102 protein-coding genes, 3 tRNA genes and 1 other RNA gene (1 of these 106 only partly in view) are annotated in these 113,250 nt (G+C 69.1%); 42 read left to right on the top strand and 64 right to left on the bottom strand.

Annotated features, from left to right (window positions below; genetic code table 11):
• Window positions 1-547, top strand: the 3' portion of a protein-coding gene (locus ACYVGI_RS05065; protein ID WP_460631580.1) for a Ppx/GppA family phosphatase. Its footprint begins 380 nt before the window's first position; only the last 547 of its 927 coding nucleotides appear in the window; the start codon falls outside the window, past its left edge; it ends in the stop codon at window positions 545-547.
• A 48-nt stretch (window positions 548-595) separates the two neighbouring features.
• Here the strand turns inward: ACYVGI_RS05065 and ACYVGI_RS05060 are convergent, their stop codons facing one another.
• The 5 genes from ACYVGI_RS05060 to ACYVGI_RS05040 form a co-directional block, all read right to left on the bottom strand.
• A complete protein-coding gene (locus ACYVGI_RS05060; protein ID WP_460631579.1) occupies window positions 596-2,242 on the bottom strand; it encodes a dipeptide ABC transporter ATP-binding protein in 1,647 nt (548 codons plus the stop codon).
• Window positions 2,239-3,099 (bottom strand): ABC transporter permease, encoded by an 861-nt coding sequence (locus tag ACYVGI_RS05055; RefSeq protein ID WP_460631578.1) that lies wholly within the window; start codon window positions 3,097-3,099, stop codon window positions 2,239-2,241. Before ACYVGI_RS05055 ends, ACYVGI_RS05060 begins: the two co-directional genes overlap by 4 nt.
• On the bottom strand, window positions 3,096-4,052 hold the full coding sequence (locus tag ACYVGI_RS05050) for an ABC transporter permease (protein WP_460631577.1): 957 nt from the start codon (window positions 4,050-4,052) through the stop codon (window positions 3,096-3,098). The genes ACYVGI_RS05055 and ACYVGI_RS05050 overlap by 4 nt, the downstream gene beginning before the upstream one ends.
• A 39-nt stretch (window positions 4,053-4,091) precedes the next feature.
• On the bottom strand, window positions 4,092-5,747 hold the full coding sequence (locus ACYVGI_RS05045) for an ABC transporter substrate-binding protein (RefSeq protein ID WP_460631576.1): 1,656 nt from the start codon (window positions 5,745-5,747) through the stop codon (window positions 4,092-4,094).
• An 84-nt stretch (window positions 5,748-5,831) separates the two neighbouring features.
• Window positions 5,832-7,508 carry an amidohydrolase gene (locus tag ACYVGI_RS05040; protein ID WP_460631575.1) on the bottom strand — a complete coding sequence of 559 codons (1,677 nt, stop codon included), beginning with the start codon at window positions 7,506-7,508 and terminating at the stop codon, window positions 5,832-5,834.
• Window positions 7,509-7,617: 109 nt separating this feature from the next.
• Here ACYVGI_RS05040 and ACYVGI_RS05035 point away from each other — a divergent pair, with 109 nt between their 5' ends.
• Window positions 7,618-8,289, top strand: coding sequence for a TetR/AcrR family transcriptional regulator (locus tag ACYVGI_RS05035; protein ID WP_460631574.1), 672 nt, complete (start codon window positions 7,618-7,620; stop codon window positions 8,287-8,289).
• A 79-nt stretch (window positions 8,290-8,368) separates the two neighbouring features.
• Here ACYVGI_RS05035 and ACYVGI_RS05030 read toward each other — a convergent pair.
• From ACYVGI_RS05030 to ACYVGI_RS05005, 6 genes are all read right to left on the bottom strand, one after another.
• A tRNA-Gln gene (locus tag ACYVGI_RS05030) sits at window positions 8,369-8,440 on the bottom strand.
• Between the two features lie 57 nt (window positions 8,441-8,497).
• Window positions 8,498-9,448, bottom strand: coding sequence for an NAD(P)/FAD-dependent oxidoreductase (locus tag ACYVGI_RS05025; protein ID WP_460631573.1), 951 nt, complete (start codon window positions 9,446-9,448; stop codon window positions 8,498-8,500).
• A gap of 9 nt (window positions 9,449-9,457) precedes the next feature.
• Window positions 9,458-10,975, bottom strand: a complete 1,518-nt coding sequence (gene gltX / locus ACYVGI_RS05020; RefSeq protein ID WP_460631572.1) for a glutamate--tRNA ligase — start codon at window positions 10,973-10,975, stop codon at window positions 9,458-9,460.
• A 12-nt stretch (window positions 10,976-10,987) separates the two neighbouring features.
• Window positions 10,988-11,755: a fumarylacetoacetate hydrolase family protein gene (locus ACYVGI_RS05015; RefSeq protein WP_460631571.1), complete on the bottom strand. Its 768-nt coding sequence runs from the start codon at window positions 11,753-11,755 to the stop codon at window positions 10,988-10,990.
• Window positions 11,756-11,774: 19 nt separating this feature from the next.
• On the bottom strand, window positions 11,775-12,716 hold the full coding sequence (locus ACYVGI_RS05010) for a ketopantoate reductase family protein (RefSeq protein ID WP_460631570.1): 942 nt from the start codon (window positions 12,714-12,716) through the stop codon (window positions 11,775-11,777).
• Entirely contained in the window at window positions 12,713-13,657 is a 945-nt protein-coding gene (locus tag ACYVGI_RS05005; RefSeq protein WP_460631569.1) for a LysR family transcriptional regulator, read from the bottom strand. The genes ACYVGI_RS05010 and ACYVGI_RS05005 overlap by 4 nt, the downstream gene beginning before the upstream one ends.
• An 80-nt stretch (window positions 13,658-13,737) precedes the next feature.
• Between ACYVGI_RS05005 and ACYVGI_RS05000 the strand changes: the two genes are divergently transcribed.
• The gene (locus ACYVGI_RS05000; protein WP_460631568.1) at window positions 13,738-14,841 is read left to right on the top strand and encodes an aminotransferase class V-fold PLP-dependent enzyme; all 1,104 of its coding nucleotides are present in this window, start codon (window positions 13,738-13,740) and stop codon (window positions 14,839-14,841) included.
• 59 nt (window positions 14,842-14,900) lie between these two features.
• Here ACYVGI_RS05000 and ACYVGI_RS04995 read toward each other — a convergent pair whose 3' ends face one another.
• The 3 genes from ACYVGI_RS04995 to ACYVGI_RS04985 form a co-directional block, all read right to left on the bottom strand.
• Window positions 14,901-16,031: a branched-chain amino acid aminotransferase gene (locus ACYVGI_RS04995; protein ID WP_460631567.1), complete on the bottom strand. Its 1,131-nt coding sequence runs from the start codon at window positions 16,029-16,031 to the stop codon at window positions 14,901-14,903.
• A 38-nt stretch (window positions 16,032-16,069) separates the two neighbouring features.
• Entirely contained in the window at window positions 16,070-17,137 is a 1,068-nt protein-coding gene (locus ACYVGI_RS04990) for a 3-isopropylmalate dehydrogenase (RefSeq protein WP_460631566.1), read from the bottom strand.
• A 127-nt stretch (window positions 17,138-17,264) separates the two neighbouring features.
• On the bottom strand, window positions 17,265-18,797 hold the full coding sequence (locus ACYVGI_RS04985; protein WP_460631565.1) for an MFS transporter: 1,533 nt from the start codon (window positions 18,795-18,797) through the stop codon (window positions 17,265-17,267).
• A 59-nt stretch (window positions 18,798-18,856) separates the two neighbouring features.
• Between ACYVGI_RS04985 and ACYVGI_RS04980 the strand changes: the two genes are divergently transcribed.
• Window positions 18,857-19,408 (top strand): TetR/AcrR family transcriptional regulator, encoded by a 552-nt coding sequence (locus tag ACYVGI_RS04980; protein WP_460631564.1) that lies wholly within the window; start codon window positions 18,857-18,859, stop codon window positions 19,406-19,408.
• Between the two features lie 10 nt (window positions 19,409-19,418).
• Here the strand turns inward: ACYVGI_RS04980 and ACYVGI_RS04975 are convergent, their stop codons facing one another.
• The 3 genes from ACYVGI_RS04975 to serA all read right to left on the bottom strand — a co-directional run bounded on the left by ACYVGI_RS04975 (window position 19,419) and on the right by serA (window position 22,956).
• Window positions 19,419-20,657 carry an RNA polymerase sigma factor gene (locus tag ACYVGI_RS04975; RefSeq protein WP_460631563.1) on the bottom strand — a complete coding sequence of 413 codons (1,239 nt, stop codon included), beginning with the start codon at window positions 20,655-20,657 and terminating at the stop codon, window positions 19,419-19,421.
• A gap of 34 nt (window positions 20,658-20,691) precedes the next feature.
• Window positions 20,692-21,057: a YciI family protein gene (locus tag ACYVGI_RS04970; RefSeq protein ID WP_460631562.1), complete on the bottom strand. Its 366-nt coding sequence runs from the start codon at window positions 21,055-21,057 to the stop codon at window positions 20,692-20,694.
• Window positions 21,058-21,366: 309 nt separating this feature from the next.
• The gene (gene serA, locus ACYVGI_RS04965; RefSeq protein WP_460631561.1) at window positions 21,367-22,956 is read right to left on the bottom strand and encodes a phosphoglycerate dehydrogenase; all 1,590 of its coding nucleotides are present in this window, start codon (window positions 22,954-22,956) and stop codon (window positions 21,367-21,369) included.
• A gap of 165 nt (window positions 22,957-23,121) precedes the next feature.
• On the opposite strand from serA, the gene ACYVGI_RS04960 reads away from it, so the two are divergent.
• Genes ACYVGI_RS04960 through ACYVGI_RS04950 form a run of 3 tightly spaced genes read left to right on the top strand, consistent with a single transcriptional unit; the run spans window position 23,122 to window position 24,880 of the window.
• A complete protein-coding gene (locus tag ACYVGI_RS04960) occupies window positions 23,122-23,457 on the top strand; it encodes a PadR family transcriptional regulator (protein WP_460631560.1) in 336 nt (111 codons plus the stop codon).
• On the top strand, window positions 23,454-24,494 hold the full coding sequence (locus ACYVGI_RS04955; protein WP_460631559.1) for a hypothetical protein: 1,041 nt from the start codon (window positions 23,454-23,456) through the stop codon (window positions 24,492-24,494). The genes ACYVGI_RS04960 and ACYVGI_RS04955 overlap by 4 nt, the downstream gene beginning before the upstream one ends.
• Window positions 24,491-24,880 (top strand): DoxX family protein, encoded by a 390-nt coding sequence (locus ACYVGI_RS04950; protein WP_460631558.1) that lies wholly within the window; start codon window positions 24,491-24,493, stop codon window positions 24,878-24,880. Before ACYVGI_RS04955 ends, ACYVGI_RS04950 begins: the two co-directional genes overlap by 4 nt.
• Window positions 24,881-24,890: 10 nt before the next feature.
• On the opposite strand, the gene ACYVGI_RS04945 is transcribed toward ACYVGI_RS04950, so the two are convergent.
• Complete coding sequence (locus tag ACYVGI_RS04945) at window positions 24,891-25,580, bottom strand: TetR/AcrR family transcriptional regulator (RefSeq protein WP_460631557.1); 690 nt, start codon at window positions 25,578-25,580, stop codon at window positions 24,891-24,893.
• Between the two features lie 57 nt (window positions 25,581-25,637).
• Here ACYVGI_RS04945 and ACYVGI_RS04940 point away from each other — a divergent pair, with 57 nt between their 5' ends.
• The gene (locus ACYVGI_RS04940) at window positions 25,638-26,099 is read left to right on the top strand and encodes an anthrone oxygenase family protein (protein ID WP_460631556.1); all 462 of its coding nucleotides are present in this window, start codon (window positions 25,638-25,640) and stop codon (window positions 26,097-26,099) included.
• Between the two features lie 62 nt (window positions 26,100-26,161).
• Here ACYVGI_RS04940 and ACYVGI_RS04935 read toward each other — a convergent pair whose 3' ends face one another.
• The 7 genes from ACYVGI_RS04935 to otsA all read right to left on the bottom strand — a co-directional run bounded on the left by ACYVGI_RS04935 (window position 26,162) and on the right by otsA (window position 34,664).
• On the bottom strand, window positions 26,162-26,890 hold the full coding sequence (locus ACYVGI_RS04935) for a copper homeostasis protein CutC (RefSeq protein WP_460631555.1): 729 nt from the start codon (window positions 26,888-26,890) through the stop codon (window positions 26,162-26,164).
• 122 nt (window positions 26,891-27,012) lie between these two features.
• Window positions 27,013-28,041: a ketol-acid reductoisomerase gene (gene ilvC, locus ACYVGI_RS04930; RefSeq protein WP_085370264.1), complete on the bottom strand. Its 1,029-nt coding sequence runs from the start codon at window positions 28,039-28,041 to the stop codon at window positions 27,013-27,015.
• Between the two features lie 40 nt (window positions 28,042-28,081).
• Window positions 28,082-28,591, bottom strand: coding sequence for an acetolactate synthase small subunit (gene ilvN, locus ACYVGI_RS04925; RefSeq protein WP_055892785.1), 510 nt, complete (start codon window positions 28,589-28,591; stop codon window positions 28,082-28,084).
• Window positions 28,592-28,593: 2 nt separating this feature from the next.
• The gene (locus tag ACYVGI_RS04920; protein ID WP_460631554.1) at window positions 28,594-30,402 is read right to left on the bottom strand and encodes an acetolactate synthase large subunit; all 1,809 of its coding nucleotides are present in this window, start codon (window positions 30,400-30,402) and stop codon (window positions 28,594-28,596) included.
• Between the two features lie 49 nt (window positions 30,403-30,451).
• Window positions 30,452-32,146: a dihydroxy-acid dehydratase gene (gene ilvD, locus ACYVGI_RS04915; protein WP_460631553.1), complete on the bottom strand. Its 1,695-nt coding sequence runs from the start codon at window positions 32,144-32,146 to the stop codon at window positions 30,452-30,454.
• Window positions 32,147-32,218: 72 nt separating this feature from the next.
• A complete protein-coding gene (gene otsB / locus ACYVGI_RS04910) occupies window positions 32,219-33,031 on the bottom strand; it encodes a trehalose-phosphatase (RefSeq protein ID WP_460631552.1) in 813 nt (270 codons plus the stop codon).
• 58 nt (window positions 33,032-33,089) lie between these two features.
• On the bottom strand, window positions 33,090-34,664 hold the full coding sequence (otsA, locus tag ACYVGI_RS04905) for an alpha,alpha-trehalose-phosphate synthase (UDP-forming) (protein ID WP_460631551.1): 1,575 nt from the start codon (window positions 34,662-34,664) through the stop codon (window positions 33,090-33,092).
• A gap of 119 nt (window positions 34,665-34,783) precedes the next feature.
• Between otsA and ACYVGI_RS04900 the strand changes: the two genes are divergently transcribed.
• Window positions 34,784-35,596 carry a sugar phosphate isomerase/epimerase family protein gene (locus ACYVGI_RS04900; RefSeq protein ID WP_460632402.1) on the top strand — a complete coding sequence of 271 codons (813 nt, stop codon included), beginning with the start codon at window positions 34,784-34,786 and terminating at the stop codon, window positions 35,594-35,596.
• On the opposite strand, the gene ACYVGI_RS04895 is transcribed toward ACYVGI_RS04900, so the two are convergent.
• On the bottom strand, window positions 35,571-36,461 hold the full coding sequence (locus ACYVGI_RS04895) for an SGNH/GDSL hydrolase family protein (protein WP_460631550.1): 891 nt from the start codon (window positions 36,459-36,461) through the stop codon (window positions 35,571-35,573). The two genes, ACYVGI_RS04900 and ACYVGI_RS04895, sit on opposite strands and share 26 nt — an antisense overlap.
• A gap of 88 nt (window positions 36,462-36,549) precedes the next feature.
• The gene (locus ACYVGI_RS04890; protein WP_460631549.1) at window positions 36,550-37,209 is read right to left on the bottom strand and encodes a TetR/AcrR family transcriptional regulator; all 660 of its coding nucleotides are present in this window, start codon (window positions 37,207-37,209) and stop codon (window positions 36,550-36,552) included.
• Window positions 37,210-37,330: 121 nt separating this feature from the next.
• On the opposite strand from ACYVGI_RS04890, the gene ACYVGI_RS04885 reads away from it, so the two are divergent.
• Window positions 37,331-40,288 carry an MMPL family transporter gene (locus ACYVGI_RS04885; RefSeq protein ID WP_460631548.1) on the top strand — a complete coding sequence of 986 codons (2,958 nt, stop codon included), beginning with the start codon at window positions 37,331-37,333 and terminating at the stop codon, window positions 40,286-40,288.
• Window positions 40,285-42,177, top strand: coding sequence for a YhgE/Pip domain-containing protein (locus tag ACYVGI_RS04880; RefSeq protein WP_460631547.1), 1,893 nt, complete (start codon window positions 40,285-40,287; stop codon window positions 42,175-42,177). Before ACYVGI_RS04885 ends, ACYVGI_RS04880 begins: the two co-directional genes overlap by 4 nt.
• 90 nt (window positions 42,178-42,267) lie before the next feature.
• Here ACYVGI_RS04880 and ACYVGI_RS04875 read toward each other — a convergent pair whose 3' ends face one another.
• Window positions 42,268-43,422, bottom strand: coding sequence for an SLC13 family permease (locus ACYVGI_RS04875; RefSeq protein ID WP_460631546.1), 1,155 nt, complete (start codon window positions 43,420-43,422; stop codon window positions 42,268-42,270).
• Window positions 43,423-43,538: 116 nt separating this feature from the next.
• On the opposite strand from ACYVGI_RS04875, the gene ACYVGI_RS04870 reads away from it, so the two are divergent.
• Window positions 43,539-43,736 carry a hypothetical protein gene (locus ACYVGI_RS04870; RefSeq protein ID WP_085369532.1) on the top strand — a complete coding sequence of 66 codons (198 nt, stop codon included), beginning with the start codon at window positions 43,539-43,541 and terminating at the stop codon, window positions 43,734-43,736.
• An 85-nt stretch (window positions 43,737-43,821) separates the two neighbouring features.
• A complete protein-coding gene (locus tag ACYVGI_RS04865; protein WP_460631545.1) occupies window positions 43,822-44,346 on the top strand; it encodes a hypothetical protein in 525 nt (174 codons plus the stop codon).
• A 100-nt stretch (window positions 44,347-44,446) separates the two neighbouring features.
• Here ACYVGI_RS04865 and ACYVGI_RS04860 read toward each other — a convergent pair whose 3' ends face one another.
• A complete protein-coding gene (locus tag ACYVGI_RS04860) occupies window positions 44,447-45,823 on the bottom strand; it encodes a glucose-6-phosphate dehydrogenase (protein WP_460631544.1) in 1,377 nt (458 codons plus the stop codon).
• 30 nt (window positions 45,824-45,853) lie between these two features.
• Here ACYVGI_RS04860 and ACYVGI_RS04855 point away from each other — a divergent pair, with 30 nt between their 5' ends.
• The 3 genes from ACYVGI_RS04855 (at window position 45,854) to ACYVGI_RS04845 (ending at window position 48,568) form a co-directional block, all read left to right on the top strand.
• Window positions 45,854-47,671, top strand: coding sequence for a glycoside hydrolase family 15 protein (locus ACYVGI_RS04855; RefSeq protein WP_460631543.1), 1,818 nt, complete (start codon window positions 45,854-45,856; stop codon window positions 47,669-47,671).
• Between the two features lie 70 nt (window positions 47,672-47,741).
• Complete coding sequence (clpS, locus tag ACYVGI_RS04850; protein WP_460631542.1) at window positions 47,742-48,032, top strand: ATP-dependent Clp protease adapter ClpS; 291 nt, start codon at window positions 47,742-47,744, stop codon at window positions 48,030-48,032.
• Window positions 48,029-48,568: a DUF2017 domain-containing protein gene (locus ACYVGI_RS04845; RefSeq protein ID WP_460631541.1), complete on the top strand. Its 540-nt coding sequence runs from the start codon at window positions 48,029-48,031 to the stop codon at window positions 48,566-48,568. The genes clpS and ACYVGI_RS04845 overlap by 4 nt, the downstream gene beginning before the upstream one ends.
• Window positions 48,569-48,643: 75 nt before the next feature.
• Here the strand turns inward: ACYVGI_RS04845 and ACYVGI_RS04840 are convergent, their stop codons facing one another.
• On the bottom strand, window positions 48,644-49,765 hold the full coding sequence (locus ACYVGI_RS04840; protein WP_460631540.1) for a baeRF8 domain-containing protein: 1,122 nt from the start codon (window positions 49,763-49,765) through the stop codon (window positions 48,644-48,646).
• 122 nt (window positions 49,766-49,887) lie between these two features.
• Between ACYVGI_RS04840 and ACYVGI_RS04835 the strand changes: the two genes are divergently transcribed.
• From ACYVGI_RS04835 to ACYVGI_RS04790, 10 genes are all read left to right on the top strand, one after another.
• Window positions 49,888-51,987, top strand: coding sequence for a hypothetical protein (locus ACYVGI_RS04835; protein ID WP_460631539.1), 2,100 nt, complete (start codon window positions 49,888-49,890; stop codon window positions 51,985-51,987).
• Window positions 51,984-53,009, top strand: a complete 1,026-nt coding sequence (locus ACYVGI_RS04830) for a LacI family DNA-binding transcriptional regulator (RefSeq protein ID WP_460631538.1) — start codon at window positions 51,984-51,986, stop codon at window positions 53,007-53,009. Before ACYVGI_RS04835 ends, ACYVGI_RS04830 begins: the two co-directional genes overlap by 4 nt.
• 22 nt (window positions 53,010-53,031) lie before the next feature.
• On the top strand, window positions 53,032-54,324 hold the full coding sequence (locus ACYVGI_RS04825) for an ABC transporter substrate-binding protein (RefSeq protein ID WP_460631537.1): 1,293 nt from the start codon (window positions 53,032-53,034) through the stop codon (window positions 54,322-54,324).
• A gap of 7 nt (window positions 54,325-54,331) precedes the next feature.
• The gene (locus tag ACYVGI_RS04820; RefSeq protein ID WP_460631536.1) at window positions 54,332-55,318 is read left to right on the top strand and encodes a carbohydrate ABC transporter permease; all 987 of its coding nucleotides are present in this window, start codon (window positions 54,332-54,334) and stop codon (window positions 55,316-55,318) included.
• On the top strand, window positions 55,315-56,259 hold the full coding sequence (locus ACYVGI_RS04815) for a carbohydrate ABC transporter permease (RefSeq protein WP_460631535.1): 945 nt from the start codon (window positions 55,315-55,317) through the stop codon (window positions 56,257-56,259). Before ACYVGI_RS04820 ends, ACYVGI_RS04815 begins: the two co-directional genes overlap by 4 nt.
• Window positions 56,260-56,319: 60 nt before the next feature.
• Complete coding sequence (locus ACYVGI_RS04810) at window positions 56,320-57,369, top strand: glycoside hydrolase family 130 protein (RefSeq protein WP_460631534.1); 1,050 nt, start codon at window positions 56,320-56,322, stop codon at window positions 57,367-57,369.
• The gene (locus ACYVGI_RS04805; protein ID WP_460631533.1) at window positions 57,366-58,445 is read left to right on the top strand and encodes a glycoside hydrolase family 130 protein; all 1,080 of its coding nucleotides are present in this window, start codon (window positions 57,366-57,368) and stop codon (window positions 58,443-58,445) included. The genes ACYVGI_RS04810 and ACYVGI_RS04805 overlap by 4 nt, the downstream gene beginning before the upstream one ends.
• 66 nt (window positions 58,446-58,511) lie before the next feature.
• Window positions 58,512-58,853, top strand: a complete 342-nt coding sequence (locus ACYVGI_RS04800) for a YciI family protein (protein ID WP_460631532.1) — start codon at window positions 58,512-58,514, stop codon at window positions 58,851-58,853.
• 7 nt (window positions 58,854-58,860) lie between these two features.
• Window positions 58,861-60,099: an RNA polymerase sigma factor gene (locus ACYVGI_RS04795; protein WP_460631531.1), complete on the top strand. Its 1,239-nt coding sequence runs from the start codon at window positions 58,861-58,863 to the stop codon at window positions 60,097-60,099.
• Window positions 60,100-60,126: 27 nt separating this feature from the next.
• Window positions 60,127-60,969 (top strand): NAD(P)-dependent oxidoreductase, encoded by an 843-nt coding sequence (locus ACYVGI_RS04790; protein ID WP_460631530.1) that lies wholly within the window; start codon window positions 60,127-60,129, stop codon window positions 60,967-60,969.
• A gap of 71 nt (window positions 60,970-61,040) precedes the next feature.
• Here ACYVGI_RS04790 and ACYVGI_RS04785 read toward each other — a convergent pair whose 3' ends face one another.
• From ACYVGI_RS04785 to ACYVGI_RS04735, 11 genes are all read right to left on the bottom strand, one after another.
• Window positions 61,041-61,604, bottom strand: coding sequence for a hypothetical protein (locus ACYVGI_RS04785; protein ID WP_460631529.1), 564 nt, complete (start codon window positions 61,602-61,604; stop codon window positions 61,041-61,043).
• 131 nt (window positions 61,605-61,735) lie between these two features.
• Window positions 61,736-62,371, bottom strand: coding sequence for a hypothetical protein (locus tag ACYVGI_RS04780; protein ID WP_460631528.1), 636 nt, complete (start codon window positions 62,369-62,371; stop codon window positions 61,736-61,738).
• Between the two features lie 8 nt (window positions 62,372-62,379).
• Entirely contained in the window at window positions 62,380-64,365 is a 1,986-nt protein-coding gene (locus ACYVGI_RS04775) for an alpha/beta hydrolase (RefSeq protein WP_460631527.1), read from the bottom strand.
• Window positions 64,355-64,642, bottom strand: coding sequence for a hypothetical protein (locus ACYVGI_RS04770; RefSeq protein ID WP_460631526.1), 288 nt, complete (start codon window positions 64,640-64,642; stop codon window positions 64,355-64,357). The genes ACYVGI_RS04775 and ACYVGI_RS04770 overlap by 11 nt, the downstream gene beginning before the upstream one ends.
• Window positions 64,643-64,777: 135 nt before the next feature.
• Window positions 64,778-65,815 carry a Gfo/Idh/MocA family protein gene (locus ACYVGI_RS04765; RefSeq protein ID WP_460631525.1) on the bottom strand — a complete coding sequence of 346 codons (1,038 nt, stop codon included), beginning with the start codon at window positions 65,813-65,815 and terminating at the stop codon, window positions 64,778-64,780.
• The gene (locus tag ACYVGI_RS04760; RefSeq protein WP_460631524.1) at window positions 65,812-66,858 is read right to left on the bottom strand and encodes a Gfo/Idh/MocA family protein; all 1,047 of its coding nucleotides are present in this window, start codon (window positions 66,856-66,858) and stop codon (window positions 65,812-65,814) included. Before ACYVGI_RS04760 ends, ACYVGI_RS04765 begins: the two co-directional genes overlap by 4 nt.
• A 15-nt stretch (window positions 66,859-66,873) precedes the next feature.
• Complete coding sequence (locus ACYVGI_RS04755) at window positions 66,874-67,728, bottom strand: carbohydrate ABC transporter permease (RefSeq protein ID WP_460631523.1); 855 nt, start codon at window positions 67,726-67,728, stop codon at window positions 66,874-66,876.
• Window positions 67,721-68,677 carry a carbohydrate ABC transporter permease gene (locus ACYVGI_RS04750; RefSeq protein ID WP_460631522.1) on the bottom strand — a complete coding sequence of 319 codons (957 nt, stop codon included), beginning with the start codon at window positions 68,675-68,677 and terminating at the stop codon, window positions 67,721-67,723. The genes ACYVGI_RS04755 and ACYVGI_RS04750 overlap by 8 nt, the downstream gene beginning before the upstream one ends.
• Window positions 68,677-69,942 carry an ABC transporter substrate-binding protein gene (locus ACYVGI_RS04745; RefSeq protein WP_460631521.1) on the bottom strand — a complete coding sequence of 422 codons (1,266 nt, stop codon included), beginning with the start codon at window positions 69,940-69,942 and terminating at the stop codon, window positions 68,677-68,679. Before ACYVGI_RS04745 ends, ACYVGI_RS04750 begins: the two co-directional genes overlap by 1 nt.
• Before the next feature lie 82 nt (window positions 69,943-70,024).
• Complete coding sequence (locus ACYVGI_RS04740; protein WP_460631520.1) at window positions 70,025-71,215, bottom strand: Gfo/Idh/MocA family protein; 1,191 nt, start codon at window positions 71,213-71,215, stop codon at window positions 70,025-70,027.
• Window positions 71,212-72,405, bottom strand: a complete 1,194-nt coding sequence (locus ACYVGI_RS04735) for an ROK family protein (protein WP_460631519.1) — start codon at window positions 72,403-72,405, stop codon at window positions 71,212-71,214. Before ACYVGI_RS04735 ends, ACYVGI_RS04740 begins: the two co-directional genes overlap by 4 nt.
• Window positions 72,406-72,638: 233 nt before the next feature.
• Here ACYVGI_RS04735 and ACYVGI_RS04730 point away from each other — a divergent pair, with 233 nt between their 5' ends.
• Window positions 72,639-73,736 (top strand): AI-2E family transporter, encoded by a 1,098-nt coding sequence (locus ACYVGI_RS04730; RefSeq protein ID WP_460631518.1) that lies wholly within the window; start codon window positions 72,639-72,641, stop codon window positions 73,734-73,736.
• Between the two features lie 52 nt (window positions 73,737-73,788).
• On the opposite strand, the gene ACYVGI_RS04725 is transcribed toward ACYVGI_RS04730, so the two are convergent.
• Both ACYVGI_RS04725 and ACYVGI_RS04720 read right to left on the bottom strand, forming a co-directional pair.
• Window positions 73,789-74,121 (bottom strand): hypothetical protein, encoded by a 333-nt coding sequence (locus ACYVGI_RS04725; protein WP_460631517.1) that lies wholly within the window; start codon window positions 74,119-74,121, stop codon window positions 73,789-73,791.
• A 106-nt stretch (window positions 74,122-74,227) separates the two neighbouring features.
• Window positions 74,228-74,303: transfer RNA gene (locus ACYVGI_RS04720), tRNA-Lys, on the bottom strand.
• 117 nt (window positions 74,304-74,420) lie between these two features.
• Here ACYVGI_RS04720 and ACYVGI_RS04715 point away from each other — a divergent pair.
• Window positions 74,421-75,218, top strand: coding sequence for an inositol monophosphatase family protein (locus ACYVGI_RS04715; protein ID WP_460631516.1), 798 nt, complete (start codon window positions 74,421-74,423; stop codon window positions 75,216-75,218).
• A 78-nt stretch (window positions 75,219-75,296) separates the two neighbouring features.
• On the opposite strand, the gene ACYVGI_RS04710 is transcribed toward ACYVGI_RS04715, so the two are convergent.
• On the bottom strand, window positions 75,297-75,773 hold the full coding sequence (locus tag ACYVGI_RS04710; protein WP_460631515.1) for an SRPBCC family protein: 477 nt from the start codon (window positions 75,771-75,773) through the stop codon (window positions 75,297-75,299).
• Window positions 75,770-76,129, bottom strand: a complete 360-nt coding sequence (locus ACYVGI_RS04705; RefSeq protein WP_460631514.1) for an ArsR/SmtB family transcription factor — start codon at window positions 76,127-76,129, stop codon at window positions 75,770-75,772. The genes ACYVGI_RS04710 and ACYVGI_RS04705 overlap by 4 nt, the downstream gene beginning before the upstream one ends.
• Window positions 76,130-76,256: 127 nt before the next feature.
• Here ACYVGI_RS04705 and ACYVGI_RS04700 point away from each other — a divergent pair, with 127 nt between their 5' ends.
• From ACYVGI_RS04700 to ACYVGI_RS04690, 3 genes are read left to right on the top strand one after another with little or no spacing between them, the layout of a single operon-like run.
• Entirely contained in the window at window positions 76,257-77,132 is an 876-nt protein-coding gene (locus tag ACYVGI_RS04700) for an ABC transporter ATP-binding protein (protein WP_460632401.1), read from the top strand.
• Window positions 77,132-78,373 (top strand): ABC transporter permease, encoded by a 1,242-nt coding sequence (locus ACYVGI_RS04695; RefSeq protein ID WP_460631513.1) that lies wholly within the window; start codon window positions 77,132-77,134, stop codon window positions 78,371-78,373. The genes ACYVGI_RS04700 and ACYVGI_RS04695 overlap by 1 nt, the downstream gene beginning before the upstream one ends.
• The gene (locus ACYVGI_RS04690) at window positions 78,373-79,353 is read left to right on the top strand and encodes an NAD(P)H-quinone oxidoreductase (protein WP_460631512.1); all 981 of its coding nucleotides are present in this window, start codon (window positions 78,373-78,375) and stop codon (window positions 79,351-79,353) included. The genes ACYVGI_RS04695 and ACYVGI_RS04690 overlap by 1 nt, the downstream gene beginning before the upstream one ends.
• Here the strand turns inward: ACYVGI_RS04690 and ACYVGI_RS04685 are convergent.
• On the bottom strand, window positions 79,256-79,711 hold the full coding sequence (locus ACYVGI_RS04685) for a ribosomal maturation YjgA family protein (protein WP_460631511.1): 456 nt from the start codon (window positions 79,709-79,711) through the stop codon (window positions 79,256-79,258). The genes ACYVGI_RS04690 and ACYVGI_RS04685 overlap by 98 nt on opposite strands.
• A 63-nt stretch (window positions 79,712-79,774) precedes the next feature.
• Between ACYVGI_RS04685 and ACYVGI_RS04680 the strand changes: the two genes are divergently transcribed.
• Complete coding sequence (locus ACYVGI_RS04680; protein ID WP_460631510.1) at window positions 79,775-80,785, top strand: adenosine deaminase; 1,011 nt, start codon at window positions 79,775-79,777, stop codon at window positions 80,783-80,785.
• A 46-nt stretch (window positions 80,786-80,831) separates the two neighbouring features.
• The gene (locus tag ACYVGI_RS04675; protein WP_460631509.1) at window positions 80,832-82,061 is read left to right on the top strand and encodes a hypothetical protein; all 1,230 of its coding nucleotides are present in this window, start codon (window positions 80,832-80,834) and stop codon (window positions 82,059-82,061) included.
• Here the strand turns inward: ACYVGI_RS04675 and ACYVGI_RS04670 are convergent.
• On the bottom strand, window positions 82,009-83,880 hold the full coding sequence (locus tag ACYVGI_RS04670; RefSeq protein ID WP_460631508.1) for a glycoside hydrolase family 15 protein: 1,872 nt from the start codon (window positions 83,878-83,880) through the stop codon (window positions 82,009-82,011). The two genes, ACYVGI_RS04675 and ACYVGI_RS04670, sit on opposite strands and share 53 nt — an antisense overlap.
• A gap of 136 nt (window positions 83,881-84,016) precedes the next feature.
• On the opposite strand from ACYVGI_RS04670, the gene ACYVGI_RS04665 reads away from it, so the two are divergent.
• Genes ACYVGI_RS04665 through ACYVGI_RS04655 form a run of 3 tightly spaced genes read left to right on the top strand, consistent with a single transcriptional unit; the run spans window position 84,017 to window position 86,853 of the window.
• Window positions 84,017-85,438, top strand: coding sequence for an MFS transporter (locus ACYVGI_RS04665; protein ID WP_460631507.1), 1,422 nt, complete (start codon window positions 84,017-84,019; stop codon window positions 85,436-85,438).
• Window positions 85,435-85,938 carry a hypothetical protein gene (locus ACYVGI_RS04660; protein WP_460631506.1) on the top strand — a complete coding sequence of 168 codons (504 nt, stop codon included), beginning with the start codon at window positions 85,435-85,437 and terminating at the stop codon, window positions 85,936-85,938. Before ACYVGI_RS04665 ends, ACYVGI_RS04660 begins: the two co-directional genes overlap by 4 nt.
• 30 nt (window positions 85,939-85,968) lie before the next feature.
• Complete coding sequence (locus ACYVGI_RS04655; protein WP_460631505.1) at window positions 85,969-86,853, top strand: alpha/beta fold hydrolase; 885 nt, start codon at window positions 85,969-85,971, stop codon at window positions 86,851-86,853.
• A gap of 184 nt (window positions 86,854-87,037) precedes the next feature.
• Here the strand turns inward: ACYVGI_RS04655 and ACYVGI_RS04650 are convergent, their stop codons facing one another.
• The 6 genes from ACYVGI_RS04650 to ssrA form a co-directional block, all read right to left on the bottom strand.
• Window positions 87,038-90,364 (bottom strand): LamG-like jellyroll fold domain-containing protein, encoded by a 3,327-nt coding sequence (locus ACYVGI_RS04650; protein ID WP_460631504.1) that lies wholly within the window; start codon window positions 90,362-90,364, stop codon window positions 87,038-87,040.
• Window positions 90,365-90,479: 115 nt separating this feature from the next.
• The gene (locus ACYVGI_RS04645) at window positions 90,480-92,648 is read right to left on the bottom strand and encodes an alkaline phosphatase family protein (RefSeq protein ID WP_460631503.1); all 2,169 of its coding nucleotides are present in this window, start codon (window positions 92,646-92,648) and stop codon (window positions 90,480-90,482) included.
• A gap of 127 nt (window positions 92,649-92,775) precedes the next feature.
• On the bottom strand, window positions 92,776-93,534 hold the full coding sequence (locus ACYVGI_RS04640) for a GntR family transcriptional regulator (RefSeq protein WP_460631502.1): 759 nt from the start codon (window positions 93,532-93,534) through the stop codon (window positions 92,776-92,778).
• 176 nt (window positions 93,535-93,710) lie between these two features.
• Window positions 93,711-94,493, bottom strand: coding sequence for a thioesterase family protein (locus ACYVGI_RS04635; protein ID WP_460631501.1), 783 nt, complete (start codon window positions 94,491-94,493; stop codon window positions 93,711-93,713).
• 55 nt (window positions 94,494-94,548) lie between these two features.
• Window positions 94,549-98,139: a DUF7507 domain-containing protein gene (locus ACYVGI_RS04630; RefSeq protein WP_460631500.1), complete on the bottom strand. Its 3,591-nt coding sequence runs from the start codon at window positions 98,137-98,139 to the stop codon at window positions 94,549-94,551.
• 132 nt (window positions 98,140-98,271) lie between these two features.
• Window positions 98,272-98,667: a transfer-messenger RNA gene (gene ssrA, locus ACYVGI_RS04625) on the bottom strand.
• Window positions 98,668-98,794: 127 nt separating this feature from the next.
• On the opposite strand from ssrA, the gene ACYVGI_RS04620 reads away from it, so the two are divergent.
• Window positions 98,795-99,463 carry an SIMPL domain-containing protein gene (locus ACYVGI_RS04620; RefSeq protein ID WP_460631499.1) on the top strand — a complete coding sequence of 223 codons (669 nt, stop codon included), beginning with the start codon at window positions 98,795-98,797 and terminating at the stop codon, window positions 99,461-99,463.
• A gap of 18 nt (window positions 99,464-99,481) precedes the next feature.
• Here ACYVGI_RS04620 and ACYVGI_RS04615 read toward each other — a convergent pair whose 3' ends face one another.
• The 6 genes from ACYVGI_RS04615 to prfB form a co-directional block, all read right to left on the bottom strand.
• Window positions 99,482-100,222 carry a tyrosine-protein phosphatase gene (locus tag ACYVGI_RS04615; RefSeq protein WP_460631498.1) on the bottom strand — a complete coding sequence of 247 codons (741 nt, stop codon included), beginning with the start codon at window positions 100,220-100,222 and terminating at the stop codon, window positions 99,482-99,484.
• Window positions 100,223-100,256: 34 nt separating this feature from the next.
• The gene (gene smpB / locus ACYVGI_RS04610; protein ID WP_055892644.1) at window positions 100,257-100,733 is read right to left on the bottom strand and encodes an SsrA-binding protein SmpB; all 477 of its coding nucleotides are present in this window, start codon (window positions 100,731-100,733) and stop codon (window positions 100,257-100,259) included.
• A 70-nt stretch (window positions 100,734-100,803) separates the two neighbouring features.
• On the bottom strand, window positions 100,804-101,709 hold the full coding sequence (gene ftsX, locus ACYVGI_RS04605) for a permease-like cell division protein FtsX (RefSeq protein ID WP_055892641.1): 906 nt from the start codon (window positions 101,707-101,709) through the stop codon (window positions 100,804-100,806).
• On the bottom strand, window positions 101,706-102,911 hold the full coding sequence (gene ftsE, locus ACYVGI_RS04600) for a cell division ATP-binding protein FtsE (RefSeq protein ID WP_460631497.1): 1,206 nt from the start codon (window positions 102,909-102,911) through the stop codon (window positions 101,706-101,708). The genes ftsX and ftsE overlap by 4 nt, the downstream gene beginning before the upstream one ends.
• Window positions 102,912-103,008: 97 nt before the next feature.
• Entirely contained in the window at window positions 103,009-103,449 is a 441-nt protein-coding gene (locus ACYVGI_RS04595) for a GNAT family N-acetyltransferase (RefSeq protein ID WP_460631496.1), read from the bottom strand.
• Window positions 103,446-104,561 carry a peptide chain release factor 2 gene (gene prfB / locus ACYVGI_RS04590; protein WP_055892633.1) on the bottom strand — a complete coding sequence of 372 codons (1,116 nt, stop codon included), beginning with the start codon at window positions 104,559-104,561 and terminating at the stop codon, window positions 103,446-103,448. Before prfB ends, ACYVGI_RS04595 begins: the two co-directional genes overlap by 4 nt.
• Window positions 104,562-104,632: 71 nt before the next feature.
• On the opposite strand from prfB, the gene ACYVGI_RS04585 reads away from it, so the two are divergent.
• The 4 genes from ACYVGI_RS04585 to ACYVGI_RS04570 all read left to right on the top strand — a co-directional run bounded on the left by ACYVGI_RS04585 (window position 104,633) and on the right by ACYVGI_RS04570 (window position 108,048).
• On the top strand, window positions 104,633-105,889 hold the full coding sequence (locus ACYVGI_RS04585; RefSeq protein WP_460631495.1) for an MFS transporter: 1,257 nt from the start codon (window positions 104,633-104,635) through the stop codon (window positions 105,887-105,889).
• Window positions 105,890-106,063: 174 nt separating this feature from the next.
• Window positions 106,064-107,101 (top strand): LLM class flavin-dependent oxidoreductase, encoded by a 1,038-nt coding sequence (locus tag ACYVGI_RS04580; RefSeq protein WP_460631494.1) that lies wholly within the window; start codon window positions 106,064-106,066, stop codon window positions 107,099-107,101.
• Between the two features lie 17 nt (window positions 107,102-107,118).
• A tRNA-Leu gene (locus ACYVGI_RS04575) sits at window positions 107,119-107,200 on the top strand.
• A 125-nt stretch (window positions 107,201-107,325) separates the two neighbouring features.
• Complete coding sequence (locus tag ACYVGI_RS04570; protein ID WP_460631493.1) at window positions 107,326-108,048, top strand: DedA family protein; 723 nt, start codon at window positions 107,326-107,328, stop codon at window positions 108,046-108,048.
• A 56-nt stretch (window positions 108,049-108,104) separates the two neighbouring features.
• Here ACYVGI_RS04570 and ACYVGI_RS04565 read toward each other — a convergent pair whose 3' ends face one another.
• The 4 genes from ACYVGI_RS04565 to murI all read right to left on the bottom strand — a co-directional run bounded on the left by ACYVGI_RS04565 (window position 108,105) and on the right by murI (window position 111,514).
• A complete protein-coding gene (locus tag ACYVGI_RS04565) occupies window positions 108,105-109,007 on the bottom strand; it encodes a cation diffusion facilitator family transporter (RefSeq protein ID WP_460631492.1) in 903 nt (300 codons plus the stop codon).
• Window positions 109,008-109,244: 237 nt separating this feature from the next.
• A complete protein-coding gene (rdgB, locus tag ACYVGI_RS04560; RefSeq protein ID WP_460631491.1) occupies window positions 109,245-109,844 on the bottom strand; it encodes an RdgB/HAM1 family non-canonical purine NTP pyrophosphatase in 600 nt (199 codons plus the stop codon).
• On the bottom strand, window positions 109,844-110,599 hold the full coding sequence (gene rph / locus ACYVGI_RS04555; protein WP_460631490.1) for a ribonuclease PH: 756 nt from the start codon (window positions 110,597-110,599) through the stop codon (window positions 109,844-109,846). Before rph ends, rdgB begins: the two co-directional genes overlap by 1 nt.
• 93 nt (window positions 110,600-110,692) lie before the next feature.
• Complete coding sequence (gene murI / locus ACYVGI_RS04550) at window positions 110,693-111,514, bottom strand: glutamate racemase (protein ID WP_460631489.1); 822 nt, start codon at window positions 111,512-111,514, stop codon at window positions 110,693-110,695.
• A 104-nt stretch (window positions 111,515-111,618) separates the two neighbouring features.
• On the opposite strand from murI, the gene ACYVGI_RS04545 reads away from it, so the two are divergent.
• The gene (locus ACYVGI_RS04545; protein WP_460632400.1) at window positions 111,619-112,926 is read left to right on the top strand and encodes a nicotinate phosphoribosyltransferase; all 1,308 of its coding nucleotides are present in this window, start codon (window positions 111,619-111,621) and stop codon (window positions 112,924-112,926) included.
• Window positions 112,927-112,941: 15 nt separating this feature from the next.
• On the opposite strand, the gene ACYVGI_RS04540 is transcribed toward ACYVGI_RS04545, so the two are convergent.
• Window positions 112,942-113,226, bottom strand: a complete 285-nt coding sequence (locus ACYVGI_RS04540) for a DUF3039 domain-containing protein (protein WP_055892605.1) — start codon at window positions 113,224-113,226, stop codon at window positions 112,942-112,944.
• Between the last annotated feature and the right edge of the window lie 24 nt (window positions 113,227-113,250).

Here is a 113,250-nt window from a genome sequence, read left to right as displayed (position 1 = left end):
GGCCGGCGACCTCCTGCTGCTCGACATCGGCGGCGGATCGCTGGAGATCGCATCCGGACGCGACGAGTACCCCGACATCGCGGTCTCCGTGCCGCTCGGCGCCGGGCGAAGCACCATCGGTTTCCTCCACGACGATCCGCCCACCGAACCGCAGGTCGAGGCGCTCCGGATGCACGCCCGCTCCGTCCTGCAGGATGCGGTCGGCCGCTTCGACGGCCGCGCCTCCGGCGGCCACGTGGTCGGCACCTCCAAGACCATCCGCTCCCTCGCGCGCCTTGCTGGGTCGACGGCGGCAGGCCCTGGCGGCACCGAGCGCAGCCTGCTGCGGCGGTCGGAGCTCTCCGACTGGGTGCCGCGACTCGCCCAGCTTCCCGCGGAGGCGCGCACGGCGCTTCCGGGGATCACGGCCGACCGCACGTTCCAGATCGTGGCGGGCGGCATCGTGCTGCGCGAGGCCATGCGCGCGTTCGGCGTGGACGAGCTCGAAGTGTGCCCGTGGGCGCTGCGCGAGGGCATCATCCTGCGCTACCTCGACCACCTCGGCTGAGGCCGCACCGCACCGCCCCGCGTCGCCCCACCCCGCCCGCGTCGCCCGCTACGACCCGCGCGGTACGGAGTCGATCAGCAGCCGCGTGTACGGATGCTGCGGCCTCTCCAGCAGCTCCGCCGTCGCGCCGCGCTCGACGATCTCGCCCGACCGCATCACCACGGTGCTCTCGCACACCCGGCGCACCACGGCGAGGTCGTGGCTGATGAACAGCACGGTCAGCCGCCTGGCCTCGCGGATCGCGCTGACGACGTCGAGCACCTGCGCCTGCACGGACACGTCGAGCGCGCTCGTCGCCTCGTCCATCACGAGCACGTCCGGTTCGATCGCGAGCGCCCTGGCGATGGCGACGCGCTGCCGCTGACCGCCGGAGAGGGTGCGCGGGCGCGCGTCGGCGTGGGTCTCGTCGAGGCCCACCTGGGCGAGGAGTGAGAGCACCCTGCTGCGCGCATCCCGGTCGGTGAGCGCGGTGTGCAGCCGCAGCGAGTCTTCGATGGCGCGACCGGCCGGGATGCGCGGGTCGAGCGAGAGGTACGGGTCCTGGAACACCATCTGCACGCTGCGGGCGTGGGCGAGCCGTTCCGCGCGGGTGCGCGGCGTGGTCGCCCGCTCCCTTCCGGCGATGCGGATGTCTCCGGTGTCCGCCCGTTCGAGGCCGACGATCATGCGCGCCAGCGTCGACTTCCCAGAGCCGGACTCCCCCACCACGCCGAGCGCTTCCCCTGCTGCGACGGCGATCGAGGTGTCGATCACGGCGCGCACAGCCTCCTTGCCCCGCGGATGGTACGTCTTCGAGAGCGACCGCGCCTCGAGCATCGGTGCGCCAGCGGCGGTGATTGCGGCAACCCTCGTGGATGGGCCAACCCCTGTGGATGCGCCAACCCGCCTGGATGCGCCGCCTCCCGTCCCGTCCGCCGTATCCCTCCCCAGTGTCGGCGTCGCCGCCACCAGCCGCCGGGTGTACGCCGCCGCCGGGCGCTGGAACACCTGCGCAGCGTCGCCCTCCTCCTCGATCCTGCCGCCGCTCATCACGTAGACCCTGTCGCACAGCGACGCCGCGAGGTTGAGGTCGTGGGTGATGAAGAGCATCCCCATCCCGCGCGCCGCCCGTTGCTCGGTGAGCACGGAGATGATCTCCGCCTGCGTGGTGACGTCGAGGGCGGTGGTCGGCTCGTCGCAGACCAGGAGCTGCGGGGACCCGGCGAGCGCGCCGGCGATCATGACGCGCTGGAGCATCCCACCGGAGAACTCGTGCGGGTACTGCCGCAGGTGCTCTTCCGGTCGCGGCAGGCGCACGGCGTGCAGCAGCTCGATGGCGCGGTCGCGCGCCGCGGAGGCCGACCAGCCGTCGCCGAGCCTGAGCGCTTCGGTGAGGTGGTCGCCGACCGTGCGCATCGGGTTGATCCCCGCGCGGGGGTCCTGGAAGATCATCGCTGCCCGCGTTCGGCGCAGGCGCAGCAGTTCCGCGCGCGACGCGCCGAGCACGTCCGAGCCTTCGAGGAGCACGGTGCCGCCCGTGGTCGCGCGGCCGGGCAGCAGCCCGAGCACGGCGCGGGCGGTGAGAGACTTGCCGGAGCCGGACTCGCCGACCAGGCCGACCGTCTCGCCGTCCGCGACGTGCAGCGAGACGGCGTGCAGCAGTCGTGTTCCGGTCGCCAGGTCGATGGTGAGCTGGGAGATGTCGAGGAGTGTCATGCGCCCGACCCGCCTCCGATCCTGTCCGAGAGTTCTTCGCCGACGATGTTGACGGCGACCACCACGATCACCACGGCCACCGCTGGCACGATGGCCGGGAGCAGGTGGCCGCCGACGATCCCGGCCTGCGCGTCGTTGATCATCGCGCCCCAGTCCGCCGTCGGCGCCTGAACGCCGAGACCGAGGAACGAGAGCCCGGCGAGCTCCGCGAGCACATAGCCGAAGTTGAGAGTGGACTGCGCTCCGACGATGGGCGACACGTTCGGCAGCACGCGGCGCAGCGCGATCCACCCTCCGGAGAAGCCCTGCACCCGGTACGCGGCCACGTACGGCCGGGTGCGCTCCGCGAGCACGAGCGACCTCGTGAGCCTCGCGACGAACGGCGCGTACGCGATGCTCATCGCGATCACCGGGGCGACGAGCCCTTTCCCGAACAGCGCCACCGCCATGATCGCGATGAGCAGCGACGGGAACGCGAACAGCACGTCGAAGACCCGGCCGAGCACGGCGTCGATCCAGCCGCCGCGCCAGGCGGCGAGCAGCCCGAGCAGGATGCCGACGATCGTGGAGGCGATCACCACGATGAGCGGCCCGAGCAGCGCCGTCCGCGCGCCGAAGATGAGCCGGCTCAGGGTGTCGCGCCCGAGAGCGTCGGCCCCGAGCCAGTGCGCGGGGCTCGGCAGCGCATAGATCGCGGCGAAGTCGATGTGGTCTGGATCGTACGGTGCGACGAGCGGCGCGAAGATCGCGGCGAGCGTCATCACGGCGAGCGCGACCAGGCTGATCGTCCAGCTCACGGTCGGCCGCGCGACTCTGGATGCACGGAGCACCTTCACGGCCATGGTCGGTGTGGTCATCGTGCTCCAGCTCCTGCTGCCGATCGGGGGTCGATCACGGGTTCGAGGACGTCGACCACCGCGTTGACGACCACGAAGGCCGTGACGACGAGGAGGACGATCGCCTGCACGACGGGGAAGTCGAGCCTGTCGACGGACTGGACGAGCAGTGAGCCGATCCCCGCGAGCCCGAACGCCGACTCGACGATGGTGCTGGCGACGAGCAGGCCTGCCACGAGCACGCCGCTCACGGTGACGATGGGCCCGATCGCGTTGCGCAGCACGTGGCGGCGGATCACGGTGGCCCTGGTGAGGCCCCTGCTGGTCGCGACCTCGACGTGCTCCCTGCCGAGCTGTTCGACCATCGACGTGCGGGTCACCTTGCCGATCAGAACGATGAACACGATGGCGAGCGCGATCGACGGCAGGATCAGGTGATAGATCGTGTCGGGCAGGCCGGTGCCGGAGCCGAACGACGGGAACCAGCCGAGCTGCACGGAGAAGACCGAGATCAGCACGATAGAGCCGACGAAGGACGGGATCGCCGCGAGGACCGTCAGCAGGATGAGGATGGCCCTGTCGAGCATCCTGCCCCTGTTGAGGGCGGCCACGATCCCGGCCGCGAGCCCGACGACCGTGATGATGAGCCCGGCGAGCACGACGAGTCCGAACGTCACCGGAAGCCGTTCGCCGATGACGGCGGACACCGACTGCCGGTACTGCAGCGACCTGCCGAAGTCGCCGTGCAGCATCCCGGCCACCCAGTTGACGTACTGCTGCCACGGCGGAAGGTTCAGTCCGTACTGCGCGGTGAGCTCCGCGACCGTCTCCGGGTTGGGCTTGCGGCCGCGGAGGAGGAAGCCGATCGGGTTGCCAGGCACGAGGAACCGGGAGAAGAACACCAGCAGCGAGGCGAGGAACAGGGTGAGCAGCAGCGAGCCGAGCTTGCCGAGCACCCGGCGGGCGACGGTCACCGGTCCGCCCTCCCGCCGAGGCTCGCGGCGACGCCCCGGTTACCGCGCGCCAATGGTGGCCGCCCAGGGGTAGTAGAGAAACGCGACGGACGGCGCGACGCCGGTGATGCGCTTACCGAGGTAGACCGTCATCGGCCCTTCGAACAGCGGCAGCCACGGGAGCTGCTCATTGGCGATCCGCTGCGCCTCCGCTGACTTCTCCGAGCGTTCGGCCGGGTCGTCGATGCCGGCGGCGGTGTTCACGATGTCGTCGAACGCCGGGTCCGACCAGTTGCCGTAGTTGCTGTAGTCGCCCGTCCGAAGCACCGAGTACATCTCCAGCGGATCGGGAGACGAGAGGTACCAGGAGGTGTAGAACAGGTCGGCGCCCGCGCGAGCGCTCGGATCGGTGAACAGCGTCGTGTACGTGTCCGGCGTCATCGTCTCGATCTTCGCTTTCAGCCCGATCGCCTCGGCTGCAGCGGCGGTCGCCTGCGCGACCACGCTGAAGTCGCTGCCGAGCGGCGCCGTCTTGATGACGATCTGCTTGCCGGTCGCCCCTGCCTTCTCCACGAGCGCCTTCGCGGCCTTCACGTCGTACGGGTATGTCTTCAGCCCGTCGAACGCCTTCGCCAGAGCGTCCGTGCTCGCACCGGACCACACCGAGCGTGTCGTCAGCGCGTTCGTCACCGAGCCGTAGCCCTTGGCCGCTGCGTCGACGATGCCCTGCCGGTCGAGCGCCATCAGGAGCGCCGTGCGCACGTTCAGGTCGCCGAGCGGCCCCGTGAGGTTGCCGACGATGAGACTGTTGACGGCGGTGTTGAGGCCGAAGTACAGGCCGCCGGAGCCAGACGCTTTGAGCTTGTCGATCGCATCCAGCGGGATCATCCAGCTCCCGTCGACCTGGCCGGAGGAGAGCGCGTTGGCGCGCGAGGTCGGATCGTTCATGAAGAGGATGGTGACTCTGCCTGCTTTGGCCTTCAGCTTCTGGTCCCAATAGTGGTCGTACCTGGTGAGCGTGATGCTCTCCCCCGACTTCCAGGAGGTGAACTCGAACGGCCCCGTGCAGTTGACGCCTCCTGTCGAGTTGCCATAGTCGGCGCCCTTCGCCGCCAGCGTGGCCGCCGACTCGATCACGCCGGCCGCTCCGCCCATCGCAAGGTTGAACTGGGAGTCCGGCTTCGTCGTGGTGACCGTGACCTGCATCGGCCCGGTCTGGTCGATGGATGCGACATTCTGGTACACGGAGAACCAGGACGAGCCGACGGCCGGGTCCAGGTGCCTGCGCATGGAGGCGACCGCATCCGCCGCCGTCAGGGGTGTGCCGTCGTGGAAGGTGACGCCGTCGCGGAGCTCGTAGACCCAGGTCAGTGGGGTGGGGTGGCTGAACGATGTGGCGAGGCTCGGCGAGAGCGTCCAGTCGGGATTGAGCCGGAGAAGCGACTCGCAGACGTTCGCCAGCACCTGGTTGTCCGGATAGTCGAACGCGTGCGTGTAGTCGAGCGAGAACGGCTCGGCGTACAGCGCCCAGGTGAACGAATCGATGTCGCCGGACGGCGCAGGGGTCTGCGCGGTCAGGGTGTACGACGGCTTGGCGGTGTTCGCTGCCGGGGTCTGCGCTGTGCAGGCGGCGAGGACGAGCGCGGCGCTGACGGCGCCTGCGACGGCGACGGCGAGACGCCTACGCCTGCGCCTGCTCGGGCGGGATGAGGACATGATGCGCTCCTTAGCTGGGGCGGTGCGAGGGCTGTGCGGTGCTGGGCTGTGCGTTGTGCGGGGGGGTGTTTCGTCGTGCGTGCGTCACTCGGTGCGGGCGTACACCCGCTCGCCGTTCACCCAGGTGGACGCCACGACCGACAGGTGGATGTCCTCCTCCCTCCCCGCGAACGGGTCCGGCTCGATCACGACGAGATCGGCGAGGTACCCGGGCATGATGTGTCCGGTGTCGTGGTCCCGGTGGTTCACATAGGCGCTCCCCGACGTGTACGCGGCGAACGCGGTGGCGAGGTCGAGCCGCTGCTCGTCACCGCCGAGCGGTTCGGCGTCGGCGTCGGCGCCGGCGCCGGCGCCGGCGCTGGGCGCCACCCGATTGACGGCGATGTGGATGGCCTCGATCGGGTTCGCGCTCGACACCGGCCAATCGCTTCCCGCCGCCAGCCGTGTGCCGTGCCTGGCCAGGTCGCCGAACGGGTACTGCCTGGTCGCCTGCGGTTCCTGCAGGAACGGCAGCGTGAGCTGGTCGAGCTGCGGCTCGTGGCAGGCCCAGAGCGCCTGCAGGTTCGCGACGGCGTCGAGGTCGGCGAAGCGCGGCACGTCCTCGACGGCGACCACCTGGAGGTGCGCGAGGTGGTGGCGTCCGTCCGTCGCCCCGTTCGCCTCGCGCGCCGCCTCCAGCGCGTCGAGCGCTTCCTGCACGGCCCGGTCGCCCAGCGCGTGGAAGTGCACCTGGAATCCGCAGCGGTCGAGCTCTGTGACGTACTCGCGCAGCAGCGCGGGGTCGATGAACGACAGGCCGGCGTTGTCGGTGTCGTGCCCGCGCGCATCCCGGTAGGGCGCCTTCATGGCGGCGGTGTGGTTCTCGGCGACTCCGTCGACCATGATCTTCACCGTGCCGAGCGAGAGCCGGTCGGAGCCGAGGGCCGCGATGGCGTCACGGCGGGCGATCATCGACGCGACCTGCTCTCCGCCGTCCGCCCTGGACCACCACTGGGCGCCGACGACGTGCGCGACCAGCGTGCCGTCGTCGACCGCGCGGCGGTATGCGCCGAGATTCTCCGCCATGCCGGCCGCCGTGCCGATCATCGCGTCCTGCCAGCCGGTGACGCCGAGCGCCAGGAGCACGTCCTGCGCCCTGAGCAGCCCGGCGTAGACCAGGTCGTCGTCCGTCTCCGGGCGCACGGCGTCGAACAGGTCGCCGGCGCCCTCGTGGAACGTCCCGGCGGGGAAGCCGTCGTCCTCGCGCTCGATCCGGCCGTCCGCCGGGTCGTGGGTCGTGCCGTCGAGTCCCGCGAGCCTGATCGCCGCCGTGCTCGCCCAGACGCTGTGGTGATCGCGGCTGCTGATGAGCACCGGACGGTCGCCGACCGCCGCATCCAGTGCCTGCCTGGTCGGTGCTCCGCCCGCGAAATGGTCCATCGACCAGCCGCCGCCGAGGATCCAGCCCTCGGGGTTCTCCTCCGCGTACTCGGCGACGCGGCGCAGAGCGTCGTCCGCGTCGTCGCTGTCGCTCAGGTTGCACTGGAGCAGTTCGATCCCGCCGCCCGCCGGGTGGATGTGCGCATCCTGGAAGCCGGGAGCGATCAGCGCCCCGTCGAGCTCGATGACCACGGTCGCTTCCCCTCGGTGCCCGGCGATCTCGGTGTCCGGCACGATGCCCTGGATGCGCCCGTCGCGCACGACGACGGCGTGCCCGTCGATGGGTCGTCCGGAGCCGGTGAACACCGAGCCCCCGGTGAAGATGGTGTCGCCTGCCGTCACGGAGTCGCTCCCTTTCGTCGTCGAATGTGGATGGGGAGGATGCTATGTCGCGCATCCACCGCGTGTCAACACTGTTGACAACATCTCTGCGACACCTAGAGTGGTAGCGATGACCGAAGCGCACGACACCAGCGGAACACCGCGATCACGCCTCACCAGGGAACGCATCGTCCAGGCGGGGCTCGACCTCGCGGCGCACGGCGACGCCTCCGCGGTGTCCGTCAGGAACATCGGGTCGGCACTCGGAGTGGACCCGACGGCGGCGTATCGCTACTTCCCCAGCAAGCAGGCACTCATGCAGGCGCTCCTGGACGAGCTGTTCGCCCGCATCCTCACGGACGTCGATCGCTCGGCCGACTGGCGGGGCAGGCTCAGACAGCTCGCCGCGCACACCCTCGCCGTCTTCACGGAGTACCCGGCTATCGCATCGGAGGCGACGGTGCTCACCACGAACGGCCCAGCGGAGACCGAGACCATCGAACTGGTCCTCGGCGCGTTCGCCGAGGCGGGCATCCACGGGGCGGCGCAGGTCAGGCACTACGCGCTGTTCTCGTCGTACACGCTGTCCGAGGCGGCGGGGATCGCGCACGCGCGCAGCACCCAGCCCGGCACGCCTCCCGAGGACAACCGCTGGTTCGAAGGACCGCTGCTGGTCGACCCGACCAAGCACCCGAACCTGGCGTCGGCCGCCGCCGAACTGCTCGCCCTGCGCGACGACGACATCTTCAGCCTGGGCGTCGAGTCGGTCATCGAGTCGGCGGAGCGGCACGTCGAGGCGTAGCGGACACGCCGGAGCGCCAGCGACCGCATCAGCGCGCCGTTAAACAAAAAAGACCCGGATGACCGGGCCTTTCTCACTGCTGGGGTACCTGGACTCGAACCAAGAACAACGGTACCAGAAACCGCCGTGTTGCCAATTACACCATACCCCACCGTTCCGAACCGAAGCCCGGGCACGAGAGTCAACTTTATCCTACGCCGACCCTCAATTACAAAACGGCGATCCCGGGCGCGCCGTCGACCGTCAGGCCGATCAGGTCGCGGTTGATCGCGGCGGCTGCGACAGCCCCGGACCCGGCCGCGACGATGAGCTGCTGAGGCCCCGGCGGTCTCGTCTCTCCGACCGCGTAGACGCCGGGCACCGAGGAGCGGCCGTGCGCGTCCGTGAGCAGGTAGCCGTCGTCGTCGGTCTCGAGGTCCAGGCCGGAGGCGAACGCGAGCGACGGGGTCCACAGCGGGCGCACGAAGCCGCCCGCGCGGTCGACGACCGTGCCGTCGGCGAGTCGCACACCGGTCATCGTGCCGCGCTCCCCCACCACGTCGTCGATCGCCCTGCGCTCGACGCGCACGCCGAGCCGGGCGAGCACGCGCTCGTCGTCGTCGCTCACCGTGCCGACACCGTTGGTGAAGACGATCAGGTCGTCCGTCCACTGGGTGAGCAGCAGGGCGCGCTCCGCGAGGTCGCTCGTCTCCCCGATCAGCGCGAGGGGCGCATCAGCTTTCTCATAGCCGTCGCACTCGACGCAGCTGTGCAGTTGCGTGCCGTAGTACGCCCGGATGCTCGGGATGGCGGGCAGCGTCTCCTGCAGGCCCGTGGCGAGCACCACCGTCTGCGCGACCACGTCGATGTCTGCCGCCCCGCGCACGCCCTTCGCGCTCACGCGGAATCCGGAGCCGGACACCTCGATGCCCTGCGCGAGCGCGAAAGCGACCTCGCCGTTGTCGTATGACTCGACCTCCTCGCGGCCTAGGCGGCGGAGTTCGAGCGGGGCGACGCCGTCGCGCGTCAGGTAGCCGCGCGCGACCAGCGTTGCGGCGTGCCTGGGCCGGTTGCTGTCGACCACGAGCACGTCACGGCGCGCACGCACCAGATTGAGCGCGGTGGACAGCCCGGCCGGACCGCCGCCGATGACGACGACCTCGTGGGACTCGCGTGGCACGACCCGCGCCTATCCGAGGCTGGCGGAGAGTCTGTCGAGCCGGGCGATGCTCTCGGCCTTGCCGAGGATCTCCATCGACTCGAACAGCGGAGGCGAGATGCGGCGGCCGGAGATTCCGACGCGCAGCGGACCGAACGCGACACGCGGCTTGAGCCCGAGTCCCTCGATCAGCGCATCCCGCAGCGCGGCCTCGACGGCCTCGTGCGTCCACTCGGACTCCGGCACGAGTTCGAGCGCCCCGAGGGATGCGGCGAGCACCTCACCGGCGTTCGCTGGCAGCGAGTCGCGCGCATCCTCCTCGATCGTCAGCGACGCGGCGTCGGTGAAGAGGAAGCCGAGCATCCCCGGTGTCTCTCCGAGCAACTGCACGCGCTCCTGCACGAGCGGCGCCGCCTCGGCCAGGATCGCCCGCTGCGCGTCGCTCAGCGGCTCCGTGAGGATGCCGGCGGCCACCAGGTACGGGATGGTCCGCTCTGCGAAGTCGGAGACCTCCAGCAGCCGGATGTGGTCGCCGTTGATCGACTCGGCCTTCTTCTGGTCGAACCGGGCGGGGTTGGGGTTGACGTCGACGACGTCGAACGCCGCGACCATCTCGTCGATCGAGAACACGTCGCGGTCGTGGGTGAGCGACCAGCCGAGCAGCGCCAGGTAGTTGACGAGCCCTTCCGGAATGAACCCGCGGTCGCGGTGGTGGAACAGGTTGGACTCCGGGTCGCGCTTGGAGAGCTTCTTGTTGCCCTCGCCCATCACGTACGGCAGGTGGCCGAAGCGCGGCACGAACGTGGTGATGCCCGCCTCGATCAGCGCGTGGTACAGCGCGATCTGGCGCGGCGTCGATGACAGCAGATCCTCGCCGCGCAGCACGTGGGTGACGCCCATCAGCGCGTCGTCCACCGGGTTCACGAACGGGTACAGCGGGTGGCCGTTGGGACGCACGACCACGAAGTCGCTGAACGATCCGGCCGGGAAGGTGATCTCGCCGCGCACCAGGTCGTCGAAGCTGAGGTCGGTGTCCGGCACCCGGAGTCGCAGCGCCGGTGCGCGGCCCTCCGCCCGGTAGGCGTCTTTCTGCGCATCCGTGAGCTCGCGCTCGAAGTTGTCGTAGCCGAGCTTGGGGTCGCGGCCGAGCGAGACGTTGCGCGCCTCGATCTCCTCGCCGGTGGCGAAGCTCTCGTAGATGTGGCCGGACGCCTTCAGCTTCTCGATCACGTCGCGGTAGATGTCGTAGCGCTCCGACTGCCGGTACGGCCCGTCCGGACCCCCGACGTTCACGCCCTCGTCCCAGTCGAGCTTCAGCCAGGTGAGCGCCTCGATGATCTGGCCGAAGCTCTCCTCGCTGTCGCGGGCCGCATCCGTGTCTTCGATGCGGAAGATGAGCTTGCCGCCGGTGTGCCGCGCATACGCCCAGTTGAACAGGGCGGTGCGGATGAGGCCGACGTGCGGCGTGCCGGTCGGCGACGGGCAGAACCGGACGCGGACGTCGGAGCCGGTGGCCGTGGAGAACGGGTGCGAGTTGGAGTCAGACATACTCCCCCAATCCTACTTGGCGGCACGCACCGGATTCACGAGGGAGCCGACGCCTTCGATCTCCACCTCCACGGTGTCCCCGGCGACGATCGGGCCGATCCCCGCCGGCGTCCCGGTGAGGATCACATCTCCCGGCAGCAGCGTGAACACGCTCGACGCGTACTCGACGATCGAGGGGATGTCGTGCACCATGTCCGCGATCGTCGCATCCTGCTTCAGCTCGCCGTTCACACGGGTGCGCAGGTAGGCGTCCGGCTTCAGCTCGGTCTCGATCACCGGGCCGAGCGGGCAGAAGGTGTCGAAGCCCTTGGCGCGCGTCCACTGGCCGTCGCTCTTCTGCAGATCGCGGGCGGTCACATCGTTGGCGACCGTGTAGCCGAAGATGTACTCGTGCGCGTCCTCGGCGGAGACGTTGCGCGCGATCTTCCCGATCACCACGGCGAGCTCGCCTTCGAAGTCGACCTGCTGCGACTGCGGCGGCAGCACGATCGCGTCGCCCAGACCGATCACGGCGGTGTTCGGCTTGAGGAACAGGAGCGGCTCCTCCGGCGCGTCTCCGCCCATCTCCGCGGCGTGGTCCCGGTAGTTCTTGCCGACGGCGACCACCTTGGAGCGCGGGATGACAGGGGCGAGCAGCGCGCCCACCTTGCTGAGCGGCACCCGCTCGCCCGTCGTGTCGAACCCGGCGAACATCGGGTCTCCTGCGAGGACGACGAGCGCGTCCTCGTCGACGATTCCGTAGTCGATGGCGCCTTCGTGGCTGAAGCGTGCGATTTTCACGCTTCCGAGCCTACTGCCGTCATGCCACCGTCAGCGCGCCCACGATCCGCTCGACCGCGGGGGTCGGGATGCCGTTCGCAGCTCCGATCCGCAGCAGCGCGCCGCCGAGGGCGTCGAGCTCGTTGGGTGCTCCCGCCGCCAGATCCTCCTGCAGCGAGGTGCGCATCCCGCCTGGCACGCTGGACAGGACCTCGACCAACTGCAACGTGGATGCTGGCACTCCGGATGCGTTCGAGCACGCCACCACCTCGCTCAGCAGCGCCTCGGTGAGCTCCGGGTCCTCGCTGAGCGCCGCGGCGACCGGCTGCCGCCAGTACGAGGTGAGCAGCGCGATCGAGGCCAGCATCCGGTACTTGCCCCACAGCACCTCGCCCTCTGTCCCGCGCACGCGCACGGCCGGGCCGGCCCCGGTCAGCGCGGAGACCGTCGCGAACCCCGCCGCAGCCTCCGGCACCTCGATGCGTACGAACGGGCTCCGCAGATCGATGACCGACGTGGATGCGCGCAGAGCAGACACTGCGATGGCCCCGCCTGCCACGGGCACGCCGGGCAGCGCCTCCCGGAGCGGCGTCATGTGCTCGACGCCGTTCAGCAGCGACAGCACCTCGGCGGGCCGGGCGGCGACGATGCCGGGCAGCACGTCGTCCAGCCCGTAGGTCTTCGTCGCGAGGATGACGCTCGCACCCTCCGGCACGTCGACGCTCGCCCGCACCCGCTCGGCACCGGTGCCGAACCGCTCGTCCGCGAACTCCGTGCCCCCGCCCTCGCCGCGCACCTCGATCCCGTCGCGCTCGATGGCGGCGACGGTCGCCGGGCGTCCGACGGCGACCACGTCGGTGCCCGCGCGGTGCAGCAGCCAAGCCAGGAGCCCGCCGACGGCCCCCGGCCCGACGACGGCGACGACGGGGCGCTGGTCCCCGCCCTTCTCGGAACGCTGCTCAGCGGGCTGCTCGGTGCTCATGACACCGATGCTAGCGACCACGCGGCGCCGTCGAGCCCCAGCAGTGCGGACGCGGTGGTCGCGATGGCGGGCACCGCGTCCGCCCCCGCCGCACCGACCAGGTTGATCGTGCGATGGTCGTGGTTGACGGTCGGCCGAACCACGACGCCCTCGTTGCGGCCGGCCGAGCCGACGGCGAGCGACGGAATGAGCGCGACACCCACTCCCTCGGCCACCATGCTCACCACTGCCACGAAGTTGTCGGTCTCGTAGGCGATCCTCGGCACGAAGTCGCGCGCGTCCGTCAGCTCGAGCAGGTGGCCGCGGCAGCGCGGGCAGCCCGCGATCCATGACTCTCCGGCGAGGTCGGCGAGGTCGATCGCTTCCGCGTCGGCGAGCCTGTGCCCTGCGGGAAGGACGAGCAGCATCTCGTCGCGCCACACCGGCACGACGGCCAGCCCGCGCGCACTCTCCCTGTGCGGGTCGACCCTGTCGCCCGGGTATCCGAAGGTGATTGCGAGGTCGGCGGTCTGCGCGCGCACGGCGGCGACGGCCTCCGGCGGCTCCGCCTCCGTGTACGTGATCGTCACACCGGGATGCGCGGCCTTCATCGTGCGCAGCAGACGCGGCACGATGGTCGACGACGCCGATGGGAAGGCCGCCAGACGCACGCGGCCGGAGCGCAGGCCGTGCAGGTCGGCGAGTTCGCCCGCCGCCGCATCCAGTGCCGTGGTCACCGTGGTGGCGTGCCGGGCGAGCACCCGCCCGGCCTCTGTCAGCCTGACCCCTCGTCCCGCCCGCGTGACCACGGGCATCCCGAGCCTCGCCTCCAGCCGCCGGAGGTGCTGGCTGATCGCGGGCTGGCTGTAGCCGAGCGCGTCGGCCGCCCGGGTGATCGAGCCGTGATCGGCGATGGCGCGGACCACGCGCAGGCTGTGGGAGTCGAGGTCGTCGAGGGACACACGGACACATAACCACAGGTGATGGATGCGATTCAACACCTGCTCTTCTCGAATGGTTTCGAGGCCGTCACGCTGGACCCATGCCCGCACACGCCGCACCCGCCGCGACCGAACAGCTCGCCGCCGCCCGGGCGGCCTTCGCGCCGGTCGACGGCTACCTTGCCGCCTGCACTCAGGGCCTTCCGCTGCTGGCGACGCTCCGCGCATCCCGTGACGAGCTGGACGACTGGGAGAGCGGAGAGGCGACACCAGCCGCCTACGGCGATGCGGTCGAGCTCGCGCGCGCGTCGTTCGGACGCATCGTCGGCGTCCCCTCCTCACGGGTGGCGATCGGGTCTCAGGTCTCCGTGCTCGCCGCTCTCGTCGCGGCGTCTGTCCCCGACGACGCGGAGGTGGTCTGCGTCGACGGCGACTTCACCTCGATGGTCTTCCCGTTCCTCGCGCAGGCGCACCGAGGGGTCACCGTCGTCCACGCTCCCCTCGAAAGGCTCGCGGACGCGATCGGCCCGCGCACCTGGCTTGTGGCGTTCTCGCTCGTGCAGTCGGCGACGGGCGCCGTCGCAGACGCCGACGCGATCTGCGAGGCAGCCGCCCGCCACGGCGCGCTGACCTTCGCCGACCTCACCCAGGCGGCGGGATGGCTGCCCGTGGACGCCTCCCGCTTCGATGTCACCGCCTGCCACGCATACAAGTGGCTCTGCGCGCCACGCGGTTCGGCATTCCTCACCGTCGGCGACCGGATGCTCGACGAACTGCGCCCTGCGCAGGCAGGGTGGTTCGCCGGGAACGACCCGTGGGCGTCCTGCTACGGCCCGGCGATGCGCCTGGCGACCGACGCCCGGCGCTTCGACGTCTCCCCCGCCTGGCCGGTCTGGCCTGGCACGGCGGCGGCGCTCGCGTTCTTCGCCGATCTCGACCCCTCCGCCGTTCACGATCACACCACCGCCCTGGGCGACGCCCTCTGCGAACGTCTCGGCCTTCCTGCGCTCGGCCAGTCCATCGTCACCTGGCCGGATGCGGACGGCTCCGACCTCGCGGCCATCACCGCCTCCGGGATGCGCGCGTCCGGACGCGCCGGGCGCGCCAGGGTGGCCTTTCACCTCTGGAACACGCCCGACGACGTCGGACGCGTCTGCGACGCGCTCGCTACGCGACGACCTTGTGCGTCGACACGCCTGGCTTGAAAAATTGCTGCCCCGGTCCTGCAACAGGACCGGGGCAGATGAAACGCTCGGGATGCGGCTCAGGCGTCGAGTCGCATCATCCAGTTGTGACGGTCCTTCGCGCGGCCGTACTGGATGTCCGTGAGCTCCTGGCGCAGCGACATCGTCAGCTCCCCCGGGGGCGCCGTGATGTCGCCGACCGTGAAGGTGTCGGACTTGAGCTCGCCGATCGGGGTGATCACCGCGGCCGTGCCGCACGCGAACACCTCGACGATGTCGCCGGATTCGACGCCGACGCGCCACTCGTCGATCGTCACCTTGCGCTGCTCGACCGTGTGGCCGCGGTCACGGGCCAGCTGCAGCACCGATTCGAGTGTGATGCCCTCGAGGATGCTGTCCGACTCGGGGGTGACCAGGGTGCCGTCTTTGTAGACCAGCACCACGTTCATCCCGCCGAGCTCTTCGAGGTACTTCCCCTCCACCGAGTCGAGGAACAGCACCTGAGCGCAACCGTGCTCCGCCGCCTCGGCCTGGGGCAGCAGGCTGGATGCGTAGTTGCCTCCGGTCTTCGCCGCACCCGTTCCGCCCTTGCCCGCGCGGGACCAGTGGTCGGAGAGCCAGATCGAGACCGGGTTCACGCCGCCGGAGAAGTAAGCGCCTGCCGGGCTCGCGATCAGGTAGTACGCCACCTTGTTGGCCGGTCGCACCCCGAGGAACGCCTCCTTGGCGAACATGAACGGGCGCAGGTAGAGGCTCGTCTCCGGTGCGCTCGGCACCCAGTCGCCGTCGAGGGCGATGAGCTGCTTGAGCGAGTCGAGGAAGTACTCCACCGGCAGCTCCGGCAGGGCGAGGCGGTAGGCCGAGCGCTGCATCCTGGCCGCGTTCGCCTCCGGGCGGAAGGTCCACACGGACCCGTCCTCGTGGCGGTACGCCTTCAGGCCCTCGAAGATCTCCTGCGCGTAGTGCAGGACGGCCGCAGACGGCTCGAGCTGGATCGGGCCGTACGGCGAGACCCGCGGCCGGTGCCACCCGCCCTTGACCGACCAGCACAGGTCGACCATGTGGTCGGTGAAGTAGTTGCCGAAGCCCGGGTTCGCCAGGATCTCCTCACGCTCGGCTGCGCTGCGCGCTTCCTCGTTGCGTGTGACGGCGAACGCGAGTCCGCTGGGGGTCGGGGCGCCCGTGAGGGTGATGCTGGTCGAAGATGTCATGAGAATCCTTTGCGCTGCGCTCGTTCGAAGCGGATGAACTAATTCTGCGCCACGGCGGCGGCGATCGCGTCGCCGATTTCGGCGGTGGCGCGGGACGCTGTGCCGCGGCTGGCGAGGTCGGCGGTCACCGCCTGCTCGACACGCTCCGCGAGCTCCGTCCGTCCGAGGTGACGGAGCAGGAGTGCCACGGAGAGGATCGCAGCGGTGGGGTCGGCCTTCTGCTGGCCTGCGATGTCGGGGGCCGATCCGTGAACCGGCTCGAACATGCTGGGGAATTCGCCTGCAGGGTTGATGTTGCCCGAGGCCGCCAGTCCGATGCCGCCGCTGATTGCGGCCGCGAGATCGGTGAGGATGTCGCCGAAGAGGTTGTCTGTGACGATCACGTCAAATCTAGCAGGGTTCGTGACGAGGAAGATCGTGGCGGCATCGACGTGCAGGTAGTCGACGGCGACCTCGGGATGTTCGGAGGCGACCGCATCCACGATCCGTTTCCACAGCGACCCGGCGAAGGTGAGCACGTTGGTCTTGTGCACCAGGGTGAGCCGCTTGCTCCGCTGCTCCGCCTGCTCGAAGGCGTAGCGGACGACGCGCTCGACGCCGTATGCGGTGTTCACGGAGACCTCGTTGGCCACCTCGTGCGGGGTCCCGACCCGGATGGCGCCGCCGTTGCCGACGTACGGGCCCTCCGTTCCCTCGCGCACGACGACGAAGTCGACGTCGCCGGGGTTCGCCAGCGGGCTGGCGATGCCGGGGAACAGCGTGGTCGGTCGCAGGTTGACGTAGTGGTCGAGGGTGAAGCGGAGCTTCAGCAACAGGCCGCGCTCGATGTTCGCGCCCGCCAGGCGCGGGTCGCCTGGCACCCCGCCGACCGCGCCGAGCAGGATCGCGTCGTGCTGCTTGATCGCATCCAGGTCGGCGTCGGTGAGCACGTCCCCTGTGTCGAGGTAGCGCTGCGCGCCGAGCGAGAACGCGGTCTTCTGGAACGTGAGCCCGGTTCCGGCCGTGACCGCGTCCAGGACTTTGACCGCCTCGGCGACGACCTCCGGTCCGATGCCGTCCCCGGGGATGACGGCGAGCTTGACGGCGGACGGGACGGACTCGGACATGGCACTCCTGCGGTTCGTTGCGGGCGGACCATCACCACATTACCGGCCGGCGAGTGGTCCCGACGCGCCGCGCGCATCCATGGGCGTACGGCAATCCGGGACCACTGGATGCGCGGCCGGGCGGCGGTCAGCCACGCACTGTGCGCAGGGAGACGACGGCGAGCACGGCGGCGGCCACCATGAGGGCGACGCCGATCCCCGCGGTGAGGGCGACGCCGGAGTCGAACGCAGCCCGCGCGGAGGCGAGCAGCTGCTCGCCGAGGTCGGCTGGAAGCTGACCGGCCACGGTGGTCGCCCCGCCCAGGGTCTCCCCCGCCGCGTGGGCCTGCGCGGTCGTCAGCCCGTCCGGGAGCACGACGCCGGAACGGTACGACGCGGTGAGGATCGTACCGAGCGTCGCCGTGCCGAGCACAGCGCCCAGCTCGTACGCCGTCTCGGACACCGCCGACGCCGCTCCGGCCTTCTCCGCCGGCGCGCTCGACAGGATGAGCTCGTTCGACACGGTCTCCGCCGCGCCGATGCCGAGGCCGAGCATCACGAACGACAGGATGAGCACGCCGGTCTGCGCGCCGCCTCCGGTCAGCGCGACCAGCAGGTAGCCGCCCGCCGAGATCAGCAGCGCCACGGGCACCACGATGGCCGGACGCACGCGCCTGGCGATCGGAACGACAACGAGACCGGCCACGATCATGGTCGCGAGCCCGGGAATCAGCACCAGGCCGGCGTCGATCGGGCTGAGTCCGAGCACGAGCTGCAGGTGCTGCGACACGAAGAACAGGTAGCCGACGAGGGAGACGACGCTGAGCAGATTGATCAGCACCGCGCCGCTGAACGGCCCGCGCCGGAACAGCCGCATGTCGAGCATCGGGATGGGCCGCCGCAACTGCCTGCGCACGAACAGCCACCCGGCGACGAGTCCGATGAGGATCGCGAGCACCCCGGCGACGGAGACGCCGTCCGATGCGAGCGACTTGATGCCGTAGACGATGGGAGCCATCGTCAGCAGCGAGAGCAGGATGCTCGGCACGTCGATCGGCCCGGGGTTCGGGTCGCGCGACTCGCGGACGAGCAGCGGCGTGAGCACCAGCAGCGGGATGAGCACCGGCACGGCAAGCAGGAACACCGACCCCCACCAGAAGTGCTGGATCAGGATGCCGCCGACGATCGGCCCGAGGGCGGAGCCCGCGGCGAACCCGGAGGCCCACACGGCGATGGCCATGCGACGCTGCTCGCGGTCGACGAAGGTGCTGCGCAGCAGCGAAAGCGTGGACGGCATGAGCATGGCGCCGAAGAAGCCGAGGCTCGCGCGGGCCGCGATGAGGAGTTCCGTGGTGGGCGCGAAGGCCGCGCCCACGGAGACGAGCGCGAACCCGGTTGCGCCGATCATGAGCAGTTTGCGACGGCCGATGCGGTCACCGAGGCTGCCCATCGACACGAGGAGGCCCGCGAGCACCAGTGGGTACGCGTCGATGATCCAGAGCATCCCCGTGCCGCTCGGTTCGAGGGCCTGGGAGATGGCGGGAAGCGCGAAGCTGAGCACCGTGTTGTCGACGGAGACGAGCAGCACGGGAAGCATGAGGACCGCGAGCGCCACCCATTGGCGCGCACCGGCGCGCGGGGCGGCGGTGGGCGTCGGCGTAGTGGGAGTCGTGGTGGACATGCATTTACTGTACCGTCTGGACGGTACAGTTTTCAACCCCGAGCGACTACGATGGCGTCATGGCAGACACCCCCTCCGCCCGCGATCGCATCCTCGACGCCTTCGAAGAACTGCTCGGAGAGCAGAGCGAACGCGCAGCGACCCTCGACGCGGTCGCCGCACGCGCCGGCGTCTCCAAGGGCGGCCTCCTCTACCACTTCGCCTCCAAAGACGCGATGGTCGACGGCGTCCTCGACCGGCTGGGCTCCCACGTCGACGCCGACCTCGAACGGATGCGGGTGGCGCCAGAAGGCCCCGTCGCCTACTTCATCCGCACCTCCGTCCCCACCGACAACGACCTGGAACGCTCCATCGTCGCCGTCGCGCGCCTCGCCCAGAGCGCCGACAGCCGGGCTCGGGATGCGCTGTCGTCCATGCAGCGCTCCTGGCTGGAGATCCTGGAGTCAGCGGTCGGCGACCCGCTGGTGGCCCGGGTCATCATGCTGATCGGCGACGGGATGTACTACAACACCGCTCTGCTCCCCGACACGAACGCCGTGCTCCGCAGCGAGACGGATATGGACAGGGTGATCGAGCTGGTGAAGCGCCTGGCGGACTCCGCCGCGAGCTGACGGCGGCCGGTCAGCGGCCGAGCGCGTCGCGCTGCTTCTCCAGGAACCGCCGCACCCGCGCATCCTGAGCGGCTTCGACCGCGAGCGCGTACGCCTCCCCTGCCCGCGCATCCACCGCCAGCCGCAGCAGATCGGCGCGCACGGCGAGAGCCTGCGCCGCGACCACGCCGTCGAACAGCTCGGAATGCGCGTCCAGCCCCGCCAGCGCCGCCTCCGGTCCGACATCGGGGCTGTACCCGCGCGCCACGGCGCGCCCGAGCTGGGCGGCGGCGGACGGCCAGCGCAGCACCAGACCGTCGTAGAGTCGCGCGATGGCCGGCCAGTCCGTCGCATCCCAGGTCGGTGCCAGACCGTGCAGCCCCGCAATGCCGGCCTGCAACGCGAACCGGCCGGGCCCACCAGGCGCCGCCGTGGTCAGGGCGACCGTGGCGAGCCGCTCCCCCTCCGCCAGCAGCGCCGCGTTCCAGAGCGAGCGGTCCGCCTCGGCGAGCGTGACGAACTCGTCGGCATCGGACAGGCGGGTGGTCTGCCGCGCCTCGGTGAGGAGCAGCAGCGCGAGAAGCCCGGCGGCTTCGTCGTCCTCCTGGCGGAGGCGGTACGCATCCCTGGCCAGTTCGATGGCAGCGGTGCGCAGGCGCCCGTCCGCTCTGGCGTGACTGACCGTGTACAGCAGGTAGATCGTGGTGAGCGCATCCGGCAGCCTGGCGGCGAGGTCGGCGTCGTCGCCCGCCCTGAACCGGAGCCGCGAGTCGTGGATGCGCTTCTTCGCCCGCGTGAGCCTGGCGGCCATCGTCGCCTCCTGCACCAGGAACACCTCGGCCACCTGCGCCGTCGGCACGTCGCAGACGAACCGCAGCGCGAGCGCGACGCGCGTCTCCTCCGCCACCTCGGGGTGGCAGACCAGGAGGATGAGCTCCAGACGCTCGTCCCCGGTGAACACCTCGTTCGCCTGCATGTCGATCTCCGCCTGCCGGTCGGCCGCGCGGGCCGCCTCCGCGGCGAGCATGGGTGCGGCGCGCGCCGCCGTGCTCTCCCGGCGTCGCGTGTCGACGGCGATGCGCTTGGCGACCGTGGTGATCCACGCGGCGGGGTTGTCCGGTTCGCGCCCGGCAGCCGCTTCCGCGACCGCGCGGGCGAACGCCTCCTGCACGGCGTCCTCCGCGATCAGGAGGTCGCCAACGGTGCGGGCGACCGCGCCCAGGATTCGCGGGGCGTCGGTGCGGAAGGCGCGCTCGATGGCGGTGGTCACAGCCCATTCAAACAAGCTGCGACCACCGGCACAATCAGTTGACCCTGTCGAGCACCAGCACGGGGTACAGCTCGATCCAGCCGTCCGTCGGCACGAGCGCCGCGAGCTCCTTCGCCTGTTCCGGCGTGGCAGCGGTGAAGCCGTAGAACCCGGTGACCACCTCGCGGGTCTCCCCGAACGGGCCGTCGGTGAACAGCGGGGCGCCGCCCTCCTGCGGGGTGATCTTGGTGGCCGCGCTGACGGGCTGCAGGGCGTTCGAGGCGAGGACCTTCTCGCCGGCAGCGATCACCGCATCCTGGAACGCGCGGTGGCCGGCCATCCCGGCCTCCCACTGCTCCTCTGTCATCGAGGCCGGGTCCCAGTTCGGTTCCCTGATGAGTACGACGTATTCCTCCGACATGATGTCTCCTTGTTTCTCGCGCTCGCGCGCAGCGGATGTGAACACCACTACGACGTCAGTCAACCGCGGAAATCGACAGCCTGGGACTTTTTTCGAAGGAGATTGCGGGCGACACGCCGCCGTTTCCTCCTTCCGGACGGAGAATACGGCCGTCGCCCGCGGAACCTCCTGCCGAACGTAGCCGCGCGCGGCCTCTCGTCGCCTGCATCCGGAAGGAGAAATCGGCCCCGGATGCACGAAACTCCGTCCGGACGGAGAAACCGGCGGCGTGGCGGCCGGGATCTCCGTTCGGACGGAGCGCAGGTCGGGTCACTCGGTGATGTCGATCTCCTGCATCAGGTCGGCGTCGATCGCGACCTTGACCTTCTCGAGCAGACCCTCCGGGATGCGCGAGTCGACCGTGAGCACGCTGAGCGCCTTGCCTCCGGCGGACGTGCGGGCGATCTGCATCCCGGCGATGTTGATGTCGGCCTCGCCGAACTCCTGGCCGTAGACGGCGACGATGCCGGGGCGGTCGTCGTAGACCATCACAATGAGGTGCTCGGCGATCGGGACCTCGACGTCGTAGCCGTTGATCTCGACGACCTTCTCGATCTGCTTCGTGCCGGTGAGCGTGCCGGACACCGACACCTGCGAGCCGTCGCTGAGCGCGCCGCGCAGGGTGATCAGGTTGCGGTACTCCTCGCTGACCGAGTCGGTGATGAGGCGCACCTCGATGCCGCGCTGGTCGGCGAGCAGCGGAGCGTTCACGTAGGAGACGGTCTCGCTGACGACATTGGTGAAGATGCCCTTCAGCGCCGCGAGCTTGAGGACGCTGACGTCGTAGTCGACGAGCTCGCCGCGCACCTCCACGTCCACGCTGGTGAGCGGGCTGTGCGCGAGACCGGAGAACACCTGGCCGAGCTTCTCGACCAGCGGGATGCCAGGGCGCACGTACGGGTCGATGACGCCTCCCGCGACGTTGACCGCATCCGGGACCAGCTCGCCGGACAGCGCGAGCCGCACCGACTTGGCCACGGAGACGCCGGCCTTCTCCTGCGCCTCATCGGTGGATGCGCCGAGGTGCGGGGTGACGACGACGTTCTCGAGCGCGAGCAGCGGCGAATCGGTGGGCGGCTCTGTGACGAACACGTCGAGCCCCGCGCCGGCGATGGACTTGGTGGAGAGGGCACGGTAGAGCGCGTCCTCGTCGATGAGTCCGCCGCGGGCCACGTTGACGATGAACGCGGTCGGCTTCATCAGCGCGAGCTGGTCGTCGCTGATCATGCCGGTGGTCTCTGGCGTCTTCGGCATGTGGATGGTGATGAAGTCGGCCTCGGCGAGGAGCTCGTCGAGCGTGACGAGCTGCACGCCGAGCTGCTGGGCGCGCGCCGAGGTGACGTACGGGTCGAACGCGATCACCTTGGTGCCGAACGCCTGCAGGCGGGCCGTGATGAGCGCGCCGATGCGTCCGAGCCCGATGATGCCGACGGTCTTCTCGTAGACCTCGGTTCCGGTGTACTTCGACCGCTTCCACTGCCCCTGGGCGAGCGCGTTGTGCGCGGCGGGGATGTGGCGGGCGAGGCTCAGGATGTGGCCGACGGTGAGCTCGGCGGCCGAGATGATGTTGGAGGTCGGGGCGTTCACGACCATGACGCCGGCGTTGGTCGCCGACTTGATGTCGACGTTGTCGAGCCCGACGCCCGCGCGGGCGACGACACGAAGCCTGGGGGCGGCGCCGATGACCTCGGCGTCGACCTTGGTCGCGGACCGCACCAGGATGGCGTCGGCGTCCGCCACGGCCGAGAGCAGCGCAGGGCGGTCGGTGCCGTCCACGCTGCGGATGTCGAAGTCAGGCCCGAGGGCGTCGACGGTGGCGGGCGAAAGTTCTTCGGCGATCAGCACGACCGGCTTTGTCACGTGGCAGTTCCTTACAGAGTTGCAGAGGCTGGCTTGGGAGAAAGCGCCACAGGTCATCGGGGCGCGGATCGCCTCAACTCTACCGGCTGCGCGGTGGTGCCTTTCGCCGCGTTACGCATACTGTCCGCGTTGCTATATATCGACGGTCGTACTATGTTCGGCGGCATGACGAACGAACTGCGGGAGCCGACCTTCTTCGTGCTCGCCGCCCTGGCGGGCGGACGAAAACACGGCTACGGGATCATCAAGGATGCTCGGGAACTCTCCGCGGGCAGGATCACCCTCAACGTCGGCACGCTCTACTCCGCGCTCGAACGCCTGAGCGGCGACGGCCTGGTCGGCCGCGACAGCGAAGAGGTGGTCGACGGACGCCTGCGGCGGTACTTCCGGCTGACCGACGAGGGCGCAGCTCTGCTCGCCGAGGAAGCCGGACGGCTGGAGGCACGAGCGGCGAGCGCACGCGAACGCCTGGCGCACCGGCGGCGGGCGGCCCTGTCGTGATCCGCACCGCACTGGAGACGCGGTACAGAAGCGCCCTCCGCTGGTACCCCCCTGTCTGGCGAGCGGCCAACGGCGACGCGATGCTCGGCACCCTGCTGGAGCGCGCTGCAGACGAGGAGCGCGCGCACCCGGCGCCCGGCGAGCTCACCGACCTGCGCATCCACGGGATGCGGGAGCGCGCCATCGCGGCGGTCACGGTCGTCCCCGCCGATGGCAGGAGGGCCGCTCGCGCTGCGGCGGTCGGGCTCGGCGCCGGGTTCTCGCTGTTCTTCCTCGTCGCCTACGAGTTCGGGCCGTTCGATCGCCCTGATCCCGCGGAGTACGGCCTGCCCGCGTTCGGGGCCGCTCTGTCGCCCGGCGCCATCGTCTATGCCGTCTGGCTGGTCGCGTTCGTGCTCGCGGCCTTCCGCTGGGATCGCACGGCGAGGGTGGCTCTCTGTGCGGCGGCACTGGCTTCCACGCTCCTCTACCCGGTGACCGCCTCGGCGTTCAGCGGCCACCTGTCCGGACCACGTGCCGGGGAGACGATCACTGTCGCCTTCCTGCCCGCACCCGCGACGCTGGTGTTCCTCGGCGCTCTCGCGATCGTCGGCGCCATCGGCAGGGCCCCGCTTGCTGCGCGCTCGGTCGGCCTCACCTCCTTCGGTGTGACGGTCGTCGCGCTCGTCATCATCGCCGTCCAGGATTTCGCGCGGACGGGTTTCCGTGAACTGTCCGATTCCGGGCTGTGGCGTGACGAGCGCAGCCTCGGCGTCGTGATCGCCGCACTGCTGGTCTTCGCGATGATCCTCCGCCGGCGGACTCCCCGGGCCGCGTCCGCATACGCCTGTGTGGCCGGTGTGCTGTTCGCCATGCTCGCCGGAACGCTGCTGGTCGCGAAGGCGGGCTCCCCGGGGGTCAATGCGCTGATCTCGTTCGGCGGCGCGGCCGTCGTCGTGGCGCTCGTCGCGGGCGGTGCGATCCTGGCCCACCGCCGCCGCCTGCGCAGGGTCCGTGCATCCGGCAGCCCGCTGGACAGTGCAGACTGGGAGGCGTGACCGCCTTCGACATCGCCCAGCTCGTCGTGCGGATCGCACTCGCCTGCGTCTTCGTCGGGATGGGGGTGCTGCACTTCGTTCCCGGCCCCGCACGCGGCATGGCGGCGATGATCCCACCCCGGATGCGCTGGAAGGGCGCACTCTCGCCGAAGGCGCTCGTCGCCTTCACGGGCGTGTGCGAGCTGGCGGGCGGCATCGGGCTGCTGATCCCTGCAACCCGTGTCGCGGCGGCGGTCTGCCTCGTGGTGTTCCTGGTGGCGGTGTTCCCCGCCAATGCGTACGCTGCGCGTCACCCCGACCGGTTCGGCGCGTTCGGAACGCCGCTCGTGCCGCGCCTGCTGCTGCAGGTGCTGCTCATCGCGCTGTGCGTGTTCTGCACGCTCTGACACGCCTGCCTCAGCGCGCGGCGAGCGTGGCTTCGGCCGCCGCGACGACCCTGGATGCGCGTCCGACGTCGGCCGCGACCGCCGCCCGCACGTGCGCGGCCGGGATTCCCGCCGCGAGCTCGCGACGCAGCGCGAGCGCCTGGATCTCCACCAGGCCGATCAGCGCCACCGCCGTGACCCGCGGTTCCGGGTCGCCGTCGGCGTAGCCGTAGCGACGCGCGAGCAGCCCGCTCGCCTCGACCACCAGCGTGTCGAGCTGTTCGCGTTGGTGCGCGCGCAGCGACGCGGTCTCGGCGATCAGGTCGCCGAACCTGGCGGTCTTCCTGTACGCCTCGCGCGCATCGGGTTGCGCGTCGATCCAGGCCGCCAGACGCCCGAGCTCGTCGTCGAGCATGGCCGCGACCGCCGTCGCGGCGGGTGTCGTGCGGTCGTCCATGGCGCGCCTGAGCCCGGCACTGGTGGCGTCGCCGCGGTCGAGCAGCAGGGCCTCTTTGCTGGGGAAGTAGTTGAAGACCGTCTTCTCCGAGACACCGCAGACCCTGGCGATCTCCGCGACCTGGACGGCGTCGAAACCGCGCTCGACGAACAGTTCGGTGGCCGTGTCGGAGAGCAGGCGGCGCATCCGGCGCTTCTTCCGCTCGCGCAGGCCGAGCCTCTCCCCCGCTTCGTCCGGCTCCCAGACCACAGTTCGATCACTCACGCGATTATTTTACAGCAACACGATTTATACTGTGACTGTAAATAGTGAAGGAGTCCCGTGTCCGTCCTCATCGTGGTCAGCATCGTGCTCGTCGCCCTGGTCGTCGGCGTCTACTGGGGGCCGTGGATCGCGCTGACCCGCACCATCGCGACCTTGGAGCCCGCCGTCTTCCTGCCGCTCGTCCGTCGGTTGAGCGCCAACCTGGCGCCCGTCATGACACTGCTCATGCCGCTCGCCCTGCTGTCCACTCTCGCGGTCGTCGCGGTGGCGGCGTTCGGGCAACCGGTGACTCTGATCCTGGCGGGCACCGCGTTCGTCCTGCTCGCGCTCACGCTCGTCGTCACGATGACGATCGAGGTTCCCATCGTGAAGACCATCGAGACCTGGACCGTCGACTCCCTGCCCGCCGACTGGCGGGAGCGCCGGGACCGCTGGGTCTCGTTCCACCTGCTGCGCGTCGTACCGGGAGTCGCCGCGCTGACGCTGCTCGCCGTCGCCGCGGTCGTATCCTCCGCCTGACCCGCTTCAGCTCTCCACCATGACGCGCGTCGGCTTTCCGTCGTGACGAGCAGCCGCGAGGTTCAGCCCGCGGCCGCGATCGCCTCGCGCACGACGGCCGCGTCCGTGACGTCGTACGACGCCTCGCCGCCGCCAGGGCCGGACGGCGAGCCCGTGACGGTGGTGCGCGCCGAGAGGTGGACCGCATCCACGCCTGTCACCGCGATGGCGGCGATGTCGGCGACGCTCACTCCCCCGCCTGCCATGATCTGCACGCGCCCGGCCGACTCCGCGCTGAGGGCGGCGAGCATCCCGACGCCGTCGACGCTGCGCGAGGCTCCGCCAGAGGTCAGGATGCGGCGCACGCCGAGCGACGCGAGCGCGTCGAGCGCCGCGAGTGGGTCGGGAACGATGTCGATGGCGCGGTGGAAGGTCACGTCGAGGTCGCCCGCCGCCTCGACGAAGCGCGCGACGGCGTCGGTGTCGACGGCGCCGATCCCGTCGAGCGCACCCACCACGACTCCGGATGCGCCTGCCTCCCTGGCGAACCGGATGTCGGCCACCACGAGCCCCACCTCGTCCGCGTCGTAGACGAATCCACCGGCGCGCGGCCGGACGAGGACGTGCACGAAACCGTCGCGTGCCGCCGTCGCGGCCTCCTCGACCGCCGCCTGGATGAGGGCGGCCGACGGGGTGAGGCCGCCGACGCCGAGCGCGGAGCACAGTTCGATGCGGTCCGCTCCCGCCTCGAGGGCGACGCGCACGCCCGCCCTGTCCTGGACAGCGATCTCGACGGCGAGTCGACGGGACACGGAACCTCCGAAAGGATGAAGCCGACGCGAACGGCGGAACAGGAAAACAGAAGAGGTGCCGACCTCCGCGCGGGCGGAAGCGGCACCTCTCCAGACTAGCCAGTCGGTCGCTCAGGCGACGATCAGCGGGCGACCTCGCCGTCCACGTAGTCGTCGTCGTTGGAGGCGTTCCAGGCGAACAGCTTGCGCAGCTCGCGGCCGGTGGCCTCGATCGGGTGCTGCTCGCCCTTCTTGCGGAGCGCGAGGAACTCGGGAGCTCCCGCGTCCTGGTCGGCGATGAAACGCTCGGCGAACGCGCCGGACTGGATGTCGGCGAGAACGGCCTGCATGTTCTCCTTGACGTGCGGGTCGATGACGCGCGGGCCGGAGACGTAGTCGCCGTACTCAGCGGTGTCCGACACGCTCCAGCGCTGCTTGGCGATGCCGCCCTCCCACATCAGGTCCACGATGAGCTTGAGCTCGTGCAGCACCTCGAAGTAGGCGACCTGCGGCTGGTAGCCCGCCTCGGTCAGGGTCTCGAAGCCGTACTGGACGAGCTGCGAGACACCGCCGCAGAGCACGGCCTGCTCGCCGAACAGGTCGGTCTCGGTCTCCTCGGTGAAGGTGGTCTTGATGCCGCCGGCGCGAAGGCCGCCGATGCCCTTGGCGTAGCTGAGGACGAGGGGCCACGCGTTGCCGGTGGCGTCCTTCTCGACGGCGACGATCACGGGCACGCCGCGGCCGGCCTCGTACTCGCGACGCACGGTGTGGCCCGGTCCCTTGGGGGCGACCATGATGACGTCGACGCCCTCAGGCGCCTCGATGTAGCCGAAGCGGATGTTGAAGCCGTGGCCGAAGACGAGAGCGTTGCCCTCTTCGAGGTTCGGCTGGATGTCGTCGGCGTACAGGTGGCGCTGCACCTGGTCCGGCGCGAGGATGACGATGACGTCTGCCCACTTCGCCGCGTCGGCGGCGCTCAGGACCTGGAAGCCGGCCTCTTCGGCCTTCGGCTTCGACTTCGAGCCCTCCTTGAGCCCGATGACGACCTCGACGCCGGAGTCGCGGAGGTTCTGCGCGTGCGCGTGACCCTGCGAGCCGTAGCCGATGACGGCGACCTTCTTGCCCTGGATGATCGACAGGTCAGCATCGTTGTCGTAGTAGATCTCAGCCACTGGTGGATTCTCCTTGTTCGTGTGGTTCTGCAGAAAACGGTTAGTTCTTGAAGACGCGCTCGGTGATGGACTTCGAGCCGCGCCCGATCGCGAGGAGGCCGGACTGCGCCATCTCCTTGATCCCGTACGGTTCGAGCACCTTGAGCAGCGCCTGGGTCTTGCCGCTGTCGCCCGTGACCTCGATCACGAGGGCGTCCGTCGCCACGTCGACGACGCGGGCGCGGAACAGGTTGACGGCTTCGAGCACCTGCGAGCGGGTGGTGTTGTCGACGCGCACCTTGATCAGCAGGTGCTCGCGCTGCACGGACTGCGCAGGGTCGAGCTCCACGATCTTGATGACGTTGATCAGCTTGTTGAGCTGCTTGGTGACCTGCTCGAGCGGGAGGTCTTCCACGTCCACCACGACGGTGATGCGGGAGAGGCCGTCGACCTCGCTCGTACCGACCGCCAGGGACTCGATGTTGAAGCCGCGGCGGGCGAACAGACCTGCGACGCGGGTCAGCAGACCCGGCTTGTCCTCGACGAGGAGGCTCAGAACGTGCGTGCTCATGGTTACTCCTCTCCGAAGGCCGGGCTGTGGTCGCGGGCGTACTGGACGTAGCTGTTGCTGACGCCCTGTGGAACCATCGGCCAGACCATGGCGTCCGCGCTCACGACGAAGTCGATGACCACGGGGCGGTCGTTGGTCTCCAGCGCGAGCTTGATCGCCGCATCCACCTCTTCCTCCTTGGTGACGCGGATGCCGAGAGCGCCGTACGCCTCTGCCAGCTTCACGAAGTCGGGGACGCGCACCGTGTCGTGGCCCGTGTTCAGGTCGGTGTTGGAGTACCGGCCGTCGTAGAACAGGGTCTGCCACTGCCGCACCATGCCGAGCGACGAGTTGTTGATGATCGCGACCTTGATCGGGATGTTGTTGATCGTGCAGGTGGCGAGCTCCTGATTGGTCATCTGGAAGCAGCCGTCGCCGTCGATCGACCACACGACGCGATCGGGCTGGGAGACCTTGGCGCCCATCGCGGCGGGCACCGAGTATCCCATCGTTCCGGCGCCGCCCGAGTTGAGCCAGGAGTTGGGGCGCTCGTACTTGATGAACTGCGCTGCCCACATCTGGTGCTGGCCCACTCCGGCCACGTAGACGCCGTCCGGTCCTGTCAGCTCGCCGATCCGCTTGATGATGTGCTGCGGGGCGAGCAGGCCGTCCGTCGTCGGGGCGAATCCGAGGGGGAACTCTTCGCGGAGCCCGTTCAGGTACGTCCACCATTCGACCGTGTCCGGCGCCTGGTCTTTCGTGGCCTCGGTGAAGGCCGCGGTCAGATCGACGATGACGTCTTTGGCATCGCCGACGATGGGCACGTCGGCGATCCGGATCTTGGAGATCTCAGCCGGGTCGACATCGACGTGGACGACTTTCGCGTTCGGGGCGAACAGCGAGGTGTTGCCGGTGACGCGGTCGTCGAACCGCGCGCCGAGCGACACGATGAGGTCCGCCTCCTGCAGCGCGAGCACGGCGGGAACCGTGCCGTGCATCCCCGGCATCCCGAGGTGCTGCTTGTGCGAGTCGGGGAAGGCGCCGCGCGCCATCAGCGTCGTGGTCACGGGCGCACCCGTCACCTCGGCGAGCTCGAGCAGCTCCTGGGATGCGCGGGAGCGGATGACGCCGCCTCCGACGTACAGGATCGGCTTCTTGGCCTCGGCGAGGAGCTGTGCCGCCGCGAGGATCTGCTTGCCGTGCGCCTTGGTGATCGGGCGGTAGCCGGGCAGGTCGACCTTGGGCGGCCAGATGAACGGGACCGTGTTCTGCTGCGCGTCCTTGGTGATGTCGACGAGCACGGGACCTGGTCGGCCCGTTCCCGCGATGTGGTACGCCGCGGCGATCGTGGCCGGGATGTCCTCCGCGCTCTTCACCAGGAACGAGTGCTTGGTGATCGGCATGGTGATGCCGACGATGTCGGCCTCTTGGAAGGCGTCCGTCCCCATCAGCGTGGAGAAGACCTGGCCGGTGATGAACACCACGGGGACGGAGTCCATGTGCGCGTCCATGATGGCCGTGACGAGGTTGGTCGCGCCGGGGCCGGAGGTGGCCATCGCGACGCCGACCTTGTTGGCCGCCGATGCGTAGCCTTCCGCGGCGTGACCGGCGCCCTGCTCGTGCCTGACCAGGATGTGACGGATCTTGGACGAGTCCATGATCGCGTCGTAGATGGGGAGGATGGCCCCACCAGGGAGCCCGAAGACGTCGGTGACGCCCAGGAGCTCCAGGGTGCGGACGACGGACTGCGAGCCCGTCAGCGATTCGGGCGACGCCTTTCCAGGCGTCGCGGATGGCAACACGGTACTGGGAGAACTAGGTTCCGAGGACATGTGTGGGCGAGTCCCTTACGTACGAAACGGATGATGCGAGGAAGCGGAGCTACCCCGTGACCGCGCCCTCCGCAGCGGAGCGCACGAGCTTGGAGTACTTCGCGAGGACGCCACGGGTATAGCGCGGGGGAAGAGGCGCCCAGCCTTCACGGCGGGCGGTCAGCTCTGACTCGTCGACAAGTAGGTCGAGGGAGCGAGCCGCGATATCGACCCGTATCAGATCACCATCGCGCACGAAGGCGATGGGACCTGCGTCCACCGCTTCGGGTGCTATGTGGCCGATGCACAGGCCGGTTGTGCCGCCTGAGAATCGTCCGTCCGTCAATAGTAGTACATCCTTGCCGAGGCCTGCGCCCTTGATGGCCGCGGTGATCGCGAGCATCTCGCGCATCCCCGGCCCTCCCTTGGGGCCCTCGTAGCGGATGATGACGACATCGCCCGCGTTGATCTTGCCCTCGGTGAGCGCATCCATGGCTCCGCGCTCGCGCTCGAAGACGCGTGCTGGACCCTCGAACACCTCGGCGTCGAAGCCGGCCGTCTTGACGACAGCGCCCTCCGGAGCGAGCGAGCCCTTGAGGATGGTGATGCCTCCGGTGGCGTGGATGGGGTTGTCGAGCGAGCGCATGACCTCGCCGTCCGGAGCGGGCGGGTTGATCTCGGCCAGGTTCTCCGCGACGGTCTTGCCCGTGACGGTGAGGCAGTCTCCGTGGAGCAGACCGGCGTCGAGAAGCGCCTTCATGACGACGGGGACGCCGCCGTGGCGGTCGACGTCGTTCATGACGTACTTGCCGAACGGCTTGAGGTCTCCGATGTGCGGGACCTTGTCTCCGATGCGGTTGAAGTCGTCGATCGTGAGGTCGACCTCCGCCTCGCGGGCGATGGCCAGAAGGTGCAGCACGACGTTGGTCGAGCCGCCGAAGGCCATCGCGACGGCGATGGCGTTCTCGAACGCCTTCTTGGTGAGGATGTCGCGCGCGGTGATGCCCAGCTTGAGCAGGTTGACGACGGCCTCGCCGGAGCGGTGGGCGAAGTAGTCGCGGCGGCGGTCGGCCGACGGCGGAGCTGCGGAACCGGGAAGGCTCATGCCGAGCGCCTCCGCGACGGAGGCCATGGTGTTCGCGGTGTACATGCCGCCGCAGGCGCCCTCGCCAGGGGCGATGGCGCACTCGATGCGCTTGAGGTCTTCTTCGCTCATCTTGCCCGCCTTGCAGGCGCCGACCGCTTCGAAGGAGTCGATGATCGTGACGTCCTTCTCCGTGCCGTCGGAGAGCTTGACCCAGCCGGGAGCGATGGAGCCCGCGTAGAGGAAGACAGCCGAGAGGTCGAGGCGCGCTGCCGCCATGAGCATCCCAGGCAGCGACTTGTCGCACCCGGCGAGCAGTACGGTGCCGTCGAGACGCTCCGCCATCATGACGGTCTCGACCGAGTCGGCGATGACCTCACGCGAGACGAGGGAGAAGTGCATCCCCTCGTGGCCCATCGAGATGCCGTCCGAGACGGAGATGGTGCCGAACTGCAGCGGGTATCCCCCGCCGGAGTGCACGCCCTCTTTCGCACCCTGCGCGAGGCGGTCGAGGGACAGGTTGCACGGGGTGATCTCGTTCCAGGAGCTCGCGATTCCGATCTGCGGCTTCTCCCAGTCGGCGTCGCCCATTCCGACAGCCCGAAGCATCCCGCGGCTCGTGGTTGCTTCGATTCCGTCGGTGACGACGCGCGAACGCGGTTTCCAATCGATGTCAGGCATGGATCAACTCTAGGACGTCCCGGATGCTGCTCTGAACATATGTCCCAGGTCTGTGGAGAAGCCGCTGAACGGTCAGGCTGTGGAGGAACTGCGCGCGTCGGCGAGCAGCGTCAGCATGGTCGCCACGGCGTTCTCGTCTGCCAGGCGGAACTGCGCGGCGGTCTCCCCCGTTCCCACCTTGATGCCGACGTCGCCCGCACCAGGACGGAGCACGGCGAAGCCGTCCTCGTCGGTCACGTCGTCCCCGGCGAACAGCACGGCCGTTGCCTTCGTGTACTCGCGCAGGCGCTCGATGCCGTCGCCCTTGTTCGCCCCGCGCACGGAGAACTCGATGATGTCCTTGCCGTCGCGGATGGTGAGGTCGTCGCTGACGGACGCCGCGACCGCGTACGCCGCTTCGACCACTTTCTTGCCGTCGTCGTCGCCGAGCAGCCGGTAGTGCACACCGAACCCGACCGGCTTCGTCTCCAGCCGCGTGCCCTCCGTCGACTCGACGAGCGCGCCGAGCGCATCCCCGAGCTTCTGCAGCGTCTCCTGCTCTGTGACGCTCAGGTCGAGCGAGACGCCGTCGCGGCCGAACCGGATCTCGACGCCGTGCGAGCCGATCAGGAGCGCATCCGCGTCGGCCTCCGTCACGATCTCGAGGCTGGAGAGCGGCCTTCCGGAGATGTACGCGACCCAGGTGTTCGGCAGCGCCTCCAGACGGTCGAGCGCCTCCTTGGCCTGCGGGAGCATCCTGGCCGCCTTCGGACGGTCGACGAACGGGGCGAGCGTTCCGTCGAAGTCGAGGGCGAGAAGCATCCGCTCTGTCGATGCGAAAGCGCGGAGGGCGTCGACGAGGGCGACGGCGGAGGCGGACGGTGTTGCGGGGGCGGTGTCTGTCATGCTGCTTTCTCTGGTCGTGCGTGTCGCCCTGCACGGGCGCGAGGTCGGTGGATGCGGCTCAGCGCCGGTTCACGGGCGGGTTCTGCAGCGGGTGGTCGCCGTGGGCGCTGCGCGTGAGCGCGTCGAGGAACGACGCGGACCACCTGGCGACATCGTTGGTGAGCACACGCTTGCGCAGCGCGCGCATCCGCCTGGTCCGCTCGCGCTTCGGCATCGCGATGGCCTGCTGGATGGTCTCCTTCAGCCCCTCGATGTCGTGCGGGTTGATGAGGAGCGCCTGGCGCAGTTCGTCCGAGGCTCCGGCGAACTCGCTGAGCACGAGCACGCCGTCGTCGTCGGCTCTGGTGGCGACGTACTCCTTGGCGACCAGGTTCATCCCGTCGCGCAGGGCGGTGACGAGCATCACGTCCGCTGCGAGGTAGAGGGCGACCATCTCCTCGCGCGGATAGCCGTGGTGGAGGTATGCGATGGCGGTGTGGCCGAGAGTGGAGTAGTCGCCGTTGATGCGGCCGACCGTCAGCTCGATCTCGTCACGGAGCTGCATGTACGTCTCGACGCGCTCCCTGCTCGGGCTCGCGACCTGCACGAGCGTGACATGCTCCGAGTCGATCTTCCCCTCGGCGAGGAGCTCGCCGAACGCCTTCAGGCGGTGGCCGATCCCCTTGGTGTAGTCGAGCCTGTCGACGCCGAGCAGGATCTTCTCCGGGTTGCCGAGCTCTTCCCTGATCTGGCGGGCGCGCTCCTGGATCTCCGGCCGCTTGGCCATCTCCTGATAGCGCTCGGCGTCGATGGAGATCGGGAACTGCCTGGCGAGGACGGTGCGCGCCAGGCCGCCGTGCTTGTTGGTGGTGACGTGGCGGTGCGACCCTGCATCCGGATCGTCCGAGTCGATCGGCACCTCGATGATCGGGCCGCGCGTCTCGTAGCCCTTGAGCCGACGGACAGCGCGCGAGAAGTTGCCTGCGTCCGCGACGCGCTGGAAACCGATCACGTCTGCGCCGAGCAGCCCGTCGATGATCTGCCTGCGCCACGGGAGCTGCGAGTAGATGCCGTACGGCGGGAACGGGATGTGGTTGAAGAAGCCGATCACCAGGTCCGGCCGCTGCGCCCGCAGCATGGCGGGAACGAGCTGGAGCTGGTAGTCGTGCACCCAGACCACGGCGCCCTTCGCGGACACCTCGGCCGCCGCGTCCGCGAACCGCTGGTTGACCTTGACGTAGGTGTCCCACCACTCGCGATGGAAGCTCGGCTGCGCGATCACGTCGTGGTAGAGCGGCCAGAGGGTGTCGTTGGAGAAGCCCTCGTAGTACTCCTGCAGGTCCTGCTCGCTGAGCCGCACGGGCAGGATGTTGATGCCGTCGGCCTCGAACGGGTCGATGTCCTCGTCCGCGACCCCTGCCCAGCCGATCCAGATGCCGTCCTCCGCCCGCATCACGGGCTCAAGCGCAGCCACCAGCCCTCCGGGCGACGGACGCCAGCTCGCGTTTCCGCTGTCGTCGGTGACCCGGTCGACGGGGAGTCTGTTGGAGACGATCACGAGTTCGTATGTCTCGGACTCCGTGGTGGCATCCGTGCTCGTAGAGGAGGTTCGGTGGGGTGTGATGGTGTGTCCAATCCGTCGGGTCGCGGCCATTGCGCACTGTATGCCAGGGTACCAGCGTGTTCTAGCCCTACCCAGGGCGCTCGTGAGCCGCTGGCGTTCTCCGGGCGGTCATGCGGCGTTCAGCACCCGTGGGTACAGTGACGCGCGTGATGCGAATCGGCATGAGCACGTCGTGCGTCTACCCTCTGGGGGTCGAGCATGGCTTCCGCTACGCGGCGGAGGCCGGTTTCGACGGGGTCGAGGTGATGGTCACCCGCGACGAGACCACCCAATCCCCGGATGCGCTGCTGGCCCTGTCCGACCGCTACGGGATGCCCATCCTCTCCGTCCACGCTCCGGTGCTGCTGCTGACGCACTTCGTCTGGGGCCGCGACCCCCGGGTGAAGCTGGAGAGGTCGGCCGAGCTGGCGGCGTCCGTCGGCGCTGCAACCGTGGTCGTGCATCCACCGTTCCGCTGGCAGTCGGGATACGCGGAGGACTTCCTGGCGATCGTGCGCGAGACCGCTGAGGCGAACACCGTGGCGATCGCCGTCGAGAACATGTTCCCGTGGAAGCTCGCGGGACGCGCGCTCGGCGCGTACTCCCCCGGCTGGAATCCAGCGGCCATGGACTGCGACGCCGTCACCCTCGACTTCTCGCACGCCGCCCTCAGCAACGTCGACTCGCTCTGGCTCGCCGCGGAGCTCGGCGACCGCCTGCGGCACGTGCACCTCTGCGACGGCTCAGGTCCGCTGGACGAGAACCGCGTCTTCGACGAGCACCTGCTGCCCGGTCACGGCGGCGAGCCTGTCGCCGAGGTGCTGCGGATGCTCGCCGACCGCCGCTGGTCGGGCAGCATCGTCGCCGAGGTCAACACCCGCAAGGCGCGCACCGACGACGAACGGCTCGGGATGCTCAGCGAGACCCTCGAGTTCGCTCGCGCACACACGGGGTCGGCTACTGCGCCTTCCCCAGCGTCCTGATCAGCGCCCTCGCGTACTCGCGATAGCCGGCGGCCGTCGGGTGGAACGCGGCGAAGCCCGTGGTGTTGACCCATGGCGTCGGGTTGCCGATGCCGTGCCCGTCGAAGTCGACGCCGAGGTACATCATCGGGACGCCCTTCGCGCGCTGCTCGTCCACCGCTGTGCGGATGACCTCGTTGAGGCCGACGGTCGCGGCGTTGATGGCGGCCGCCAGTCCGAAGTCCGGGGCGTTCGGGTCCGATGCGTCGTACGTGAGGGCGTAGCCGGTGACGACGATGCGCGCGTTCGGGGCGGCCTTCGCGACGGCCGAGTAGACCGCATCCAATCGGTCGGGCAGCACGTTGAGCAGCGACAGGGCGGAGGACAGCTCGTTGCGGCACGGGATGGCCTTGCCAGCAGCGCAGTCGGTGGCGATGTCGGCGACGCCCAGGTCGTTGCCCCCGATGCTGAGGGTGACGAGGTCGGTGCGGTCGTCGAGTGCGATGAGCTGGCGCTTGAGCAGATCGGAGGTGGTGGCGCCGCTGCACGAGGCGTTCGCGATCAGGTCGACGCCCGACTCCTGCGCGAACACGTCCGGGTAGCTCTTCTGGCTGCTGACGCACCTGCCCGTCTCGCCCCCCGCGCCCATCCCGGCCGCGAACGAGTCTCCGAGCGCCACATACCGCGTCTGCGGCGTCAGTGGCTCGTCGGGGAACGGGTCCACCGTGGGCGTCGGGGTCGGCGTCGCCTCCTGGTGCGGGGGCGCACCGGCGCGGATGCCGTCGTCGCCGGCGGAGTTGGCCGACCAGGCGATGGCGGCGCCCCCGGCGAGCGCGCCGACAGCGACCACGGCGATGATCGGGATGACGATGGCTCTGCGTCGCATCCGGACTACGTTACCTGCGCATTCTGGGGGCGGGCTCGATGCTCGCCGTGCTGCCGCTCAACGCGCGGCGTGCGAGCTGCGACGCGGCTCAGACCCGTTCTGTCAGTGCGAGCAGCACCGCCGGAACGCTTGCGGAGAGCCGTTCCGGGAAGGTGCGCTCGTCTCCGGAGAGCAGCGCGCGGGCCTCGCCGTTCGCGCAGAGCTCTGCGATCACGCGCACGGCCTCCTCCGGCGCGATCGTGAAGCGGCGGTGGGCGGTCTCGAGCGCTTCGACGACGATGTCGGTGAGCTGGGCGAAGAACGCATCCTGCGACTGGAGGAAGTCGGCGGAGATCGCGGGATCGCGGAGTGCGAGCAGCAGGAACTCGGTCTGCACCAGCCACCAGCGTCGGTCGTCGGACTGGAGTTCGAGCACCTTCGTGATGATCTCGACGACCTCGTCGTCTCCGAGGGCGGCAGCGTCGTCCTCGGTCGGCACCACGTACTGCGCGACGCCGGCCCTGAGCTGCTGGATGCGCATCGACATCTCACGCTCCATCAGGGCGAAGAACAGCTCCTCCTTGGTGGAGAAGTTGGAGTAGAAGGCGCCGCGGGTGAACCCTGCGGCCTCCGTGATCATCTCGACGCTGGCGGCGTGGACGCCGTGCTCGGCGAAGATGTCGAACGCGGCGTCGAGCAGGCGCGATCTGGTTTTCTGGCGCCGTGCGGACTCGGTCGGCGCTTCGTTTCTGAGAGCTGTCGTTTCCAAGCTGAAACCTTCCTGAACTGAGTTCCAGATACACCAGTGTATCCGATACATTCGGGTATCGGATACGACGGTGTATCGAACCCCACTGCCTCACTCTTCACCCGATTATCTAGGAGAACGCGTGTCCTCGATTCTGTATTCGATCGGCCGCTGGGCGTTTCGCGCCCGCAAACTGGTCGTCTCTCTCTGGATCGTGCTCCTGGTCGCCCTCGGCGGCGGCGCCGTGCTGTTCAACCAGGGCACGGACAACTCGTTCAGCATCCCTGGCACGGAGTCGCAGGAAGCGCTCGACACCCTCAGCCGCACCTTCCCGCAGGTCAGCGGCACGTCGGCGCAGCTCGTGGTCGTCGCACCGAAGGGCGACTCCGTCACGGACGCGGCGGTCAAGCCGCCGGTCGAGGACACGGTCGCACACCTGAAGAAGCTCGACGGCGTCTCCGGCGTCACCGACCCGTTCAGCGACCAGGTGAAGGGCTCGGTCTCCGACGACGGCTCGGCCGCCATCGTCACCGTGCAGCTTGAGGGGCAGATCACCACGGTCCCCGCCGACACCAAGACCGAACTGCAGGATGCGGGCACGGCGCTCCAGAAGCAGCTCCCCGACGGTTCGCAGGTCGCCGTGGGCGGGCAGCTCTTCTCGCAGAGCCTGCCGACCCTCAGCCTCACCGAACTGCTCGGCGTCGGCATCGCGCTCGTCGTTCTCGTACTCACCTTCGGCTCGTTCCTGGCCGCCGGGATGCCGCTGCTGACAGCGCTGCTCGGCGTCGGCCTGTCGATGGCGCTCATCTTCATCGCCACCCTATTCGGGCCCATCTCCTCCACGACGCCGCTGCTCGCGCTGATGCTGGGGCTCGCGGTCGGAATCGACTACTCGCTCTTCATCATCTCGAGGCATCAGAGCCAGTTGAAAGCGGGCGTCGATCCGGAGGAGTCTGCCGCGCGGTCGGTCGCGACCGCTGGGTCGGCGGTGCTGTTCGCCGGGATCACGGTGATCATCGCGCTGCTCGGGCTGTCGGTGGCGAACATCCCGTTCCTGACGACGATGGGCGTCGCCGCCGCAGCGGCCGTCGCTGTCGCCGTGCTCATCTCGCTGTCGCTGACGCCCGCGCTGCTCGGGTTCGCCGGTGCGAGGATCACGCCGGGCCGGCGCGCGGCCAAGCGGGCCGCACGCCAGGCTGCGAGGGCGGCAGCGCGCTCGGGAGACGACGCGACCTCCGCTGTCCCGTCGGAGACGGCGACCGCGACCGCAGCCACCGCCACCGCCACGGCTCCGACGCTCGCGCACGCGGCCAAGGCCGACGTTCCTCCCGGGTTCTTCCGCGGCTGGGTGCGCACCGTGACCCGGTTCCCGATCGTCACGATCGTCGCGGTCGTCGCCGTGCTCGGCATCGCCGCCATCCCCGCCGCCCAGCTCCGCCTCGCGCTGCCCGACGCCGGCTCGCACGCGGAGGACGACCCGGCCCGCATCGCGTACGACCTCATCTCCGAGCACTTCGGACCCGGATACAACGGCCCGCTCATCGTGACGGGCTCGATCATCTCGAGCACCGATCCCGTCGGCCTCATGACGAAGATCGGCGACGAGCTCGCCGCCATGCCCGGCGTCGCCGCCGTGCCGCTCGCCACCCCCAACCAGACAGCGGACACCGGCATCGTGCAGGTCATCCCGACCACCGGCCCCGACTCGGAGAAGACGGCGCAGCTCGTCTCCGACATCCGCGCCAAGCACCAGCACTTCCTCGACGAGTACGGCGTCGACCTCAAGGTCACCGGCAACACCGCGGCGCAGATCGACGTCTCCGACCGGCTGGGCGGCGCCCTGCTGCCGTTCGGCATCCTGGTCGTCGGCCTCTCGCTCGTGCTGCTGACGATGGTGTTCCGCTCGATCGCCGTGCCGATCAAGGCGGCGCTCGGCTATCTGTTGTCCGTTGGCGCCGCCTTCGGAGCGGTGACCGTCGTCTTCGAGTGGGGCTGGCTGTCGGATGCGCTCAACGTGGCCAAGACGGGCCCGGTGATCAGCTTCATGCCGATCATCCTGATGGGCGTGCTCTTCGGGCTGGCGATGGACTACGAGGTCTTCCTGGTGAGCCGCATCCGAGAGGACTACGTGCACGGCGGGAACGCCAGGCGCGCCGTCGAGAGCGGGTTCGTCGGCTCGGCCAAGGTGGTGACGGCCGCCGCGATCATCATGATCTCGGTCTTCGCCGCGTTCGTGCCGGAGGGCGACACCTCGATCAAGCCGATCGCCCTGGGGCTCGCCGTCGGCGTCTTCGTCGACGCGTTCATCGTGCGGATGACCCTGGTGCCCGCCGTCCTCCAGTTGCTCGGCGACAAGGCGTGGTGGATGCCGCGCTGGCTCGACCGCATCCTGCCGTCGTTCGATGTGGAGGGCGACGGACTGCAGAAGGAGCTCGACCTGGCCGACTGGCCGGAGCCGGGCGGACGCTACATCGCCGCAGCGGACGGTCTGGCGATCAGCGCGAAGAAGCGGCGCCTGTTCACCGATGTCTCGTTCCGGATCTCCGACGGCGACGTGCTCGTCGTGCACGGCGACGACCGCACGGCGTCCCTGGCGCTGCTCATGGCGATCACCGGACGCACCAGAACGGACGCGGGAACGATCAAGGTCGCCGGGCTCGCCCTGCCGACCCGCGCCGCCGGGGTCCGCTCCCGCACCGCCGTCGTCCGCCTCGGCGCGACGGAGACCCCCGTCGACGACGTGCGGAGGGCACTCGCCGGTCACCCGCAGGTGCTGGCGATCGACTCCGCAGACGCGATCACCGACCCGGTGGAACGCAGGCGCATCCGGTACGAGCTCTCCGACGCCGTGAACCGCGCCCGGATCGAGGAGCGTCCGTTCGCGCTCGTCGTGAGCGTCGTCGACCCTGCCGGCCTCGACGACGTGCTGCCGGACAGCGTCGACCCGACCTCGATCGTCGTGACAGACCAGCTCGGCCGCCACGGCGAGCACACGGCCCACCAGCCCGGCGTTCCGGCGCACACCGTGCCGGCGCACACCGCAGGCAGCACCACCGACAGTTCGACAGACAGCACCACCGAGAAGGCGATCGTCCGATGACCACTCCGACCTCCCCGCTCCGCCGCCCGCGCTCCCTGTTCTCCCTCGAACGGATGCGCTCCGACCGCCGCGTCACCTGGCTCACCATCGCGGGCCTGCTGCTGGTGCCGCTCGTCATCGGCGGCCTTCTCGTCTGGGCGCTGTGGAACCCGACCGACCGGCTCAGCGACGTGAAGGCGGCGGTCGTCAACCTCGACCAGCCGGTGCAGATCAACGGCCAGACCGTGCCGCTCGGCCGCCAGCTCTCCGCCGGTCTGCTCAACGGCAAGAGCGACAACTACTCCTGGGTGCTCACCGACCAGAAGGATGCGGACGCCGGACTCGCCGACGGAACATACGTCTCGGTCGTCACCATCCCGAAGGACTTCTCGAAGGCCGCAACCTCACCGTCCGGCTCCGCGGCGGACGCGGAGCAGGCGACCATCGACGTGCAGACCAGCGAGAAATCGAAGCTGGTCGACCCCGCGATCAGCCAGGCGGTGACCACGACGGCAACGTCCGTGCTGAACACGCAGCTCACCTCCACCTACCTGGAGAACGTCTACGTCGGCTTCAACACGCTGCACGACCAGATCGCGAAGGCGGCGAGCGGCGCGACGGAGCTCTCCGGAGGAGTGTCGCAGCTCGCGTCCGGCGCACACCAGCTCGGCGACGCTTCCACACAGCTCGCAGCGGGCGCATCCTCCCTGTCGGGCGGCGTCGGCCAGCTCTCGGACGGCGTCTCCTCGCTCGCGGGAGGTCTGACGACGCTGCAGCAGCAGACGTCCGGCCTTCCCGCTCAGACCCAGCAGCTCGCCGCCGGCACAGCAGGGGTGTCCAGCGGCGTGAACGCGACCGTGTCCGGCCTGCAGAAACTGGCGGCGGGATGCGCGGCCGTCCACGGCGCGTCGGACCCGATCTGCGCCGGCCTCCAGCAGACCATCGCCGGGATGACCACCGGCCAGGGCGGCAACCCGAGCCTGGTGGATGCGGCCGGTTCGGTCGCGACGGGGACGCAGCAGCTCGCCGCGGGGATGCCGGCACTCACCGCCGGGATCGGACAGAGTGCGTCCGGCGCGAACCAGCTCGCGTCCGGCGCCACGCAGTCGGCGTCGGGAGCGTCGCAGCTCGCCGACGGAGCGCAGCAGCTCGCCACGGGCGTGACCGGGCTGGCGACCGGCGCAGACCAGACCAGCGCCGGCACCGCATCCCTCGCCTCCGGGCTCACCGAGGCGACGGCCAAGCTGCCGAGCTACTCCAGCGACGAGCGCTCCAACCTCGCCACGGTCGCGGCGCAGCCGGTGACCCAGAAGTCGACGGACACCAGCGGGTTCGGCCAATCGAGCATCCCGCTGTTCGGCGCGGTCGCGCTGTGGCTCGGCGCCCTCGCGACCTTCCTCGTGCTGCAGGCGGTGTCGCGCAGGGCGATCCTCACCACGCGGGCATCCGGCAGGATCGCGCTCGACGGCTTCCTCCCCGCCGCCGCGATCGGCGCCGTGCAGGGCGTGTTCGTGGCGGGCATCATGCAGTTCGCGCTGTCGCTCGATGCCGGTCACTGGTTCGGCTTCGCCGGGGTCGCGATAGCCGTCGGCGTCGCCTTCGCCGCGGTGAACCACGGGCTCGTGGCGTTGCTCGGCGGGATCGGGCGGTTCGTGTCGATGCTCGTCGTCGTCGTGACCCTCGCGGCCGGGATCGTGTCGACCGTGCCCGGGTTCTTCACCAGTGCGATGCAGTGGTTCCCGACCTCGGCGGCGATCACCGCGTTCCGCGGCGTCGTCGAGTCGACGGACGGGGTCTGGCGAGGCCTCGGCGGCCTGCTGCTCTGGGCGGCGCTCGGCTTCGCGCTCTCCCTCATCGCCGTCGCCCGCAAGCGCATCGTCCGCGTCGCCCAGCTCCTCCCCGCCGAGTGAGCAATCGAGCCCGCAGTTATTCACGCATCCCCCCGGCGTGTCGCGTGCATAACTGCGGGCTCGATGGCTGGGCGGGTGCGGGAGCGGGGGTCAGAGAGTGAGGGAGAGGGCGAGGGTGGCGAGGATGACGGTGACGGGGGCGACGATCAGGCCGAGGAGCATGTAGCGGCTCCAGCGGATCTGCACGTCGAACGACGTGAGGCGCTGGTGCCAGAGCAGGGTCGCGAGCGACGCCCACGGTGTGATGAGCGGCCCGACGTTCACGCCGATCAGCAGGGCGACCAGCCGCACAGGAGTGTCTGCCGACGGTTCGAGGGCGAGATAGGCGGGAAGGTTGTCGATCGCGTTCGCCCCGACCATCCCGGTCAGCGCCAGGCGCAGCAGCGCGAGCGGCGACTCGCCCGTGCCGGAGACGACGGAGAGCAAGTGGCCGAGTCCCACCGCGTGCAGCGCCTCGATGAACAGGAACAGACCGGAGGCCAGCACCACGAGTTGCCACGGCACCAAGCCGAACCGCAGCACCGCCCGGCGTCGCACCAGGAACACCGCGCCGAGCACCACGGCCGCGGCCGACGCCGGCAGCCAGACCGGGATGCCGGACACCAGCAGCGGGATGAGGGCGACCACCACCGCGGCGCTCCACCAGAACAGCACGGGGTCCTCGATGCCGTCCTCCTCCCCCGTCACGTAGCGGGTGAGCAGGCGACGGCGGTAGATCAGGAAGATCGCGACCACAGGGACGACGATGGCCACCAGGGCCGGCACGACCGTCAGCGCCGCGAACTGCAGGGGGCTCGGATCGCCCATCGCGTGCTGCGCGAGCAGGTTGGTCAGGTTCGAGACGGGAAGCAGCAGGGAGCCGGTGTTCGCCAGCCACACGGTGGTCAGGGCGAACGGCAGCGGGTCGAGCCCGGCGTGCCTGGCGAGCACGATCACCACGGGGGTGAGCAGCACGGCCGTCGTGTCGAGCGACAGGAAGATCGTGCTGAGCGCCGCGACGGCGGCGACCAGCAGCCAGAGCACCCACGCTCGCCCGCGACCCCAGCGCGCGGTCTGCTGCGCGACGGCGGTGAAGAGACCGGCCTCGGCGGCCAGTTCGGTGACCACGGTGACGGCGACCACGAACAGCAGGATGGGCCACACCCGGTCCCAGAGCTCCGCCACCTCCGGCACGGGCAGGATTCCGGTTGCGACCGCGACGATGCCGAGCACGAGGAGCACGGCGCCGACGATCGCGGTACGCATCCATCCTCCTTCGAGCCATCGGCCGCCATCCGGCGCCGCCGACTTCTCGGCGCGCCTCTGCGAGCGTACGCTACGGAAGGCACCCGGTAGCGTTGACCGGAAGCGAAAGGATGCGGATGCGCAAGTTCATTTTCAATGGAGCGATCATCAGTGCTGCCTTCGGGCTCTGGACGACCATCCAGACCACCCGCTCCGGAGCGAAGGACTGGCGGGTGCCTCTGCTCTGGATCAGCGCGGCCCTCTCGCTCGTGATCGCCGTCGGCACCGTGCTCGAAGAGTCGAAAGAAGCCGAGATCAGCGAGAAATCGCGCTGATCGCACGGCGTGTCCGCGCCGAATCTGAGTTTTATTCCAGGACACTTGTATTCAAGTGCAAGAACAGCCTGGAAGGGGTTGGACCATGTTTGGTCGTAGGCGGCACGCCGCCGCGGTTCCGGCGGCCCTGGCACCGGTTCCCCCGGTCCCGCAGTTGACGGACGCGCAGATCCTCGAACTCGTGCACACCAAGGTGGCCGAGTTGATCGGCGAGCACGGTGAATGGACCGTGTCACGCCGCGCCGCAGACGACACCGACACGATCTTCCACTCCGTGCTGGCGCAATCGGTCAGCCTCAGCATCACGACCGCTCTGGTGGATGCACGCCAGCGCGTCGCCGCGGGCGAGACCATCGCTACCGCAGAGCCGCAGCACCTCGCGCCGGAGACCGGCACGGAGAACGGCGCAGCCACGGACGCCGTCACGGACGCCGACTCCTCCGTTGTCGATGCCGACGCAGCAACGTCCGCACCGGCCGACGCAGCATCCATCGCGAACGACGAGCCCGCCGCCTTCGGCTGGGAGCCAGCCCCGATCACCGTCTGGACCGACCTGCGCAAGCCGGTCACCGGTGAGATCCCCACGCTCGCCGAGCGCTCAGCCGCCTAAGTCCCGCACGCATCCATCGAGCCCAGGCTCTCTCACCCGACACGCCGTGTCGAACAGTGAGGAAGCCTGGGCTCGATTGCGTGGGGCGTCAGATGCGGCGTCAGCCGATGGGGCGCCAGGCGGAGGGGCCGCGGGAGCCTGCGCGGTAGGTGGTGAGGGGCACCTCGTCCTTCTGCCACTCGGAGACCACGGGGGCGACGATGCGCCAGCACTCCACGGCGGTGTCGCCGCGGACGGAGAGCGACGGGTCGCCGTCGAGGATCCCCTCCAAGACCTCGCCGTACGCCAGAAGCTGACCGGGGCCGAACTCCACCGAGAGGGACGCCCGCTCGATCTCGGTCGGGTCGCCGGGGCCGTTGATGTTGAGGTCGAGCGACATCTCGTCCGGCGCGAGCATGATGCGCAGCTTGGTCGGCTCCTTGACGCCCTTCAGCCCGGTCGGGATGTGCGGGGCCGGCTTGAACGTGACGACGATCTCACGGCGCCGCTCCCCGAGCGCCTTGCCGGAGCGCAGCGTGAACGGCACACCGGCCCAGCGCCAGGTGTCGATCTGGAACGCGACCTCGGCGAGCGTCTCCGTCTCGCGGGCCGGGTCGACGCCGGGCTCCTTCGCGTACGACGGCACCTTCTCGCCCTCGACAGCGCCCGCCGTGTACCTGGCGCGCCTGCTCGACTCCAGCGGGCTGTCGTTCCAGACGCGCGTCGCGCGGAGCACGGCGCCCTTCGCATCCCGGATGTCCTGGGCGCCCATCGTCGACGGCGGCTCCATCGCGAGCACGGCGAGCACCTGCAGCAGGTGGCTCTGGATCATGTCCACCATCGCGCCCGCCTTGTCGTAGTAGCGGGCCCTGCCTTCGAGCCCGAGGGTCTCGTCGTAGATCACATCGACCCTGTCGATGTGCTGGTTGCTCCACAGCGGCTCGAAGATGCGGTTGGCGAACCGCAGCCCCACCAGGTTGAACACGGTCGACCGGCCGAGGAAGTGGTCCACCCGGTGGATCTGGTCTTCCGGGACGAGCTTCGCGAGCTGCTTGTTGAGCGCGATGGCGCTGCGCCGGTCGGTTCCGAACGGCTTCTCCAGCGCGAGCGTCGTGCCGGCGGGGAGGGTCAGCTTCTCCAGCGCCGTGCAGGCCAGCGCCGCGATGGCGGGCGGCAGCGCGAAGTAGAGCGCCGGCACGCCGTCAGCCGCGTCGAGGATGCGCTTCAGGTCGTCGGGATCGGTGACGTCTGCCTGCACGTACGTCGTACCGGCGAGCAGCGCATCCACGGCGGGACCGGAGCACTTCATCGTCTTGAACGCGGCGCGCACGACCGAACGCCAGTGCGCGTTGGTCCAGTCCTCGACGCCGGAGCCCACCAGCTTCACCGACCGTTCTGGGTGATCCGTCAGCAACTGGCCGAGAGCGGGAAGGAGGAGTCTGGACGAAAGATCGCCGCTCGCTCCGAGAATCACGAGAGTGGTCACCTGCTGCGTCATGTCCATCACAGTACGGCCATACTGGAACACATGTCGCTCCCCATCGAGGATTACGCCCTGATCAGTGACTGCTTCACCGGGGCACTCGTCGGACGGGACGGCAGCATCGACTGGCTCTGCCTCCCCCGCTACGACGCGCAGTCCATGTTCGGCGCGCTCCTCGGCACCGAGGACCACGGCCGCTGGCTGCTCGCGCCCTCCGACCCCGCTGCGCACTCGGAGCGCCGCTACGAGGGCGACACCATGATCCTCGTCACCACCTGGAGCACCGCGGACGGCGAGGTCGAGGTCACCGACGCGATGCCGATGGGCGACGGCCGCGCCGACCTCGTGCGACGGGTGCGGGGCATCCGCGGCACCGTACGGATGCGGCAGGATCTGCGCATCCGGTTCGGCTACGCCTCCGCGATGCCCTGGGTGCGCAAAGACGAATCGGAGCATCCGCCTGCGCTGATCGCGGTCGCGGGCCCGGACGCCATCGTCGTGCGCGGCTCGTCCCTCCGCGCGACGGACCACTCGCACTCCGGCGAGTTCAGCATCACCGCAGGCGAGACCATCGACCTCAGCCTCACCTGGTTCCGCTCCCACCGGCACACCCCGTCGGCGCCGAACGTGGAGAAGGCGCTCGCCCGCACGCGCGACTGGTGGACGACGTGGGCGGAGGGCTGCGAGCACGACGGCCCGTACCGGGCGGAAGTGGTGCGCTCACTGCTGCTCCTGCGTGCCCTCACCCACCTGCAGACCGGTGGCATCGTCGCCGCAGCCACCACCTCGCTGCCGGAGAGCTTCGGCGGCGAACGCAACTGGGACTACCGCTACGTCTGGCTGCGGGATGCGTCGCTCACCATCTCCGTGCTGCTCGCCCACGGCTACGACGACTACGTCGACCACTGGCGCGACTGGCTGCTGCGCGCCGTCGCCGGCGACCCGAGCGACGTGCAGATCATGTACGGGCTGTCCGGCGAACGCGACCTCACCGAGCGGGAGATCACCACACTGCCCGGCTACCAGGGCGCCTCGCCCGTTCGGGTCGGCAACGGCGCATCCACCCAGTTCCAGGCCGATGTGATCGGCGAGGTGATGCTCGCGCTCGACCACGGCCGCCGCAACGGGGTCACGGAGACCCGGCTGTCGTGGGCATTGCAGCGGGCGCTGATGGGCTACCTGGAGGAGCACTGGCACGAGGCGGATCACGGCATCTGGGAGATCCGCGGCGTCCCGCGGTTCTTCACGCACTCGCGGGCGCTGGTCTGGGCTGCATTCGACTGCGCCATCCGCGCCGTCGAGGACCACGGCCTCGACGGCCCCGTCGACCGGTGGCGCGCGCGCAGGGACGAGGTGCGTGCGGACATCGAGGCCCACGGCTTCGACGCCGAGCGCGGCACGTACGTGCAGACCTTCGGATCGACCGAGGTCGACGCCTCGCTGCTGCAGCTCGCCCAGGTGGGCTACTGCGACTGGAACGACCCGCGGATGCTCGGCACGGTGCGGGCGCTGGAGACCGACCTGATGCGCGACGGCCTGCTGTTGCGGTATCACACGGAGAACGGGGTGGACGGCCTGCCGCCCGGCGAGCATCCCTTCCTCGCCTGCTCGTTCTGGCTGGTCGAGCAGTATGCGCGCTCCGGCAGGATCGACGACGCCACCGCGCTGATGGACCGGCTGGTCGCGCTCGCAAACGACGTCGGGATGCTGTCGGAGGAATACGACGTCTCCGGCAGGTCCCAGGTCGGCAACACGCCGCAGGCGCTCACCCACCTGACCCTGGTGCGCGCCGCCGACGCCATCGCGGATGCGCTCGGGCTCGGCCACGCACCGACCAGAAGTGTCGTGCACCACCGGCGGTAGACTCAGTGACCGTGTTCCACCCTCAACCGGATGCGTCCAGACGGGATGCAACGTGCCCGTGGAGTCCAGCATGACTGACGCGTCGACCGTCGTAGAGACCAGCCTCGGCGAACACCTCGAGCTCGGGTCACCGTGGGTGACCATCGTCTGGAACGATCCGGTCAACCTGATGTCGTATGTCAGCTACGTCTTCCAGAGCTACTTCGGCTTCTCGCGCGCTGAGGCTGAGCGGCTGATGCTGCTGGTGCACAACGCCGGTCGCGCTGTCGTGGCGACGGGGACGCGTGAGGAGATGGAACGGCACGTGGAGGCCATGCACGACTTCGGACTGTGGGCGACGCTCACCAAGGCGGACGCGTGAAGCCGTTCCGGCGCGCGAGGGACGGCGCGATCGTCGCCGTCTTCGAGCACGAGGAGGCCGAGGTCATCGCACGGCTGGCGGGAGAGGCGGCCGAGCTGGTCGAGTCCGTGCGCTCCGGCGTCGATCCGTCGAGCGACCCTGCGCTGCGCAGGCTGCTCCCGGATGCGTACCCCGAGGACGCGGAGGCGTCGGCCGAGTTCCGGCGCTTCACCGCCGACGGTCTCGCCGAGCGCAAGGCGCTCAACGCGGTCACGGTGGTGGAGTCGCTGAGCGCAGCAGGGCGCCAGGGAGGCGCTGGCGGCTCGGCGGGCGCGCGCGGCCGCATCGAGGTGCGGCTCGACGCGCACGACGCGGGAGCGTGGATGCGCGCCATCGGCGACATCCGCCTCGTGCTGGCCTCCCGGCTCGGCATCGTCGAGGACGGCGACGAGGGAGATGTGCACGACGACGAGACCACGCTGCTGCGCGCGATCTACGACTGGCTGGCGTTCGTGCAGGACACGCTCGTCAACGCGCTGTGGAAGGGCGGCCGGTAGCAGCACGCTGCTGCGCGCGACGCTGCGCCGCGCGACGCTGCTGCGCGCTACGCCGCGGCGCGCGCCCGCCCGCGATCAGACCGGGAAGCGCACAGCTGCAGCCGCCGCAGCTCCACCGGGGATCTCCTCAGCGCGCAGAGCGTAGACGGTCGCCTTGGACGCCAGCGCACGCCGCAGGATCTCGTCGACGACACCGTAGTTTCCGGGCTCGTCCTCGTCCGCGTATGCGATCGCTCCTGTCTCCTCGTCGAGGGTGCCGGGCACGCGCCTGTCGATGTCGACGATGAGCGACTCGACGGCGCCGTATGTCGCCGCTCTGGCGATGTCGCTCAGGTCGGTGGTGGCCGTCCCCGCCGCCATCCGGGCCTCCAGGTCCGACTTCAGCCGCTCGGCCTTGGCCGCGTATACCCGGTCGAGCACGAGGCGCGCCTCGGCGGCGAGGTCCTCGTCCGTCTTCTCCTCCGGGTTGCCCGTGATGGTCTGGGAGACGAGCTTCGGATAGGTGTTGGCGTTGCGGAAGATGCCGATCAGCGGCTCGGCCGCTGCGAGGATCAGCGGGTCGGTCGAGTTCGCCAGGATCGGGTGCAGCGCACGCTCGATGGACTGGACGTATTCGAGCATCCTGACCTTCTGCCCCTCGGAGCCCTGGATGCGTCCGTCCGGCGCCCTGCCGCTGATCGAGGCGAGCCCCGCGGCAGAGGCGACGTCCTTCGGCAGGCCGGGAACGTCGATCGTCGCTGCCGGCGCCTGCGGCGAGACCTGGATGAGGCGGACCGAGTTCTGGGCGAGGGCGAGGATCAGCGCGGTCTGCGGGAAGGTCACCGTGCGCAGCAGCGGCTTGACGTAGAAGCGGTCGGCGATGTCGCAGGACGATCCGAGCCGGTTGGGCAGGCGGAACGTCTCGCTGAGGTCGCCGTCGAGGAACACCGCGAGCGACCGCGACTGGTAGCGCCAGAAGTCCCTGTCTTCGAGGATGGCCTCCCCCTCGCGCTGGATCGCGGCGATCCGCGCTTTCGGGATGCCGTCCTCCTCGAGCTTCCTGACCGCCTGAGCGAGGTGGTTCTTGAGTTCGATCCTTGCGCGGTCTGCTTCGGCTGGGACGGTTCCGGTCGGGAGGTAGATGGTCACGCATCCCGGCTGCCGCAGCGCCGCGATCCTTTCGATGTCGGCCTTCGTGGGAATGTCTTTGTATTCCATTTCCGACTCCCTCGCTCGAACGCTGTGCGGTCTCGCCAGTCTGGTCTCGCCCCCTCCCGTTGACAAGCCCTGAAAACGCGCCTACGTTAACCTAAACCGGTTTAGACGCAAAGGACGCAACGATGCGACACCTCGAAATCCACAGCACGAAGCGACGTTCGGCAGCGGCCGTCGCCCTCATCCTGGGCACGGCGGTCGCAGCGACGATGGGCGCCATTCCGGCCCAGGCGGCCACCACAAGCCTCGCCGCATCCACCGCCGCCGCACCCGCCGCCGCGGCGCCAGCCAAGCTCACCAACCTTGCGCACCTCGACTGGCTGCAGGCGGACGTGCCGCTGCTGGCGGGCGTCGCAGGCCACACCACGTATCGCCAGGCAGAGGAGCCGACCGCTCGGGCGCCCTGGGTCTACGCCGACCGCAACGCGGACGGCACCTTCACGCACGTCGGCGGCGGCCCCATCACGGATGCGGCCAAGGGCTGGTACGCGCAGGGCGCGTTCGACGCTGACGACATCTCCCGCGCCGCCGTCGTCTACCTGCGCGACTGGGCGCAGAACGGCACGGCGAGCAGCAAGCAGTCGGCGTACGAGCTGCTGCGCTCCCTCACCTACCTGCAGACCGCGACCGGCCCGAACGCGGGTGGCGTCGTGCTCTGGCAGCAGTCGGACGGCACACTGAACCCGTCCGCGATCCCGGTCGAACTCCCCGACCCGAGCGACTCGGCCGAGTCGTTCTGGCTCGCTCGCACGGTCTGGGCGCTCGGCGAGGGCTACGCGGGTTTCAGGACCGCCGACCCGGCGTTCGCGTCGTTCCTGAAAGAGCGGATGGACCTCTCCATCGCCGCCCTGCAGCGCCAGTCGCTGGCGAAGTACGGCAGCACGGCACAGGCCAACGGCGTCACCGTGCCAGCCTGGCTGATCGTCGGGAGCGCAAGCGCCACCTCAGAGGCGGTGCTCGGACTGAGCGCATACGTGAAGGCCGCGCCGGGCGACACCGCGGCGGCCACCGCTCTCTCCCGCTATTCGGAGGGGATCGCGAAACTCGCGAGCGGCGGCATCGGCCAGTGGCCGTTCGGCGCCATCCTCCCGGAGGCCAACTCCCCCACGTTCTGGCACGCCTGGGGCGGCATGGAGCCCGCGGCGCTCTCCCGCGCCGCGACGGTCCTCGGCCGCAGCGACCTGCAGTCGACCGCGGCCACCGACGCCGCACAGTTCACCGCCCAGCTCCTCGCCTCCGGCGGCCCGGACAACGGCTGGACCCCCACCCCGGCGGACACCACCCAGATCGCATACGGCGTCGACTCGCGCCTCGAAGGGCTGCTCGCCGTCGCCGACGCCACCAGCGCCGCAGGGCTCACCCAGCTCGCCGCCGCGCAGGCCGCCTGGTACTTCGGCGCCAACCCGGCAGGCGTGCCCGTCTACGATCCGGCCACCGGCGTGTGCGTCGACGGCATCGGCAGCGACAAGACCGTCAACCGCAACTGCGGGGCCGAGTCCGTCATCCACACCGAGCTGTCCATGCTGACCCTGGATGCGCATCCCGCCGTCGCGGCGCAGGCCACGGCCCTCACCCGCACCACCGCCACGGACGGTCTGACGGTCGTCGAAGCGGAGAACGGCACGCTGACCGGCTCCGCGAGCGTCGTCACGCCACCCTCGGCGTGGACGGGATCGGCCAACTGGTCGGGCGGGAAGTACGTGACGGCGAAGGCGGGAGACACGATCACCATCGCCCTTCCTGCAGGACACCCCGCGGCGAGCATCCTGCCGATCGCCGACCTCGGCTCCGGCGGATCGGGGAAGACCCTGTGGACCGCGACGGCCGGGAGGATCACGCTGCCCATCGGCACGAGCCTGAACGCTTCGAACGGCGCCCAGGGCATCGCCCCGACGACCGTGTACCTGAAGCCGCAGACGCTGCCGATCCCCGTGCTGCCCTCCGTCACGACGATCACGGCGCGAGTCGGCGGACAGGTGAGCCTCGACGCCGTGCTCGTGCAGCCGGTGGTCTCGCACCTCGGGCTGGCCGGAGCATCCACAGGTCTGGATGTGTACGTGAACGGCACGAAGCTGCCGACGCTGAAGAAGCTCGACAGCACCGGTCCTGTGACGGTGACCAGGTTCGACAGGACCGGCCACCAGGTCGGATCGCCCGCCAGGCTCGGCGGCCTCGCGATCGTCGTCGTCGAGGCGGGCGGCTTCACCACGGTGGTGCCGCGATGAGTTCCGGCACGGTCACGATCAACGACGTCGCCCGCGCGGCCGGGGTGAGCAAGGGACTCGTCTCCCTCGCCCTCAACGACCGCCGCGGGGTGGCGCCGGAGACCAGGGACCGCATCCTGGAGGCGGCGCGCGCCCTCGGCTGGAGCCCCAATCCGAGTGCCCGCGGCCTCAGCACCAAGCGCGCATACGCGCTCGGGCTGATCGTCAGGCGCGACCCGCACACCATCGAGGCCGACCCGTTCTTCGCGGCGTTCATCGCCGGTGTCGAGACGGTGCTCTCCGAGCGCGGACTGGTGCTCGTCCTGACGGTCGTGCCCGACGAGGAGGCGGAGCGCAGGGCGTACACGCGCCTCGCCGCCGACAAGCGCGTGGACGGCTTCCTGCTCACCGACCTGCTCGCCGACGACGCACGCATCCCGCTCATCGACGGGCTCGGGATGCAGGCGGTCTCCCTGGGAGAGCCGACCAACCGCACGCCGTTCCCCGTCATCAGCCGCGACTACGACACCGGCATCGACGAGCTCGTCGCCCACCTAGTCGACCTCGGGCACAGGAAGATCGTGCACGTCTCCGGCGACGAGCGGATGCTGCACGGCCGCAAGCGCCGGGAGCGCTACGAGCACGCGATGATCGCTGCCGGGCTCCGGCCCGTCGTCGTGCCGACCGACTTCTCCCCCGAGCAGGGAGCAGCGGCGACGAAGGCCCTCCTCGACGGCGCCGACCGGCCGACGGCGATCATCTACGGCAACGACCCCATGGCCATCGCCGGAATGGGCGTCGCCCACGAACGCGGCCTGCGCCTTCCCCACGACCTCTCGATCACCGGCCTCGACGGCTCGCAGATCGGGACGTACGTGTACCCGTCCCTGACCACTCTCGACAACGACCCGACCGGATGGGGCATCGCCGCCGCCACCGCACTGCTGCGGCTGGTGGAGAACGACGAACCGGCCGACGTCGCCCTGCCCCCAGCACGACTCGTCGTGCGCGCATCGACCGCGGCGCCCGCCGCCGGTCAGTGACCCACAGTAAGGAAGCATTATCATGCACAGACGCAGGATCATCCTCAGCATCGTCACGGCGGGTGCCATCGCAGGCGCCCTCGCGGCGTGCGGCTCGAGCGGGGGCGGCTCGTCCGACGCCATGAAGGCCAAGGGTCCCATCACCATCTGGTATTCGAACAACGCCCAGGAAGTGCAGTGGGGCAAGGCGATGGTCGCCTCCTGGAACTCCGCCCACCCGAAGGAGACCATCAAGGCTCAGGAGGTTCCGGCAGGCAAGAGCACGGAAGAAGTGCTCGGCGCTGCCATCACGGCAGGGACCACCCCGTGCCTCGTGTTCAACAATCTTCCAGCGGTCACCGGTCAGTTCGAGAAGCAGGGCGGCCTCGTCGACCTGTCGAAGTTCTCCGACGGCAACTCGTACATCACGGCCCGCAGCGGAAGCGCCGCCGACCAGTACAAGTCGGCGAACGGCGACTTCTACCAGATGCCGTGGAAGCAGAACCCGGTGATGATCTTCTACAACAAGGACATCTTCGCCAAGGCGGGCCTCGACCCGAACAACCCCGACCTGTCGACGTACGCCTCGTTCCTGGCCGCGGCCAAGCAGGTCACCTCCAGCGGAGCGGCGCAGTACGCCATCTACCCGGCGCCCACCAGCGAGTTCTTCCAGCCGAACTTCGACTACCTGCCGCTGCTGGCGGCGCAGACGGGCGGCAAGGGCCTGACCGAGAACGGCAAGGCCACGATCGACAGCACTGACGGCATCGAGGTCGCGAACTTCTGGAAGAGCATCTACTCCGCGGGCCTCGCCGGCAAGGAGCAGTTCCAGGGCGACGCGTTCGCTGACGGCAAGGCGGCCATGGCCATCGTCGGTCCCTGGGCCATCGCGTACTACGGCGACAAGGTGAAGTGGGGCTCCGTGCCCGTCCCGACCAAGGACGGCATCGCGGCAGACAAGACGTACACCTTCCCCGACGCCAAGAACGTCGGCATGTACACCTCGTGCAAGAACCAGGGCACGGCGTGGGACGTCCTCAAGTTCGCCACCAGCAAGGACCAGGACAACAAGCTCCTGAACGTCACCGGCCAGATGCCGATCCGTGACAACCTCGCCACGGTCTACGCCGACTACTTCGCCGCCCACCCGGCGTACAAGGAGTTCGGCGCCCAGTCCGCCCGCACGGTCGACGACCCGTCCGGCCCGAACACCGTCGCGCAACTGCAGGCGCTCCGGGATGCGTACACCAAGTCCGTGATCACCGGCTCCGGCAGCGTCGACGACGCGTTCAAAGCGGCGGCAGACAAGATCAACAAGCTGCAGACCCAGAAGTAGGCAGCAGATGTCCAGCATCCGCACCACCCCGGCGGCCGGGGGCAGCACTGCCCCCGCCGCCGGGCGGAAACCCCACGGCGGCCGCAGCCCCAACCAGGCCGCGAAGCCGCTACGACAGCGCATCTTCGGGCGCAACCCGCTCGGCTGGCTGTTCAGCGCACCGTATCTGCTGTTCGTCATCGTGATCTTCGCGTATCCGCTGCTGTTCGCGATCTACATGTCGTTCTTCGACTACTTCTTCGCAGCTCCCGGCGCGAACGTCGACCGGCCGTTCGTCGGTCTCGACAACTACGTGACGGCCTTCACAGACCCCGCGGTGCTGCAGTCTTTCGCCAACGTCGGCATCTTCCTCATCATCAACGTGCCGCTGACCGTCGTGCTCAGCATCGTGCTGGCGAGCGGCCTCAACAGCATCAAGCGGTTCCGCACCTTCCTACGGGTCAGCTACTACGTGCCGTACGTCACGGCGAGCGTCGCGATCATCGGCGTCTGGCTGTTCCTGTTCAATCAGGACGGCCTGGTCAACCAGATCCTCGGCCCGCTCGCTCCGAATCCGAGCTGGTTCGTCAACCCGACGCTGGCGATGCCGATGATCGCCGTCTACGTCACCTGGAAGCAACTCGGGTTCTACATCCTGCTCTACCTGGCAGCGCTGCAGAACGTTCCGACGGAGCTGTACGAGTCCGCATCCACCGACGGCGCAGGCCGCGTGCGGCAGTTCTTCTCGGTGACCGTGCCAGGGGTCCGCCCCGCGACCGTGCTCGTGCTGCTGCTGTCGACCATCGTCGGAGCCAACCTGTTCACCGAGCCGTACCTGCTGACAGGAGGCGGAGGGCCGAACGGCGCATCCACCTCCCCCGTGCTGCTGATCTACCAGCAGGGCATCCAGCAGGGCCACCCGGGGTATGCGGCAGCGATCGGCATCGTGCTCGTCGTCGTCGTGCTCATCATCGCCTTCTTGCAGAACCGATTCGCGGGAGACCGAGACTCATGACAACGACAGCAGCACCAGCATCCGGTGGCACCGGCGCGGCGCCGACCGGCAGGGACCGCGGCCGACCGCGCAAGCGCCGCAACGTCGACATGTCGTCGCCCAGGCGGCTCAGCCGCGGCCAGGCGATCCTGCAGGGCGTCGTGCTCACCATCGGGGCGGTGGCCTTCCTGTTCCCGTTCTACTACATGCTCGTCGGCTCGCTGCAGGCGACGCCGGACACGACCGTCGCCGGCGCGTTCCCCTCTCCTGGCAACCTGACGCTCAACAACTACGTCAACATCAACGATCGCATCAACCTGTGGAGCGGGCTCGGCAGTTCGGCGATCTTCACCGGCGGCGTGCTGCTGTGCACCGTGGTGTTCGGGCTGCTCGCCGGGTACGCGCTGTCGATCCTGCAGTGGCGCGGCCGCGGCGTGACGTTCGCGCTCGCCCTGCTCGTGCAGGTGGTGCCGTTCCAGCTCCTGATGGTGCCGCTCTACGTGCTGATCGCGCGCAACTACGGTCTCGCCGACAACTATCTCGGCATGATCCTCCCGTTCGCCATCAACTCCACAGCGGTGCTGATCTTCCGGCAGTACTTCCTGCAGATACCGAAGGAGCTGTTCGACGCCGCCCGCATCGACGGCGCAGGCGAGTTCATGATCCTCCGCAGGGTCGCGCTTCCGCTGGTGCGGCCTGCGCTCGTGACGGTGCTGCTGCTGACGTTCATCGGGCCGTGGAACGAGTTCCTCTGGCCGTTCCTGATCACCAAGGAGCAGACGATGCAGCCGCTCGCGGTCTCGCTGGCCAACTACATCAGCACGGTCGCGGCGTCGACCACCAACCCGTACGGCGCGATCCTCGCCGGCGCGGTCGTGCTCGCCGCGCCCGTCGTGGTGCTGTTCATCGTGTTCCAGCGCTACTTCACCTCGACCGACATCGGCTCCGGCGTGAAGGGCTGACCTGATCGCATCCCCCGTTTCCCGATCCACCGCCCCTTCCTTTCCGACCAGAGGAGACCCGTGAAAGCCGTCGACATCGACGACCTCCGCGCGAGCTACACCGAAGCTCTCGCACACACCAACGCGCTCACCGACCGCATCTCGACCGACCAGTTCTCGTCCAGCTACCCCGAGCATCCCGCCTGGGCGATCGGCCCGTTCGCCAGGGATGCGTCGCTCACCTTCCACCTGGACGGCCAGTGGCCCGACCCCACCGGGATCGGCTGGACGAGCGACTCGATCTTCAACCCCACCGCGATCGAACGCGACGGGGAGCTGCACCTGTTCTATCGCGCATCCCCGAGGAAGGAGTCGACCGCCAGCCGCATCGGGCACGCTGTCCGCCGCGACGGCGTGTGGACGGACTCGCCGGCGAACCCGGTGATCTACCCGACGCTCGAGAACGAGACCCTCGGCTGCGAGGACCCGAAGGTCTACGGCGTCGGCGACGGCTATGTGCTGTTCTACAACGCGATCCGCCAAACCGGCGGCGGCGAGGTGGCCTGCGACATCATGGTCGCCACCTCGGACGATCTCGAGCACTGGGAGAAGCGCGGCCTGGCCGTGCCGTACGACGTCTCGCAGAACTGGGCGAAAGGCGCCGTCGTGCCACGGGACGAGCATGGCAACGCGGTGCGCATCGGCGGCGAGTACCTGATGTTCCTCTCCGAGGGCTGCGGTGGGCGCCCCATGGTCGGCCACTCCGACGACCTCGTGCAGTGGACGTTCGCCGAGCAGCCGTACCTCGACCTCGCGCCTCTGAACGGCTCCCTGCACGAGGTGGCCTGCGCTGTCGTCGACGGGGATCGCCTCGTCCTCGACTTCTTCTACGCCGACGAGAACGGCGACTTCGCCGCCGCCCAGGCGCTGTACTCCCCCGACGCCCCGTTCACGCAGCTCGCCGTCAACCGTGGCGGCTCGCTCGCCTGGGGCGGCTTGCAGCGGCTCGACGGCGACTGGACGTTCGCCCAGGGCTGGGATGCGCCGGCCGGAACCCGCGAGATGTACTTCTACCGATCCATCGACCGCACCACGCCACGCGACCAGACAACGACTGAGGAGGAAGCATGAGCTCCCCCGACGACTTCCCATACGCCCTCACCAGAGCCGGAGTCATCATGACCCCGGAGCCCGGCAACGCGCAGGAGGTGGAGGGGGTGCTGAACCCGGCCACCGGCCACACGCCGGACGGCACGCTCTATCTGCTGCCCAGGCTTGTCGCCTCCGGCAACGTCTCCCGCGTCGGCCTCGCGAGGGTGGAGCTCGCGGACGGCGTGCCCGTGGGCGTCACCCGCGAGGGCGTCGTGCTCGAACCAGCGCGGGAGTGGGAGGCCGGAGCGAACAACGCCGGCGTCGAGGACCCGCGTGTGACCTTCATCCCGAGCCTCGGGCTGCACGTGATGACGTATGTGGCGTTCGGCCCGCTCGGACCGCGCACGGCCGTTGCGGTCTCGGACGACCTGCGGGAGTGGCAGCGCCTCGGACCGGTGACGTTCGAGTACGACGACGCTCTCGGCGTAGACCTCGGGCTCTACCACAACAAGGACACCGTGTTCTTCCCAGAGCCGGTCACCGCCCCGGACGGCAGGCTCAGCCTCGCAGTGCTGCACCGCCCGGTGTGGGAGCTCGGCGAGGTGCGGCCGGGCGAGGGCAACCGGCCGCCTGCGACCGTCCCGGATCCGCGCCCCAGCATCTGGATCGCGTTCATCCCCCTGGATGCGGTGCTCGCCGACCGCCGCGAGCTCGCCCGCTGGCGCGGCAACCGCTTCCTGGCCGGGCCGGAGTTCCCGTTCGAGGAGCTCAAGATCGGTGCCGGACCCGCCCCGATCCGGGTGCCGGAGGGCTGGCTGCTGCTGCACCACGGCGTCACCGGCGTGATCGTGAACTCGATGGCGCAGCAGCAGAACGTCAACTACGGCGCCGGCGCCATGATCCTCGACGGCGACGAGCCGTGGCGCGTCCTCGACCGCACGGACGCTCCCCTGCTGGCGGCGGAGACCGACGACGAGCGCAGCGGCATCGTGCCGAACGTGGTCTTCCCCACCGCGATCGAGGACATCGACGGCCAGCTCTTCGTGTTCTACGGCATGGCCGACTCGAAGATCGGAGTGGCGAAACTGGAACGCAGGGAGAAAACTGCATCCTGATGTGCCTCGCGATGTCGAAATAGCCCTGCAGCGTTCGTGTAGACGGTGAGAGAAACGGAGAACACCATGACTCAGTACCTGCTCAGCGTCATCCAGCCGGACGGCCCCATCCCGGAGCCGGACGCGCTCGCGGCGATCGAGGCCGATGTGAACGCGGTCGACCAGGACATGCGCGCCTCCGGCGTGTGGGTCTTCTCGAACGGGCTGCTCCCTGCATCGTCTGCGACCGTGCTGCGGCCGAACGGCCAGGACGTGCTCGTGACGGACGGCCCGTTCGCCGAGGGCAAGGAGCACCTCGGCGGCTTCAGCATCGTGGACGTGCCCGATCTGGATGCGGCGCTCGACTGGGGCAAACGGCTCGCGGTCGCGACGACCCTGCCGATCGAAGTGCGGCCGTTCGCCGGCTGAGCTGCGCGTGGACGGCGACCGCGGCATCGGCCGCGACGACATCGCGCGCGTCTTCCGCGCAGAGTACGGCCGTTCGGTGTCCGTGCTGTACCGCGTCTTCGGCGATCTGAACATCGCAGAAGACGCGGTGCAGGACGCGTTCGTCACCGCCGCCGACCGCTGGCCGGTGTCCGGAATCCCGCCGGCTCCGGCCGGCTGGATCATCACCACCGCCAGGCGGAGAGCCATCGACCGGCTGCGCCGCGAGGCGACCGGCCGCGACCGTGAGTCCGAGGCCGCGCTCCTGCACGAACAGGACGCGCCGCGGACAGCAGAGGAGGGTGAGGTGGACGACGACCGGCTTCGCCTGATCTTCACCTGCTGCCATCCGGCGCTCGCCCCCGCCAGCCGGGTGGCGCTCACGCTTCGGCTGCTCGGCGGCCTGAGCACAGCGGAGATCGCGCGAGCGTTCCTGGTGCAGGAGTCGGCGATGGGCCAGCGCCTGTCGCGCGCCAAGGCGAAGATCCGGGATGCGCGGATCCCGTTCCGCCTCCCGTCCGACGCCGACCTGCCCGACCGGCTCTCCTCCGTGCTCACGGTCGTCTACCTGATCTTCACCGAGGGCTACACCGCGTCGGCGGGAGACCGGTTGGTGCGCGACGAGCTCTGCGACGAGGCGATCCGGTTGGCCAGGCTCCTGGTCGAACTGATGCCGGACGAGGAGGAGGCGCACGGCCTGCTCTCGCTGCTCCTGCTGGTCGACGCCCGCCGCTCCTCCAGGCTCGACGCCGACGGCGGCCTGGTCCTGCTCCCCGACCAGGACCGCGCGCTCTGGAACACCGACCGCATCGCGGAGGGCCAGAGCATCCTGCGGCACTGCCTGGCCCGCGGGAGGCCGGGGAGCTTCCAGTTGCAGGCCGCGATCCAGGCCGTGCACGACGACGCCGCCAGCGCGGCCGAGACCGACTGGGCGCAGATCGTGACGATCTACGATCAGCTCCTCTCCGTGCATCCATCGCCCGTCGTCGCCCTCAACCGTGCCGTGGCCGTCGCCGAGGTCGACGGCCCCGCCGCCGCTCTCGCCGAGACCGACCCGCTGCGGGATGCGCTCGGCGCCTTCCATCTGCTGCACGCGATCCGCGCCGACCTGCTGCGCAGACTCGGCCGCAGCGCGGAGGCCGCCGCCGAGTACGAGGCCGCGCTCGCGCTCACCGACAACGCCGCGGAGCGCGCGTTCCTGACCCGATCGCGCGCCGCTCTTCCCTAGGCGCGCGCATCGGCGCACAGTGGAGGGATGAACATCGCATTCCTCGGGCTCGGCCGCATGGGCCGTGAGCTCGTCCCCCACCTCATCGACGCCGGTCACCGGGTGACCGTCTGGAACCGTTCGCCGCAGCCTGCCCAGTCGATGGGCAGACGCGGGGCGCAGGTGGCGTCGACGGCGGCGGACGCCGTCGACGGCGCCGAGGCGGTCGTCTCCGCGCTGTTCGGCCCGGACGCCGTGCGCGAGGTGATCGTCGACGGCGGGCTGCCGTTCGCATCCGGTGCCGTGTGGATCGACGTCACCACCGTCTCCCCCGCCGACGCCGACGCGTTCAGCGCCTGGGCGTCGGACGCCGCCGTGAACTACGTGCACTCCCCCGTGATCGGCTCTCTCGCCCCGGCGCGCGCCGCCGCCCTCGGCGTCCTCATCGGCGGCGAGCAGGACGCCGCCAGGAAGGCACGCACGATCGTCGCCCTCTGGGCCGACCCCAACAAGCTCCGGATGCTCGACACCCCCGCGCAGGCCGCCACCGGCAAGCTCGTCGCGAACCTCGCCCTCGCCGTCTCCTTCGAGGGCCTGGTGGAAGCCCTCCGCCTCGGCGAGTCCGGCGGTCTCAGCGCCGCCCAGGTGCTCGACACCCTCGGCATCACCGCTCTCTCCCCCATCGCCGCGATGAAGGGCGCCCCCGTGGTGGCAGGCGACTTCGACGACACCCAGTTCTCAGCAGCCCTCCTCGCGAAGGACACCCGCCTGATGCTGGCCACCTCGCACGACCCCCTCCCCGCCGTCGCCCTGGTGTCGGCCGCACTGCAGGACGCGGTCGACGCCGGCGACGGGGAGAAGGACTTCTCGGTGATCGCCCGGCTGCGCTGACGACGCGGAGGCGGCGGTCGGCCCGGTGGTAGCGCGCAGACGCGGACGCCGGAGAGTTCGCTCGACGCGGGTCAGTGGTCGGGGTATGGCGTGATGGTGGGGGTGTTGGTCGGGTGGTACGGGTCGGGGTCTTGTTCGTCGAATTCGCGGTACCCGGTGGGTCCGGCGAACATGTCCAGGCTGGGATCGGTAGAGCACTCGGTGTAGAACTCGAGAACGAAGAGCGTGTCCTGGGCGCTCACTCCCGCGGCGAGGGAGCCGTCCGGGCGGTCGGCCCTGATCTGGGTGTAGTTGCCACCATCAGGTCCCGTAGCGGTGGTGCCGACTGAAGAAACGATGTAGCCCTGCTCGGTCCAGTAATCGCCCATCATGTGTGCGAATGCCACCGGATCACCGACCGGCGCGTGGAAGAGCTGGACGAGGAAGAGCTGGCGGCTCTCCCCATTGGCGGTGGAGCAACTTGCGCCGAGGAATTCCTTGGCTTCCGGGTTCCAGGTGCGGAGGTTGGGGTGCGCGCCGTATGTCCATCCGTCGGGGAGGCCGGATGCGGCGATCCCGGCGTTGGCCAAGTCGATGATCTGCGCCCGGAGTTGTTGCCCGGTCTTCTGCGGTGTGGTGTCGGTCGGGGTGTTCACGGCGCATCCTCCTAGGGTGAGCACGCTAGCGATGGCGAGCAGCGCGGTGATGGTGTGCCTCATCGTGTGTGGCCGACCTTCTGGGCGTCGCCGGTCGCGCCGGGTGTCGAAAGGGTCTGATCCATGCGGGGTCAGTGGTCGGGGTATGGCGTGATGGTGGGGGTGTTGGTCGGGTGGTACGGGTCGGGGTCTTGCTCGTCGAATTCGCGGTACCCGGTGGGTCCGGCGAACATGTCCAGGCTGGGATCGGTAGAGCACTCACTGTAGAAGGTGATGGCGAAGAGCGTGTCTTGGGCGCTCAGCCCGGCAGCGAGGGAGCCGTCCGGGCGGTCGGCCCTGATCTGGGTGTAGTTGCGCCCACCCGGGGTGGTGATGGTCGGGACAACAGTGCTGACGATGTAGCCCTGCTCGGTCCAGTAGTCGCCCATCATGTCCACGAAAGCGACCGGATCACCGACCGGCGTGTGGAAGAGCTGGACGAGGAAGAGCTGGCGGCTCTCCCCGTTGGCGGTGGAGCAGCTTGCGCCGAGGAATTCCTTGGCTTCGGGATTCCAGGCGCGGACATTCGGTTTTGTGCCGTATGTCCATCCGTCGGGGAGGCCGGATGCGGCGATCCCGGCGTTGGCCAAGTCGATGATCTGCGCGCGGAGTTGCTGCCCGGTCTTCTGCGGCGTGGTGTCGGCAGGGGCGGTCATGGCGCATCCTCCTAGGGTGAGCACGACGGCAATTGCGAACACTGCTGCTGTGCGGATGGTGGTCAAGGTCATTCGTTTCCTCAGAATCGCGGGGACCGGCCGGTCTCGGCGATCAGGTCCGCGAGTTCGTTGTGCTTGTCGGCGGCGGGGGTGGTGTCGGTCAGTCCGCCGCTCACTCTGCCGGGTTGACCAGTGGTGGTGGCAGCGATGTTGTGCAGCGATTGCGTCCCACGGTCGTAGTAGCCGTGTCCTTCCGAGGGCACGGTGTTGAAGGTCAGGGGTCCGCTGTTGCTGGTCCTGCCCTTCTCGCCGAGCGGGTTGTGTCCGTCGACCGGTTTCAGGTCTTTGCCGTCACCGTCGGAGGAGAAGGATTCGGCTCCGCCGATCGCGCGGTTGGTCGGGGCCGCAACCGTCGGGTTAGGTTCGGAACGGCCAGACAGGGCGGAACCGACCGGGGCGAGCTGATCGGAGGTCGCTGCCGTGGTGTACACGTGGTCCGCGTGGATCGCGGACAGTGACGGCACCAGGCCGGTATCGATTCCGGCGGAGCCGACCATCACGAACGCGTCGATCTGGGTGCTGGTCTGGGTGAGCGCGATCGACGCCATCGTAGTCCCGTAGGAGTGGGCGGTGACCGTGATCGGGGCAGGTCCCGGCCCGAACACATCCCGTGTCGCCGCGTTCCCGTCGAGCTCGGCCGCGAACCGCGGCGCCCCCTTCTTCGCCGAGACACTGAGGTTGACGCCGACGACATCCGGGTTGTCATACTCCAAGCAAGCGATCACCCCCGGTTGGTCCATGCCGAGATCCTTTTGGGCACGGTAGAGGTTCTTCGCGGCGTTAGCCCAGCCGTCGAGGGCGTCCTTGGCGCCAAAGCCCATCCCTCCCGCGCACCAGGTCGTGTTCTCGCACGCGTCCAGGTCGCCGTAGCCGACCGCGACCATCGGCGGCGAGGTGAAGAAATTGAACGCCACCAGTTGCACCGGAACACCCTCTTCAGGGGCTTCCAGAGCCCGTTTCATCTTCTTCAGCACCGCTCGCTGCTCGTCCGTGAGGTCCGGGTTCTTCTTCGCCTGCTCGTAACTGATCCGGTTCGCGATATTCCGATCTCGGAACGGCATCCCCGGCAGGTTCCCGAACACGCCCGGCGCAGCCACCAGCAGCGCATCCCGCGCATCCACGGTCAGCCCGTTCCACCAGCCTGCGACCACCTCCGGGTTCGGAGGAGTGTCCCAGAACCGGTGCAGCAACCCCGGATCGTCCGCCAGCAGCACCGCAAGCTCCTCCGGGGTCAGCCGCTGCAGCATGGTCATCAGCGCGACCTCGCTCGCCCGACCGGCCGCATCGATCACGCTGAGCTTGCCCGCCGCGGACGCGAAGTCCTTCAACTGCGACACGGTCGCATCGGCAAGCGCGCCGGTCCTGGCCGCGCTCAACCCCCGGACGAACACCGCCTCCGCGTACTCGTACTCCCGCTTCGCGTCCTGGCCACTCCTGCGCGCGACCGCCAGCCGGTCCTCCGCATCCTCCAAACGGTGCCGGGAACCGATCAACTCCGCGTGCACCGCCTCCGCACGACCACGCGCCGCCAGCACCTCCGCCCCGGACGCACGGTCCTCGAGCAACGACGCCCGCTGCACCGCCTCCACACTCTCGACCAACGCAGCATGATCACCGACCAGAACACCCACCGCCGCCCGCGCGACAGCGATATCCCGCTCCGCCTCCACCGCCGCCCGGAGCGCCCGATCGGCAGCGAACTGCGCGGAGAACATCGCCTCCGCCCACACCTTCGCCGCAGCACCAGCCTCACCATGGCTCACCGCCGCAGCACTCGCCCCCACGGCCACGACCCGCAACCGCTCACGGAACGCCTCCGCCGCAAGCCCCGACCACGACCGCGCATCCACCACAGCGCCAACCTCACACAGCGACTCAGCCCGCACCCGATACCGCTCCGAATGCGCCTGCAACTCCGACACCCACGCCGCAACCGCATCCACATCCCCCGGCGTCGGATCCGCATCCAACCCCAGCGCCGACCAATCCCGCCACTCAGAACGCACGGGCACCACCCGAGAACTGCCGAGCGTCCTCGACATCTCGACGCGCGTAAGCGTCCGCCGCGGACCGTAACACCCCCGCGAGCGCGTCGGTGCCGCTCGACAGTACCGACCGCCCCGAGGACCAGTACTGCGAGAACTCGTCGAACGCGGCGCCCGCTGACGCCGAACCGAACGCGCTCCTGTCGAGAACGATGCTCTGGGGATCCTTGGCACCCGCGGCCAGGGTCGACGCCCCCTCCCGCAGTCGATCCGCATCGATCGAGACCGTCTTACCCATGCACCGCTCCGTTCTCGCAGAAACATACCGTATCAGGAACACAAACACGGAACGTTAATTCGAGACTGGCCGCGAGATCGCCAGAAGGAGCCGGGCGGGGTCCACGCGGCGCGGGAGGCGCGCCGCGTGGAACGCCTACAGAGTGACCGGCTGCCCGTCCACCGCCGAGCGACGCGCCGCGTCCGCCACCTGCAGCGTGCGCAGCCCGACCCGGCCGTCCGGAACAGCGGCGCGGCCGCTGCGCACGGCGTCGAGGAACTCGGCAAGCATCAGGGCGTCGAGGTTGTCGCCGACGCCCTCCCAGACCTGGCCGTCCACCGTCTGCCCGGAGACGTGCGGGGCGAACGGTGCGATGGTGATGTTGCCCTTCGTGCCGGTGAGCTGCAGCGTGAGGCCGCCCCAGGTCGGCCCGTTCTCCGGCATGGTCCAGGAGCAGTCGATGGTCGCGACGACACCGCCGGGGTAGGTGGCCGTGACGAGTCCGCCCGTCTCGACCCGCAGGCGGTCGTCGGCGTGGAGCAGCCGGTTGGACACCGCGCGCACCGTCGTCGGCAGGGCACCGAGGAACTCGTCAAGCAGGTCGGCGCAGTGCACGACGTGGTCGACCAGCGCGCCTCCGCCCGCGAGCGCCGGGTCGGTGAACCAGGCGCGGTCGGACGGCAGCTTGCCGTTGTTGGTGCCGCGGATGCCGACGATCTCGCCGAGCTGGCCTGCGCGCACGCGAGCCAGCGCATCCACGAACGACGGCGCGAACCGCACAGGGTACGCGGTCATCAGGGTGACGCCGGCGCGCTCGGCGGCGTCGAGCATGGCGCGGCCGTCCTCGACCGTCGTGGCAAGCGGCTTCTCGCAGAGGATGTGCGCACCGGCAGCAGCAGCGGCCTCCACCAGTTCCCGGTGCTTGGCGTTCTCGGCCGTGACGATCACCGCATCCGGACCCCAGGCGAGCGCCGCCGCGTAGTCGGCCACGTAGCGCACCCCGATGGATGCGGCGAGCGCCTCTCCCCGGAGCGCCGCGTCCGGTGCTCCGGCACCCTCCGGGTCGGTCACGATCACGTCGATGTCGTCGCGGCCTGCGAGGAGCCGGCAGTAGCCGATCGCGTGCGGGTGCGCGAACGAGAGCACGGCGATCTTGAGCTTGCTGGTCACGGTGTCTCCTGTTCCGGCGGTCATGCGCCGACCTTCTGTCCGACGGTGTTCTCGAGCTGGGAGGCGATCCTGGCGAGCCCGGTCTCCTGGTCGACCTCGATGGCGCGTCCGGTGCGCAGCGATTCGGCTGCCGCTTCCGCGATGGCGACCGCCCTGATGCCGTCCTCCGCTGTCACCACCGTGTCCGTGCCATCGGCGATGGCGCGCAGGAAGGCGGCGAGCTGGGTCGTGTATGGGCTGACCGCGTGGGTGGCGGGAGGCAGGTAGCCGTCCCCGGACGCTCCGGCAGGGAAGTCGAGCACGCTGGCGGCGTCGGTCCGTGAATCGATCGCGAGCGTCCCCCTGGTGCCTGCGATGTCCGCACTCGTGCGGAACACCGTGCCTTCCGGCCCCCAGGTGCCCTGGACGTGGCTGATCGCCCCGCCGGCGTGGGTGAGGGTGACGTGGGCGGTGACGACGCCGGGCACGATGCCGTCGACGCTCGCCGGGCTCTGCACCGCATACACCTGGGTGACATCGCCGGCGAGCCAGCGCGCCTGGTCGAGGTCGTGGATCATCTGGTCGAGGACGATGCCGCCGCCCGCGTTCTCGTCGAAGAACCACGAGCCGGCCCGCGGAGCCTGGCCGCCGCGCACGAACCGCAGCACGGCGGGGTCGCCGATCCGGCCGGCGTCCACCTGGCGCTTGACCTCGGCGTACTCGGGGAAGAATCGCACCACATGGGCGGGGAACAGGCGCACCCCTGCTGCGTCGGCCGCGTCTGCCAGCTCCCGCGCCTCCGCGGAGGTGACGGAGAGCGGCTTCTCGCAGATGACGTGCCTGCCGGCAGCGATCGCGGCGAGCGCGAGCTCCTTGTGGCTGCTGCTCGATGTGACGATGTCGACGATGTCGCTCGCGGCGAGCAGCCCATCCAGGTCGGTCGCGATGGCGAAGCCGTACTCGGCGGCGAGCGCCTCGGCTCCCTCGTGGGAGTAGACGGTCACCGGTACGCCCAGCGCCGCCCATCCTGTGGCGTGCACCTGGGAGATCCCGCCGGCGCCGATGAGGCCGACTCGGAGAGTTTTCACTGTGTTCGTTTCTTTCTACTTCAGGCCCGAGAATGCGATGCCGTCGATGACGCGCTTCTGCATGATCAGGAAGAGGATGAGCACCGGCGCCATCGCGAGGAGGCTGGCGGCGAGCAGGAGGGGGTAGTCCGGGATGGATCGCTGGCTGGTGAGCGTCGCGATGCCGGCGGAGAGCGGCATCTGAGTCGAGTCGGTCGCGACGATGAGCGGCCAGAGCAGGTCGTTCCAGGACGCGAGCACCGTGATGATCGCGAGGGCGGACAGGCCGGGCTTGGCCAGCGGCAGCATCACCTTCCAAAACGTCTGGAAGTGGTTCGCGCCGTCGAGGCGCGCGGCCTCCGCCAGTTCGTCGGGCAGGCCGAGGAAGAACTGGCGCATCAGGAAGGTGCCGAACGCGCTGAAGATGCCGGGGGCCGCGATGCCCGCGATGGTGTTCAGCCAGCCGAGGCCTTGCACGATCTGGTACTGCGGCAGCAGGTACACCTGCGGCGGCACCATCAGGATGGCGAGGACCAGCGCGAAGATCGTGCGCTTGAACGGGAACGACATCCTGGCGAAGGCGTACCCGGCCATCGAGCAGAGCAGGAGCTGACCGACCGTGCGGATCACCGTGACGGCGACGGACACCCAGAGCTGGTTGAGGAACGGGAGCTGGTCGAACACGTGCGCGAAGTTCTCCCAGTGCAGCGTGCCCGGCCAGACGGTCGGCGGCACGGAGGTGACCTGCGCGTTCGTGGACAGCGACATCAGGATCTGCCAGATGAAGGGGAAGATCATGATGATCGATCCGACGATCAGGATGGCGTGGGTCAGTCCCGTCCCCATCCTCGCCTTGCCGGTCTTGGAACCGACCACGACGGAGCTAGACATACGTCACCCACCTCTTCTGCATCCGGAACTGGATGATCGTGAACACACCGACGAGCAGCAGGATCGCCATGCCGACCGCGGCCGCGTAGCCGTTGTCGCCCGTCTGCTGGTGGGCGAAGAACAGATACACCATCGACTGGGTCTGGTTGATCGCCGGGTTCTGCGTTCCCATCAGGGCGTAGAGCAGGTCGAAGAGCTGGAAGCCTGTGATCACCGTCATGACGGAGACGAAGAAGATCGACGGGCTGAGCAGCGGCACCGTGATCGAGAAGAACTGCCGCATCCGGCTCGCGCCGTCGAGGCTCGACGCCTCGTACATCTCCGGCGGGATGCCCTTCATCCCGGCCGAGAGCACGATCAGGTTGAAGCCGAGCGAGATCCACATCCCCACCAGGCCGACAGCGAAGAGCGCGAACCACTCGGTGGAGAGCCAGTTCGGCCCCTTGATGCCGACGAGAGAGAGCGTGTAGTTGATGACGCCGAAGTCGCCGTTGAAGATGATCCGCCAGACCATCGCGACCGCGGCGGGCATGGCCACGTACGGCAGGAAGAATGCGGTGCGGTACAGGGTCGCGAAGCGCAGCCCCGGCCGGTTCATCAGGCTGGCGAAGATCACGGCGAGCGGGATGCCGATCAGAAGGAACCCGATGTAGACCAGCGTGTTGACGATCGACCGCCAGAACGACGGGTCGGCCAGCATCGCCTGGTAGTTCGACAGGCCGCTCCAGGTGGCGCCGCCGAAGACGCCCCACGTGGTGAAGCTGAAGTATGCATTGCGGATGATCGGCCAGATGTAGAAGACGAGGACGCCGAATAGCAGCGGGGCGACGAACAGCGCCGCCCACAGCCATTCCTTCCGGTCGGTGCGCCGCCTGCGCGGCGGTGTCGACCGGGTGGCGGGCGCCGTGGTCACGGCGCCCGCCTCCTGGGGTGCGATGGAAACGGACATCACTCTTTGGCGAGGTCCGCGTTCATCTGCTTGGCGAGGTCCTTGGCGACGTCGGCCACAGGGCGCTTGCCGGAGAACGCGTCAGGCAGCAGGTCGTTCTCCGCCTTGTTCCAGGCCGCCGTGTTCTTCGAGATCGGGTACGGGTACGCGTAGTCCGCCGCCGCCTTCTCGAAGATGTTCAGGTCCCACGGCGCCGTCTTCACGAAAGCGTCCTGCGTGCCGTTGAACGCCGGGTTCGCAGCGCCCATCTCCGCCTGCGTCTCCGCAGCCTGCTTGCCGCCGAGGTAGTTCTGGAATGCGACGGCCGCTGCCTCGTTCTTCGAGTCCTTGGCGACCACGTTCGCGAGACCGTGGATGACGGTCGCCTGCTTCTCGCCCTTGGGCAGAGGAGCGAGCGCGATGGTGTCCTTGATCGGCGAGGCGAGCAGCTCGGCGTTGAGCCAGGTGCCCGACCAGATCATCGCGGACTTGCTGTTGATGAACCACTGGTCCTGCGGGGTGTCGGAAAGCTGCGACGGCGTCGGGGACGAACCGTCGGCGACGAGGTCGCGCACGAACTGCAGTCCCTTGATCGACGCGGCCGAGTCGTAGCCCGACTTCTTGCCGTCCGACGAGATGATCTCGCCGCCCGCCTGGAGGATCGTGTTGTAGTAGACCTCCTGGCCGCCGCTCAGACCGCTGGCGACGCCGTAGACGCCGTCCGCTTTCAGCTTGTCGGAGATCTCCTTGGCCTTCTGGTGGAACTCGTCCCAGGTCCAGTCCGCCGTCGGGTATGCGACCCCCGCCTTGTCGAAGACCGCCTTGTTGTAGTAGACGCCGATCGTGTCGAAGTCCTTGGGAGCCCCGTACTGCTTGCCGTCGTAGCTGTAGAGCTCGTTCAGCGCCTTCGGGTAGTTCGCCGGGTCGATGCCGGAGCCCACCGGTGCGAGCAGTCCATTGGATGCGTAGAGCTGGAAGTTCGGTCCGTTCATCCAGAACACGTCGGGCAGCGTCTTGGACGAGCCCTGCGTCTGCAGCTTGGTGAAGTAGTTCTGGTACGGGGTGACCTGCGTGGTCACCTTGATGTTCGGATACTCCTTGTTGAAGTCCTTGATGAGCGCCTCCATCGCCGGCTTCTGGTTGACGTCCCAGAACGCGTAGGAGATCGAGGCCGACAGATTATGATCGGCAGTGGCACCGGAGCCGCTTCCAGTGTTGGACGAGCATCCGGCCAGAAGGGCTGCGGCTGCAACCGCCGCCCCGGCGGCTAGTAAGGCTTTTCGCATTGGTTCTCCTTGAAATGTGAGTGTTGTTGTGGTGCCTCCCGGGTCGGCGATCAGTCCTCGTCGGCCCGGGGATTCCCCGTGGTCACACCAGCGTGGCCACGTGTTCATCCACGGCGGGCACGGCGATGGGCCGTGAACCGTCGCGAATGGACTCTGTCGCTGCGACGGCTGTCGCCACCGCGTTGCGTGCCGCGACAGCCGACGTCTCCGTTCGGGAGCCGTCCGTCACGAACCGGATGAACTCGGCGACCGTCAGCCTGTCGGCGTCACGGTGCCCCCGCTCGTCTCCGTTCACCCGGTATTCGGCGTCGCCGACCGGGTCGTACAGCGTGCGCGTGTTCCACACCCGCACCACCGCCCCATCGGTGTCGCCGAAGTTCTCCAGCCTGCCTTCCGTGCCGATCACCGTGTAGTTCCGCCAGTAGTCGGGCGTGTAGTGGCACTGCTGGTACGACGCGTACACGCCGTTGTCGAGCCGCATGTTCACCATCGAGATGTCCTCGACGTCGATCACAGGGTTCAGATCCGTCTGGCTGAGCGGCGGCCACGCGTCCAGCGAGAACCACTCGGGCATCGAGCGGTCGGAGTTGTCGCGGCGGGCGTCGATGTCGCCGTAGAGGCTGAGGCCGCCCATGCCGGTGACGAGCTCGGAGTACCCTCCGGCGAGCCAGTGGATGATGTCGATGTCGTGGGCGCCCTTCTGCAGCAGCAGCCCGTTCGACTTGGCGCGCTCGGCGTGCCAGTCCTTGAAGTAGTAGTCGCCGCCGTTGCCCACGAAGTGCCTGCACCAGACCGCCTTGACGTCGCCGATCTCCCCGCGCTTGATGATGTCGCGCATCAGGGTCACCACGGCCATGTGCCGCATGTTGTGGCCGACGTACAGTTTGCTCCCGCTCTCCGCCGCCGCGGCGAGGATGGCGTCCGCGTCTTCCAGGCTGATCGCGAGGGGCTTCTCCAGGTAGACGGCGATCCCCGCGCGCAGCAGGTCGATCGCGATCTCCGCGTGCGTGTGGTCGGGCGACGTGACGAACGCGGCGTCGACGATGCTGCCGCCCTGCGCATCCCTGGCCTCGATCAGCTCGCGGTGGCCGGGGTATGCGGTGAGCTGGCTGCCGAACGCCTCGACAGCACGCGCCCTCGCGGCCGGGCTCGGGTCGGCCACTGCCACGATGACACCGGCCCCGGAGTCGACGGCGTGGCTCGCGATGTACGACCGCGCCCCCACACCGATCACGGCCAGCCTCAGCGGCGCCCCTGCGTCCTGCGAACTCATACTGCGATCCTCTCTGCGAGGGCTTTCGCCCCCGCCACGTCGATTTCCGGGTCCGGCACATCCGCCGTCCCGTACACCCGCTCCGCCGACTGGCCGAAGGCGAGCGCGAGCGCTCCGAGCACGACGGACTCCGCGCCGAGCTCCGACTGGATGATGGTGGGGTGGATGGGCAGACGGATCTCGCGCATCACCGCCCTGCGCAGCGGCTCCAGCAGCGCCTCCCCCGCACGGGAGAGACCGCCGCCGACCACGACGACGTCCGGGTCGATGGCCATCGTCAGCGTCGCGATGCCGGTGGCGAGGCCGCCGACGAACGACTCGATCTCCTCGCGCGCCTCCTCGTCGCCGTCCACGGCCATCCGGAACACCTCTTCGCCGGTGGGCGCGGTCTTCCAACTGAGCTGGCCGGTGGCGCTGACTTTCATCGAGAAGACGATCTCGCCCACCTCGCCTGCGGCGGAGTGCGCACCGCGGCGCAGCTTGCCGTCGATGATGAGGCCCATCGAGATGCGGTGGCCGAGGAAGAAGTACGCGGAGTCGTTGACCAGCCGGGATGCGCCCATCCGGTGCTCCGCGAGGGCGGCCAGCCGCATGTCGTTCTCCACCACGACCTCGCAGCCGAACTCCGAGCGAAGGTGACCGGCGATGTCGACCCCCTCCCAGTCGGGGAAGTTGCGGGAGACGATGAGCCTGCCGTCCTCCCCGACGAGCCCGGAGACGGCGACCGCCATGGCGATCAGCCGCGACCGGTCGATGCCGTTGTCGTCGAGGCAGTCGGCGACGACTTTCCGCACCACGGTCATCCTGCTCGCGCCGAGGAACGACTCGTCGACCTCCTGCTCCGCCCAGCCGACCATCGCACCGGCGAGGTTGGCGACAGCGACGCGCACCCGGTGGATGCCGATGTCGACGCCGACGAGGAAGCCGAGGTCGGCGGCGAAGTCGTAGAGCCGCGCCGGGCGCCCTGCTCCGCGGCCGCCGAGCGTGTGCTCCTCGACCTCGAGCACGAGACCGCGCTCACGCATCGAGGTGAGTGCGACCTCGACGGTGGGCCTGGAGAGTCCTGTGCGGGATGCGATCTGGGCGACGGTCCCCCTGCCGCCCTCTCTGACGGCGAGCGCGCACCGGGCGGCGTTCGTCGCCCTCTGACGCGAAGCGTCGGGCTCGTGGCCGCGTCCACCGAATACCATTCGTCGAAACTCCCGCTCGCTTACAATGAAACCTCGTTGCTTAATTGCTGCCGCAAGTGAAGCATGGTCAGGATGCGGGCGTCAAGACCAAATCGAATAGAAGTAAACGGGTTTACATATTCGTAACGAGCATCCCGCGCGGGATGGTGCGGCCCCCCGCGCGGTGACTTGTCGCGGACGGTCTGCGGGCAATACGCTCGGCACCAGCCATACACCGAGCCGAGGAGGGCGTCGTGCGCCTCACCAAGCCAGCCCCGCCGGCCGCCACGGAAGACCAGCCGCAGCCGTCGATGCTGCAGCGAAGCCCGCTGGCGCTCGGCTACATCGTCACCCTGGGGGCGGTGGGTGCGATCGTCACCGGATTCGCCCTGTACGGGCTGCGCTCGATCATCTTCATGGTGTTCCTCGCGATGTTCGCGACCGTGGGCCTCGACCCGCTCATACGCTGGTTCCAGCGCAGGCACATGTCGAGGCCGTGGGCGATCGTGACCGTGATCCTGCTTCTCATCGCCGTCATCATCACCATCGTCTGGGTGGTGCTGCCTCTGGTGATCCAGCAGGTCCAGTTCCTCGTGACGACCATCCCGAAAGAGGTGGCGAACCTCAAGGACCAGGGCTGGTTCGACCCGGCCAACGCGTCGAGCAACGGCGTGCTCGGCGCCCTGGTGAACTGGGTGGCGACCGAGATCCAGAAGCCGGAGGTGTGGGCGTCTCTCGGCACCGGCCTTGTCGGCTTCGGTCTCTCGATCGTGAACGGGCTGACCTCGGGGTTCTTCATCGCGATCCTGACGATCTACTTCATCGCGACGTACGACGCCACGAAGGAGGCTGGTTACAAGCTGGTGTCCGCGTCGCGCAGGGCGACGTTCATCAGCTACGCCGAACGCATCCTGCGCAACTTCGGCAAATACCTGAGCGGCATGGTGGTGCTGGCGTTCTTCAACGCCGTCTACAGCGTGATCCTGCTGCTGCTGACCGATGTGCCCGGCGCGTTCCTCATCGGAATCCTCGCGTTCTTCATCACCCTCATCCCGTTGATCGGAACGGTGCTGACGACCGCCGCGATGACGGTGCTCGCGTTCATCCACTCCCCCGTGTCCGGCCTGTTCGTGCTGATCTTCATGCTGATCTACATGCAGGTCGAGGCATACATCCTCACCCCCAAGGTGATGGGCAAGGCCGTGCAGGTGCCAGGGTCGGTGGTGCTGATCTCGGCGCTGGCGGGGTCGACGCTGTTCGGACTCCCCGGTGCGCTGGTCGCCATCCCGATCTCTGCGGGCATCATCCTGATCATCAAGGAGATCGTGATGCCGAGGAAAGAGCTGCGCTGACGCGCTCGTGCAGCGTGGCGGGTGACTCAGGCGGGCGACTCGGGCCGACGGCTCAGGCGGGGAGGTCGGCGACGAACAGGTCGCCTTCCTGCTCCAGCGGCATCCGCTTCTCGAGCGGGATGTCGTAGCGCTGCACGAACGCCGAGGCGGTGAGCACGGACTGGCTGTCCTGCTTGGTCAGCTTGAACGCGTTCGGATCGTCTGCGCTGGTCGCCTCGAACCCGATCCTGTTCGCCTCGTCGTCGAACAGCAGCCGCAGGTGCGTGGCACCCGCCAGGAGCCTCGTCGCGGCCGCATTGAAGTGCACGCGGCCGTTCGGAAGGAAGCGCACGGTCGGAACTCCCCGCCCCGCGCTTGCCGCATTCTCGAACACCTCGAATGGCATGAACGCATTCTAACGCCGCATGACGGCTTCGCACAGAGGTAATCCCTCGGCAGGCCCCGCAACGAAAATGCCCGGTCAGATTATTGATCCGACCGGGCTTTTCCTGTGGTGCACCCCCTCGGACTTGAACCGAGAACCCACTGATTAAGAGTCAGTTGCTCTGCCGATTGAGCTAGAGGTGCGTTTTGTTCGGCGACCCGAACGAGGCTCAACACTAGCATCCACCTCGCCTTCATTGCCAATCGAGCATCCTTCGACTTCGGCACCGTCCGTTCACCATGCGTCGGTAGGCTCGTCTGGTGACTTTCGACACCGCATCCTCACCGTTCGCCGACGACCTCGCGCTCGCGCTGCGCCTCGCCGACATCGCCGATTCGATCTCTCGGGAGAAGTTCCGCGCCCTGGATCTGCACATCGACACGAAGCCGGATCGCACCCACGTCACCGAGGCGGACCTGGCCGTCGAGCGGGCCATCCGGGAGACGATCGCCGCCGAGAGGCCGGGCGACGGCATCCTGGGCGAGGAGTACGGCACGGAGGGCGACGCATCCCGCCAGTGGATCGTCGACCCCATCGACGGCACCGCCAACTATCTGCGCGGCGTCCCGGTGTGGGGCACGCTCATCGCCCTCGCCGTCGACGGCGTGCCGGTGGTCGGCGTGGTCAGCTCGCCGGCGCTCGACCGACGCTGGTGGGCGGCACGGGATGCGGGAGCGTGGCTCTCCGAGTCCGGCGCGGCGCCCCGGCGCCTGCGGGTCTCCGCCGTCGCCGACCTGGAGCACGCATCCATCAGCTTCCAGAGCATCGCCCAGTGGGATGGCGCGGGCTACCTCGACAAGCTCATTGCGCTCACCAGGCAGGTGTGGAGGGACCGCGCGTACGGCGACATGTGGTCGTACATGCTGCTGGCGGAGGGGGTGCTGGATGCGGTGGGCGAGTTCGACGTGAAGACGTACGACCTGGCCGCGCTCATCCCGATCGTGCAGGAGGCGGGAGGCACGTTCACCTCGGTCTCCGGCGACGCAGGGCCCGGCAACGGCTCCTCCCTCGCCAGCAACGGCCTGCTGCACCCCGCTCTCCTCGACGCGCTCGCCTGAGCAGCAATCGAGCCCAGGGTTCTTCACCGCAAGACGCGAGTTTGCGGTGAAAAACCCTGGGCTCGATTGCTGCGCGGGTCAGAGGGCGGCGAGGGCCTCTTCGAGGCGCTCGTAGCCTTCGGTGACGCCCTTGGCCTGGCCGGAGGCGACGATGCCGTCGCGCGCCTCCATCGTCGGGTACACGGCGTGCGCCCTCACCCTGGTCCGTCCGCCATCGAGCGGCTCGAACGTGATCGACTCGATGCTCACCACATCCGGGTAGCCCTCGAACTCGAACGTCTGGATGGCGAACTCGTTCTCGCGAACGACGTGGAACACGCCACGGAACGCGTACTCGGCGCCCTGCGGGTCGCGGTGCACGAAGCGGTAGCGGCCTCCCGTGCTGAAGTCGTACTCCTTGATGTCCATCTCGTAGCCGCGCGGACCGCTCCACTGCGCGAGCAGCGCGGGGTCTTTGTGGGCGAGGAAGACCTTCTCGATCGGGAAGTCGAACTCGCGCTCGATGTCGACGAACGGCAGGCCGTCCGGTGCGGTGATGGTGACGGGGTTGCTCATTTCTTCTTCTCCTTGTGTGCGACCGTGTCGCCGAGGTCGGCGAGCACAGTGTCGAGGCTGCGGTACTGCTGCTCGTGGATGAGCCGGTAGCGGTCGATCCACGAGGTGAGCTCTTCGAGGGCGGACGGTTCGAGGTGGACGGGGCGACGCTGCGCATCCCTGGTCCTGGTGACGAGGCCAGCTTCTTCGAGCACGTGGATGTGGCGGGAGATCGCCTGCGTGGTGATCGCGAACGGCTCCGCCAGTTCGTTGACCGTGGCGGGCCCCGTGCTGAGCCTGGCGACGATCGCCCGCCGCACCGGATCGGCCAGCGCCTGAAACGCCCTGTCGAGCCTGGCGTCGCTGTCCGTGTCCATACCCAACCATTTCCTTTATCAACTACTACGTTGAATACAATAATCCCGGTCTCCGCACCCGTCAACCCCTAGTGTGGGACGGGTGAGCAGTCCCAGCGAACCACTCGTGCACATCGATCACTTCCGGATGGACTTCGGTCGAACGACCGTCATCCGCGACCTCTCCTTCGACATCGCCCGCGGCGAGACGTTCGGCTTCCTCGGCAGCAACGGCTCGGGCAAGACCACAACGATCCGCGCGCTCCTCGGCATCTACCAGCCGACCGGAGGCGTCCTGCACATCGACGGCAGGCCGTTCAGCCCGGAGGCCGGCGACAGGCTCGGCTACCTGCCGGAGGAGCGCGGGCTCTACAAGAAGGAGTCCGTCATCGACGTGATGGTCTACTTCGGCAAGCTCAAGGGGCTCGGCAAGGAGCAGGCGCGCACCTGGTCGCGCAGCTATCTCGAACGCGTCGGCATCGGCGACAAGGAGAAGGTGCGCCTGGACAAGCTCTCCGGCGGCCAGCAGCAGAAGGTGCAGCTCGGCGTCACGATCATGAACGACCCCGAGCTGCTCATCCTGGACGAGCCGACCAAGGGCTTCGACCCCGTCAACCGCCGCCTGCTCATGGACATCATCGACGATCAGAAGCGCGCAGGATCGACGGTGATGATGGTCACCCACCAGATGGAGGAGGTCGAGCGCCTCTGCGACCGCGTGATCCTCCTCAAAGACGGCGTCTCGCGCGCATACGGAACGGTCGCCGAAGTGCAGGAGCAGTTCGGCGGCACGGTGATCCACGTCGACCACGACGGCACGATCCCCGCCTCCGGCGCCTATGACATCGCACGGGATGCGGGCGGTCACGCAGAGCTCGACGTCGCCAACGATGCGGACACGGCCGCCATCCTCCGTTCCCTGGTGGATGCGGGCCTCGACGTCACCCGGTTCGCACCGACCAGGAAATCGCTCGACGACATCTTCGTCGAAGTGTACGGAGCAGACAGCAGGGAGACCGACTGATGGCCCAGCACAACCTCGGGACGGTCGTCTCGTTCGAGTTCCTGCGCACGGTGTCGAAGCGCCGGTTCTGGGCGATCACGCTCGTCGTGCCGATCTTCGCCATCGCGCTGATCAGCCTGATCGTCGCCTCCAACGTCTCCACCGCGCAGACCGCCGACGCACAGAAGAACGCACGCTTCGAGTTCCAATACGTGGATGCGTCCGGGCTGGTCGATCCCGCCGTCGCCCGGCAGCTCGGCGGCTCGCCCGCCGACAGCAGCGCATCCGGGGTCGACGCCGTCAAGTCGGGCTCGTCCGAGGCGTTCTTCGACTACCCAGCCGACCCGGCGAAGGAGACGGTGAAAGTCTACGGCGCCGACGCCGGGCTGCTGCAGAACGCCAAGTACTCCTCGGCGGCGGAGTCCGTGCTCTCGGCGAGCGTCGAGAAGCGCATCGGCTCCCCCACCGACGTCGCCGTGCTGCGCGGCGAGATCCAGACCTCGACTACCACGTTCAAGGACGGCGCGGTCGCCCCCGGCTTCGAGGCGATCATCCCCGCCCTGATCTTCCTGGTCGCGTTCTTCATCGTGATCGTGTTCCTCGGCAACCAGATGCTGAACTCCACGCTGGAGGAGAAGGAGAACAGGGTCACCGAGATGATCCTGACCACGATCAACCCGACGAGTCTGCTCATCGGCAAGGTCATCTCCCTGTTCATGATCGGCATCATCCAGATGGCGGTGTTCGCACTGCCTGTGGTGTTCGGGTACCTGTTCTTCCGGGAGCAGCTCTCGATCCCGAGCCTCGACTTGTCCGGGCTGGTGTTCGAGCCGGAGAAGATGATCGTCGGAGCGCTCATCCTGATCGGCGGTTTCGCCCTGTTCACCGGAACGCTCGTGGCGGTGGGCGCCGTGATGCCGACGGCGAAGGATGCGGCTCCGCTGTTCTCGATCGTCATCTTCTCCATCGTGATCCCGCTCTACGCGTCCGGTTTCGCCATCAGCTCTCCGCAGTCGCCGATCGTGCAGGTGCTCGCGTTCTTCCCGTATACGGCCCCGATCACCGCACTGATCTTGAACGCGTTCGGCACGCTGCCGCTGTGGCAGGCCATCGTGATCATCGTCGAGCTGTTCGTGCTGTCGGCCGTCGTGCTGCGCATCGCGGTGCGCCTGTTCCGGTACGGCTCGATCGAGTACACCAACAAGGTCAAGATCCGGGATGTGCTGACCAGGCGATCGAACTCGGCGGGAGCGCGTTCCTGATGCGCGCTGTCGTCGTCTCCGCTCCCGGGGACGCGGACGTACTGACCGTCGCCGAGGTTCCCGAGCCGGACGCCGCTGACAGTGAGGTGCGCATCCGGGTGACGGCGGCAGGCCTGAACGGCGCCGACCTGTCGCAGCGGCGCGGCTACTACCCTCCGCCTCCCGGTGCGCCGGAGTGGCCTGGCCTGGAGGTCTCCGGCGTGATCGATCAGGTCGGCGCTTCGGTGACCGCCTGGTCGGTCGGTGACCCGGTCTGCGCGCTCCTGCCAGGCGGAGGCTACGCAGAGTACGTCACGGTGGATGCGGGCCTCGTGCTCCCCGTCCCGCCCGGCGTCGACCTCGTGGAGGCCGCCGGCCTGCCGGAGGTCGCGGCGACGGTGTGGTCGAACGTGTTCCAGCTCGGTGAGCTCGCCGAGGGCGAGACACTGCTCGTGCACGGAGGGTCGAGCGGCATCGGTTCGATGGCGATCCAGCTCGGCCGGGTGTCCGGCGCGCACGTGATCGCGACGGCCGGCAGTCCCGTGAAGGTGGAGTTCTGCCGCTCGCTGGGCGCTGAGGCGGCCATCGACTACCGGGAGAGCGACTTCGTCGAGGTGGTGCGCGACGTCACAGGAGGCCGAGGCGTCGACGTGGTGCTCGACATCGTCGGCGGTGCGTACATCGCCCGCGACCTGGACGCGCTCGCGACGGGCGGCCGCATCATGTCGATCGCCACCCGCGACCGCACGCCCGCCTCCATCGACACCGGCCTGCTCATGCACAAGCGCGCCAGGATCTGGGGCACGACGCTGCGGGCGCGCCCCCTGGCCGAACGGGTCGCCATCGTGGCCGGGGTGCGCGAGCACGTCTGGCCGCACCTGGCCGCTGGACGGGTGCGCCCCGTCATCGACGCGGTGTTCCCTCTCGAGGACGCACCGCAGGCGCACCGCCGGATGGAGTCGTCCGCCCATCTGGGGAAGATCCTGCTGCAGGTCGGTTGACCGCGGAAACGACGACGACGACCGCGACGCCCACCGCGTACGCCGCCAGATCGATCCACTGGAACGTCGACCCGAGCACGAAGTATGCGCCGGGGATGCGCGTCTCGATCGCCCGCGGAACCGGCGTGAGCTGCAGCACCTCGATCGCCCAGCAGAACGCGAGTGCGACCACAGGAGCCACCCAGCGCGGCGCACGCGGCACCAGCCACGCGACCAGCACCACGATCAGCGCCGCGTACAGCGCATCCCCCGCGAAGCCGCCGACGGGCCCGTCCGCGAACGCGTGCACCGCCAGCCCGGCCAGCAGGATGCACGCTGCGGCGATTCCGAGGCGGGCACGGCGGCCGGGTCTGCTCACCCTCCGAGAATAGGCGCGCGCATCCGGTCGCCGCGTCCGTCTCGCGGATGAGAAAATCGGAGGATGACCGCACCTTCCGACTCCGCCCTGTTCTCCCTGCCGAAGGCAGAGCTGCACCTCCACATCGAGGGAACGCTCGAACCCGACCTCGTCTTCGAACTGGCGGGCAAGAACGGCGTCTCGCTCCCGTACTCCTCGGTGGAGGAGCTTGCGGCGCAGTACGACTTCGCCGATCTGCAGTCGTTCCTCACCCTCTACTACGCGACGATGGATGTGCTCCGCACCGAGAGCGACTACGCGGAGCTCACCCGCCGCTACCTGACCACGGCGGCGAGCCAGGGGCTCCGCCACGTCGAGCTGTTCTTCGACCCGCAGGCGCACACCGCCCGCGGCATCCGCATCGAGACGGTCATCGACGGCATCTCCACCGCGCTGGAGCAGGCGGAGCGCGACCTCGGCATCACGGGCGGCATCATCCTCAGCTTCCTGCGCGACGAGCCGGTGGAGGCGGCGGACACCATCCTCAACGCCGGGCTCAGCCGTCGCGAGCTCCTGCTCGGCGTCGGCCTGGACTCCGCGGAGGTCGGCTACCCGCCGTCGCTGTTCCAGGACGTCTTCGCCAAGGCACGGGACGAGGGCCTGCACGTCGTCGCGCACGCGGGCGAGGAGGGCCCCGCGTCGTACATCCGCGAAGCGCTCGACCTGCTCGGCGCCGAGCGCATCGACCACGGCATCCGCGCCGTCGACGACCAGGAGCTGGTCGCCCGCCTCGCCGAGGAGCGCATCGCCCTCACGATGTGCCCGCTGTCCAACCTGCGGCTCCGCACGATCGACACGCTCGCCGAGCATCCACTGCTCCTGCTCGACGCGGCCGGCGTGCGCGTGACGATCAACTCGGACGACCCGGCATACTTCGGCGGCTACATCGGCGACAACTTCACCGCGGTCCGGGATGCGCTCGGCGTGACCGCGGAGCAGGCCGAACGCTTCGCGCGCACCTCCATCGAGGCATCGTTCGCCTCCGACGACCGCAAGAAGGAGCTGCTCTCCGAGGTGGATGCCTGGCGCGGCTGACGCCGGAGCGATACAGTGAGCGCGTTGCATCCCCGGGGGTGATGACATGGCGCGAACCAGGCCGACCGCAGGGCGCGGACCTGTGCCCGCCGCCCCTGTGCCCGCCGCCCCCGTGCCCGCCGCCCCCGTGCCCGGTTCTCCGCTGCTCAGCGCCGAGGGCGCGGCCATCGTCGCGGGCGGCGGCACGTTCGTGCTCGTGGTCGTCGTCGCGCTTCCGGTGTTCTGGGGCGGCAGCCTACCTATCGCGGGTCCCGGCTCGCTCGGCCAGTTCGTGGCCATCGCGGCCGGGATCATCGCCGTGCTGGTGTATGTCGCAGGGCGGCTGTGGCCGCGGGACGGCTTCCGGCCGTTCCGGACGGCGGTGGGAACAGCGACCGCGACGTCGACCGGGAACCACGCGCGGCGCGTCTCCCCCGTCGACGTGTTCGACACCGTCGCCATCGCCGTCGCGCACGGCGTCGTCGCCCTGCTCGGCTGGCTGGCGCTCGGCGCGGTGCTGGCGAACGGGTTCCAGGACGCGACGGTGTACTTCCTCTCCGCGTCCGCCCTCGCCGCAGTCGCCTGCGCCGTCACGGCATACGTGGTGTTCCTGTCGTCCGTGCAGATGGACCTCATGCGCCTGTCGACGGTGCTCGCCGCGTTCGTCATCGTCGGCATCCTCACCTCGATGCTCAGCGCACCGGACCCGCACTGGTGGATGCTCCACCTCAGCGCCCTCGGCATGTCCAGCAGCGTGTCGTCGCTGTCGTTCAACCTGACGCTGATCGTCGCCGGGGTGATCGTCACCGCGCTCGCCCGCTACGCGACGGACGTGCGCAGCCTCGTGCCGGACACGGGCAGCGGTGCGGCCGGGCAGGACGACGCGCGCCGCAGGCGGTCGGCGCTCCTCCGGGTGCGGGTGGCGCTCATCCTGATCGGGGTGCTGCTCGCCGGGGTGGGCGTCTTCCCGCTGAACGTCTCGGCGGTGCTGCACAACGTGTCGGCGGTCGGGATGGTGCTGACGTTCTCGCTCGTCGTGTTCTGGGTGCGCGCAGCGCTCCCCCAGGCGCCAGGGTCGTTTTTCATCCTGGGCTACGTGTTCTTCGCCACGATCGTCGTGATGCTGCTGTTCTACGTGGTCGGCTACTACGTGCTCACCGCGACCGAGCTGGTCGCCGGGGTCGTCGTCTTCAGTTGGCTGATCGTGTACCTGCGGGTCAGTGGCGCCGCGACGCCCGCGCCGTCTACCAGCGCCGCGCCTGAGAAGCCGGCTGCGCCTTCGACTCCTGCCGCGTAAGGGCCGCGTCCAGCACGATGGCAGCGCGGATCAGCGCCAGATGCGTGAACGCCTGCGGGAAGTTGCCGAGCTGACGACCGGCGGGGTCGATTTCCTCGGCGAACAGCCCGACGTGGTTGCCGTACGTGAGCATCTTCTCGAACGCGTACTGCGCCTCCTCGATCCGGTCGGCGTCGGCCAGGGCGATCACGTAGAAGAACGAGCAGAGCGAGAATGTGCCCTCCTCGCCTGGCAGGCCGTCCGGCGACGCCGCGGGGTTGTAGCGGTAGACGAGACTGTCGGTGACCAGTTCCTCGCCGATCGCGTCCAGTGTCGAGAGCCACATCGGGTCGTGCGGGGAGATCATGCCGACCAGCGGCATCAGCAGGGTGATCGCATCCACCACGTCGGTGCCCGGGTACTGCACGAACGCCTGACGGTCCGGGTTCCAGCAGCGCGTGAAGACCTGCTCGTAGATGGCGTCGCGGGCCAGGATCCAGACGTCGAGCGGCGCGGGAAGGCCGCGCTCGCGGGCGATGGCGATCGCGCGGTCGAAGGCGACCCAGCACATGATCCGTCCGTAGGTGAAGTCCTTGCGGCCTCCCCTGGTCTCCCAGACGCCCTCGTCCGGCTGGTCCCAGTTGTCGACCAGCCAGTCCAGCACGGCGCGCAGCTTGCTCCAGCCCGGATGCCCGATCCTGCGATACTGCTCTGTCACGAACAGGGCGTCCAGCGCTTCGCCGTAGATGTCGAGCTGGAGCTGATCGGCCGCGCCGTTGCCCACGTTGACCGGCCGCGACCCTGCGTAGCCCTCGAAGCCGTCGAGCTCCAGCTCCTCCAGGTCGCTCGACCCGTCGATCCGGTACATGATCTTGAGCGGACCGGAGGACTCGCCTGCCTGCTCCGCCACCCGGTCGGCGACCCAGAGGGCGAACGAGATCGCCTCCTCCGTGTAGCCGAGGGCCAGGAGGGAGTGCACCGAGAACGAGCCGTCCCTGATCCAGGTGTACCGATAGTCCCAGTTGCGCACGCCGCCGAGCTGCTCCGGCAGTGCGGCCGTCGGTGCGGCGACGAGTCCGCCGCTCGGGGCGTACTGGAGCAGCTTGAGCACCATCGCCGACCGCTCGACCGCCTCGCGCCACCTGCCGGTGTATGTGCCGATGCTCAGCCAGTCGCGCCAGAACGTGACGGTGTGCCGGAACAACTCCTGCCCGCGGTCGACGGAGAGGCCGTCGGCGTCCGCGTGCGGCGCCGTATGGAACGCGAACAGCCGCAGGTCGCCCGCCGACATCGTGACGTCGAGCACCGCATCCCCGTCGTCGAGCTCTGTCACCTGTTCGTCGTCGTGCACGCCGGACAGCGCAGCGCCGGAAAGCCCGTCGTCGAAGCGCACCCATCCGTCGGAGCGGGATGCGGTGTGCCGGCGGCGTCCGAAGTCGAACCTCGGGCGGCACTCCAGCCGGAACGTCAGCTCACCGCGCACCAGCCGCACACCGCGCAGGATGCGGCGCTCCTCCGTCGCGACGGTCGGATCGTCGGCCACCGGCATGAAGTCGATGACCTCGCCCACCCCGGACGCGCTCATGAACCGGGTGATCAGCACCGCCGTCTGCGGGAAGTACATCTGTTTGACCCGCACGTCCTCACCCAGGGCGTGGATGCGGAAGAAGCCGCCCTTCTCCCTGTCCAGCAGCGACGCGAAGACCGCGGGCGAGTCGAATCGCGGAGCGCAGAACCAGTCGATCGTCCCGTCGGTGCAGACGAGTGCGACGGATTGCAGATCGCCGATCAGCCCGTGGTCTGCGATATCGGGGAATTCTTGTCTCGGTGTCTCCATCATGGGAGCCCTCCTCGGACGATGGCGCCACTATAGACCCGCAGGTACACCCACAGCCAGAGTGAGGGTTATCCTCGCGCCCGTCTGGGACTAAGATCCGGTGCCAGCGGAAAGCCCACCTTTCCGGCAGGAGGTCGTCATGACCGCATCCTTCACCGCGACATCCCACGCCGGGGTCCGCAGACTCATCGCACCGCTCGCGCTCGCGCAGTTCATCTGCAGCTTCGCCGGGTCGAACATGAACGTGATGATCAACGACATCTCACGCGACCTCCACACGACAGTGCAGGGGGTTCAGGTGAGCATCACCCTGTTCCTGCTGACGATGGCGGCGCTGATGATCCCGGCGGGCAAGCTCACCGACAAGATCGGCCGCAAACGCTGCTTCACCCTCGGGCTCATCGTCTACGGCGTCGGTGCGCTGGTGAGCGCGGTGGCTCCTGGTCTCTGGGCGCTCATCCTCGGCAACAGCCTGCTGGAGGGCGTTGGCACCGCGCTCCTCATCCCTCCTGTCTACATCCTCACCACGCTGTACCTGCCCGACATTCCGACGCGTGCCTGGGCGTTCGGCGTGATCAGCGGGCTCGGCGGGCTGGGTGCGGCGGCAGGGCCGCTGATCGGCGGACTGATCACCACCGCGATAAGCTGGCGCGCCGCGTTCCTGTTCCAGGCGCTGATCATCGTCCTCATCCTGCTGCTGAGCAGACGACTCAGCGATCCGGTCCCCGCCGATCCCCGACGCCCGTTCGACGTCGTCGGGGCGGTGCTCTCCGCACTCGGCCTGTTCGCCATCGTGCTCGGGATCCTCGCCGCCGACAACAGTGTTCCGCTCATGATCGCGCTCCTCGTGGCGGGGGTCGTGATCCTGGTGCTGTTCTTCTGGTGGGTGCGGCGCCGCGAGCACGCAGGCAAGGAAGCGCTGCTCTCCACCTCGCTCTTCCGCAACCGGCTCTCGAACATCGCGCTCGTCACGCAGAACGTGCAGTGGATCGTGCTGATGGGCACGTCGTTCACCGTCTCCGCCTACCTGCAGGTGGTGCGCGGGCACAGCGCCATCGCGACCGGGGTCATCTTCACGGCGGCGACGGTCGGGCTGCTGCTGACGTCGCTGATCGCCGGGCGGCTGGCCACCCGGTTCTCGCAGCGCACCCTCATCCTGACCGGCTTCGTGCTGTGCGTGCCGGGGATCGTGCTCCTGATCTGGCTCGTCGCTGGCAGCAGCACGGACTGGTCGTTCGTCCCTGGGCTCTTCCTCATCGGCGCCGGCCTCGGCCTGATGCTCACGCCGTCGGTCAACGTCGTCCAGTCCGCGTTCCCCGAGAGTGCGCAGGGCGAGATCTCCGGACTCTCCCGCAGCGTCTCGAATCTGGGCTCGACGCTCGGAACGGCCGTGGCGGGCACCATCCTGATCGCCAACGTCGCCGCGGGCTCCGCGGCATACGGATCGGCCATGACGGTGCTCGCGGTGCTCGGGCTCTGCGGCCTGGTCGCCGCCCTGTTCCTGCCGAGGGAGGCGAGCGGCGCGCATCCCCGTGCGTCGCGCGCAGCGGGGGCCGCATGACGACGACCGACGCCCTCCGTCGCGCCAGGGTCGACTTCATCACGGAGGAGTCGGTCTACGGCACCGTGCTCGTCAACGGGATGATCGTGGCCACCGGCAGCCACGGCGCGAGCTCGATGTCGGTCTTCGTGACCGTGCTCACGACCGTGGTGGTGTTCTGGGCGGCGCACGTCTACGCGGGAACGATCGCCGGGCACGGCGTGGACACGGGCGAGCCCGCCGGCCTCGCCGTGTCGTTCCGGCGGTCGCTGCGCCGCTCGGTCGGCTTCCTCACCTCGGCGGTGCCGCCGTCCATCGTGCTCCTGCTCGGGGCTCTTCGCGTCGTCGACGACACGGTCGCCCTGTGGGTCGCGCTCTGGCTGGGGGTGGCGATCCTCGCCGTCCTCGGCTTCATCGTCTTCGCCATGCGCGGTGACTCCTGGCCGATCAGGATCCTCGGCGCCATCAGCACCGCCCTGTTCGGCATCGCCATGATCATCCTCAAGGCGATCATCCACTGACCATGGGCAGACCAGGCGTACGATCCGGCTATGACCACGCAGGAGCAGGGCACCGCGGACGACGAGGCCGACGCGGGCGAGCAGCGTCCCACCGAAGCCGCCGAACTCACGACGCCGGACGGCCGCACCGTCCGCTACTTCGACACCGGCGCATCCCGGACGGGCGGCACGGTGCTCTGGCATCACGGCACGCCGCAGACCGGCGCGATCATCCCCCCGATCGCCGTGGCGGCGGAGGCGGCAGGGCTGCGCGTCGTCTCGGTCGCACGCGCAGGCTACCCCGGCTCCGCCGAGCATCCAGGCCGCACCATCGCCGCCTCCGCCGCCGACGCCCTCCTGGTGCTGGATGCGCTCGGCATCGACGCGTTCGCGACCGCGGGAGCATCCGGCGGCGGACCGCACGCGCTCGCCTGCGCCGCCATCGCGCCGGACAGGGTCACCGCCGTCGCCACCATCGCGTCGCTCGCCCCCCGCTGGGACACTGACGACTGGTTCGCCGGCATGGCATCGCCCGAGGCGCTGCTCACCGCCATCATGGGCAGGGATGCGCGCCTCCACTACGCCGAGCACGCCGAGTTCGACGAGACCTCCTTCACCGACCGCGACTGGGCGGCGCTCTCCGGCACCTGGGGCCCGCTCGGTGCTGACGCGCAGGCGGGTGCGGCGGCCGGACCGGCGGGCGAGTCGGACGACGACGTCGCATACGTGACGCCCTGGGGCGTCGACCTGGCCGACGTGACGGCGCCGACGCTTCTGGTTCACGGCGGAGCCGACCGCGTCGTGCCCGTGGCGCACGCGCACGCGCTGCTGGACCGCATCCCGCACGCCGACCTGCTGCTGCGGCCGCGCGACGGCCATGTCTCCGCGCTGGCGGCCCTGCCGCTCGCGCTGGCGTGGACACGCGATCCCACGTGACCGACGCCCGCTCGGCTCGTGCTAAACGTGCCGTCGCCGACCTCGCCCGCGGGACACGACCCCGCTCGGCTCGTGCGAAACGTGCCGTCGCCGACCTCGCCCGCGGGACACGACCCCGCGCGGCTCGTGCGAAAGGTGCGGTCAGCGCGCGCTGGACCGCACCTCTCGCACGAGCCGCGAGCGGCTAGCGCCGGTCGGAGTCCGCGCGGTAGCGCGAGCGGCGAACGAAGAGACCGACCAGGATCGCCGCGACCGCCGCGATGACGAGCGCGATGGGCACGGTCGAGCCTGTCCATGCCAGACCGCCGCCGCCTGGGCCGTGCGGTCTCGTCCCCGCGGGGGCGGCGCCCGGGTCGGCAGAGCCCGTCGGTGACGGGACCGCCGGGTCCGTCGGAGACGGCGTGGCCGTGCCCGTCGGCGTGGGCGTCTGGGTCGGATTCGGTGTCTGGGTCGGATTCGGCGTCTGCGTCGGATTCGGCGTCTGCGTCGGGGTCGGCGTCTGCGTTGGCGTCGGCGTCGGGGTCGGCGTGGGCGTCGTCGCCGCGGCCGGGGCGAGCCCGAACGTCGTCACCACCGCCCGGTGGTTGCTCGTCCAGGCGTTTCCTGCGACGTTCCTCGCCGACGGCCAGCCGGCGACGAGCGTGCTGGAGCCGAGCACCGTCAGGTCGGAGCCTGCGGAGTAGACGTAGTCGATGCGGTCCTGCGGCTCCGCCGTGCCCGTCGCGGGGTCCGTCGCCACGAGTGGAGACCAGGAGTTTCCCGCCGCCGTCGCCGGGTCCGGGTGGGCGGCACGGTAGCTGTCCGTCAGTCCGGCCTTCGTCAGCGCGGCGGGCACCGGCCAGGTCACGGGGCCGACACCGCAGTGCGCCGCCGCGGTCGCTGTGGTCCAATCCGCTCCCGACGGCGACTCCAGGTCGGCGAGGAGGATCACCGGGGTCGCGTCCGCGCGCTTCGCGTCAGCCCCCACCGCTGTGGCGAGAGCGCCGGACTGGTCGTACCTCGCGGTCGCCTTCTCCGCGTCGACCAGTGCGGCAGGGTCGGTCACTCCGCCCTGACAGGCGGCGTGCGGACCGTAGCCGTCCTTGTCGAGTCCAGCGCTCCACAGACGGACGTCCCGCCCGAGCACGTGCGCCGTCGCCCCGACCGCGGGAAGAGCGGCGGCGGCTGTCGCTCGCAGCCCGGCGTCCGCATCCACCGGGTATGCGGAGACGATGCCCACCCCTCCGTCCCCTTCGACGGAGTGCCAGCCGAGTGCCGTGGCGAGCTTGGCCGCTGCGGTCCCGTCGTCCTGCTGCACGCCGATCACAGCCAGCCCGTTGGATGCGATCACCGCCAGCTCCTTGAACGTCGCGTCGTTCACGTGGCTGCCTGCATCCCACAGGTTCCAGGTGGCTGCGGCGAGCTGGGGTGCTGCATCGGATGCGAGGACGGGGATCTCGACCTCGATCCGCGAGGTCGTGCTGCCGTCCGTCGCCTGCACGGTGATGGTCGCGGGGTCCGCCTGCGCTGTCGCCGGGGCCGTTCCCGTGACCGTTCCGTCTGCTCCGACGCTCAGCCAGTCGTCGCCGGCGACCTTGCTGTACGCCGTGACGGCGTCGCCGTTCCAGAGGCCGCCGACCGGCTGGGAGACCGTGCCGGCCACGCGCACCTGCGGGGCACGGAAGGTGTCGCTCACGAACCCGCGGGCGATGGTCGCGCCGGTGTCGGACGGCTCGGTGCTCGGCTGCGTCGCGGTGTACTCGTTCAGCACCTGGGCGGCACTGATCGGCGCGTCGTAGAAGTCGAAGTCGTCGATGGCGGCGTTCACGAACCCGTCGCCGGTGTCAGCGCCTGAGCCCTCGGCGCCGACGCGGAACGGGTTGCCGCTGATCAGCGAGTACGCGCTGGTCAGCCCCGTGCTCTGGGCCGTCTGCTGGCCGTCGAGGTAGGTGGTCATGGTGCCGGCGGTCCTGTCGGCCACCACGGCCACCTGGTGCCAGGTGCCGATCACCGGGCTGCTGCTGACGTTCGCGAGATAGTTCTGCGTGGTCGACGTGCCGTTCCTGCCGAAGCAGGCCCGCAGGATGCCCGGCTGGCCCGCCGTGTTGTAGAGGGTCGTGCCCTTGTTGTAGCAGTGCGTGAAGTCCTGGTTGGAGACGATGGGCGAGTCGGAGCTGGTCGCCGACTCGTTCATCCAGAACACGTAGGAGAAGCTGGACGACGCGTCCGTCCTGCCTGCGATCAGCGGCAGGGAGAAGAAGTTGACGCCCTGCAGGCTCCCCGCCGGCGAGTTGACGTACGCGGCCTTGCCCGCGATCCCGGCCGCGTACGACGGCGTGCCGGACCACGCACCGGCGTTGCCGCTTCCGGAGCTGTCCGTCACCGCCGTCCCCGTGTCAGCGTCGAAGTCGTACGAGACGATCGGGGCGAGCGTGTCCCCCGGCGCCCGGTAGCGGTTCCAGACCGCGTACAGCGTCACGGTCGCTCCTGCCTGCGTCGCGAGATCGCTCACCGTCTGCTTATCGGCGTACACGACGGCTCCGGATGCGCTGGTCGCCCACCCGCGGAACTGGTAGCCGGGTCTGCTGAAGCCGTTCGCGGTCAGCGCCGCCGCCTGTCCCGACGTGAGCGTCTGCGACGCCGTCGACCCTCCGCCTGCGCCATTGCCGTCGAAGGCCACCGTGTATGCCACGGTGGTCGGCTTGCTGGCCGCGTAGTCGGCCGCCACCTGGCCGGCGGGGATCGCCGCGTCGAAGAAGTTGACGTCGTCGACCGAGGCGTTCACGTAGCCGTCTCCTGTGTCGTCTTCGCTGCCGCTGAGGCCGCCGATGTTGAACGCGAGACCGCTGGCGAACGCCGTCGACGCCGTGATCGACCCGGCTGGCGCTGACGCCTTCTGCACGCCGTCGACATAGAACGTCCCGGTGTTCGCGGCGCGGTCGATCACGACGGCCACGTGGTGCCAGGCGTTGAGGATGTTCCCGGAGATCCCGTGCACGTACTCCTTGGTGCCGCCGGCGGTCTTGCCCCAGCACGCCTCGAGCACGCCGGCCGTCGACTGGTTGTACAGGGTCAGTCCGGCGTTGTTGCAGGTCGCGAAGTCCTGGTTGCTGACGATCGGGCCGTAGCTGGTCCGTGACTGCTCGGAGACCCAGAACTCGTAGGAGAAGCTGGACGACGCGTCCGTCTTGCCGGAGACGAGCGGCAGCTTCACGTAGTTGACGCCGCCGCTGACGACCGCCGCCCTGCCGGAGACGCCGCCGACGTACGCCGGAGTCCCCCTCCACGCCGCGTCGTTCCCGTTGCCAGACGAGTCGGCGACCACCGATCCCGTATCGCCGTCGAAGGTGTACGACGCGACAGGGGTGATGGCGTCGTTCGGATCGAACGCCGGGCTCGCGCCCGCTGCGTACGACGCGCCGACCACCGCGACGGCACCGGCGCCGGCCACGGCGAGCGCGGCCGCGACGGCGATGATGCGATGCGCTCGCCTGCGCGGGGAGAGACGGCTGAGGAGACGCTGCACAGTCATGGGTGTCTTTCGGGTCTGTACTGACGGGGTCAGGGCTGACGGGGTCGGGCCGACGGGGTCGTGGCTGACGGGGTCGAAGCTGACGGATTCGGGCGCTGACGGGGTCCGGCGCCGCTTATGCGCTGAGCTGGGCGACCCGCCCCGAGTAGCGGTGCTGCCAGCCGGTGCCGGTGGCTGCCGTGATGATCACGTCGTAGTAGCCGTCCGTCGTCGGCCAGGTCACCTTCTCGGTCTTCCCCGGGTGCACCCACACGCTGCGCGTCCCTCCGGCGAAGTCGTTGGCGGCGAGGCCGTAGTGCACCGGCTCAAGACCGTCGTTGTGCAGCGCGATGCCGACCACCGGGTCGCCGCCTGCGACCAGGTCGACGTCCACGCGCGGCACGCCGGAGTTGTCCTGTCCGGCGGGCAGCACGGTGCCGGCGTGCGAGCGCACGAAGCCGTCTGGACCGTAGACCGTGAAGGCGTACCGGCCGTCGTGCGCCGCCGCATCCCAGGTGTACGCCGCCGGTGCCGCGACCGACACGGTGTGCGGCGTGTTGGTGAACGGCAGGTACTTGTCGGGGAACGCCTGCAGGCTCACCGTCTTGCCCGACGGCCCTCCGACGAGGCTGAGCCGCGCGGTCACCGTGCCGGTCTCCCTGTCCTCCTCGAACGTGCCGTGCGGGTGGAACGAGAGCGGGCGAGGGCGCAGCGTCCCGCCCTCCCACTTGTCGGCGGGAGGAACCTGCGTGCTGATGGTGCCGCCGGCGCGCGCGATCTGCACCAGCGCCTCGGTGTCGGGCAGCGACGGGATGTCCACCACCGGATGCGCGAAGTCCAGCGCGCTCGTCAGGTCGCCGCTGATCCCGCGCCGCCAGTCCGTGATGGTCGTGCTGAGCGCCGGGGTGCCGAGCGCGGTCGTCCAGGTCTCGAGGAACTGCAGGATCGAGGTGTGGTCGAAGGTCTCGCTGTTCACCCAGCCCCCGCGGGTCCACGGCGACACCAGGATGGCCGGCACGCGCGCGCCGTAGCCGATGGGCGTGCTGCCCGAGTATTCGCCGGGCGTGCCCGGTTCGGCGTACGGAGGGAGGACGTGGTCGTAGTACCCGTCGTTCTCGTCGAACGTCATGATCAGCAGGGTGCTCTTCCACAGCTCCGGGTTGCTCTGCAGCGTCTGCAGCACGCGGTTGCTGAAGTGGGCGCCGTGCTCCGGGTTGGCAGACGGGTGCTCTGTCCAGCCGTATGGCGCGACGATCCACGACACCTGGGGCAGTGGATGCGCCGCCCCCGGCTGGCACGCGGCGATGAAGTCGCCGAGCACCGCGTTGAGGTTCGCGTCGCTGTCGTTGTTCGGGGCGCCGGTCGGCGCGTACGGGGCGGAGCCGGCCCGCCAGACCAGGCCGGTCCCCGGGGCGTTCTTGACCGCATCCACCCGGTTGGCGGCGTCGGTGGCGGTCGAGCCTGAGGTGGTGAACGTCGCGAAGCCCCGGATGGGGTTGTCGGTGTAGTCACCCACCCAGCTACTGCCGTTGTTGCTGTTGTCGACGTAGATGCGCCAGGAGACGCCCGCCTTCTGCAGCGCCTCCGGGTATGTCTGCCAGGCGCGCGTGCCGTTCGACTCCGCGCCGTTGTCCGTGACGCCGTTGGAGGTGCCTGTCCAGTGGTAGAGCCGGTTGGGCGTGGTCGGGCCCATGACGGAGCAGTGCCAGGCGTCGCAGATCGTGTACGCGCTGGCGAGCGACCACTGCCACGGGATCTCCTCGCCGGTGACGTACTGCATCGTCGCCGGTCCCTTCGCCCCGATCCAGTTGTTGTACCGTCCGTTCGACCAGGCGCCGAGTCCCCCGGAGTACGAGTGGTCGAGTCCCGTCGTGGTGCCGGCGACGGTGGTCACCCTGCTCGGCGTGACGAACGACGAGCCGTTCGGCTGGGAGAACACGTCTGTGCCGTTCTGGAACCGCAGCGCCTGCTTGTCGCTGAAGCCGCGCACGCCGGGGAGCGCCCCGTAGTAGTGGTCGAACGCCCGGTTCTCCTGGATGAGCACGACGACGTGCTTCAGGTCGCTGATGTCGCCGGCGAACCCCTCGGGGAGCACGTACCGTGCCGCGGTCTCGCGCTGGCTTCCCGACGCGGCCTGACCGGCGAAGGCCGCTCCCGTCGTGCCGCCGAGCACCGCTGCCCCTCCGAGCAGGCCGAGCGCTTTGAGCATTCCGCGCCTGGACAGCCCGGAGCGCAGGATCTCCGGCGGCACGGTCTCCGCCCGCTGGTAGGGGTCCGGGATGAAGTCTTCCGGCTCGCTGGACATTGGTCTCCTCGTGTCTGGTTCGTTCACAGCCGCGGACAGCCGACCAAACCGAGGGAAACCGGCGGTGAACGCAGGGCGACCAATCACGCGGGATGCGGTTCTCCAGCGGAATTCGCGCGCCGAGTGTTCACACTGGGCGCGTGAGGGCGCGCGTGCTCTCCCCCGCGTTCACGTCGAAGGCGATCGTCCCTGCCCGGTAGCGGTCGACCCCGAGCTCGACCACGCGGCCGTCCCGCGTCGCCGTCGTCCTGGTGACCTGCAGCAGCGGACTGGACCTGCGCACCCCGAGGAGGCCCGCATCCTGCGTCGACGCTGCGACCGCTTCGATCCGGTGCCGGCCAGAGGTCACCCTGATCCCCTCCGCGGCGAGCGCCGCCGTCGTGGACACCACGTCGTCCGGCATCTCGTCGACGACGTCCGCGACCCACGGCGCCCACGCCGACCGCTCGATCATCACCACGAGCCCGTCCAGCGTTCGCACGCGCGTGAAGCACAGGATGCGCTCCCCCGGCCGCACCCCGAGCCCCTGCGCCTCGTGCACGTCGGCCTCCCGCCGCTCCCTGGAGGAGATCAGTCCGCCCGCGATGCGTCCACCCGCCTCCGCCCACTGCGCGAACGACAGCATCCGGTCGAACTCCTGCGTGTGGTGCCGCGCCTGCACCACCCACCCGTCCCTCGGCCGTGAGTGCACGAGCGACAGCCTGGCCAGCTTCGCCATCGCCCCGCGCACGAGGCTGCGGGTCACCCGGTATTCGTCGGCGAGCGCCGCTTCGCTCGGCAACCGCATCCCCGCCACGAACTCGCCCGAGTGGATGCGCCGCCGCAGGTCGACGGCGAGGCCGTGCGAACCGGCCACGGAACCCTGGATCTGCGTCTGCTGCGCCACCCGAGGAGGATATGGCGGGCGGCTGGCCGGGAGGTGGCGTGGTGCTTAACGGGAGGGCGCGCCAGGGGCGCGTCGGTGTGAGCGTGCCGGCTTCATCCCGGCGGCTTCATCCCGGCGGCTTCAGCCCGCCGGCTTCATCCCGACGGCTTCAGTCCGTCGGCGTCAGCCCGTCCGTGTCAGCGCAGCGGACGCACCGTCAGGGTCTGCTCCGCCCTCCCCACCGGCCCGCGTTCGTCGTGCAGCTCTGTGCTGGTCAGGCCCTGCCCGGTCGGCCCGAACGTCACTGTGGTGTCGAGCCCGACCCAGCGGCCGGTGGGTTGCGTGTGCAGGTGGATCGTGAGGTCGAGGTTGGGGAACATCCACTCGTCGGGCGACTGCCGCACGGCTACCCCGTTGGCCGTGTCGACCAGGGCGATGAACGCGGCGTGCGCGCTCGCCTGCTCTCCTCCGACGATGTCGAGCTCCGTGCGCAGCCACGCCGTGGCACGGCCAGGCCGGGGCGCTTCGAGCGCCCGCATCTCGAGCGACGCAACATACCCGCCCGGCCAGGTGTCGGCGATCGAGAACCGGTGCCGTCCGTCCGGGACGGTGAGCGTCGCCGTCTCTCCTCCGGCGACCGCCCTGGTGTCGCTGTCGATCGTGTACCAGCCGCGGGCGAGCACGACCGGCCTGCCGGCGATGACGACGGTCGCCTGCACCAGTTCGATCGTGCGGCCGGGACGCACGGTCTCCACCTCGACCGTGCACACCTCGGCGGCGAGGAACCCGAGAATGTCGAAGCTGAGCCGCGCGAGCGACATCGACGGGTTGTCACCCCTTTCAGCGCGATGCAGGTCCATCGCGTGGGCGACGAGACCGCCGAGCGGACTGAAGTGGATCTCCGCATCGTTCCACGCGCCCCCTGCGTCATGCAGCGGGCGGAAACGGCGGGCGTCGAGGCGTTCGAAGTATGAGCTCATCGTTCCACCATTGTGCCGCCCTCGTGCAGCAGTGGATGCGCTCGGCGCGACCGGATCAGGTGTTGCGCTTCGGTCGACGAAGCCGGACCACCGTGATAGCTATCCCCGCTCCGACCAGGACGATGCCGAGGAGGATCGCTCCCGTCGCGACGCTGGAGCCCGTTCCGGCGAGCGGGGAGCCCGTGTCGCCGCTCGGGACGGGCGGAGGCGGAGGAGTCGGCGTGGGCGTCGGTGTCGGCGTCGGCGTGACCGTGTTCACCGAGGCCGACGACGGCGGGGTGTCGACCGTCCCTCCGCCCGGCCCCGTGCCCGTTCCGACGGCCGTGTTGACGATGGGCCGGCCGGTGAGATCGCCCGCGACGACCGTGTACTCGGCGGTGCAGTCGACGCTCGCACCCGGCAGCAGCGTCGCCGCGGCGGGCGGGCACGCCGGCTGCGGCGCCGCTCCCACGCCGCTGAACTCGATCTCCGCCACGGAAACAGCGCTGAGGGTGACGTTGCCGATATTCGTGAGGCTGAACGTGTACGTGACCACCTGGCCGACCGTGGAGACCTCGGTCACATCGGCCGCCTTGACCAGAGCCAGCGCCGGGGCCGGTGTCGCCGGGATGAGGGTGGACGAGTCGTTGGAGGTCACGGGAGCGTTCTGGGGGTCTGTCCCGGTGGCGACCGCGGTGTTCGTGAGCTGACCGGCGTTCACGTCCGTCTGGGTGATCGAGTACGCGCTGCTGCACGTGGCCTGATCACCCGGCTGCAGAATCCCCGGCGGGCACGTGGCCGCAGCCAGCGCCCCGGACCCGGAGAACGCCGTGTCGGAGATCGCCAGCGCGGAGACGGGTACGTTGCCCGTGTTCGTCACGACGAACGAGTATGCGATGACGCGCCCGACCGTGAAGCTCGCGGCATCGCTCGGCGCGGCCGACTTGACGAGCGACAGCGCAGCGACGGCGCCGAGCGGCGTGTCGGTGCCGACGGGGGGCGTGTCGACCGGCGGCCCGACCGGCGGTGTCCCGGTCGCCGTGGCGGAGTTCAGCACGCGGCCCGCCGCGATGTCCGCCGCTGTCACGAGGTAGGTGGCCGTCGCGGACGCAGCCTGTCCCGGATCGAGGACCCCGTCCTGGCCCGGCCAGGTGTACGTGATGGCCGACAGCCCAGCGAGCTGATCCGTGATGCTCACGCCGGTGAGCACGGTGTTGCCGGCGTTCGTCACGGTGAACGTGTACCGGATCGGGTTGCCGACGGCCGTCGGGTTCTGGACCCCGGATGCGTCGGCCGACTTCGCCAGGGTGATCGCAGGCGCCTGCGGGATGGGTGTGTCGGTGTCTGCCTCGTTGGACGGCGTGTCGGCCCCGTCCGGCGTCGTACCGTGGGCCACGGCCAGGTTGGCGACGTGTCCGGCGTCGATGTCGTCCTGCGTGATCGGATAGGTCGCCGTGGCCGTCGCCTGCTGGGTCGGAGCCAGAACGCCCGTCGCTCCCGGCCACACGTATGCGATGGCGGACAGACCGGGCAGAAGATCGGTGATGGCGTCATCGCTGAGAGTGATGTTGCCGGTGTTCGTGATGGTGAACTGGTAGCCGATCAGATCGCCGGGCGCTGGCGGCGAGCCGAAGGCGGGCGTCGCCGTCTTCGTCAGCGCGAGCGCCGGGGCGGGCGCGAGCGGGGTCTGCGTGGACGCGGGACCGGACGGCACAGGGGTGCCCCCGGTCGTCGTGCCGTTCGCCGTTGCGGTGTTCGTCACCAGCCCGGCGTCGATGTCCGCCTGCGTCACGGTGTACGTGGCCGTTCCCGTCGCTGACTGCTGCGGGTTCAACACGCCGACGGCGCCCGGCCAGGTGTACGTGATCGCACCGACCCCGGACAGCGAGTCGGTCACGGCGGCGTTCTGCAGGGTCACGTTGCCGGAGTTGGTCATCACGAACGTGTACACGATCGGATCGCCGACCTGTGCCGGAGAGTGCACGCCGGATGCTCCCGCCGTCTTCACCAAATCGAGCGATGGCGTGGCCGTGCCGGAGATCGTCGCGGACGAGGTGTCCGTCACCGGCGGTCCGGTCGGCGGCGTCCCCGTCGCTGTCGCCGTGTTGGTGACAGAGCCAGCATCCACGTCCGGTTGCGTGACCGTGTACGCGGCCGTGCATGTCATCACCTCGGCCACTGCGAGCGTCGCGGCTGGACAGTTCACGACCGGGGGCGCCCCGCTCCCGCTGAACGCCGTGTCCTCGACCGTGACCGCAGTGAGCGGCACGTTCCCGGTGTTCGTGACGAGGAACGAGTACGTGACAGGTGCGCCGAGCACGTACTGGGACGGGTCGCTCAGGCTGGCCGATTTGACCAGCCTGATCGCCGGCGCAGCAGGATCGGTGAACACGACGGTGCTCGTCCCGGGGATCAGCAGGCCGTCGATCGGTCCGATGTTCGACGGGCCGTTGGTGAAGCTGCCCGCCACCGCGGACGTCACAGGGACGGTGAAGGTGCACGAGGCCATGCCCTCGTCGATGTTGCCGCTGCCCCGGATGCTCGTGCCGGTGATCGTCGTCGCTCCGGCCGGGCAGTCGGTGACCGCCGCTCCGGCGAAGACGAGTCCGGCGGGAAGGGTGTCGGTGAACGACCAGCCGTTCTTCGCCGCGAGCTCATCGGTGTTCGTGATGGTGAAGGTGAGCGTCGAGCTCTGCCCTGCCGGGAGCGTCGTCGGCGAGAACACCTTGTCGAGCTGAGGCGTCGCATCCACGATCTGCGGGTCGTCGAATCCCGAGTCGTTCCCACGGAACGACCCGGACGCGTTGAAGAGCTGGATGCCGAGCGTGCTCACCCCGGGCGGCATCCGGAATCCTGCGGAGTTGAGTTTCGCCACGTGGTAGGTGTGACCCGCAGTGGTGATGACCTGCGCGGCCGCGTTCGTGCACGGGTTGAGACCGCTGGCCAGGGTGCTAACGGTGCCGCCCCCTGTGCCGGGCGCCGGGCCGGTGCCCGTCTGGTTCTGGATGAGGTTGAACGACAGCGACGGGTCTTGCCGGTTCAGGCCTGGACCCTCAGAGACGCAGTTCGCCGCACCGTAGATCGCCGAGATCTGGTAGAAGTGGCCGGGCACGATGGTGCCGGTGATCGGTTTCGCCGTCTGGAATTCGACGCCCGGTCCCGGGTTCGACCCGCCGTTGGTGTATTCGGAGAGGATCTGGTTCTGCTGGGCCGTCGCGAGCGGTTCGCCGCGGTAGAGCCCGATCGCTGTCGCCATGCCCTGCAGGAACGACCAGGCCGTCGCATCGCAGCCGGAGTCGATGCTGGTCACGGCGGTATTCCTCGGCGTGCTCGAACGCAGGACCCAGCCGTTGCACTGGTCGGCCGCCGGCGCCCAGTTCGGGCTGGTCAGGTACGTCGACGTGTTGGCGGCAGGACCTCCGGTGTACTGGCCGATGCGGATGCCGTTGGTGGCCGTCTGGTTCTGGAAGTCCTCCAGGTACACGCCGGTCGCGGGGGCTTGAGGGCTGCCGGGACTGCCCGGCGCCGCTTCCGCCGCTCCCGCTCCGGCTATCCCCGCCGTGACGATGAGAATGACCGCCGTCGACCACGCGGCGATCGCGCGCGCCGAACGTGGCGTGCCGCCGGTGCGACGCGTCGTGTCGAGATCGTGCCTGCCTCGACCCACGACGTTCTCAGCTTCGAACGTTCCTCATGATGTACCCCCGTCAGGCCCGACAATAGACCCGGCGTTCCACGGTGCGCAAGCATCAGAGACAGCGCGATGTATCCGACTCGAACAACGCGTGACAGCGACCGATGGTGGAGATGGGGGGAATTGAACCCCCGTCCACTGCTGTGGTCATATGCCTTCTACGGGTGTAGCCAGTGATGTCGTTCTACTCGGCTCCGGAATTCGCCACTGGCACCTAAACCGACGAGCCCAGCATCAGTGTGAGTCCCTCCGCGCCCTGATACTCAACGTGGAAGCAAGCTCTCTAGATGACGCCAGAATCCGGGTAGAGAGCTATTCCCGGCTTGACGGTCTCATAAGTTGCTTTGGAAGAACTTACGCCGCGAGGGCGAAGTCTGCCTTGGCAGAGACAGTGCTCTTTGAATTGGCACTTGTTTTTTGCATGCATCGTTTACGAGATAAGCATGCATCCTCGACCCGCTTCTCACACTCTCGCAGACAATGTCGAAACCGATCATCCCCGTGCGCAGCCGGTGAGGCTGGGTCGCTGTCACGCGCTGTTGAGTTGTCCAGATACTGTTCTCACCGCTTAGGGCGAGCTTCTTATCCTACAACATCCGAAGCCCTCGTTCTATGCCACGATCGGAGGATGGCCGATACGATCATCACCGTCCAGGGCGAATACGAACTGCACCAGCCGGCGGAGCGCGGCACCGTCCGCCTCGCCGTGGCATATGACGGCAAGAGCAGGGATGAGGTCCTCGCCCGCACCACGCAGCGTCACGTCTCCCTCACCAGCGAGCTGCGCGACATCCACAATCCGCAGTCCGGACCGGTCACCTGGTGGGCGTCCGACCAGCTTCGCGTGTGGGGCGAACGGCCGTGGAACCAGGACGGCAAGCAGTTGCCGATCGTCTATCACGCGCAGGTGGGCATCGAGGCGAAGTTCAGCGATCTCGGCGCCCTGTCGGACTGGGTCGGGGTCGTCTCGCTGCTCGACGGCGTCACCGTGTCCGGCGTGACCTGGGCGCTGACCGAGGCCCGCAAGCAGACGCTGGTGCAGGAGGCTCGGCGCAGGGCGGTGGAGAACGCCGTCGCCAAGGCGACCGTCTACGCCACCAGCCTCGGGCTCGGCTCCGTCAAACCGCTCGCGCTGAGTGACCCTGGGATGCTCGGAGACCACACCTCCTCGCCGCAGACGCAGCAACCGATGTTCGCCCGCGCGGCGTCGAACGACCTCGCCGGGGGAACGCTGGCGTTGAAGCCGGAGGACATCACCATCGCTGTGCAGGTGCACGCGCGGTTCGCAGCTTCCTGAGCCCAGCGCGCCCCGGCCTCAGCCCGCGTCGACCAGCACCGACCGCAGTTTGGCGAGCTCCAGGTCGTCGAGGCCGCCGTCCCGCAGGTACGCGTGCACACCGCCGCGCTCGCGATCGATCAGGTCGAGGGCGGATTCCAGCGCCTCGGGCGGGCTGCCGCCCATGATCACGCGCAGATCGGGCGTCACCTCGACGCCATGGCTCTGCACCAGCTTCAGCATCCCCTCGAGCCACGGCCCTGCGAGGTTCGCCTGCGTGCGCGCGTAGTCGGCGACCACGGTCTGCCGGTCGACGCCGACAGCGAGCAGCGCGAGGGCGATCACGATGCCGGTGCGGTCCTTGCCCGCCGTGCAGTGCACGACTACGCCCTCTTCGCCCGTGTCGGCGATCTCGCGCAGGGCGGTGATCACCACATCCGTGTGCTGCAGCACGATCTTGGCGTACAGGTCGGCCAGGGTCGCGCCGATGGTGGCCTGGGATGCGCCGGAGCCCTCGAACACCGGAAGGTGCAGCACCTCCACGTCCAGCCCGTCGAGGTCGTCCGGCAGCGCGCGCTTCTCGAAGTCGTCGCGCAGGTCGATGATGACCTTCACGCCCAGCTCGCGCAGCGCATCCTTGCCGGTGTCGCCCAGCGAGTGCAGCCCGTCCGACCGGAAGAGCTTTCCGGAACGCGTCACGCCGCCGTCGGCCCGGTAGCCGCCGATGTCGCGGAAGTTGTACGTGCCGTTGATCGGGATGCGCGGTGCGGTCGAACTCATGCGTTCATCCTGCCATGCGCCCCCGACGCGTCCGCTACTCCCCCAGGTGCTTCCTGCTCGACATCGCCCTGTCCGCCTCGCGCTTGTCCTGCCGCTCGCGCAGCGCCTGGCGCTTGTCGTACTCGCGCTTGCCCTTCGCGACCGCGATCTCGACCTTCGCGCGCCCGTCGCTGAAGTAGATCTGCAGCGGGACGATCGTGTATCCGCCCTCTTTGACCTTGTTGTGGATCTTGAGGATCTGCGCCTTGTGCAGGAGCAGCTTGCGCTTGCGCCGCGGGGCGTGGTTGTTCCAGGTGCCGTCCGCGTACTCCGGGATGTGCACGGCGTCGAGCCATGCCTCGCCGCCGTCGACGAACGCATACCCGTCGACGAGGGACGCGCGACCGGCCCTCAACGACTTCACCTCGGTTCCCGTCAAGACCAGTCCGGCCTCGTAGGTGTCTTCGATGGTGTAGTCGTGGCGGGCTTTGCGATTGGTGGCCACCACCTTCTGGCCACGTTCCCTGGGCACAGCTCACTCCTGACGCGTTCGATCGGATGCCGCCCCACGAACGCAGGGCAGCCATCCAGTGTATAGCGAACTAGACCTTCAGATAGCGACTGATCGCGAAGTTCGCCGATGCCGCCGCCAGGACGACGCCGATCAGCAGCAGCAGCGGTGCGACGACGAGCGCATCCGTATCCCCCACGAAGTTGATCGATTGGATGCGGTCAGACAGATAGCCGCGCACGAAGAAGTGCACGATCGCATACACCGCCCCCGCCGCCATGATCGATCCGATCAGTGCCGCGAACACGCCCTCCAGGATGAACGGGGTCTGGATGAACCGGTTGGACGCGCCGACCAGCCGCATGATGCCGAGTTCCCGTCTTCGCGAGAACGCCGACAATCGGATGGTCGTCGCGATCAGCAGCGCCGCCGCGACGAGCATCAGGGCCGCGATCCCGATGGCGGTGAAACTGGCCGCGCGGAGGATCGAGAAGATCTGGTCGAGGTAGCTGCGCTGGTCGACGACGCTCTGCACGCCGGCCGCGCCGGACAGCGTCTCGGTCAGCACCGCGGAGTTGCTCGGGTCTTTGAGGTTGACCCAGAACGTCTGCGGGATCATCTCCGGCGTGACGAAGTCGGCGATCGAGTTGCCCTTGAACTGCTGCTTGAACTGCTCGTAGCCCTGCTTCTGATCCTGGAAGTAGAACTTCTGGATGTACGGGGAGAGCTCCGGCGACTCCAACTGCTTCTTGACAGCGGCGATGGTCTGGTCGTTCGCCGCGCCGCCGACGCAGTTGTCCGTCTCCGTGCACATGTATACGGCGACCTGCGCGCGGTCGTACCAGTACGTCTTCATCTGGTTGATCTGCATCTGCAGCAGCACGGCGGTGCCGACGAACGTCAGCGAGATGAAGGTGACGAGGATGACCGAGACGACCATCGACACGTTGCGGCGCAGCCCGTTTGCTGCCTCTGACCAGATCAGGCCGAATCTCATTTGGTCGGCCCCACGTTCTGCTCTCCGTCGCGGTCGCTGTCGTCTCGCAGACCCCGGAGGTCGAGGTTCGCGGTGAAGTTGAGGTGGTCGGGCAGATCCTCGCCCGCTGGAGGAGGAGGAGGCGGGGGCGCCTGCGTCACCGGTTGCGACGCTGTCGCGAACTGCACGGGCGCGGGATAACCGGATGACGGCGGCTGCTGCGGCTGCTGCTGCTGCACAGGCTCCGGATGCGCGGGGCCGGCCGGCTGGGCGGCCACCGGCTGCTGCGGCGCGGCAGGGGCGGGTGACGTCTGCGGCGGCGCGGCCTGGACGGGTACGGGCACACTCACCGGTCCCGCCGGATCGGAGGTGGGAACCTGCGGCCTGGTCATCGGCTGCTGCTGCTCGTACGCCGCCTGCTGCGGCGCGTATGCGGGCTGGGCGAGAGCCGCGGCCTGCTGCGCGTAGACCGGCTGCTGCACGGGGACGGGAGCCTGCTGCGCATCCACCGGGGCGGCCTGGAGAGTCGGGACGGCGGCGGTGACGCCGTAGCCTCCGTGGCGCTCGTCGCGGATGATCTGCCCGTTGACGAGCTCGATCACGCGGCGCTTCATCTGGTCGACGATCGCCGCTTCGTGCGTGGCCATGAGCACCGTCGTGCCTCCGGCGTTGATGCGGTCGAGCACCGCCATGATTCCTGCGCTCGTCGCAGGGTCGAGGTTTCCCGTCGGCTCGTCCGCCAGCAGCACCTGCGGCTTGTTCACCACGGCGCGGGCGATGGCGACGCGCTGCTGCTCACCACCGGAGAGCTCGTGCGGGAGGCGCTGCGCCTTGCCGTCGAGGCCGACCATCTTCAGCACGTCGGGGACGGCCTCCTGGATGAAGCCGCGCGACTTTCCGATCACCTGCAGCGTGAAGGCCACGTTCTCGAAGACGGTCTTGTTGGGGAGGAGCCGGAAGTCCTGGAACACCACGCCGATGTTGCGACGGAAGTACGGGACCTTGCGCGACGAAATGGTGCCCAGGTCCTGCCCGAGCACATGGATCTTCCCCGTCGTGGGCTTCTCCTCTTTGAGGATGAGCCGCAGGCAGCTCGACTTGCCCGAGCCGGACGCACCGACGAGGAAGACGAACTCCCCACGCAGCACTTCGAGGTTGATGGCGTTGAGTGCCGGGCGCGAGGTGCCCGAGTACTGCTTGGAGACGTGTTCGAACCGGATCATGACTTCTAGAGACTAAGCAACCGGAAGCCGATCCGCAGTAGCGACATACCAATACCCGCCAAGCCTGGATGCGGCCCGAACGCCAGCCGTCAGCGCGCTATCCGGCGAATCGGAACGTGTTGGTGTCGCGGCGCACGAAGCCGACGGACTCGTACAGCCGGATGGCCGCCACCCGCGACGGACGCGAGGTGAGGTCGAGAGTCCGGATGCCGAGCTCGGCCGAGCGCGCGATCATCGCTTCGAGCAGGCTGCGGGCCACGCCGCGGCCGCGGGTGCTCTCGTCGACCACCACGTCGTCGATGTGTCCACGCACACCGGTCGGGATCGCGTATGTGACCAGGGTGGCCATGCCGACGATCGCGCCGTCGAGCCTCGCGACGAACAGCGTCGCCGCCTCGCTCGCGACGACCCGTTCCAGCAGCGGCCTGTCGAAGGCGGCGCTGGAGGAGAGCTGCGGGAGCAGAGCGGCGACCGCACCCACCAGCTCGTCGTCGACCGTGGCCGCGACCTCGACGACAGCGGACGGCTGGCCGGTCACGCGTCCGCCTTGGCGCCGGCCCGCCAGCGGATGCCAGCGGCGATGAAGCCGTCGAGGTCGCCGTCGAACACATTCGTGGGGTTGTTGACCTCGTAGTCCGTCCTCAGGTCTTTGACCATCTGGTACGGCGCGAGCACGTAGCTGCGCATCTGGTCGCCCCAGCTCGCCGTGATGTTTCCGGCGAGTTCTTTCTTCGCCGCGGCCTCCGCCTCGCGCTGCAGGAGCAGCAGGCGGCTCTGCAGCACGCGCATGGCGGCAGCGCGGTTCTGGATCTGGCTCTTCTCGTTCTGCATCGACACCACCGTTCCCGTGGGGAGGTGGGTGATGCGCACGGCGGAGTCCGTGGTGTTGACGGACTGGCCGCCGGGGCCGGAGGACCGGAAGACGTCGACGCGGATGTCGTTGTCCGGGATGTCGATGGACTCCGTCTCCTCGATGAGCGGGATGACCTCGACGGCGGCGAACGATGTCTGGCGCTTGCCTGCGGAGTTGAACGGGCTCATCCGCACCAGACGGTGGGTGCCGGCCTCGACGGAGAGCGTTCCGAACGCATACGGAGCGTCGACCTCGATGGTCGCCGACTTGATGCCGGCCTCTTCTGCGTAGCTCGTGTCCATGACCTTGACCGGGTATTTGTGCTGCTCCGCCCAGCGGAGGTACATGCGCAACAGCATCTCGGCGAAGTCGGCGGCGTCGACGCCGCCCGCCCCCGCGCGGATCGTCACGACAGCCGGGCGCGGGTCGTACTCGCCGTTCAGCAGCGTCTGCACCTCGAGTTCGCCGAGGCTCTTCTGCAGAGACTCCAGCTCGGCCTTCGCCTCCGCCGCTGTGGCTTCGTCGCCCTCGCCGTCGTTGGCCATCTCCACGAGCACTTCGAGGTCGTCGAGGCGACGCTCGATCGTGGTGATGCGGGCGAGCTCCGACTGCCGGTGGCTGAGCGCGCTGGTGACCTTCTGGGCGTTCTCGGTGTCGTCCCAGAGGTCGGGAGCACCCGCCTGCTCGCTGAGGGCGGCGATCTCCGCGGTGAGAGCGTCCACGTTGACCACGGAGCGGATGTCGGCGAACGTCGAGCGCAGTTCGGCGATCTGCTGGGAAAGATCGATTTCAATCATGTCGCCTTCCAGACTACCGGGGAGGTCCGCCGGCCGGAGCCCCGCGCATCCAGTTGTACTGTGTTAACGAAATGACTATCGACGAGCGACCATTCACTTTCAAGTCGGTGGCTCTCGCCGCGTTCCTCCCCACGCTGCTCTTCTCCATCGGGGAGGGCGCGATCATCCCGATCATCCCGATCGCAGCCGGCAACCTCGGTGCGAGCCTGGCGATCGCCGGATTCATCTCCTCGATGGTGATGCTCGGCGAGCTGGCCGGCGACATCCCGAGCGGATGGGTGGTGTCGCGCATCGGTGAGCGCGCGTCGATGATCTACGCGGCCGTCGTCGCGATCCTCGGCGTCGGCGTGTGCCTGATCGCACCGAACTACTGGGTGCTCATGGTCGGGATCTTCGTGGTCGGCCTCGCGACGGCGGTGTTCGCGCTCGCCAGGCACGCGTTCATGACCTCGTACGTTCCGCAGAAGTACCGCGCGAGGGCGCTGTCGACGCTGGGCGGGATCTTCCGCGGCGGCTGGTTCATCGGACCGCTGATCGCGTCGCTGGTCATCAGTGTCACCGGGTCGACGCAGTCGGTGTTCTGGATCTTCATCGTGAGCTGCCTCGGCTCGGTGATCGTGCTGATCGTGCTCCCCGACCCGGAGAAGATGTTCGGCCAGAGCGCGACAGCCGCCGTCGAGGGCGGCGAACTCCTCACCGCGGGAGAGGAAGAGGCGGAGGAGCGCACGCGCGGACTGTTCCGCACCATCTGGTCGTTCCGCGCCGTTCTCGCCAGGATGGGGACGGGCGTCGCGCTCATCGGCGCGATCCGCTCCGCGCGCACGGTGCTGATGCCGCTCTGGGCGATCAGCATCGGCCTGAGCGAGGCCAACACGGCGCTCATCATCGGCATCGCGGGCGCGGTCGACTTCGCACTGTTCTACGCGAGCGGCCAGATCATGGACCGCTTCGGCCGGATGTGGAGCGCCCTGCCGTCGATGCTCGGGCTCTCGATCGGCTTCCTCACCCTCGCCTTCACCCACGAGCTGGATGCGCGCGTCGCCTGGTACATCGGCGTCTCGCTCTTCCTGTCGGTCGCCAACGGCATCGGCTCTGGCATCATCATGACGCTGGGCGCCGATCTCGCGCCGAAGGATCAGCCTGCGCCGTTTCTCGGCGCGTGGCGTTTCGCGGGCGACGCCGGCCAGGCGGCCGCTCCGCTGCTGGTGTCGCTGCTCACCGCGGTCGCCTCCCTCGCGTTCGCGGCGGGTGCCATCGGCGTGCTCGGCGTCGTCGGAGCCGGGATGCTCGCCCGCTACATCCCGCGCTACGTCCCCCGTCGCCGCTGATCGCGCGGGCACGACTCGTGCAAAAGGTGCGGTGCGCGCGTCCCGCACCGCACCTTTCGCACGAGCCGCGCCAACGCTGACCGCCCGTTTCGCACGAGCCGAGGAATAGTCTCTGTCCAGCGGCGTTGGATGTGTATGCAAACGCATATAAACACAGCACGGGATGAGGACACGATGAGCACGAAGCTCGAACTCGGAATCGACACGTTCGGCGACGTCACCAACGACGCGGACGGACAGCCGCTCCCCCAGGCGCAGGTGCTGCGCAACGTCGTCGCGCAAGGCGTGCTCGCCGACCAGGTCGGCCTCGACTTCATCGGTGTCGGAGAGCACCACCGCAAAGACTTCGCCGTCTCGGCCCCCGAGGTCGTGCTGGCCGCGATCGCCGGCCAGACCGAGCGCATCCACCTGGGCTCCGCCGTCACCGTGCTCAGCTCGGACGACCCTGTGCGCGTGTTCCAGCGGTTCGCGACGCTCGACGGGGTCTCCGGCGGGCGCGCAGAGGTCATCCTCGGCCGCGGCTCGTTCACCGAGTCCTTCCCCCTGTTCGGCTACGACCTCGCCCAGTACGAGGAGCTGTTCGAAGAGAAGCTCAACCTCTTCACCGAGGTGCGCAAGCAGGAGCCGGTGTCGTGGACGGGCGCGCTGCGCGCATCCCTCGACGGCCAGTCGGTGTACCCGCACCTGGAGAGCGGCCTGCTGAAGACCTGGATCGGCGTCGGCGGCAGCCCGGAGTCCGTCGTGCGCGCCGCCCACTACGGCCTGCCGCTCATGCTCGCGATCATCGGAGGAGGACCGATGCGCTTCAAACCTCTCGCCGAGCTCTACCGCAACGCGCTCGAGCAGTTCGGCCAGGATGCGTCCCTTCCGATCGGCGTGCACTCCCCCGGCTTCATCGCCGCCACCGACGAGGAGGCGAAGGAGACGCTGTGGCCGCACTACGAGGCGATGACCAACAGGATCGGCCGTGAGCGCGGCTGGCCGCCGGCGACCCGCGCGCGCTTCGAGCACGAGGCCGGCGAGGACGGCGCGCTGTTCGTCGGCTCCCCGGAGACGGTCGCGAAGAAGATCGCGTACACCGCGAACGGTCTCGGCATCGAGCGCTTCGACCTCAAGATCAGCAACGGGACGCTCGGCCACGACCACCTGATGAAGGCCATCGAGCTGTATGGAACCGAGGTCGCGCCGCGCGTACATGAGCTATTGTCGTAGCCGCGCATAGCGCGACCGCGGGAGTGGTGAAATTGGCAGACACGCAGGATTTAGGTTCCTGTGCTTTCGAGCGTGAGGGTTCAAGTCCCTTCTCCCGCACTCACAGCAGGCGCAGAGTCAGACCATAGGATGATCTTTGCTCAGCGCGTGCACATTCGCATGTTCTCTGCAGCAACAGGCCAGTAAACTCGGCAACACCCGCCGTTTCCTCTCCTGGGAGAACTTTGATCCATCACGCTGGACTCATTCCGTGGCTCGACCCGCACACCATCATCGACGCCGCCGGTCCGTGGGCGCTCGTCGTCGTCGGCGCGATCGTGTTCGCGGAGACCGGCCTGCTCGTCGGGTTCCTGCTCCCCGGCGACACCCTCCTGGTGATCTCTGGGCTCCTCACGCACACCGCTCTGGTCTTCGGCATCGACATCTGGTGGGTCTGTCTGGTGATCGCGTTCGCCGCGTTCCTCGGCGGTGAAGTCGGCTACCTCATCGGGCACAAACTCGGCCCGAAAGTGTTCGAGCGCAAGGAGAGCGGTCTGTTCAGCATGGAGAACGTGCGTCGCACGAACTCCTTCTTCGACCGTTTCGGCGCGCTCGCCGTCATCGTCGCCCGTTTCGTGCCGATCGTGCGCACCTTCGCCCCCGTCGCCGCGGGCGTCGGCCACATGAACTACAAGAAGTACTCGCTCTACAACGCCATCGGCGCGCTCATCTGGGGTGCGGGACTCACCTACTTCGGCTTCCTCATCGGCTACATCCCGCCGGTCGCCAACTTCGTCTCCAGCTACATCGACATCATCCTGATCGGCGCCGTCCTGATCACCCTGGTGCCCACCCTCATCCACTACTTCCAGTCGCTGCACAAGGCGAAGAAGAAGGCGGCAGCGGCAGCCGCGCAAGAGCCGGCAGCGACGCCGGCGCAGGAACCACGCCCCACCCCGGAGGGATAGGCACGCGGGGGCGCCCCACGGGCGCGCCACGTCTGCATCCCGCGGCGGCAGAGCGGTCAGGCGTGGAACTCGTCCTCGTGGGCGGCGTGCTCGGCCGGTTCGAGCTGGAACGTCGAGTGCTCCACGTCGAAGTGCTTCGCCAGGCATCCGGACAGCTCGTCGAGCAGTTCCCCGGTCTTTCCCGACCGGAACACGGACGGCTCCACCACCACGTGCGCGGTGAACACCGGTGCCCCTGAGGTGATCGCCCACACGTGCACGTCGTGGACAGCGACGACGCCCGCCGTTTTCCGGATGTGGTCCCTGATCTCCGCCACGTCCGTGTCGGCGGGCGCCGCCTCGCTGAGCACCCGCATCACATCCCGCAGCAGCAGGTAGGCACGCGGCACGATGAACGCCGCGATCAGCAGCGACGCGATCGCGTCGGCAGGGACGAAGCCCGTCGTGAGGATCACCACGGCCGCGACGATCACGGTCACCGACCCCACCAGGTCGCCGAACACCTCCAGGTACGCGCCGCGCATGTTGATCGAGTGCCCGGCTGCCGGCCGCAGGAGCAGCAGCGCGCCGAGGTTGGCGACGAGGCCGATCGCCGCGACGATCAGCATCGGGACGCTCTGCACCTCGGACTCTCCGGAGACGAGCCGCCCGATGGCGCCGATGGTCACGCCCACCGCCACGACCAGCAGGATCACCCCGTTGATGAGCGCCCCGAACACCTCGGCCCTGCGATAGCCGAAGGTCTGCCTGTCGCTCGCCGGACGCGCGGCGACAATGGTCGCCAGCAGTGCCACGATCAGCCCGGTCAGGTCGCTGAGCATGTGCCCGGCGTCCGCCAGCAGCGAGAGGGAGCCGCTCAGCCACGCGCCGACCGCCTCGACGACCAGCACGGTCGCGACGATCCCGATCGCGATCAGCAGTCGGTTGCGGTTGGCGGAATGCCCGTGATTGTGACTCATCACCACCAACGGTATGCAGTGGATGCGCGACCCGCCAGGTCCGCGCCCTAGATAGGAATGAGTGCCGTTCTCATTCTCACCGCCGCTCCGCCCCCGCCGACCCCGCGCCCACCCCGCCCTCGCCTACCGAGTGGTCCCGAATTGCCGCGAGGACGCGTGTGCTCGCGGCAATTCGGGACCACTCGATGGGGCGGCGGGGCGACGACGGGGCTACGACGGCGGGGCGGGGGGGCGGCGTCAGCGGGAGCGCGCGACCAGCGCGTTGAGCGCTGGGACGATCGCCGCGAACGCACGTGCCCGGTGGCTCTCCGCGTTCTTCACGGCGGGCCCGAGCTCGGCCGCCGTGCTCTCGTGCCCTGCTGGGACGAAGATCGGGTCGTAACCGTGACCGTTCGTCCCGCGCGCCGTCCGCGCGATGCGGCCGGGCCACTCGCCACGCACGACGGTCTCCTCCCCCTCCGGGGTGACCAGGGCGAGCGTCGCCGTGAAGTGCGCGCCGCGCGTGCCGATCGGCAGATCGGAGAGCTGGTCGAGCAGCAGGCGGAGGTTCGCCTCTGCGTCGCCGTGCGAGCCGGCCCAGCGCGCCGAGAAGATGCCGGGGGCGCCGCCCATCGCGTCCACGCAGATGCCGGAGTCGTCCGCCAGCGCCGGAAGACCGGTGTGCTGCGTCGCGACCCGCGCCTTGATCAGCGCGTTCTGCTCGAAGGTGACGCCGTCCTCGACCGGCTCCGGGCCGTCGTACGCCACGATCTCGAGGCCGGGGACCGCATCCCCGAGGATCTGCTGGAACTCGGCCGCCTTGTGCTGGTTGTGGGTGGCGAGGACGACGCGGACCATCAGCCCTCCGCTCCGCCGAGCGCCGCAGCGAGAGCCGTTGCCTGGACGCCGGACAGCGTCGCTGCGCCTCCGACCGCGAGGTCGAGCAGCGCATCCAGCTCTCTGCGGTCGAACGGCGCGCCCTCCGCCGTGCCCTGCACCTCGACGAACAGGCCGCGACCCGTGACCACGACGTTCATGTCGGTCTCCGCGCGCACGTCCTCGACGTAGGCGAGGTCGAGCATCGGCTCTCCGTCGATGATGCCGACCGAGACCGCGGAGACGGAGTCGATCAGCGGCGTCGCCTTCTGGCCAATGAAGCGGTGCTCGCGCCCCCACTCGAGAGCGTCCGCCAGCGCCACGTACGCTCCGGTGATGGCCGCGGTGCGCGTTCCGCCGTCCGCCTGGAGCACGTCGCAGTCGAGCACGATCGTGTTCTCGCCGAGCGCCTTCATGTCGACGACGGCGCGCAGGCTGCGTCCGATCAGCCGGCTGATCTCGTGCGTGCGTCCGCCGATCTTTCCCTTGACGGACTCGCGGTCCATGCGGCTGTTGGTCGAGCGCGGCAGCATCGAGTACTCCGCCGTCACCCACCCTTTGCCCTTGCCTGCCATCCAGCGAGGAACGCCGTTGGTGAACGAGGCAGTGCAGAGCACGCGGGTGTTGCCGAACGAGATGAGCGCGGAGCCCTCCGCCTGCTTGCTCCAGCCACGCTCGATCGTGACCGGCCTGAGCTGGTCGGCGGTGCGCCCGTCGGCGCGGATGGTGTCGGTCACGGTGTCTCCTCGATGGTGGGGATGGTCTTGGTGGTGCTGGATGCGGTCGGCGGTGGTGCGGAGTTCGGCGGTGCTGCTGAGTTCGGTCGGCGGTTACGGGCGAGGCAGGTCGATCGTGCCCGTCTGCACGAGGTCGACGGACGCCACCTGGGGGCCGATGAAGCGGTGGGCGAGCCGCAGGAACGTCTCGGTGTCCGCCCCCGTCGCCTCGTAGTGGATGGTCGGGGGAAGCGGAGAGGTGCGCTCCAGCCCTCCGCCGACGATGGTGCGGTAGACGTCCTTGGCCGTCTCGGTGTCACTGGAGACGAGTGAGACGCCCTCCCCCATCACGTACGAGATCGCGCCCTTCAGGAACGGGTAGTGGGTGCAGCCGAGCACCAGGGTGTCCACGTCGGCGTCGCGCAGCGGCTGCAGATATTCGGCCGTCACCTGCAGCACCTCGTCTCCGCTGGTGACCCCGGCCTCCACGAACTCCACGAAGCGCGGACAGGCCCGGGTGAACAGTTCGAGGGCGGGTGCGGCGGCGAAGGCGTCCTCGTACGCGCGCGAGTTGATGGTGCCGACCGTTCCGATCACGCCGACCCTGTTGCTGCGGGTGGCGGCGACCGCGCGGCGCACGGCGGGCTGGATGACCTCGATGACCGGCACGGAGTAGCGCTCACGCGCATCCCGCAGCATGGCGGACGAAGCGGTGTTGCAGGCGATCACGAGCATCTTCACACCCTGGTCCACCAGGAAGTCCAGCACGTCGAGCGAGTACCGGCGCACCTCGGCGATCGGCTTCGGGCCGTACGGCGAGTGCAGGGTGTCGCCCACGTAGAGGATGGACTCGTTCGGGAGCTGATCGCGGACCGCGCGTGCGACGGTGAGCCCGCCGACACCCGAGTCGAAAATCCCAATCGGTGCATCGGTCACAAGAAGCCACCATACAACGATGGGCTGGCGATGACCGCCGTCGACCGGCTCGCGGCGGGGTCGGCCGACGGGCACAGCGCCGCCTTCGCTAGGCTGAGCGGGTGATGGCCTCCTCCGCGTTGCTGACCGACCGCTACGAACTCACGATGCTCGATGCTGCGCTGCTCAAGGGCACGCACGACAGAGAGTGCGTCTTCGAGGCGTTCACCCGCCGGCTGCCTGCCGGTCGCCGCTACGGCATCCTGGCGGGGACGGGTCGCCTGCTCGAGCTCATCGAGCAGTTCCGCTTCGGCGACGCGGAACTCGAATATCTGCGCGACAACCGCGTGGTCAGGGATGCGACCGTGGATTGGCTGGCGAACTACCGGTTCAGCGGCACCATCGCCGGATACCGCGAGGGCGAGGTGTTCTTCCCCGGTTCGCCGTTCCTCGTGGTCGACGCCCCCTTCGCCGAAGGAGTCATCCTCGAAACTCTCATCCTCAGCGTGTTCAACTACGACTCCGCCGTCGCGAGCGCCGCCGCCAGGATGGTCACGGCCGCCGGTGGCCGGCCCGTCGCCGAAATGGGATCGCGCCGCGCCAACGAGCGGGCGGCCGTCGCCGCAGCGCGCGCGGCGTTCATCGCCGGGTTCAGCGCCACCTCCAACCTGGAGGCCGGGCGGCACTGGGGCGTCCCGACGATGGGGACCGCTGCGCACGCCTTCACCCTCCTGCACGACAGCGAGGAGGACGCCTTCCGCGCCCAGGTGGATGCGCTCGGCCCCGGCACCACGCTGCTGGTCGACACCTTCGACGTCGAGACGGCGATCGACACGGCCGTGCGGGTCGCCGGCCCAGAACTCGGCGCGGTCAGGCTCGACTCCGGCGACCTGCCGAACCTGGTGCGCCGCGTACGCGCTCAGCTCGACGCCCTCGGCGCCGTGAACACCAAGATCACCGTCACCAACGACCTCGACGAGTTCACCATCGCCGGACTCGCCGCCTCCCCCGTCGACTCCTACGGCGTCGGCACTTCCGTGGTCACCGGCTCCGGCCATCCGGCGTCCGGGATGGTCTACAAGCTGGTCGCGCACCGCAGCGTGGACGGCACCGGAGAGTGGATCCCTGTGGCCAAGAAGTCGGACGGCAAGGCGACCGTCGGTGGCCGCAAGCATCCCGTGCGTCGGCTGGACGAGAACGGCACTGCTGTTGCGGAGGCCATCCATGTGATCGAGCGCGGCGCATCCGTGGAGGACCGCGGACGCGACCTGCTCGTGCCGCTCATCACGGACGGGGTCGTGCACCGCGAGCACCTTGGACAGGCGGGAACCGCCGCGGCGCGCGAACACCGCGCCATGGCGATGGCGGAGCTGCCCGACCAGGCGCTCCGAGTGAGCAGGGGCGACCCTGTGCTTCCGACGCTCTACGTCTGAGCGGGTTTCCCGCGGCTACTCGTCGCGCAGCTTCTCGTAGATCTCTTTGCAGCTCGGGCAGACAGGGAACTTCTGCGGGTCACGGCCCGGCGTCCACATCTTGCCGCACAGCGCCTTGACCGGCTTGCCCGTCATGGCCGATTCGAGGATCTGCTCCTTCTTCACGTAGTGCGAGAAGCGCTCGTGGTCGCCCGGCTCGATGGCCTCGTTCTGCAGAAGCTCTTCGAGCTCGCGGTCGAGCGTCGCCGTTCCTCCGCCGTCCGGCAGGCCACCAGGTTCCGAAATGCTGTCCTCGTACATGCCCACCATTCTACGTACGTCCCC

It is taken from the genome of Leifsonia lichenia, assembly GCF_054780215.1.
This window is presented reverse-complemented; position numbering and strand designations above follow the sequence as displayed.

Bases quoted from the DNA above. Each gene is read 5' to 3' on its own strand.
- ACYVGI_RS05060 (WP_460631579.1), bottom strand. From the start codon at position 2,242: ATGACACTCCTCGACATCTCCCAGCTCACCATCGACCTGGCGACCGGA.
- ACYVGI_RS05055 (WP_460631578.1), bottom strand. From the start codon at position 3,099: ATGACCACACCGACCATGGCCGTGAAGGTGCTCCGTGCATCCAGAGTC.
- ACYVGI_RS05045 (WP_460631576.1), bottom strand. From the start codon at position 5,747: ATGTCCTCATCCCGCCCGAGCAGGCGCAGGCGTAGGCGTCTCGCCGTC.
- ACYVGI_RS05035 (WP_460631574.1), top strand. From the start codon at position 7,618: ATGACCGAAGCGCACGACACCAGCGGAACACCGCGATCACGCCTCACC.
- gltX (WP_460631572.1), bottom strand. From the start codon at position 10,975: ATGTCTGACTCCAACTCGCACCCGTTCTCCACGGCCACCGGCTCCGAC.
- ACYVGI_RS05010 (WP_460631570.1), bottom strand. From the start codon at position 12,716: ATGAGCACCGAGCAGCCCGCTGAGCAGCGTTCCGAGAAGGGCGGGGAC.
- ACYVGI_RS05000 (WP_460631568.1), top strand. From the start codon at position 13,738: ATGCCCGCACACGCCGCACCCGCCGCGACCGAACAGCTCGCCGCCGCC.
- ACYVGI_RS04995 (WP_460631567.1), bottom strand. From the start codon at position 16,031: ATGACATCTTCGACCAGCATCACCCTCACGGGCGCCCCGACCCCCAGC.
- ACYVGI_RS04990 (WP_460631566.1), bottom strand. From the start codon at position 17,137: ATGTCCGAGTCCGTCCCGTCCGCCGTCAAGCTCGCCGTCATCCCCGGG.
- ACYVGI_RS04985 (WP_460631565.1), bottom strand. From the start codon at position 18,797: ATGTCCACCACGACTCCCACTACGCCGACGCCCACCGCCGCCCCGCGC.
- ACYVGI_RS04980 (WP_460631564.1), top strand. From the start codon at position 18,857: ATGGCAGACACCCCCTCCGCCCGCGATCGCATCCTCGACGCCTTCGAA.
- ACYVGI_RS04970 (WP_460631562.1), bottom strand. From the start codon at position 21,057: ATGTCGGAGGAATACGTCGTACTCATCAGGGAACCGAACTGGGACCCG.
- ACYVGI_RS04960 (WP_460631560.1), top strand. From the start codon at position 23,122: ATGACGAACGAACTGCGGGAGCCGACCTTCTTCGTGCTCGCCGCCCTG.
- ilvN (WP_055892785.1), bottom strand. From the start codon at position 28,591: ATGAGCACGCACGTTCTGAGCCTCCTCGTCGAGGACAAGCCGGGTCTG.
- ACYVGI_RS04920 (WP_460631554.1), bottom strand. From the start codon at position 30,402: ATGTCCTCGGAACCTAGTTCTCCCAGTACCGTGTTGCCATCCGCGACG.
- ilvD (WP_460631553.1), bottom strand. From the start codon at position 32,146: ATGCCTGACATCGATTGGAAACCGCGTTCGCGCGTCGTCACCGACGGA.
- otsB (WP_460631552.1), bottom strand. From the start codon at position 33,031: ATGACAGACACCGCCCCCGCAACACCGTCCGCCTCCGCCGTCGCCCTC.
- otsA (WP_460631551.1), bottom strand. From the start codon at position 34,664: ATGGCCGCGACCCGACGGATTGGACACACCATCACACCCCACCGAACC.
- ACYVGI_RS04900 (WP_460632402.1), top strand. From the start codon at position 34,784: ATGCGAATCGGCATGAGCACGTCGTGCGTCTACCCTCTGGGGGTCGAG.
- ACYVGI_RS04895 (WP_460631550.1), bottom strand. From the start codon at position 36,461: ATGCGACGCAGAGCCATCGTCATCCCGATCATCGCCGTGGTCGCTGTC.
- ACYVGI_RS04880 (WP_460631547.1), top strand. From the start codon at position 40,285: ATGACCACTCCGACCTCCCCGCTCCGCCGCCCGCGCTCCCTGTTCTCC.
- ACYVGI_RS04875 (WP_460631546.1), bottom strand. From the start codon at position 43,422: ATGCGTACCGCGATCGTCGGCGCCGTGCTCCTCGTGCTCGGCATCGTC.
- ACYVGI_RS04870 (WP_085369532.1), top strand. From the start codon at position 43,539: ATGCGCAAGTTCATTTTCAATGGAGCGATCATCAGTGCTGCCTTCGGG.
- ACYVGI_RS04865 (WP_460631545.1), top strand. From the start codon at position 43,822: ATGTTTGGTCGTAGGCGGCACGCCGCCGCGGTTCCGGCGGCCCTGGCA.
- ACYVGI_RS04860 (WP_460631544.1), bottom strand. From the start codon at position 45,823: ATGACGCAGCAGGTGACCACTCTCGTGATTCTCGGAGCGAGCGGCGAT.
- ACYVGI_RS04855 (WP_460631543.1), top strand. From the start codon at position 45,854: ATGTCGCTCCCCATCGAGGATTACGCCCTGATCAGTGACTGCTTCACC.
- clpS (WP_460631542.1), top strand. From the start codon at position 47,742: ATGACTGACGCGTCGACCGTCGTAGAGACCAGCCTCGGCGAACACCTC.
- ACYVGI_RS04840 (WP_460631540.1), bottom strand. From the start codon at position 49,765: ATGGAATACAAAGACATTCCCACGAAGGCCGACATCGAAAGGATCGCG.
- ACYVGI_RS04835 (WP_460631539.1), top strand. From the start codon at position 49,888: ATGCGACACCTCGAAATCCACAGCACGAAGCGACGTTCGGCAGCGGCC.
- ACYVGI_RS04830 (WP_460631538.1), top strand. From the start codon at position 51,984: ATGAGTTCCGGCACGGTCACGATCAACGACGTCGCCCGCGCGGCCGGG.
- ACYVGI_RS04825 (WP_460631537.1), top strand. From the start codon at position 53,032: ATGCACAGACGCAGGATCATCCTCAGCATCGTCACGGCGGGTGCCATC.
- ACYVGI_RS04820 (WP_460631536.1), top strand. From the start codon at position 54,332: ATGTCCAGCATCCGCACCACCCCGGCGGCCGGGGGCAGCACTGCCCCC.
- ACYVGI_RS04815 (WP_460631535.1), top strand. From the start codon at position 55,315: ATGACAACGACAGCAGCACCAGCATCCGGTGGCACCGGCGCGGCGCCG.
- ACYVGI_RS04805 (WP_460631533.1), top strand. From the start codon at position 57,366: ATGAGCTCCCCCGACGACTTCCCATACGCCCTCACCAGAGCCGGAGTC.
- ACYVGI_RS04800 (WP_460631532.1), top strand. From the start codon at position 58,512: ATGACTCAGTACCTGCTCAGCGTCATCCAGCCGGACGGCCCCATCCCG.
- ACYVGI_RS04790 (WP_460631530.1), top strand. From the start codon at position 60,127: ATGAACATCGCATTCCTCGGGCTCGGCCGCATGGGCCGTGAGCTCGTC.
- ACYVGI_RS04780 (WP_460631528.1), bottom strand. From the start codon at position 62,371: ATGACCTTGACCACCATCCGCACAGCAGCAGTGTTCGCAATTGCCGTC.
- ACYVGI_RS04770 (WP_460631526.1), bottom strand. From the start codon at position 64,642: ATGGGTAAGACGGTCTCGATCGATGCGGATCGACTGCGGGAGGGGGCG.
- ACYVGI_RS04765 (WP_460631525.1), bottom strand. From the start codon at position 65,815: ATGACCGCCGGAACAGGAGACACCGTGACCAGCAAGCTCAAGATCGCC.
- ACYVGI_RS04755 (WP_460631523.1), bottom strand. From the start codon at position 67,728: ATGTCTAGCTCCGTCGTGGTCGGTTCCAAGACCGGCAAGGCGAGGATG.
- ACYVGI_RS04750 (WP_460631522.1), bottom strand. From the start codon at position 68,677: ATGTCCGTTTCCATCGCACCCCAGGAGGCGGGCGCCGTGACCACGGCG.
- ACYVGI_RS04745 (WP_460631521.1), bottom strand. From the start codon at position 69,942: ATGCGAAAAGCCTTACTAGCCGCCGGGGCGGCGGTTGCAGCCGCAGCC.
- ACYVGI_RS04740 (WP_460631520.1), bottom strand. From the start codon at position 71,215: ATGAGTTCGCAGGACGCAGGGGCGCCGCTGAGGCTGGCCGTGATCGGT.
- ACYVGI_RS04735 (WP_460631519.1), bottom strand. From the start codon at position 72,405: ATGGTATTCGGTGGACGCGGCCACGAGCCCGACGCTTCGCGTCAGAGG.
- ACYVGI_RS04725 (WP_460631517.1), bottom strand. From the start codon at position 74,121: ATGCCATTCGAGGTGTTCGAGAATGCGGCAAGCGCGGGGCGGGGAGTT.
- ACYVGI_RS04710 (WP_460631515.1), bottom strand. From the start codon at position 75,773: ATGAGCAACCCCGTCACCATCACCGCACCGGACGGCCTGCCGTTCGTC.
- ACYVGI_RS04705 (WP_460631514.1), bottom strand. From the start codon at position 76,129: ATGGACACGGACAGCGACGCCAGGCTCGACAGGGCGTTTCAGGCGCTG.
- ACYVGI_RS04700 (WP_460632401.1), top strand. From the start codon at position 76,257: ATGGACTTCGGTCGAACGACCGTCATCCGCGACCTCTCCTTCGACATC.
- ACYVGI_RS04695 (WP_460631513.1), top strand. From the start codon at position 77,132: ATGGCCCAGCACAACCTCGGGACGGTCGTCTCGTTCGAGTTCCTGCGC.
- ACYVGI_RS04690 (WP_460631512.1), top strand. From the start codon at position 78,373: ATGCGCGCTGTCGTCGTCTCCGCTCCCGGGGACGCGGACGTACTGACC.
- ACYVGI_RS04680 (WP_460631510.1), top strand. From the start codon at position 79,775: ATGACCGCACCTTCCGACTCCGCCCTGTTCTCCCTGCCGAAGGCAGAG.
- ACYVGI_RS04675 (WP_460631509.1), top strand. From the start codon at position 80,832: ATGGCGCGAACCAGGCCGACCGCAGGGCGCGGACCTGTGCCCGCCGCC.
- ACYVGI_RS04670 (WP_460631508.1), bottom strand. From the start codon at position 83,880: ATGATGGAGACACCGAGACAAGAATTCCCCGATATCGCAGACCACGGG.
- ACYVGI_RS04665 (WP_460631507.1), top strand. From the start codon at position 84,017: ATGACCGCATCCTTCACCGCGACATCCCACGCCGGGGTCCGCAGACTC.
- ACYVGI_RS04660 (WP_460631506.1), top strand. From the start codon at position 85,435: ATGACGACGACCGACGCCCTCCGTCGCGCCAGGGTCGACTTCATCACG.
- ACYVGI_RS04655 (WP_460631505.1), top strand. From the start codon at position 85,969: ATGACCACGCAGGAGCAGGGCACCGCGGACGACGAGGCCGACGCGGGC.
- ACYVGI_RS04650 (WP_460631504.1), bottom strand. From the start codon at position 90,364: ATGACTGTGCAGCGTCTCCTCAGCCGTCTCTCCCCGCGCAGGCGAGCG.
- ACYVGI_RS04645 (WP_460631503.1), bottom strand. From the start codon at position 92,648: ATGTCCAGCGAGCCGGAAGACTTCATCCCGGACCCCTACCAGCGGGCG.
- ACYVGI_RS04635 (WP_460631501.1), bottom strand. From the start codon at position 94,493: ATGAGCTCATACTTCGAACGCCTCGACGCCCGCCGTTTCCGCCCGCTG.
- ACYVGI_RS04620 (WP_460631499.1), top strand. From the start codon at position 98,795: ATGGCCGATACGATCATCACCGTCCAGGGCGAATACGAACTGCACCAG.
- ACYVGI_RS04615 (WP_460631498.1), bottom strand. From the start codon at position 100,222: ATGAGTTCGACCGCACCGCGCATCCCGATCAACGGCACGTACAACTTC.
- ftsX (WP_055892641.1), bottom strand. From the start codon at position 101,709: ATGAGATTCGGCCTGATCTGGTCAGAGGCAGCAAACGGGCTGCGCCGC.
- ftsE (WP_460631497.1), bottom strand. From the start codon at position 102,911: ATGATCCGGTTCGAACACGTCTCCAAGCAGTACTCGGGCACCTCGCGC.
- prfB (WP_055892633.1), bottom strand. From the start codon at position 104,561: ATGATTGAAATCGATCTTTCCCAGCAGATCGCCGAACTGCGCTCGACG.
- ACYVGI_RS04585 (WP_460631495.1), top strand. From the start codon at position 104,633: ATGACTATCGACGAGCGACCATTCACTTTCAAGTCGGTGGCTCTCGCC.
- ACYVGI_RS04580 (WP_460631494.1), top strand. From the start codon at position 106,064: ATGAGCACGAAGCTCGAACTCGGAATCGACACGTTCGGCGACGTCACC.
- ACYVGI_RS04565 (WP_460631492.1), bottom strand. From the start codon at position 109,007: ATGAGTCACAATCACGGGCATTCCGCCAACCGCAACCGACTGCTGATC.
- rdgB (WP_460631491.1), bottom strand. From the start codon at position 109,844: ATGGTCCGCGTCGTCCTCGCCACCCACAACCAGCACAAGGCGGCCGAG.
- ACYVGI_RS04545 (WP_460632400.1), top strand. From the start codon at position 111,619: ATGGCCTCCTCCGCGTTGCTGACCGACCGCTACGAACTCACGATGCTC.
- ACYVGI_RS04540 (WP_055892605.1), bottom strand. From the start codon at position 113,226: ATGTACGAGGACAGCATTTCGGAACCTGGTGGCCTGCCGGACGGCGGA.